Origin of the sequence: Gardnerella swidsinskii, assembly GCF_003397705.1 — a bacterium.
GTDB lineage: Bacteria > Actinomycetota > Actinomycetes > Actinomycetales > Bifidobacteriaceae > Bifidobacterium > Bifidobacterium swidsinskii.
In genome coordinates this window covers 1-115,343 of sequence record NZ_QJVB01000003.1, presented here as the reverse complement: position 1 = coordinate 115,343, position 115,343 = coordinate 1, and the positions used below count along the sequence as shown (strand labels likewise).

General features: G+C 41.1%; 95 protein-coding genes, 5 tRNA genes and 2 pseudogenes (1 of these 102 running past the window's edge). 26 read left to right on the top strand and 76 right to left on the bottom strand.

The features are described 5' to 3' along the window. The 7 genes from D0T18_RS04545 to D0T18_RS04510 all read right to left on the bottom strand — a co-directional run. Positions 1-1,352, bottom strand: partial view of an McrB family protein gene (locus D0T18_RS04545; RefSeq protein ID WP_116440572.1) — the 5' portion only. Its footprint begins 610 nt before the window's first position; only the first 1,352 of its 1,962 coding nucleotides appear in the window; it begins with the start codon at positions 1,350-1,352; its stop codon lies off the left edge, out of view. Next, the gene (locus D0T18_RS04540) at positions 1,345-2,418 is read right to left on the bottom strand and encodes a DNA cytosine methyltransferase (RefSeq protein WP_012914001.1); all 1,074 of its coding nucleotides are present in this window, start codon (positions 2,416-2,418) and stop codon (positions 1,345-1,347) included. The genes D0T18_RS04545 and D0T18_RS04540 overlap by 8 nt, the downstream gene beginning before the upstream one ends. Then, a complete protein-coding gene (locus D0T18_RS04535) occupies positions 2,419-3,138 on the bottom strand; it encodes a DNA-methyltransferase (RefSeq protein WP_116440571.1) in 720 nt (239 codons plus the stop codon). It abuts the gene before it with no gap. A 26-nt stretch (positions 3,139-3,164) separates the two neighbouring features. Then, positions 3,165-3,350: a helix-turn-helix domain-containing protein gene (locus tag D0T18_RS04530; RefSeq protein ID WP_012914000.1), complete on the bottom strand. Its 186-nt coding sequence runs from the start codon at positions 3,348-3,350 to the stop codon at positions 3,165-3,167. A 1,055-nt stretch (positions 3,351-4,405) separates the two neighbouring features. Next, a complete protein-coding gene (locus D0T18_RS04520; RefSeq protein WP_012913999.1) occupies positions 4,406-4,585 on the bottom strand; it encodes a hypothetical protein in 180 nt (59 codons plus the stop codon). Between the two features lie 269 nt (positions 4,586-4,854). Beyond that, on the bottom strand, positions 4,855-6,153 hold the full coding sequence (locus D0T18_RS04515; RefSeq protein ID WP_116440570.1) for a hypothetical protein: 1,299 nt from the start codon (positions 6,151-6,153) through the stop codon (positions 4,855-4,857). A gap of 312 nt (positions 6,154-6,465) precedes the next feature. Further along, positions 6,466-6,972, bottom strand: a complete 507-nt coding sequence (locus tag D0T18_RS04510) for a GNAT family N-acetyltransferase (protein WP_116440569.1) — start codon at positions 6,970-6,972, stop codon at positions 6,466-6,468. A 337-nt stretch (positions 6,973-7,309) separates the two neighbouring features. On the opposite strand from D0T18_RS04510, the gene D0T18_RS04505 reads away from it, so the two are divergent. Both D0T18_RS04505 and D0T18_RS04500 read left to right on the top strand, forming a co-directional pair. Continuing rightward, positions 7,310-7,513 carry a helix-turn-helix transcriptional regulator gene (locus tag D0T18_RS04505; protein ID WP_004134772.1) on the top strand — a complete coding sequence of 68 codons (204 nt, stop codon included), beginning with the start codon at positions 7,310-7,312 and terminating at the stop codon, positions 7,511-7,513. Beyond that, positions 7,510-7,911 carry a DUF2178 domain-containing protein gene (locus D0T18_RS04500; protein ID WP_116440568.1) on the top strand — a complete coding sequence of 134 codons (402 nt, stop codon included), beginning with the start codon at positions 7,510-7,512 and terminating at the stop codon, positions 7,909-7,911. The genes D0T18_RS04505 and D0T18_RS04500 overlap by 4 nt, the downstream gene beginning before the upstream one ends. A gap of 246 nt (positions 7,912-8,157) precedes the next feature. Here D0T18_RS04500 and D0T18_RS04490 read toward each other — a convergent pair whose 3' ends face one another. From D0T18_RS04490 to D0T18_RS06805, 3 genes are all read right to left on the bottom strand, one after another. Then, a complete protein-coding gene (locus tag D0T18_RS04490; protein ID WP_162861139.1) occupies positions 8,158-8,772 on the bottom strand; it encodes a DUF4097 family beta strand repeat-containing protein in 615 nt (204 codons plus the stop codon). Positions 8,773-9,039: 267 nt separating this feature from the next. Further along, on the bottom strand, positions 9,040-10,026 hold the full coding sequence (locus D0T18_RS04485; RefSeq protein ID WP_116440566.1) for a helix-turn-helix domain-containing protein: 987 nt from the start codon (positions 10,024-10,026) through the stop codon (positions 9,040-9,042). A gap of 36 nt (positions 10,027-10,062) precedes the next feature. Continuing rightward, positions 10,063-10,323 (bottom strand): hypothetical protein, encoded by a 261-nt coding sequence (locus D0T18_RS06805; protein ID WP_162861138.1) that lies wholly within the window; start codon positions 10,321-10,323, stop codon positions 10,063-10,065. A gap of 52 nt (positions 10,324-10,375) precedes the next feature. Here D0T18_RS06805 and D0T18_RS04480 point away from each other — a divergent pair, with 52 nt between their 5' ends. Continuing rightward, positions 10,376-11,650 (top strand): ATP-binding protein, encoded by a 1,275-nt coding sequence (locus tag D0T18_RS04480; protein WP_205411950.1) that lies wholly within the window; start codon positions 10,376-10,378, stop codon positions 11,648-11,650. Positions 11,651-12,006: 356 nt separating this feature from the next. Here D0T18_RS04480 and D0T18_RS04475 read toward each other — a convergent pair whose 3' ends face one another. The 3 genes from D0T18_RS04475 to D0T18_RS04455 form a co-directional block, all read right to left on the bottom strand. After that, entirely contained in the window at positions 12,007-12,534 is a 528-nt protein-coding gene (locus tag D0T18_RS04475; RefSeq protein ID WP_116440564.1) for a DUF7010 family protein, read from the bottom strand. Between the two features lie 373 nt (positions 12,535-12,907). After that, the gene (locus D0T18_RS04465; RefSeq protein WP_041160480.1) at positions 12,908-13,393 is read right to left on the bottom strand and encodes an NUDIX hydrolase; all 486 of its coding nucleotides are present in this window, start codon (positions 13,391-13,393) and stop codon (positions 12,908-12,910) included. Positions 13,394-13,685: 292 nt separating this feature from the next. Further along, complete coding sequence (locus D0T18_RS04455) at positions 13,686-14,078, bottom strand: hypothetical protein (RefSeq protein WP_012913987.1); 393 nt, start codon at positions 14,076-14,078, stop codon at positions 13,686-13,688. Between the two features lie 597 nt (positions 14,079-14,675). Here D0T18_RS04455 and D0T18_RS04450 point away from each other — a divergent pair. Both D0T18_RS04450 and D0T18_RS04445 read left to right on the top strand, forming a co-directional pair. Beyond that, positions 14,676-15,230, top strand: coding sequence for an IS3 family transposase (locus D0T18_RS04450; protein ID WP_116440563.1), 555 nt, complete (start codon positions 14,676-14,678; stop codon positions 15,228-15,230). A gap of 24 nt (positions 15,231-15,254) precedes the next feature. After that, positions 15,255-15,581: an IS3 family transposase gene (locus D0T18_RS04445; protein WP_338029251.1), complete on the top strand. Its 327-nt coding sequence runs from the start codon at positions 15,255-15,257 to the stop codon at positions 15,579-15,581. Positions 15,582-15,701: 120 nt separating this feature from the next. Here D0T18_RS04445 and D0T18_RS04435 read toward each other — a convergent pair whose 3' ends face one another. The 23 genes and pseudogenes from D0T18_RS04435 to D0T18_RS04325 form a co-directional block, all read right to left on the bottom strand. Then, a complete protein-coding gene (locus D0T18_RS04435) occupies positions 15,702-15,977 on the bottom strand; it encodes a type II toxin-antitoxin system RelE/ParE family toxin (protein WP_116440561.1) in 276 nt (91 codons plus the stop codon). Next, entirely contained in the window at positions 15,970-16,239 is a 270-nt protein-coding gene (locus D0T18_RS04430; RefSeq protein WP_004110348.1) for a type II toxin-antitoxin system RelB/DinJ family antitoxin, read from the bottom strand. The genes D0T18_RS04435 and D0T18_RS04430 overlap by 8 nt, the downstream gene beginning before the upstream one ends. 302 nt (positions 16,240-16,541) lie before the next feature. Continuing rightward, positions 16,542-17,714 carry a sensor histidine kinase gene (locus D0T18_RS04420; RefSeq protein WP_116440560.1) on the bottom strand — a complete coding sequence of 391 codons (1,173 nt, stop codon included), beginning with the start codon at positions 17,712-17,714 and terminating at the stop codon, positions 16,542-16,544. 34 nt (positions 17,715-17,748) lie between these two features. After that, positions 17,749-18,402 carry a response regulator transcription factor gene (locus D0T18_RS04415; protein WP_116440559.1) on the bottom strand — a complete coding sequence of 218 codons (654 nt, stop codon included), beginning with the start codon at positions 18,400-18,402 and terminating at the stop codon, positions 17,749-17,751. 187 nt (positions 18,403-18,589) lie between these two features. Further along, positions 18,590-19,141 carry a hypothetical protein gene (locus tag D0T18_RS04410; RefSeq protein WP_076002703.1) on the bottom strand — a complete coding sequence of 184 codons (552 nt, stop codon included), beginning with the start codon at positions 19,139-19,141 and terminating at the stop codon, positions 18,590-18,592. Between the two features lie 12 nt (positions 19,142-19,153). Continuing rightward, positions 19,154-19,615, bottom strand: a complete 462-nt coding sequence (locus D0T18_RS04405) for a hypothetical protein (protein WP_004110362.1) — start codon at positions 19,613-19,615, stop codon at positions 19,154-19,156. A 279-nt stretch (positions 19,616-19,894) separates the two neighbouring features. Then, positions 19,895-20,068: a hypothetical protein gene (locus D0T18_RS04400; protein WP_116440558.1), complete on the bottom strand. Its 174-nt coding sequence runs from the start codon at positions 20,066-20,068 to the stop codon at positions 19,895-19,897. Next, the gene (locus D0T18_RS04395; RefSeq protein WP_116440557.1) at positions 20,065-20,358 is read right to left on the bottom strand and encodes a DUF2089 family protein; all 294 of its coding nucleotides are present in this window, start codon (positions 20,356-20,358) and stop codon (positions 20,065-20,067) included. The genes D0T18_RS04400 and D0T18_RS04395 overlap by 4 nt, the downstream gene beginning before the upstream one ends. An 811-nt stretch (positions 20,359-21,169) precedes the next feature. Then, positions 21,170-22,216, bottom strand: a complete 1,047-nt coding sequence (locus tag D0T18_RS04390; RefSeq protein ID WP_116440556.1) for a virulence RhuM family protein — start codon at positions 22,214-22,216, stop codon at positions 21,170-21,172. 64 nt (positions 22,217-22,280) lie between these two features. Continuing rightward, positions 22,281-23,630 carry an SEC-C metal-binding domain-containing protein gene (locus D0T18_RS04385; RefSeq protein WP_116440555.1) on the bottom strand — a complete coding sequence of 450 codons (1,350 nt, stop codon included), beginning with the start codon at positions 23,628-23,630 and terminating at the stop codon, positions 22,281-22,283. Between the two features lie 23 nt (positions 23,631-23,653). Continuing rightward, on the bottom strand, positions 23,654-25,474 hold the full coding sequence (locus D0T18_RS04380) for a DUF262 domain-containing protein (RefSeq protein WP_116440554.1): 1,821 nt from the start codon (positions 25,472-25,474) through the stop codon (positions 23,654-23,656). 103 nt (positions 25,475-25,577) lie between these two features. Beyond that, positions 25,578-25,988 carry a hypothetical protein gene (locus D0T18_RS07100; protein WP_431834813.1) on the bottom strand — a complete coding sequence of 137 codons (411 nt, stop codon included), beginning with the start codon at positions 25,986-25,988 and terminating at the stop codon, positions 25,578-25,580. A gap of 12 nt (positions 25,989-26,000) precedes the next feature. Further along, a pseudogene (locus D0T18_RS07095) lies at positions 26,001-26,615 on the bottom strand (ABC transporter transmembrane domain-containing protein); the annotation flags it as partial. Between the two features lie 169 nt (positions 26,616-26,784). After that, a complete protein-coding gene (locus D0T18_RS04370; RefSeq protein ID WP_116440553.1) occupies positions 26,785-27,357 on the bottom strand; it encodes a TetR/AcrR family transcriptional regulator in 573 nt (190 codons plus the stop codon). A 639-nt stretch (positions 27,358-27,996) separates the two neighbouring features. After that, entirely contained in the window at positions 27,997-29,412 is a 1,416-nt protein-coding gene (locus tag D0T18_RS04365) for a class I SAM-dependent RNA methyltransferase (protein WP_116440552.1), read from the bottom strand. An 80-nt stretch (positions 29,413-29,492) separates the two neighbouring features. Continuing rightward, the gene (locus D0T18_RS04360) at positions 29,493-30,344 is read right to left on the bottom strand and encodes a DUF3159 domain-containing protein (protein WP_240318290.1); all 852 of its coding nucleotides are present in this window, start codon (positions 30,342-30,344) and stop codon (positions 29,493-29,495) included. 24 nt (positions 30,345-30,368) lie between these two features. Beyond that, on the bottom strand, positions 30,369-31,133 hold the full coding sequence (locus tag D0T18_RS04355) for a DUF3710 domain-containing protein (RefSeq protein WP_102703420.1): 765 nt from the start codon (positions 31,131-31,133) through the stop codon (positions 30,369-30,371). A 156-nt stretch (positions 31,134-31,289) separates the two neighbouring features. Beyond that, complete coding sequence (locus D0T18_RS04350) at positions 31,290-32,156, bottom strand: exodeoxyribonuclease III (RefSeq protein WP_116440551.1); 867 nt, start codon at positions 32,154-32,156, stop codon at positions 31,290-31,292. Between the two features lie 179 nt (positions 32,157-32,335). Further along, positions 32,336-34,360: a dipeptide ABC transporter ATP-binding protein gene (locus D0T18_RS04345; RefSeq protein ID WP_033888614.1), complete on the bottom strand. Its 2,025-nt coding sequence runs from the start codon at positions 34,358-34,360 to the stop codon at positions 32,336-32,338. A 24-nt stretch (positions 34,361-34,384) separates the two neighbouring features. Then, complete coding sequence (locus tag D0T18_RS04340) at positions 34,385-35,377, bottom strand: ABC transporter permease (protein WP_064621766.1); 993 nt, start codon at positions 35,375-35,377, stop codon at positions 34,385-34,387. A 12-nt stretch (positions 35,378-35,389) separates the two neighbouring features. Further along, entirely contained in the window at positions 35,390-36,316 is a 927-nt protein-coding gene (locus tag D0T18_RS04335; RefSeq protein WP_004105077.1) for an ABC transporter permease, read from the bottom strand. Between the two features lie 201 nt (positions 36,317-36,517). Continuing rightward, positions 36,518-38,146: a peptide ABC transporter substrate-binding protein gene (locus D0T18_RS04330; RefSeq protein ID WP_116440550.1), complete on the bottom strand. Its 1,629-nt coding sequence runs from the start codon at positions 38,144-38,146 to the stop codon at positions 36,518-36,520. Positions 38,147-38,532: 386 nt separating this feature from the next. After that, positions 38,533-39,501: a tyrosine recombinase XerC gene (locus D0T18_RS04325; protein WP_116440549.1), complete on the bottom strand. Its 969-nt coding sequence runs from the start codon at positions 39,499-39,501 to the stop codon at positions 38,533-38,535. Positions 39,502-39,586: 85 nt separating this feature from the next. Between D0T18_RS04325 and D0T18_RS04320 the strand changes: the two genes are divergently transcribed. Further along, entirely contained in the window at positions 39,587-39,880 is a 294-nt protein-coding gene (locus tag D0T18_RS04320; RefSeq protein ID WP_012913969.1) for a DUF6725 family protein, read from the top strand. Positions 39,881-39,903: 23 nt separating this feature from the next. Here the strand turns inward: D0T18_RS04320 and D0T18_RS04315 are convergent, their stop codons facing one another. The 10 genes from D0T18_RS04315 to asnB form a co-directional block, all read right to left on the bottom strand. Beyond that, positions 39,904-40,989, bottom strand: coding sequence for a prephenate dehydrogenase (locus tag D0T18_RS04315; RefSeq protein ID WP_116440548.1), 1,086 nt, complete (start codon positions 40,987-40,989; stop codon positions 39,904-39,906). Further along, entirely contained in the window at positions 40,983-41,978 is a 996-nt protein-coding gene (locus D0T18_RS04310; protein ID WP_116440547.1) for a prephenate dehydratase domain-containing protein, read from the bottom strand. Before D0T18_RS04310 ends, D0T18_RS04315 begins: the two co-directional genes overlap by 7 nt. A gap of 137 nt (positions 41,979-42,115) precedes the next feature. Continuing rightward, entirely contained in the window at positions 42,116-42,523 is a 408-nt protein-coding gene (locus tag D0T18_RS04305) for a hypothetical protein (protein WP_041160476.1), read from the bottom strand. A gap of 43 nt (positions 42,524-42,566) precedes the next feature. Continuing rightward, the gene (typA, locus tag D0T18_RS04300; protein WP_064621387.1) at positions 42,567-44,492 is read right to left on the bottom strand and encodes a translational GTPase TypA; all 1,926 of its coding nucleotides are present in this window, start codon (positions 44,490-44,492) and stop codon (positions 42,567-42,569) included. Between the two features lie 190 nt (positions 44,493-44,682). Beyond that, positions 44,683-45,522, bottom strand: a complete 840-nt coding sequence (locus D0T18_RS04295; protein WP_004110398.1) for a ParA family protein — start codon at positions 45,520-45,522, stop codon at positions 44,683-44,685. 48 nt (positions 45,523-45,570) lie between these two features. Then, positions 45,571-46,530 carry a site-specific tyrosine recombinase XerD gene (gene xerD / locus D0T18_RS04290; protein ID WP_116440631.1) on the bottom strand — a complete coding sequence of 320 codons (960 nt, stop codon included), beginning with the start codon at positions 46,528-46,530 and terminating at the stop codon, positions 45,571-45,573. A gap of 94 nt (positions 46,531-46,624) precedes the next feature. Continuing rightward, positions 46,625-47,008, bottom strand: coding sequence for a 50S ribosomal protein L20 (rplT, locus tag D0T18_RS04285; protein ID WP_004105106.1), 384 nt, complete (start codon positions 47,006-47,008; stop codon positions 46,625-46,627). A 68-nt stretch (positions 47,009-47,076) separates the two neighbouring features. Then, positions 47,077-47,271, bottom strand: a complete 195-nt coding sequence (gene rpmI, locus D0T18_RS04280; RefSeq protein WP_004128670.1) for a 50S ribosomal protein L35 — start codon at positions 47,269-47,271, stop codon at positions 47,077-47,079. Beyond that, complete coding sequence (infC, locus tag D0T18_RS04275) at positions 47,252-48,013, bottom strand: translation initiation factor IF-3 (RefSeq protein WP_012913964.1); 762 nt, start codon at positions 48,011-48,013, stop codon at positions 47,252-47,254. The genes rpmI and infC overlap by 20 nt, the downstream gene beginning before the upstream one ends. A gap of 229 nt (positions 48,014-48,242) precedes the next feature. After that, entirely contained in the window at positions 48,243-50,129 is a 1,887-nt protein-coding gene (asnB, locus tag D0T18_RS04270; protein ID WP_116440546.1) for an asparagine synthase (glutamine-hydrolyzing), read from the bottom strand. Between the two features lie 299 nt (positions 50,130-50,428). Between asnB and D0T18_RS04265 the strand changes: the two genes are divergently transcribed. From D0T18_RS04265 to D0T18_RS07025, 4 genes are all read left to right on the top strand, one after another. Then, positions 50,429-51,226 (top strand): thiamine diphosphokinase, encoded by a 798-nt coding sequence (locus D0T18_RS04265; RefSeq protein WP_064621400.1) that lies wholly within the window; start codon positions 50,429-50,431, stop codon positions 51,224-51,226. Positions 51,227-51,598: 372 nt separating this feature from the next. Beyond that, the gene (gene gap, locus D0T18_RS04260; RefSeq protein ID WP_004573912.1) at positions 51,599-52,654 is read left to right on the top strand and encodes a type I glyceraldehyde-3-phosphate dehydrogenase; all 1,056 of its coding nucleotides are present in this window, start codon (positions 51,599-51,601) and stop codon (positions 52,652-52,654) included. Between the two features lie 176 nt (positions 52,655-52,830). Beyond that, positions 52,831-53,331 carry a Cys-tRNA(Pro) deacylase gene (gene ybaK / locus D0T18_RS04255; protein ID WP_004105119.1) on the top strand — a complete coding sequence of 167 codons (501 nt, stop codon included), beginning with the start codon at positions 52,831-52,833 and terminating at the stop codon, positions 53,329-53,331. Positions 53,332-53,468: 137 nt separating this feature from the next. After that, the gene (locus tag D0T18_RS07025; RefSeq protein ID WP_369803150.1) at positions 53,469-53,543 is read left to right on the top strand and encodes a 50S ribosomal protein bL37; all 75 of its coding nucleotides are present in this window, start codon (positions 53,469-53,471) and stop codon (positions 53,541-53,543) included. A 68-nt stretch (positions 53,544-53,611) separates the two neighbouring features. Here the strand turns inward: D0T18_RS07025 and D0T18_RS04250 are convergent, their stop codons facing one another. After that, positions 53,612-54,160 carry a sigma-70 family RNA polymerase sigma factor gene (locus D0T18_RS04250; RefSeq protein ID WP_032835266.1) on the bottom strand — a complete coding sequence of 183 codons (549 nt, stop codon included), beginning with the start codon at positions 54,158-54,160 and terminating at the stop codon, positions 53,612-53,614. A 278-nt stretch (positions 54,161-54,438) separates the two neighbouring features. On the opposite strand from D0T18_RS04250, the gene D0T18_RS04245 reads away from it, so the two are divergent. From D0T18_RS04245 to D0T18_RS04230, 4 genes are all read left to right on the top strand, one after another. Next, positions 54,439-55,218 carry an exonuclease domain-containing protein gene (locus tag D0T18_RS04245; RefSeq protein ID WP_116440629.1) on the top strand — a complete coding sequence of 260 codons (780 nt, stop codon included), beginning with the start codon at positions 54,439-54,441 and terminating at the stop codon, positions 55,216-55,218. Between the two features lie 25 nt (positions 55,219-55,243). Continuing rightward, positions 55,244-57,049 (top strand): UDP-N-acetylmuramoyl-L-alanyl-D-glutamate--2,6-diaminopimelate ligase, encoded by a 1,806-nt coding sequence (locus tag D0T18_RS04240; protein ID WP_116440545.1) that lies wholly within the window; start codon positions 55,244-55,246, stop codon positions 57,047-57,049. 134 nt (positions 57,050-57,183) lie between these two features. Further along, entirely contained in the window at positions 57,184-58,425 is a 1,242-nt protein-coding gene (locus tag D0T18_RS04235) for a carboxylate--amine ligase (protein ID WP_081378923.1), read from the top strand. 35 nt (positions 58,426-58,460) lie between these two features. Further along, the gene (locus tag D0T18_RS04230; protein ID WP_103013942.1) at positions 58,461-59,189 is read left to right on the top strand and encodes an aspartate/glutamate racemase family protein; all 729 of its coding nucleotides are present in this window, start codon (positions 58,461-58,463) and stop codon (positions 59,187-59,189) included. 17 nt (positions 59,190-59,206) lie between these two features. On the opposite strand, the gene D0T18_RS04225 is transcribed toward D0T18_RS04230, so the two are convergent. Next, on the bottom strand, positions 59,207-60,664 hold the full coding sequence (locus tag D0T18_RS04225; RefSeq protein WP_103013941.1) for a bifunctional folylpolyglutamate synthase/dihydrofolate synthase: 1,458 nt from the start codon (positions 60,662-60,664) through the stop codon (positions 59,207-59,209). 278 nt (positions 60,665-60,942) lie between these two features. On the opposite strand from D0T18_RS04225, the gene D0T18_RS04220 reads away from it, so the two are divergent. Next, on the top strand, positions 60,943-62,538 hold the full coding sequence (locus D0T18_RS04220) for an aminopeptidase P family protein (RefSeq protein WP_116440544.1): 1,596 nt from the start codon (positions 60,943-60,945) through the stop codon (positions 62,536-62,538). A gap of 285 nt (positions 62,539-62,823) precedes the next feature. After that, complete coding sequence (locus tag D0T18_RS04215; protein ID WP_004110445.1) at positions 62,824-63,726, top strand: carbohydrate kinase family protein; 903 nt, start codon at positions 62,824-62,826, stop codon at positions 63,724-63,726. Between the two features lie 80 nt (positions 63,727-63,806). Here the strand turns inward: D0T18_RS04215 and D0T18_RS04210 are convergent. From D0T18_RS04210 to D0T18_RS04200, 3 genes are all read right to left on the bottom strand, one after another. After that, positions 63,807-63,880, bottom strand: a tRNA-Ile gene (locus D0T18_RS04210). 287 nt (positions 63,881-64,167) lie between these two features. Continuing rightward, positions 64,168-64,848: an ECF transporter S component gene (locus D0T18_RS04205; RefSeq protein WP_004110520.1), complete on the bottom strand. Its 681-nt coding sequence runs from the start codon at positions 64,846-64,848 to the stop codon at positions 64,168-64,170. Positions 64,849-65,589: 741 nt separating this feature from the next. Continuing rightward, positions 65,590-65,661: transfer RNA gene (locus D0T18_RS04200), tRNA-Glu, on the bottom strand. Positions 65,662-66,045: 384 nt separating this feature from the next. Between D0T18_RS04200 and trmB the strand changes: the two genes are divergently transcribed. Beyond that, entirely contained in the window at positions 66,046-66,864 is an 819-nt protein-coding gene (gene trmB / locus D0T18_RS04195; protein ID WP_116440543.1) for a tRNA (guanosine(46)-N7)-methyltransferase TrmB, read from the top strand. Between the two features lie 63 nt (positions 66,865-66,927). Here the strand turns inward: trmB and D0T18_RS04190 are convergent, their stop codons facing one another. The 4 genes from D0T18_RS04190 to D0T18_RS04175 form a co-directional block, all read right to left on the bottom strand. Beyond that, positions 66,928-67,386: a cell division protein SepF gene (locus D0T18_RS04190; protein WP_004105139.1), complete on the bottom strand. Its 459-nt coding sequence runs from the start codon at positions 67,384-67,386 to the stop codon at positions 66,928-66,930. Positions 67,387-67,410: 24 nt separating this feature from the next. Then, positions 67,411-68,622 carry a cell division protein FtsZ gene (ftsZ, locus tag D0T18_RS04185; protein ID WP_116440542.1) on the bottom strand — a complete coding sequence of 404 codons (1,212 nt, stop codon included), beginning with the start codon at positions 68,620-68,622 and terminating at the stop codon, positions 67,411-67,413. 202 nt (positions 68,623-68,824) lie between these two features. Beyond that, positions 68,825-69,979 carry a tRNA dihydrouridine synthase DusB gene (gene dusB / locus D0T18_RS04180; RefSeq protein ID WP_064621738.1) on the bottom strand — a complete coding sequence of 385 codons (1,155 nt, stop codon included), beginning with the start codon at positions 69,977-69,979 and terminating at the stop codon, positions 68,825-68,827. Between the two features lie 69 nt (positions 69,980-70,048). Next, positions 70,049-71,569 carry a glycine--tRNA ligase gene (locus tag D0T18_RS04175; protein ID WP_102703413.1) on the bottom strand — a complete coding sequence of 507 codons (1,521 nt, stop codon included), beginning with the start codon at positions 71,567-71,569 and terminating at the stop codon, positions 70,049-70,051. 179 nt (positions 71,570-71,748) lie between these two features. On the opposite strand from D0T18_RS04175, the gene D0T18_RS04170 reads away from it, so the two are divergent. Together D0T18_RS04170 and D0T18_RS04165 are read left to right on the top strand one after the other, a co-directional pair. After that, entirely contained in the window at positions 71,749-72,114 is a 366-nt protein-coding gene (locus tag D0T18_RS04170; RefSeq protein ID WP_033888601.1) for an MTH1187 family thiamine-binding protein, read from the top strand. Between the two features lie 64 nt (positions 72,115-72,178). Next, positions 72,179-73,411 carry a M20 family metallopeptidase gene (locus D0T18_RS04165; RefSeq protein ID WP_116440541.1) on the top strand — a complete coding sequence of 411 codons (1,233 nt, stop codon included), beginning with the start codon at positions 72,179-72,181 and terminating at the stop codon, positions 73,409-73,411. A gap of 17 nt (positions 73,412-73,428) precedes the next feature. Here the strand turns inward: D0T18_RS04165 and D0T18_RS04160 are convergent, their stop codons facing one another. The 3 genes from D0T18_RS04160 to D0T18_RS04150 are packed head-to-tail and all read right to left on the bottom strand — an operon-like array spanning position 73,429 to position 76,515. Then, positions 73,429-74,223 carry an isoprenyl transferase gene (locus D0T18_RS04160; RefSeq protein ID WP_116440540.1) on the bottom strand — a complete coding sequence of 265 codons (795 nt, stop codon included), beginning with the start codon at positions 74,221-74,223 and terminating at the stop codon, positions 73,429-73,431. A 2-nt stretch (positions 74,224-74,225) separates the two neighbouring features. Beyond that, positions 74,226-74,972, bottom strand: a complete 747-nt coding sequence (gene recO / locus D0T18_RS04155; protein ID WP_116440539.1) for a DNA repair protein RecO — start codon at positions 74,970-74,972, stop codon at positions 74,226-74,228. Between the two features lie 31 nt (positions 74,973-75,003). Continuing rightward, entirely contained in the window at positions 75,004-76,515 is a 1,512-nt protein-coding gene (locus D0T18_RS04150) for a DivIVA domain-containing protein (protein ID WP_012913947.1), read from the bottom strand. A gap of 118 nt (positions 76,516-76,633) precedes the next feature. Between D0T18_RS04150 and D0T18_RS04145 the strand changes: the two genes are divergently transcribed. Continuing rightward, positions 76,634-76,707, top strand: a tRNA-Val gene (locus D0T18_RS04145). Positions 76,708-76,751: 44 nt separating this feature from the next. On the opposite strand, the gene D0T18_RS04140 is transcribed toward D0T18_RS04145, so the two are convergent. After that, a complete protein-coding gene (locus tag D0T18_RS04140) occupies positions 76,752-77,639 on the bottom strand; it encodes a YlbL family protein (RefSeq protein WP_004110543.1) in 888 nt (295 codons plus the stop codon). Between the two features lie 260 nt (positions 77,640-77,899). Here D0T18_RS04140 and D0T18_RS04135 point away from each other — a divergent pair, with 260 nt between their 5' ends. Further along, positions 77,900-79,684: a zinc-dependent metalloprotease gene (locus D0T18_RS04135; protein ID WP_116440538.1), complete on the top strand. Its 1,785-nt coding sequence runs from the start codon at positions 77,900-77,902 to the stop codon at positions 79,682-79,684. 154 nt (positions 79,685-79,838) lie between these two features. Here D0T18_RS04135 and D0T18_RS04130 read toward each other — a convergent pair whose 3' ends face one another. Next, positions 79,839-81,386, bottom strand: a complete 1,548-nt coding sequence (locus D0T18_RS04130; protein ID WP_116440537.1) for an ATP-dependent helicase — start codon at positions 81,384-81,386, stop codon at positions 79,839-79,841. 131 nt (positions 81,387-81,517) lie between these two features. Between D0T18_RS04130 and D0T18_RS04125 the strand changes: the two genes are divergently transcribed. Together D0T18_RS04125 and D0T18_RS04120 are read left to right on the top strand one after the other, a co-directional pair. Next, positions 81,518-83,272 carry a phosphotransferase gene (locus D0T18_RS04125; RefSeq protein ID WP_116440536.1) on the top strand — a complete coding sequence of 585 codons (1,755 nt, stop codon included), beginning with the start codon at positions 81,518-81,520 and terminating at the stop codon, positions 83,270-83,272. A gap of 63 nt (positions 83,273-83,335) precedes the next feature. Further along, complete coding sequence (locus D0T18_RS04120; RefSeq protein WP_116440535.1) at positions 83,336-83,554, top strand: DUF3107 domain-containing protein; 219 nt, start codon at positions 83,336-83,338, stop codon at positions 83,552-83,554. Between the two features lie 161 nt (positions 83,555-83,715). Here the strand turns inward: D0T18_RS04120 and D0T18_RS04115 are convergent, their stop codons facing one another. Then, positions 83,716-84,573, bottom strand: coding sequence for a PHP domain-containing protein (locus D0T18_RS04115; protein WP_116440534.1), 858 nt, complete (start codon positions 84,571-84,573; stop codon positions 83,716-83,718). 175 nt (positions 84,574-84,748) lie between these two features. Between D0T18_RS04115 and D0T18_RS04110 the strand changes: the two genes are divergently transcribed. Beyond that, a complete protein-coding gene (locus D0T18_RS04110; RefSeq protein ID WP_116440533.1) occupies positions 84,749-85,399 on the top strand; it encodes a vitamin K epoxide reductase family protein in 651 nt (216 codons plus the stop codon). Between the two features lie 40 nt (positions 85,400-85,439). On the opposite strand, the gene murI is transcribed toward D0T18_RS04110, so the two are convergent. The 5 genes from murI to D0T18_RS04085 all read right to left on the bottom strand — a co-directional run bounded on the left by murI (position 85,440) and on the right by D0T18_RS04085 (position 91,958). Continuing rightward, entirely contained in the window at positions 85,440-86,210 is a 771-nt protein-coding gene (gene murI / locus D0T18_RS04105; RefSeq protein ID WP_116440532.1) for a glutamate racemase, read from the bottom strand. A 62-nt stretch (positions 86,211-86,272) separates the two neighbouring features. After that, positions 86,273-87,946, bottom strand: a complete 1,674-nt coding sequence (gene nikE, locus D0T18_RS04100) for a nickel ABC transporter ATP-binding protein NikE (RefSeq protein WP_116440531.1) — start codon at positions 87,944-87,946, stop codon at positions 86,273-86,275. Between the two features lie 6 nt (positions 87,947-87,952). Beyond that, positions 87,953-89,662 (bottom strand): ABC transporter substrate-binding protein, encoded by a 1,710-nt coding sequence (locus tag D0T18_RS04095; RefSeq protein ID WP_012913939.1) that lies wholly within the window; start codon positions 89,660-89,662, stop codon positions 87,953-87,955. Positions 89,663-89,835: 173 nt separating this feature from the next. Continuing rightward, positions 89,836-91,032 carry an ABC transporter permease gene (locus D0T18_RS04090; RefSeq protein ID WP_004110568.1) on the bottom strand — a complete coding sequence of 399 codons (1,197 nt, stop codon included), beginning with the start codon at positions 91,030-91,032 and terminating at the stop codon, positions 89,836-89,838. Next, positions 91,029-91,958, bottom strand: coding sequence for an ABC transporter permease (locus tag D0T18_RS04085; RefSeq protein ID WP_116440530.1), 930 nt, complete (start codon positions 91,956-91,958; stop codon positions 91,029-91,031). The genes D0T18_RS04090 and D0T18_RS04085 overlap by 4 nt, the downstream gene beginning before the upstream one ends. 509 nt (positions 91,959-92,467) lie before the next feature. Between D0T18_RS04085 and D0T18_RS04080 the strand changes: the two genes are divergently transcribed. Together D0T18_RS04080 and D0T18_RS04075 are read left to right on the top strand one after the other, a co-directional pair. Further along, positions 92,468-92,743 carry a BrnT family toxin gene (locus tag D0T18_RS04080; protein WP_004110572.1) on the top strand — a complete coding sequence of 92 codons (276 nt, stop codon included), beginning with the start codon at positions 92,468-92,470 and terminating at the stop codon, positions 92,741-92,743. Continuing rightward, positions 92,721-92,924: a hypothetical protein gene (locus D0T18_RS04075; protein ID WP_033888599.1), complete on the top strand. Its 204-nt coding sequence runs from the start codon at positions 92,721-92,723 to the stop codon at positions 92,922-92,924. The genes D0T18_RS04080 and D0T18_RS04075 overlap by 23 nt, the downstream gene beginning before the upstream one ends. 89 nt (positions 92,925-93,013) lie before the next feature. Here D0T18_RS04075 and ileS read toward each other — a convergent pair whose 3' ends face one another. From ileS to D0T18_RS04025, 10 genes and pseudogenes are all read right to left on the bottom strand, one after another. Further along, positions 93,014-96,424 (bottom strand): mupirocin-resistant isoleucine--tRNA ligase, encoded by a 3,411-nt coding sequence (ileS, locus tag D0T18_RS04070; RefSeq protein WP_064622013.1) that lies wholly within the window; start codon positions 96,422-96,424, stop codon positions 93,014-93,016. A gap of 346 nt (positions 96,425-96,770) precedes the next feature. After that, positions 96,771-97,856, bottom strand: coding sequence for an Abi family protein (locus D0T18_RS04065; RefSeq protein WP_240318296.1), 1,086 nt, complete (start codon positions 97,854-97,856; stop codon positions 96,771-96,773). Between the two features lie 199 nt (positions 97,857-98,055). Beyond that, positions 98,056-98,128, bottom strand: a tRNA-Arg gene (locus D0T18_RS04060). A 162-nt stretch (positions 98,129-98,290) separates the two neighbouring features. Further along, positions 98,291-98,611, bottom strand: a complete 321-nt coding sequence (locus D0T18_RS04055) for an exodeoxyribonuclease VII small subunit (RefSeq protein WP_004110585.1) — start codon at positions 98,609-98,611, stop codon at positions 98,291-98,293. 48 nt (positions 98,612-98,659) lie between these two features. Then, entirely contained in the window at positions 98,660-100,075 is a 1,416-nt protein-coding gene (gene xseA / locus D0T18_RS04050) for an exodeoxyribonuclease VII large subunit (protein WP_116440628.1), read from the bottom strand. A gap of 120 nt (positions 100,076-100,195) precedes the next feature. Beyond that, positions 100,196-100,269, bottom strand: a tRNA-Lys gene (locus D0T18_RS04045). Between the two features lie 88 nt (positions 100,270-100,357). Continuing rightward, a pseudogene (locus tag D0T18_RS04040) lies at positions 100,358-101,458 on the bottom strand (class C sortase). Between the two features lie 108 nt (positions 101,459-101,566). Beyond that, on the bottom strand, positions 101,567-107,194 hold the full coding sequence (locus tag D0T18_RS04035; RefSeq protein WP_116440529.1) for a S8 family serine peptidase: 5,628 nt from the start codon (positions 107,192-107,194) through the stop codon (positions 101,567-101,569). Positions 107,195-107,916: 722 nt separating this feature from the next. Then, a complete protein-coding gene (locus tag D0T18_RS04030) occupies positions 107,917-108,675 on the bottom strand; it encodes an Abi family protein (protein WP_102155368.1) in 759 nt (252 codons plus the stop codon). A gap of 441 nt (positions 108,676-109,116) precedes the next feature. Continuing rightward, complete coding sequence (locus tag D0T18_RS04025; protein ID WP_116440528.1) at positions 109,117-115,254, bottom strand: S8 family serine peptidase; 6,138 nt, start codon at positions 115,252-115,254, stop codon at positions 109,117-109,119. Positions 115,255-115,343 lie beyond the last annotated feature (89 nt).

Genomic DNA, 115,343 nt, shown 5'->3' with positions numbered 1-115,343 from the left:
TTTTCTGTTTTTCTATCCTTGCCGTACATCTCCTCAGCAATATTCATATTTGTAATACCGTACTCACTTGTACCGATGGGATATCCGTTGTCATCAATATCACGAATTTCTACTTTACGGTCAAGCAACTGGAACACTTCTCCGAAGATAGCAGGAGCGTTACCACGATTAATTTCCTCAATAATAAGGATGTACTCCTTGCTCGGATTGTTATATGATTCACGAAGGATATTCGTAAAAGGTCCAGGAGTAAACTTATAACTTACCTGTCCATCATCTGAAACTGCTGGAAGAATCTGTCCAATGAAATCTGAATAAGTGTAGTCAGGATGAAATACAAGTCTTTCTACAACACTTCCAGGTTTGCAATATTCATGCTCAATAGTCCAACTCTTACCAGAACCCGGAACACCATATAGAAGAATATTACGCCCACTTACAACGCGATTATTTTCAAGCGAATCTTGTCTATCGGTCTCTTTATCTATATTTACATCCTCGGAGTCTATTATTTTTGTGGTTGATAGCTGCAGAAAGGTTTCTACTCTTTTTTGATATTCCTCTAGATTATTAAACTGACCTTTTAATATCTGAACATCTCCATTATGGCACTCAAGGTATGGGTTCAGTCCATCCGAAAGCAGAGATTTAAGTATTCTTAAAGAACCTTTAGTTTCTTCATCTCCATTTAAGTCTACATTATTTTTAGTTTGCATTAGTTTCTTATACACGTCGTTTTGATTAAAAATAACATCATTAGTACCATCAACTAATTTAAAGATTGCGCCTTCAGATATTGCAGTTAACAAGCGACTCAATCGAGTCTCTATCTGCTTATCATAATTAATATCAACACCAATCCACAAAATCAAAATACGTACATAAGCATCCCAATCATTGTCAATTAGAGTATCGATAATGTCAGCATTAACCGTATAGATTAATTTTTTGGGATACCTTATTCCACCTGTCCTTTCTGCACTAGTAGTTTTATCTTCATCAATAAAGCTGATTTTTGCTAACTTCCAAATTAGCTCAAAGGCTACTATTAGCGATTCCATTTGAGACTTAAATAGTGAATTATTATTTATAGCATCTATTACTGTATCAATGTTAATACCATCTTGTTTACAAATTTGTGCTAGTTTATTTTTAATAGCAGTTTTCAAATTTGGATTAATTACTATTTTGTCTTCACTTTGCACGGAATACTGAAGCTCAGCAGACTTAATAGAGCACTCCCAAAACAAAAGTATTAGCGCGACAGCACTCTTAACATGTGGGAGCGAAGATTTAATACCAAGCTTTAAATCCAATGCACTATAAGCGGACATATTATCTGGTCTATTCATCAATGTTTCCCTCCATAATATCATTTTTAATTACTCTAGCGATTGCTGATGCCAATAGTGGCGGAACAGCATTACCAACTTGTCTCATTTGAGAACTCTTACTACCAATGAATATGAATTCATCTGGGAATGACTGTATCCTGGCCGCTTCTCTTACTGTTATTGCCCGATTTAAAAAAGGATGAGTAAATTTGCCTGAAGAAGGTGTATCAAATCTTGTTGTTATCGTGACGGATATATCATCTTTTTTCATCCTGGTCCACGTACCACTATATATGGATTTAGTTAGATGCTCTTTTGGTAAAACTTCTTTACCGGCATTAGGAGGAATCATTCTCAATCTTTTTAATGAAAGTGGAGAGTGTTTTGTTGCCTTATGATTATACAAAAGGTTAGCATGTCCACGTAATTTTTTTTCATACTCGCTTTGAGGCGCATATCTGTATTCTTGCACCTCATCACCTTCTCCTGATTCTAAAAATGCCAAGTCGCTAATTGCGTCCCATATAGTTACTTTCTCATTCAGCGAGGATGGTAAAGACGGAGCAACCCCATTCATTTTGCCAATAATAACTGCTCTTTTTCTATTTTGTGGTACTCCAAAATCCGCGGCATTAAGTACTCCATGCTGCAAAAAGTACCCCATAGCATTAAATAGCGTCTCAATTTCATTAAAAAAATAACCTTTTTCAGCAGTAAGCAGGTTTGGGACATTCTCCATTACAAAATACTTAGGTTTTACAAGCTCAACTACCTTTACATAATATTCAAATAAAAAATTTCTTTTATCGTAGATTGTTTTCCGCTGACCTTTTTGCGAAAAGCCTTGGCAAGGTGGCCCTCCTATAATGACGTCAATCTTATTTTTATATGTTCCAAAAACAGCATCCAAATCAAGAGAGGTAATATCACCAACGACCATTTTTGTTGTTTTATGATTTTTCATATAAGCGTTTGCAATGGATTCATCATACTCATTAGCTAAAAGAACACTGAATCCTTCTTCTTCAAAGCCTAACGATAATCCTCCTACGCCTGAAAATAAATCTATTACCGTTGGTTGCATTTATTTGCCCTCTATCCTAGATTTAGCAATGTTGTAGTATTCTGAGTTTAATTCTATACCTATAAAATTGCGACCAGCTCGTTTTGAAACAACTCCCGTTGTTCCAGAGCCCATAAATGGATCTAGAATATTATCACCAGGGTTGGAAAGTATTTCTACAAAGTGCTGCATCAAACTTTCTGGCTTTTGCGTTGGATGTTTTCCATATTTTCTTTCGCTATTCGGAGTGACGGATGTTTCTATAAAATCATGAAACATAGCTCCACCATTGTTAAATGTTCCAGTCTTTGTTTTATAAGTGAAATACACCCATGCTTCTGTAGAATTTACAAAATGTAAATTCATATTTCTGGGCATAGGGTTAGTTTTATGCCAAATCCCTGTTGTCTTATAGTAAAATCCATATTCCTCAGCTAACTTTATAATCGTTTCAACTTTTATAATAGCCATAAACACAATCATAGAGCCACCCTTTTTCATGACTCTAGAAGATAGTTCAAAAAAAGACTTCATGGATTTCTTCCATTCCTCAAAACCCATGTCATCCCAACCTGCGGCAGCAAAAAAATTGTCTCTCATCTTTTTTAGATTAGTATCTCTAGTTTTCATAAAACTACCAAGATTATATGGCGGATCTGTAACAATTAAATCTATTGATTTTGCCCTAAGATTATCCATAGCAACAATACAGTCATCGTTGTAAAGTTCTATTTTAGACAATATGAATCACTCTCCTAACTTAACAGCTACTCTGCACTTTCTCCACTGGCAATCCATTTATCTAATTCCGAGCGTTTAAATTTCCAAAGTTTTCCTATTTTATATACTGGCATATCTGGTTTTTTTCTTATCCAGGTTCTCAGAGTGACAGTTTTTATCCCCAAGTATTCTGCCGCTTCATCAATGCTGATATAGCCTTCTTCATTTTTCATCTGTGTTATACCACCTCTAAATTTTCATCACTACAGACCCAACTACCATTATATCTGCTTTTTATAAAAGGTCAATGTATTTGGTTGTATTTGGATATATTTCATTATATTTGTATATATTACTAGATATTTTACATTATAAGAAATTGCCTATCTTTGACGCTGTAGCCTGTGAGCAAGTCGTGTGTACTTTTTACCGTTACCATCCTGTGCACTCGACCCTAGAGCATTGATATCTTCCCTCAAACAGCCAAACTGCACTCAAAAAGCACGCCGAGCCAGCTTACAGCCGCCACTCATTAAACCTTTTAACGATAGACCCTGTAAACCCCTGCTACACAAAGACAAAATTTGCCCAGTTAATCAGCTCTTGACATCAATACAACAGTCTCCACGTGGATTGAGAGACAAATATGAAATGAATAAAAGTTAATAGTTTTCAAAAGCTCGTGCTCGGGAATATGTGTGGGAATATAAGCATAACTAATACGTTAAGCTATTCACTACAAATCTAAACTATTCCTATCCAATAGGAAGTCGAATAAACTAATAGTAAGTATTCCATGCTCATCCAAAAAAGGTTTTATTCTATCTTTTACGATAATTATTTTTCTTAAATGAATCATCAATATATAACAAGGACGCTTTTTCTTGATGTATCTTTTCGATTGAAGGAAGACTATAGGCAGATTGAATATAATATCTTTTACTTCCAAGATTAGCTATGAAATCAACTTCTAACTGTTTCTTGATGCCTTTATTATTAACATTAAACGTATATTATATCTGTGAACAACATCTCGTAAACGTACGCCTCTTCCTATTTAGAATTATTTCCATTTCGGAATTTAATCTAAATACATTATGAAGAATAAGCTCATGGAACTCAACGCTATTTAGAAATCTATCGCAAAAAGTCTCTGACCTCACCCAAGCTAGCCGTGGACACTCTTTAGAATAAATACATCGCGTCCACTCCACTTAGGAGTTGCAAAACACGTACTTGCATGATGTCATCCATTTAATTAGTCTCGCTGTCTAGTCGGAGAATTGTTTTACTTGCTTGACTTAATAAGCACGACTGTCCAAGCGATAAGAATCAGTTCCATTGCAATGGCTACTCCAAGCAGATGATATAACTCCATAATAGCGAAAGCTGCAATAACTGGAACCATTACGCTTATTAGAATAGAAACTAGCTGCATTTGCTTACGACAGTTTGAACATTTACTCATTTAGATGCCTTCCTAGTAAGCTGGTGCATTTAGAATCACCAGGGTCTCAAGTGGACGATAATATAACAATAATGCTAACGTCCACTGATGAAATTCAACTATTTGAAACTAACGGTGCTAAAGTACCTCTCTCACTAATTAACAAATTATCATAGTTGGCGTGAATGGCATTCTGAGTGACGGTGGCACCATTCATGTCAAGAGGACGAATACTGTCATACTTTTTGTTACAACGTATCTGTCACCTTATCATTCTTCTTTTTTCACATTCATTCTGCCTTACCCATTGGTAAGTAGTAGATTTTACCGTCTTTAGAAATCAATTGCACATCCTCGGCATACAGGTCAGAGGTGTCCTGCGGATGTTTAATGGATTTGACTGATGCTTGAGCCGTTATCATATCTACTGTTTTTTTGTTAATCGCCCTAAAATTAAGGTCATCATCAAATAATCCAGGAATAAAATGAATGACGCGATCGATTCCATCTCTTTTACGCTTGATCTCATCTGTATCAATGCTTAAACGATTTACGGATGTCTGATGCCAGCCAGTCAATAATGCTTGAGTATCTTCCACCTGCTTTGTGTATGTCGGCAAAAGCGCTAGGCACTGCTTTCTTGAGACAGCCCCCAGATGAAGCGTATACCTCAAGTCGGAAATCTTATACAGCACATCAAGCAATGCTTTTTGGTATGTATACCAGTTTTGCGCTTCTTTTAATTCCTTTTCATAAGATGCATAATCCAGGTCATTTTTCTTTGTAAAGCCCGCCAAAGTTAAATTAACCTGACCAAGTAACTGAGTACATTCTTCTTCTAGATTATCGAGCTGCGCAATCTTTGACAGTCTCAATTCATCATTCTCAAGGATCTCTACTTGAAAGTCGGCAATTTTCTTAACATGAGCAACAAGTGAAAAAATCCGACTTCGAAATTCGTTATCTTGGAAATCAGATATTTTTGAAATTCCATCACGGATTGCTCCAAGCTCTGCATTTATCTGCGTCATGTAATACTGCCCAACAACAATTGATGCCAATCCCATGGCTACACCCACATTATTCGCTACTACATTTTTAGCTTTAACCGCTACAAGGTTTGCATGACCCTTGATTCCATTAGCACCAAAATAGAGTCCTCGAACCGCTCCTTCCATAGCCTTAGAATTGGTAAGTTTAGCACCAGCCGGGATTATAGCGCGATACAAAACCTCGCTTCCCGCTTTTGCAGTTTGGACTGCATTGGAACCTGCTATACTAGCTTGCACCAATCCGGAAAACAAATTGTTCACACGCCCCAGAATTTTACTATCAGTTATCTCCACCAGCTTACTATCATCAGATATTGCTTCTACCGGAAGCATTTCCATCTGAATGACAAGTTCATCGAGCTTTTGATCTGGCTGAGATAATTTACTTGTTTTCTTTACTATCATCGCACTATTATTCAAATCAGAGCTATTCTCGTCTTTGGGAATATTTGTTTTCTTTAGCCTATTAATTAGGAAAGCAGCAATCATCACCACTGCCACAATACATATGCCAACTACAACATACTCTATATTCAAAGTTCCTCCTTTTAACGTTCTATAATAGGAATAGTAAATTTTGCGAATAAATCAAGCCTCACCAATCTTGATATCTATCTCACGACCACAACTACCCGACATCTAACCCGGCAACTCCATTTATTGACATCTATCTTGGCAACTCTACCATCACACTCTTGGTTGGTTCTCCTTTAGATAAATTTCCGCAGAGTGTTTTGTCTGCCCAATTCCGAAGTCCCCAGATTGCCAGAAAACCGCAGCATTACCGAGCTTTTGCGGCTATTTTCCTGTCACTCTCACATTCACATTCGCTGTTTTTAATCTTTTTTCCTATATATTAATCCAATACCTTCTTGTTGTAACATTTCCTCTTGATAAGCTATTTTTCACTTTATTTTCCAAAATTCCACCATTATTTTCTATAACTTTTATCGACCCAATATTGTCATCATCACACGTAATCAAAACCTTATGTAGATTCAAAGTCTCTTTACAATATGTAAGTGCCATAGAAAGCATTTTTGTTCCATAGCCCTTCATACATTCAGATTGTCTAATTTCGTATCCTATGTGACCACCATAGTTAATTAAAAAAGAATTTAATTCATGCCTGATATTAATTTCGCCAATAAATTTTTCATTATCTATCAACCAAAATGTAGTAGCTCTAACATAATTTGCAGGTAAATTTATACCATGTTCATAGTTATAAGAACTCTCTATAATTGTCTCAGGGTGTATAAAACGTCTTTCTGCATTCGGCCTGAAAATTTCATCTTCTTCATTTGCCTCTATATAACTTTGGATATATTTCTTATCTGGTCTAATTAATTTCATAAGTTCTCCTTATTCTTAATATGCAATATCCTTAATATGCAATTCTAATAAAAATACAATTCTATTAAAATTAGAATCCATAATAGTCTGTTTAGTTTTCATAGCATTAATATTAAAAAATTACACACGCAAGCTTTATTAAAGGAAAAATTTAATTTTTTCAACAAATTAGCACTACATTAACATCAGCATTAGCAAAGCAAAACTCACAGCAGGTGCTCCACCACATCTTTATTAAATACAATATTAAATCCAACGGAAAGCAAACTTGACATTTACTCTCGAAACAATTATCTTATATGTAAAGCTAGCTTTCCATTAGGAAGGAGAATGTAATGTGAAAAATAGACTTGAACAAATTAGAAAAGAAAAAGGCATAACACAAGAAGAACTTGCAGACGCACTTGAAGTATCAAGACAGACAGTCGGTTCTTTGGAAAATGGAAGATACAACCCGTCAATCATATTGGCATACAAAATTGCCAAGTACTTTGATTTAACAATCGAAGAAATATTTATCTACGAGGAAGATAAAAAATGAAAAAACAGAAAACACAGAATTTTTGGTACATAGGATATGTAATAGGAGTTTGCGGATTAATTCTTGCACTGACTCTTAAACTGAACAAATCCGTAGAAATTGCACTGTCAGTTGTTTTTGTTGCAATTATCTCACTTTCACACGTAAAAATCATGCACTATAAGATGATGGAAAAAGACCACAACTACAAAATAAATGTGAACGATGAAAGAAACGAGAAAATCAAAGATAAAGTAAATGCAACAATGGCATTCATACTAATACACCTAATGGGAATAATTGCCATAATTGCATTTATCACAAAAGCATATTTACCAGCTGCTCTTTTAGCTATTTCGATTGCCTTTTCTCCATTAATCATGTTTTTTATCAACAAATATTATGAGAAAAAATATTAAAATCAGACCTAACCCGCTCATTTACTACTTATTACAAGGCTGACCAACCTTCATAAATTCCTTATCTCTAATACGGAACTTTTTTATTCTCAAAGTTGCATCAGGCGAAGCAAATGAAAATGACCTTTACACTTGGATTAAAAACCACCAAGCCTAATGCTCAACATTCCGAAGCGTTTTTAGAATATGCCAAACTCTATTTCGTGCGACTAGTCACAGTAGCGGACATAAAACACCACAACAGTATTACTTCACTACAGCTTTTCCATTTAAGCAATGCACAGCATAATGAGCACATCCATCTGTTTTACACCCAAGATTATTACAACTAAGATTGACCTTATTCTTATCAGAAACCTCGCGAATACCATTCTCACAATCTATTTCAAGACATGCACCCTTGGTAATTTCTCCTTCTAAAACACTCGTACCATTTAACGTATCCACCATGCAAGAAGCAACAACCTTAACATTATTCACCACAGCAGAACCATTAAGACACTTTAGAAAAACATCATTCGCCTGAACATTTCTTGCTTCCACCCTGCCGTTATGAACCTCCGCATAAATCTTGTCAGCTTTAATATCTGCTACTAATACTTGATTCGACTCAGCTTCAATCTCACAAAAATCAACACTCTCCGGCAACGAAACAATTACCTCAGGACTGCCTTTAGCAAGCCAACGCAACCAGTAAAAAGCCGACACTTTCTCTGTTTGAACGAGCTTTATACCATCTTGATTTTCTTCAATCCCAAACACGTCTTTTTCACAATTAACATAACTAATGTTAAAAGAATCAGCCCTTCTAACCGTTAAGCTAACATCTTTAGTTTTTGCTACAAACTTCCTACTATTCACAACTTGAACAACTCCCTTGTTAAATATCGGGTTATAGACCAAAAATCAAAAGACCCGACTTAATCCGCATTGTTAAGAGGCACGTCGGGTAATGTTATTTACATACACTACACCAATGAGAGTATTTTATTAAATCTTTCAAACTAGCACAGCACACTAAATATCTTGCCTTTTATGAGTTGATGACATGTATTTCACGCACCGCGCTTTCCAATCATCTTCACTGATGCCGCCAAACATCGCCACAAAATCGACGCTGAAAGTCACTTATTTCTTTCCGAGCATCCACGCTTTGAGCACCACTTCTATTACTCCGTAAGTCAATGCGGCCAACGGCCAAACAATCCAACTTTTTCCCCAATCGGACGTAATGAAACTGTAGGCTAAATAAATGCAGACAATTATAAGCCAGTAAGCTTGGAGGAATAACCTAATCTTTGCAGGATAGACAATCTTTTTCTTCGGCTGCAGCAAACGGTAATAGGACGAGCGGACAATATTCGCCTGTACGAATAAATAAACAGCTGCTGCCACCAGAGCAATAGCGACAACTACAAAAAAGCCGGATGAAAGTTGATAAAATTTCGGCGCTATATCCGAAATTATAAGAAAAATAAAAGCAACCATACATAAAACGACACCGCTGACCGTCCGCAGCACATACGACGGCATGAACCGTTCCAAGCGTTCTTTGAGCACACTGTCAACGCCGTAAGCCGTTTCAAAGTCCTCTTTTTCCAAATATTGATAACGCTTTCCGTGGAAACTCTGAATAATAAAAATAGCTACAGCTACGGTAATAATCGCAACACTGAATGCTAAGCCCATAGTTTTACCGACTTGTGCATTTACTGTGTGAGAAAGCAAAAGATCACTGCCGACCAACGGTATTGCCGCCAGAATACAAAGAAGAACGCCTAGAGCAACATAGGCGGCAAATGATATTCTGTGAGCAATATAAGCGGAGGCTTCTTCCAGCTCAATTACCCGCATGCGAACGCCGGCTTCTTCCTGGCAGGCATTTTCACCTGCGTTGACGTTCTTCCCCATAACATCAATTTCATCTTTTACCAGAAGATCTGTACTAACACCAAACAAACGGCTCAATGCAATTATCCGTTCCATATCTGGGATACTTTGTGCGCCTTCCCATTTGGAAACAGCTTGGCGACTGACGCCCAATTTGTCCGCCAATTCTTCCTGCGACCAACCGTTTTGTTTACGCAGTTCCAATATTTTATCTGCTAAAATCATAAAAACATCTCCATTTGAAACTCGAATTCATCATGATCATGGTGAAATTATATCTGAAACAGCAGTTGCGTAGTAGCAAGTGCAGTTGGCAATTGCCGTTAAAAGCGCAATTTCTGCCGACAAATGAGCGCAACCGACCGCCAATTCGTTTTCTTTCATTTTCACACCGCGCTTTCCAATCATCTTCACTGATGCCGCCAAACATCGAAACAGAAATCCGCCAATCATCGGAACGAAAACCCGCCAATCGTCGGAATGAAAGTTCGCCAATCGTCGGAAAATGATGATAGAATTCATAATTATCAGTAGAAAATACGAGCAGACTTAATTAGAAAACAGGGTGACAAAGTTGAAAAAATATAGGAAAAGAATTGCCGACGATATTTTGAAAAGAAAGCTAGAAGGCAAAGGCGCAGTACTGATTGAAGGACCGAAATGGTGCGGAAAAACCACTACTGCAGAACAATATGCAGCAAGCGTTCTATATATGGACGACCCGGAAAAGAAAGAACAGAATATCGCTATGTCGGAACTAAGTCCAAAGCGATTACTGAATGGCGATACTCCAAGATTAATTGATGAATGGCAGCTCGCTCCAAAACTTTGGGATGCAATACGGTTTGAGGTGGATCATCGTAGTAAGCTTGGTCAGTTTATACTAACTGGTTCTGCCGTTCCTGCGGACACTACAGAAATTACTCACTCTGGTACTGGGCGCTTCACGTGGCTAACAATGAGACCAATGAGCTTGTATGAATCAGGTGATTCCACGGGCGAAGTTAGCTTGGAAAACCTTTTTTCGGGAACTAAGGATATTGAGGGTGATTCAAACTTAAGTATTGACCGCCTAGCTTTTCTTGTATGCCGTGGAGGATGGCCACAATCGGTGGATATGCGTGATGAAATTGCTTTAGATCAAGCTTTTGATTACTATGACGCTGTTGTACATTCCGACATTAATCGTGCAGATGACGTACAAAAGAATGCTGAAAAAGTTAAGCGTCTTATGCGCTCATACGCAAGGAATCAAGGAGCGCAAGTACCAAATACTGTGCTTTCGCAGGATATTTCCACTAACGAAGATACGCAAATTAGTGAGGAAACTGTTGCATCTTACGTTGATGCGCTTCGCAAAATATTTGTTGTAGAAGATATGCCTGCCTGGAATCCAAATCTAAGATCAAAAACTGCCATTCGTTCATCCGATACACGTTATTATATCGACCCATCTATAGCTGCAGCGGCTTTGGGGATTGGACCAAACGACTTGATAAATGACTTAAATACTTTCGGCTTTCTATTCGAGACACTTTGCGTCAGAGATTTGCGTATTTTTGCAGATTCTCTAGGCGGCGAGGTTTATCACTACAGAGATAAAGACGGACAGGAATGCGATGCAGTTATTCATTTAAGAAACGGTAAATACGGTCTTATTGAAATTAAACTCGGTGGCAGCAAGCTCATTGAAGATGGTGCAAAAAGCCTTAAAGCGATGAAAGATAAAATCGACACCGATAAAATGAACGCGCCATCTTTCCTTATGGTTTTAACTGGAACAGGTGACTTTGCGTATTGCCGTAAAGACGGTGTTTATGTTATTCCTATTGGCTGCTTAAAAAACTAATAGGAAGCCTTGCTCTGACAATAATGCGCTATACCTTTTTAACGATAGCCCTCGCTAAGCCCTGCTACACAAGAGCAAAATTGCACCCATCTAATCAGCCTTTGACATCAATACGACAGTCTCACATGTTTCAAGACTGCCCTGATGATAACTCTCCATCAAGAAGCTGATCTTAACGCTAGTTGCATGATGGAAGATGGCAATGGGAATGTCGTTGAAACGTGCGTATCTAAGGTATAATTTTGAGCTTAAGTATCCTTACTAACCGGGATTAGTCTTCGTAATCAATCCGTTCTATCTTGAAGATAACTGGTCTTGTTTCATCAGAACAGCAGGCTATCATTTCATTTACTTATCTATATACCATTCAGTTCATTTCGCAAAATAAAGACAAAGGCAATTTCGACAGCTGCAGCTGTTCCTGCAACAACAAATCCGCCAAAAAGATTTCCTAAAACAAGCGATAAAACAGGAATGATAATTGCGAAAACCCGGTAGGCTTTTGATTTGTACAGCCATGAATACGGCAGTAAATATGCGCCAAAGACCATTGCATACACCATAATCATTTTATCAGGTACGGCGTTAAACACCCATATTACAATGAGAAGATATAAAATCTGATTCATTGTAAATAAAAACCCTAAATTTCCCAGATCGTTGTCCTTTGAAAATATATCCACGCCAATTTTCTTCCCTATCAGCCATGACAGCGGAAGCATAGGCGTTGAACAACAAAACACCAAGATATTTTTCATCGCAATATTTATATCCAATGCTGTGACAACCGTAATCAATAACCATATTACGACGGACGTAAGAATAAACGGCAGACCTTTTTTCTGCTTTATGATGATATCATTCCTCAATTCATCTAAGCTCATTGATTTCTCCTTCAAATGCTAACACAATCTGATATTCCCCGTCGTGGCAGTGCAAAGGGACTACGGTAATCAATCCAAAACATAAGTGTTTCAAGTATCAAGGTTTGAGACTCCGCTTTAGCCTTCTGATTTTCTTCTTCCTCTCCACCGAATTCAATGATCATTGCTCCGGCATCAACGCGTATTCTGCGCCTTTCGAGACTCCGATAAGCGTAATTGTATCATGATCTATGTTTTCATAATCTATGTAAGAGAGTACATCTTCGAACTGCTCTAATGGTATCCTGGCTAATGTTTTCGGCTGATTCTTCTGTCCGAACATAAACAGAAATAATGTTTATGTAACGATCTCTTGCCATAATAGCGGGATTCATTAATATCTTTCATCTGAAATTATATGCTCTATTCCACTATGCTCCGATTTAAGATATTCTTTCATAAATGTCGGGTAAGCCTTGAACTTATCAAGCTCATCTATAGGTAACCAATGCATTGTCTCTTTAGCACCTGACTCTGTAGTACTATGGCTCGTAAAATCTCTTTTGCCCATGGGCTTCATCAAGTAGTAGAGTGTAAGCTCATGGAAATCTACTCCTTCTAAGCCGGAGCTGCCGATGAAGAAGTGCTCGTGTATGACGGCAAGGTGATCGACCTCGTAATTAAGACCTGTCTCTTCAAATACTTCTCTCTTAACGGCTTCTTCTGATGTCTCGCCCATGTGAACCGCTCCGCCAACTGAGTAGTAATAGTCGTCCTCATCATTTCCTGCAAATAGCACACAACCTTCTTCTACTATGATGGCTGCTGCTCTATATCTAAATGCTTTTTTATCGTTAATAAATCCGCAATTATGTTCCATAGTTTACTCCTTTATTTTTTATCTAATGACTGTGACTTATGGTTCAAATGCAAACAAGTTCCCAATCTGAATTGAAAATCCAAGTGATTGATACATTTGTATATCACACTGTGCACAAGCAACAATCATTGAACTTATTGCACTCGACCCTAGAGCGTTGATATCTTCCCCCAAACAGCCAAACTGCACTCAAAAACCGCGAGAACCCAGCTTAAAGCCGCCCCGCATTAAACCTTTTAACGATAGTCCTCGCTAACCCCTGCTACACAAGGGCAAAAATGCACCCACCTAATCAGCTTTTGACATCAATACGACACTCTCGACGTGCATCAAAGTCAAGTGAAAGATTATAGTTACGTGGAAAATGCTCTTCAGTAGCATACTCCACATCATCTTTATTCGGCTCATAACCATGCTTAAGATTAAAATGCTGGATATATTCTTCTTTCCAAGCTTCAATTTCAGCTTTTTCTTCAACAGTTCTAGTAGGACGCAGGTTCTTATTGTTGTAGTAAACCTCACTGTCATCCATTGAGTGAAGCATCTTAATATCCGCTTCAGTGACACCATTTTCGCCAGGTTTAATCTCGATAGTTCCTTCACTATAACTACCATCTTCATTACGAACACAACTTGTGTACTTATATGTTGCTCGATCGTTGCTATTAGTTTTGCGAGTCTTCATGCTCACCCTTCCCGCCTGCAGCGGTAGGGTGAAGACACATACAAAAAAGAGCCGATACTTTATGAAGTACCGACTCTAATACCTGAAAAACAGCCATAGTAGAATAGAGGTACTTCATAGGAGTCATGAAAAAACCATGAGGATCCTATTGACGTATCTCATCGCCCTATAGCTAATCAGGCTTTAACTGTTTATTAGTAGTGTCTTATTGATTAATCATTAACCACAATCTTGTTAATTGTTCCAAAAATTCTTATAACATTTACCAGCTCTTTCTTAAAACCCGTATCATGAGTGTAAAAAAGAGTGGAATAATCTCGTTTTTATAACAGTTTGACATGTAAAAACCACACTTGCCTTGAAAGCTACGTGCTTTGAGGTTTAAGCGTTAACAATGTTTTCACCCCCCTTCTCGTTAAACAACACTCGTTTTAGAAAACAAAACGAGCATTAGCCACGCTCTAATAGAGTCCCAACCGCGGCTAATAAAGTCCCAACTGTATTTAATACAATCCCAACAAATCTAATATAATCCCAACCGTATTAATATCAGAAATCCTCACTCCGCAAAAAGTGTTATAGGCCTAACTACTTTTAGTGTTACCGTTAGAGCTTCTGATTAAAACACTTCAGATAAAACGTTCAAGTTATTACTATGCTAAAAATGCTCTTCAAAAACCTGACAAATACGCACATATACGAGGTTGCATACACAAGATTGCAGAAGAAAACTTCTTTACTTATGGCTCTCCTAGAATATGGTTAGTATTGAGAACTAAAGGTATTAAAGTATCTGAAAAAGTAGTAAGACGGCTCATGAAAGAAGAGTTAATTGAGGTTAGATATGCCAGGCGTAAAAGACGCTATTCAAGTTACATAGGAGAAATTACTCCCGCATGTAGTAACATCGTTAATAATAATTTTCATGCAGATTCACCTAATAAGATTTGGCTTACAGACATTACTGAGTTTTCAGCAAAAGAGTCAAAACTCTATTTAAGCCCTATGATTGACTGTTTTGATAGTAAAGTGGCCTCTTACGCTCTTTCAAACCACCCAGATCAGTGTCTTGTAGATGAAATGTTAGAAGGGGCTTTAACTACCCTTGACACTACAGAATGTAAAAGCTTAGTTATTCATACCGATAGATGAAATCACTATAGAGGTGGCAGGTGGATTGAGAAATTAGAAGGTCTTGGTATTACACGCTCCATGTCAAGAAAAGGAAACAGTGGAGATAATGCTGCCTGTGAAGGCTTTTTTAGACGAATGAAAACAGAAATGTATTATCCACTTAACTGGGATAGTACAGAAGAATTACGTCAAGCTATTCATACTTATATTGATTTTTACAACAATCACAGAATTAAAATGGGGATTAAAAGACAATTATGGAACATCGTGCTATGGTTGCACAAAATGTCTAAAAATTGTCCTAAGCCCCAAGCGACATTTTTATGTCGCCAAAATTGTCGCTTTGTCGCCAATGGATACAAAATTTAGTCATTTTGCTTAGAGTTAAGAACGTTCAATAAGTTTATAATTTCATCAAGTACGCTTGAAAATGTGATTCCTTTTGTATAACTATATTTTTAAGCAAGTTATCGTGGTAGATTTTGCTAGCTAGAATAAGTCGTCGTGAGATTCTAAGCGTAGAAATATAATGCAATCTTCTTTAACTTGATACAACAGTAGAACATCTGCAGACACATGCAATTCATGCACGCCTTTATATGAGCCTTTAAGAATATGATCTCTATAAGTTGCAAGTTCGCGAGAATCTGCACCATTGCAAATAAGTCTTACAATATTGATTACTTGCTCAATATCGTAATGCTTCTGCTTATATTTCTTAACATCTCGCAGATAGATTGGACTATAAAATGGCGGTTTAGGCATTGCGCATCAGCTCAGCAAAATCGTCTACAGTACCTGCAGCTATTGGTTTTTCTTTCATAGCTTCATCAATAGCATGCTCATATGGAGAACTTTCAAGTGAAAATGGGAAACGTTGCGTATTTACAATCTGATATAAAAATAGGTTGACTGCTGAACTCATATCAAGACCATAATGTTCAAGAACTTGCGATGCGCTATCCCGTATTTCTGGATTAACTCTTACACTTAATCTGCCTGTTCTAGCTGTTTTTGTAGAAGTCATGTCGTTTCCTTTAAGCTCAAAATCATGAATTTGTTATTCATGCTTTGCTTTATTATAACAGACCTACAGCACCCAACGTAATACCAAAGTAGCACCATTGTGCACACAATTATTACTAAATCGCGCGTTATCGTGGCAAAAATTGCAAAATTAGCAAAAACTGCCACGATAACTGGTATAACATAGCAACGAAGCAGCATTCTGCATTGCAAATTAACCGCCTACTTGCATCTGCTGCACAAAGGTTCGTCCAAATACTCGATTGAAGCGCAAGAAAGCACAATAAGCATCTTGCGCAATGGCTATTTCTCTGCATGAAGCGGAACATGTACATTAATAATCCACGAATCGCCATCTTCAATAACTTTAAAAGTTCCACCAACGCGTTCCGCAAGCATCTTATGAAAACGCAGTCCATATCCTAATTGCAAGTTAGCAAGAATACCTCGTTGCGCACTATTTATACACGTAATATGACATTCATGGTCATTAAGCATTACATTCATGGCGTATTCTTTAGGCTTTGCAGCATGCTTTTTTACGTTCGTAAGCAGTTCTCGGCAAATATACTCAATTTGAGCACATTCTTCAAAAGGCAAATGGATTGATTGAGAATCTTCAGTAGCTAAATCACTACTCAAGTCAATGGAACCAATATAGCCAAGCTTTTCAAATGACTTTTGTTCACAGTCAAATAAAACGCGTAAGCCTGTACAAAAATCTTTATAACATGTAGTCGATTGCATAACATCGCCAGTGCTTGCAGTTGTAGCATTGTCAAGAAGAGAAATGATATTACGTGCTCTATGAACAGTTGTAGTAGCACGTTGAAGAATCTCTCGCGAATTTTCACGCTCTTGCTCATGAGTCGTTTGAGGTTCAATAGATTGTTGAGCCATCATCATAATGCTGGAAAGCTCATTAGTTACTTCATCGTGCATGCGAATTGCTGCAATAGTGGCATATTTTTGAAAAACGTTGTAACGCTGTGCAAATAACTGTTCCTGTTGTTGGTGAATAGTAGAAATATAGTATTTTACGATTGCGCTAGAAATAAGAGTGATAAGAAGCCACCACGCTAACACATAAGCGTTTTGAAAATCGCAGATAATAAAGAACCATGAAGATACTCCGCAAGAAGAAAGCACGGTGTACCAAGGTTGAGTAATTACAGCAATTGCCAAACAAATCAATATGGTAAGCATCATAGATGAGTAGTTGATATTTGGCGCAATAATTACCAACGGCATCCAAATAAGTACAATAAAAGATGCTTTACGTGGCCATATTGCAATACATAAGCAGATTACAATCCATACTATTTCAACCGTAATGGCATGCCAATTAGAGTAGTAATGAAGATTATTATAGGAACAAATCTCAAGAATCAAAGTACAACTTATGATCACACCAATTCCAATTTTCTGCCAGGCATCATGCGGCAAAAAATTGATCATACGCGTTAATAATTTCATAACTACCTACTTTTACACGTTAATTTCTTACACGTTATATGTCATGTGAATATTTTGCGAGCACAGCAAGCGCCTGCATGCGACTTTTAACTTGAAGTTTTCCATAAATACGCCGTAAATGCGTGTTGACTGTTGAAACTTTCACATTAAGCTGATCTGCAATCTCTTTCGTAGAATACCCCTGTTTGCACAAGCGCATAATTTCCGATTCTTGAGGAGACAAAACTGAAGTCTTCGAAAGTTGAGAAATCATATTAAATGATTCTTGCGGAGTGTGAAAATAGTCAATATATTGTGGCAATTCTGGGCAACCATAGCTCGCTGCGCGCGATTGGATAGCTGCAACTACGTCTGCTAAATTGTCTTTATGCACTAGCGCTTGACCACCCGACTTAGCAACTTGCAATACGTATTCATCCAGCATGTAGGAAGTAATGCCAATTAAAACAATATTGCTATTGCGCTCGCGAATTGCTTTAATTACATCAACACCACTCATTTCTCTCATTGACATATCTACTAAAAGTACGTCAGGAGTATTTTCTGTAACGCAACGATGAATAGCTTGTTTTGCAGAAGAACACATCCATGCACAAACAAAGTTTTCAGGCAAACGACTTTTCAGAAGAAGTTGCATATATCGCAATACAAGCGTGTCATTATCAACAATTGCATAAGTAGTGTTCATACAATATATGATATCTTGTTTTGGAATTTGCTTGTCAATAGATGTTTAGAATGATGATTAAAATGCTTCGGCTCTGTCGCAAAGTAATTGTGCGATAAAGCCAAAGCATTATTTTCATATTTTGCAATACAAAATTGCAATACATGCATCATAAATCTATGACAAAAGTGAACAATTTATTACTATTTCATCCAAAAATGAGGCATTTCCCAGCGCCAATTGCGATTGATGCTACGATACCTGCAACATTCACCTTCAATCCAAATTTAGCGATTTGTTTTGCAAGGAATTTAGCAAGCTTATCCCAAGCATGCCCTTCAATATAAGCTTTAAAATCACCACTGGAAAGCAGTTGAGCAATATCCATCCCAGGAATTAAACCTATAAGTTCGCCGCCCATGCAAGACCAAAAATCCTTATCTTGGCTATTCGCGCGGATTGCGTCCAACAGGTTATCATTTGTATATACTTGTCGAATACCTTCAGCAATGTATGCGGCCATTACTTTTCCATATTTCATCTTAAGGAGCTCATCTTTAACAGAAACCACGCCATTCTTATAACTGCTAGCTTCTTCAAAAATAAAACGAACTTCTTGTTCAATTTTCTTAACATCCTGTTGTACAATAGCTGTAGACTTATTTTCAGTCGCTTCCGCAGCTGGAATTGTTGTTGACAAGAATCCGAAAGACAAAACAGTCACAATCAGTGATGTTACAATCTTTTTTACCTTTAACATAACCGTATCTCCTTACTTAATGTGCGATTGTATTGTTTTTCTCAAATTATCAAGATTGTACACATTAAAGTGCCATACGCTAGCACTTTCCGTTGGTACACTCCATTCTTCGGTTTTACTATTGACAGTAAAGCGAATTATTTGAGTTGTTGGCTTATTTATAACTTCAAAATTAGTGAGTTGATTCCACGGAATGCGACGAAGATGCTTATCGTCTAATTTAGCTAGATTACCCGAGCCTAAAATGGCATTCGGATTAACCACAATAAACTCATTATTAGTGGCAGCGACAATACGCGCATCAACGCCTTGCGCTACATAGAATAATTTAGGTAACAAAAATAGTTTGATTAAATCTTTCCACCAAGGGTCGTATTTCATTGTAAATACATACGTCTTATCAACTGAAAGATTGTGATCTTTAAAATACTTGACGATATCTTCTTCTCGTATACCGCGCAAAGGATTAGTCATAATAAGCACCTCCTCGTGATTCTCGTTTTGTAAATTACCAACATACTAACGTGCAGATTTTATCTACACAAATAGGTGTACCTATTTTTAACGATAGTGCTTTTAGAAAACTTTTTAAAAAAACTTTTACTATTAGTAGTTTGTATGTTCCTAACAACCAACATTTAAAAATATTTACATTTTGGAACCATTCTTAAATAAAGACATATTTATGGAGCTATCGTGGCAGTTTTTGCTAATTTTGCAATTTCTGCCACGATAACTTGTTATTTTTGAGTTTTATAAGTCCTGTAATGCAATTCTTTTATCTTCTGCAGACTGCTTAGATGACTTATCGTCTTTCTTAAGAGAATGCGCATATCGAATAAGACTTCTTGCAATAAAGAACACTAAAGCACATATAGCAAGTACGATAAGAATGTCAATTATCGGACCAAATAATGCATAGCTCACGATTCATCCTTTCTTTTTCTATATTCGTTTATGAGTGTTCGAGCTGTGTCAACATCGTATTTATCGTCAATAGCAAGACTCTTTACTAAAAGAACGAACGGATCTTCTGGTTCATTGTCGCTTATGCGCAGTTTTTCAATAAGTCTGTTAAGCCTGGTTCTCATCGTTGGGTAAGAGACTTGATACATTTGCGACATTTCTTTTAACGATCCAGACGATAATACAAAGTTCTTTATAAACGACATATCTTCGTCTGTGAGATTAGCCATCCATTTTGGAATATGATCCATATCACCCCTTTCTTCAACCTATAAAACTTTAATTAAATTAAACTTTTATTAAAAATATTAAAGTTGTTGTATGGGTTTGTCAAGAATGAGCATGAGAGATATGACGTAAAGGGGGGCTTAGGGCAATTTTAACCTATAACTCCAATCCTTATTTTTGTTTTACGCCTTCGATTCGCTGAGCTTGCTCAAAGTTGAAAGCACAGTGTGCTTTCAACGCGAGCGAAGTACGTTAACATCCTGTGCACTCAACCCTAGAGCGTCGACATCTTCCCTCATACAGCAAAATCGCACTCAAAAACCGCGAGAACCCAGCTTGAAGCCGCTTCGCATTAAACCTTTTAACGATAGCCCTCGCTAAGCCTTGCTACACAAAGCTTTCAATGCACCCAGCTAATCAATCTTTGACATCAACACTACAGTCTCCACGTGGCACGATAGGTCCGGATTGATGTCAGTCATCAGGAACCTATTCAGACTAATACGAAATGTGGCAACATATCTCCGTTTGTTAGTGGAAACATATCCACAAATTCTATAGCAGAAAATTCTTGATACATTCCGCTATCCATATCACGGTCTGAACCTCGCCCATCCAAGGAAAAAGTTCAACTTTTTTATTTGTTTCTACTATTTATAGTGATTCCAACATAAAAGTCAAATCTTGCGAGGAACCGCCATCGCCTCAATCTTGTCCGTTCTTCCTACAAAAACAGGTCAACAGATATTTTTCGTCCTAACTGATAGCCAGGTTTCCGTGCACTCGACCTTATCATACCTGAAAATCCTGCATTGAACGAGAGAAACATTTTAACTATTTCTTTGCATTTTCTTCCAGTTCCAACATGTATTTATCAAAGTCAGACATGAACAATCTGTCCTGAATAACACGATACTTTTCAAATTCAGTCTCGGCTTTAGCCTTGGCAATCTCTGCCGTAATCTTTCCTGCATCCTGAAGGACCTCTCTGTCATCAGCCATCAGGAATAGATCCAGACGCTTTGCCCAGTCCTCCATTGTCATCGGAATGTGACGTTCAGCACGATCCTCTGCCAGATCTAAATACGCTGAAACAATACGCTCCAATGAACGCATTTCCTGATCAGAAAGATAATTTTTTGCAACAGTCACATCACTTTTTACGATCTTGCCTTCTGGTACTGCTGCCCATGTAGTTAATCCCATATGCGGCTTGCCTGCATCTGCTCGCTCATAAATTAACTCTGCTGCCGTATGTCCGTGAACTGCATAATGCATCTTGTTCTGCACCTTTGCAAAAAACTGCTTTGTCGTTTTTGCTGTGCGGTCATAATCAAGAGCTGTAGCATAGATGTCCGTTATCTTCTGATAGAATCTACGCTCAGATAAACGAATCTCACGAATCTGCTCAAGCAAACGATCAAAATATTCTGTTGTGAGCACGGAACCACCGTTTTTTAAACGCTCATCATCCATAACCCATCCTTTGATGGTATAGTCCTTTACGATGCCATTAGCCCATTTACGAAACTGCACTGCTCGTTCATTATTCACCTTGAACCCAACAGCAATAATCATTTGAAGATTATAATGTTTCATATCACGAGTAATCTGACGTGAACCTTCGGTTTGAACTATCCGGAAATTCCGGATAGTTGTATCTTCCTCAAGCTCTAAGTCGGAATAAATCTTCTTAATATGCTCATTAATTGTACGAACATCCACGCCATACAGCGTGGCCATCATCTTCTGTGTCAGCCATATGTTTTCGTCCTCATAGCGCATCTCAATACTGTCCTGCTGATCGCCGACAGAGGCAACATAGGTCAGATATTCTGCCGCACTGGAACGAATGGTTATTTCATCTTTTTTCTTTTTCAAATAAGAGACCTCCTTCTTCGATAAATCACTCTATAATAAACAATGAATGAATTTCTGTATGCTCTCATCGCCCATGACAACGCTTATACTTCTTCCCACTTCCACATGGACACAATTCATTGCGGCCTATCTTCTTCGGCCAATTTGCTCTTTCCTGAACCATAATAGGAATTTTTCCGTCATGCATAAGTTCAAGTTCCCTAAGACGATATAAATATTCAGAGACTCCCAATATAGCTTGAAACATACACATTGCCTCATTTTCAAATTCAAGCAAATATTCTGTTTTCTTTTTTGTTCTATCTTTCGGATTAGGAATATAAGTTATCAGCTGGTCTACTGAATTGTATTCAACATCATTATGACCGATAGCATTTCTCAATTTCGCATTCACGAGGATTTTCAAAAAGCCTGTATAGTCCTCAGAATCCAAGCAAAAATGATATCTTGATGCTTTTGTGAGTTTAATATAATCCTCTAAAAACTTTACATTTTTCTCAATCGGATTCATAGCATTGATATCAGACCTATACTTAATATTGTTAAGAGCAACAGGAATAATCATCAAATTACCTAATGCCTCATAAACATCCAGATAAAACTGTTTTACACTATCAAAACTGCTCGTTGTGGAACCTTCGTATTCAAAATCAAAAGAATTATCTTTACAGTATTGTATAGCCAATGCAGGTATAAGTCTTTGATATACGACCATAAACTCATCGTAGACCTTGTAGATCAGTTCCTGTAATTCTTCAAGGTGGAATCCATCATGAGAATTAAGGAACTCAATCAGGTCTTTCATTTGCGCTGAATCCATTTTCAATATTCCAGTGCTAAACGAAAGGTCATTATAGATATCTTTTCTTAATGATGAATAAAATCCATATACCTCAATCATATGGACAGCTCTCAATGTTTCGAATTCATCTCTACATTGAAAAAAATGACCAGAAAACTCCTTTTGAATCTCTTGAGTTAAGTATTCGCTATTGTTTTTTGCTAAATTGAGAATTCTTTTATAGTTCTTCCACTTTTTGGCAGTTACGTTCAACTTAGACACATCTTGTCCAAATTCCTCATAAGAATCATTCGTTTTCATACAATTCATATATCGAATAAACGGTGTAATCACTAGTCTCTCTAAATCAGCTGCTTCTACTTGTTTTAAGGTAGGAAATTCACCAGAACACTCAATAATGTAATCCGCATTTTCGCCCTGAACTTCATCAGCATTATCAAAAGAAAAACTTAACCCCGGACGATCTTGCCCTATCTTCACGCTACCAGACAAAGAGGTTCCACATTTACCGCATGCTACTTCTATCGGATGTTCTTCTTGACAGCCAACTTGTAAACGAACTCTAGTAATACATCCGCAAACCTGACATTTTATAAAAGTATTAAAAACCATAAAACCTGCCTCCTTTCGCTGGATTACATAAACATATCATCGTTCCAAACGAGTTTTACCAAGTCAATGAGTACTGCTATTCTTTCAGCAATTTCATTCTTACCAAATGAAGCATACGATTTGAAGCCAAGATTATTATCTAAAACGAACTTCTTAAATTGGGGATTATTCTGATATGCCAGATCACCAAGTGATTCAGTATAGATATTTCCTTCATTGGAACAGTACTTTTTCAGTTTGTAATCATACTTTGCATCATTTAAGCTTGCATTGATGCTCTTATGAAGAAGCAATAACGCACCGATGCTATTTCTCCAACGTCTGAAATCGTCTCGGTCAGAATATTCCGCGGTAAACCATTCATAATGGTCTGTAATAATGTGCTCAATCTCAAATGGATTCTTTGTTTGAGTGTTCATGTAATTGCAGTAGTTTGATGCAACACCAGTATGTTCTTCAATAAATCCTGTAATACGTGCAAGGATATTCTTAATGTATTTCTTAGTAAAGCTGTTAAGTCCTAAATTACTTAATGCTGCTGCCGGGTCAAATGCGAGATTGATATACTGCTGTTCTAATTTCTGTTTCAATGTAGGTATGTCTGTCATGCGGATATCCTTAGTAACATTGAAAACAAAGTTTTTAATTGTGCTGTAATTTACAGAGCTGCACTTCGTTACTCTGGATACAATCAAAACATCAATAAATCTTGCTACCAGATTAATCTTCTCAATAATAACTGGCCATGAATCTTCATAACATACAGGTGCTAATAATAGCTGTGGCTGTAATGTGAAGTTAACTTGCGCATTGTAATATACATACTTTGTTTCTTCAGCGAACGTTGTTTCTGCCTGACGGATACGCTCATAAACCTCTGCGAATTTTGCAAATTTCTTTATGAACAACTCAAAGTCATCGGAACCATTAAGTCCCAGCTTATCACGTTCATCTCGTACCCATTTGTGGAAGAAACCGCCGATGATATCAAAATCCTTATTTACTGCACCAGCTTTTGCTTCACGAATTGTTTCTGCATAGTGAGCTCTCAACCATGCCTTAATAAAGATCTCATCGCCTTTGTCATCGTACTTCTTCAAAGTAAGAACTTTTTCTTTCCAAAGGCCATTCATTTTTTCTCGTATGGAGTCAGATTTTATCTCCGAAAGCAAATAGCCCTTCAACATTTCGGTGGATGTCAAACTCAAACCACGATCATTCATTGTAACGAATATCTTATGAGCGTCCTGTTCTGTTGTTGCTACAATCTCAATAAAGAATACTTTCTCCGCAACCCAATCACAAAAATGCAGCAACATATCATCTGTAATGCATGCCGGGAAAACATCCTGAATATCTTGATAACGACCATATAGATTTTTTACGGACTCACCAGCACCAGTAGTATCAAAGTCAGTATCGTTGAAAATTGCATTCATACAATCCTGCCGGTCATCTACATTGATATTAAAAGACTTCGAGCCAAAGGACTCAGAGAAAATCATGGTCTCAATCATGTTATAACTCTGACCGATGCTCTTTAATCTGTTATTAAGATACATCAGTAGCAATGTCAAAGATGAGAATCTTTGCTGACCATCGATAATAGCATTCTCCCTACCAGCTAATACAATGGATCCCATAAAATACGCTCCATAATCAGCAACTGCTAGTCTAGAGTCCCCCGGATGATAATACTCTAAAAATTCCGAAGTTAAATCGTCTATCAGTTCTTCAATATGCTTTCTCTGCCACATATACTCACGCTGATAATAATGAATTGAATATTTTGTATTCTGCAAAAGCTGCTTGAGATTCTTTGGTGAACCTTCTATCTTTTTCATTAAGCTTCCTCCTCCAGAAACAGTTCCGGTGTATTATACCAAGCCAACTCAGCATCTGCTTTAACACCCTTGTTAAGACATTATAATAGTGATTTCTTGAGTTCTAGCCCTGTTCCTGATTTATAAAAAACGTATTCTGCTTCGTGTTGTAATATGTACAGAGCAGATTTCCTTGAAAAGCCATATTTTTGAATTTCAATTGAACGCTTATTTGTTGAACCATTTCTATGTTTCCAAATTCTAAACCTTGTTCTGTCTTTTTCTTTGGAAGCGGAACGGTTAAAACTTTGTCAATCGCCTTTAATGCCTCCTTAAATACAATAGAAAAATGTTGTAGAGTAGCTGTCTTGCTTATGGATGCTGTAAACGCAGATGATAAAATAATTGCAAGTATAAAATTAAGGGTTGTAATATTTCCATAGTAAAGAAATATACTTCCCAAAATCATGACAATAACTACTCCAATTTCCATAAATATGTCAATAAGTCCCATTGGAATTGTGATTGCCCCCATACTCTTTTTAACCTAGTAAACATACTCTCTTGCCGTTTTTAATGCTCTTTCACTTATCTCCTCTTCTTTCGAAAAGGCCTTAATAACAGAAATATTTTTTACATATTCCATTAGCTCTTCTCTCATCTTCTTTTCGTGATTAAAATAAATAGCAAAGTTTTTATCCATTGTTTTCTGCGAAAGAACTTTTACCAAATACATAAGTGGAACTCCGGCAATCATTCCAAGAGCAAGACGCCAATCCACAAAAATCATAGCTACAAAAATAATGGTAGGTAGAAGTGTAACTGACATTATTTCAGGAAGACCATGGGCAAGGTATACTTCCACTTGTTCCACATCATGCTGAACAATGTTGGTAAGCTCTCCTGTATTATGTTCTTTAAAAAATCCTAAACTTAGTTTTTTTAGATGATCAATAATATCTAACCTAAGTTCTGTTAATTTTTCGTATGCTTTCTCATGAGCAACCTTTGTTGCAAAATAGTAAAACACGCCTTTTAACACAAATGAGATAAAGATTCCAAAAAATACATACTTTAAATCAACTTCGTTAGTATTGTTTGTGATTAAAGAACTAATCAAATATACAAGTAAGATTTGTGGTATCAAATCAAATACTATTTTTAAAGCAAGGAGTGCATTGGATAAGCCATTTTACCTATCACTTTTTCCTTAATTCTTTTTCTGGCATAAACAACGCTCCTTCCAAAACTGAATAATATTGAATTTTAATTCAATATTAAGGTTTAAAATAAGACTTTGCTGATTACGCAAAGTCTATTTTTAGTGCTTATTATAAGGATTCCACTCCCTTGTAATAACACCTTGCAATAAGTTTTAGCATATCTTTCGCCCACTTTTCACTTTGATAGTGCCTTACTATCTCAAGAAACCCCTCTGTAAAGTTACTGGCTAAAATATGGGCAAGCATTGGATCATATTTCTGTTTAGATTGTCTTTTTAAACTTACTTCAATATGAACCTGCATTTGCGATATGAGTTTTTGTTTTGCTTCTGCATGCTTTGTACCTGAACTTTTATCCATTAAAATAATTAACTTCTTACGCTCTTTTAAAAGTTCATGAATATAATTTTCTCCAACTTCATCAAACCTTTCAGAAGCAGAACCCTTTTCCAAAGATTCTTCCTCATTAAAAGCTGAGTCAAAGTTTATATAAACAGAACTTACTACTGCATCAAACAAAACTTCCTTATTTTTGAAATAGGTATAAATGAGTGCCACAGGAATATCTGCTTCTTTTGCAATTTCTGTTAATTTAGCACCTCTATAATCATTTTTATAAAATACTTTTTCTGCTGCATCAAGTATCCTATTTCTAACTTCTTCTTTCAATACTTGTGCCATATCACACCTCTTTCAAATAAAATACTGAACCTAAATTCAATATTTGTCAAGAGTTTAGTGTATTAGTTCAAAAAGAAACTGGATTTAAGACTGCAAGAAAAAGCAGATTTCCGTTAAATTACATCTCATTAATTCTGTTTGATAAAATTGTAACCACGCCAACAACCTTATTTTCCCACTTCACAAGGTGGGTGCAAAGTGGCGAATCGACTTGAATGGGCGCTTTGACAGAGCTTGAAATTGCATAACGCATTTCAAGCTCCTTCAAAGCGTGATTTGGCTCAAATGTAAAGTCCAGTGGACTTTACATGCCAAATCAGCCGAACGGCTACTAATAGCCGTGAGGAATAATATAATTCGCGAATGCACTTCGATTCGCTGAGCTTGCTCAAAGTTGAAAACACAGTGTGCTTTCAACGCAAGCGAAGTACGTTAACATCCTGTGCACTCGACCCTAGAACGTTGATATCTTCCCTCAAACAGCCAAAATACGTTCAAAAACCGAGCAAAGCCAGCTTAAATCCACCACAGGCTAAACCCTTTAACGATAACTCTCGCTAAGCCCTGCTACACAAAGCCTAAAACGCAGCAACTAGACTGTACGCAAGTAGGTGTCATCAAAACGATATCTTGAAACAGTCACGATTTGTAAAGGAGCGCCACTGATTCTGCATGATGAGTGTTGGGATATATGTCGAACGCACGCAAAGACTGAACGCTGTAACCAAGCTCCCTAAACGTGCCAACATCGCGAGCAAGACTGGTCGGATCGCAAGCAACATACACAACGCTTCTTGCTCCAGACTTCGCAATCTGCTTACAAACTTGAGCTTTAGCACCAGCGCGCGGAGGATCTAACACAACAACATCTGGATGCGCAAATCGGCGCACAATCTTAGATGACTTACTCGCCTTAAACACCTGCGATTCAAGAGTTTGCGCAACATCCCCTTCAAGCGCTTCAACAACATCCCTGCTAAGACCAGCGCGTCCAATATTTCGCCTTGCGTTCTTTACAGCAATCGGCGCACCCTCAATGCTAAGCACGCGAGCTGGCTCTGCAGAACCAACGGAACCTGCATCACCAGCAGAATCTCCGCCAACATTAGCCAAAGTCGCAAGAGGAATCGTAAACAAACCCGAACCAGAATACAAATCCCACAAAACAGTATTCTTAGTGCGCCCACCAAGTGCAGAACGAACTAATCCCAAAACGTAGTTCACCAAATGCTCTGGAGCTGCGCGATGAATCTGCCAAAAACCGCGCCCATCAACATCGTAATCAAAAGTACGCGCACGAGATAAATCTTCATTAACAGCAACTCGCACGCGCTCGCGCAACAATGCCGATCCTGCAACCAACTCATCATTTACTATAAGCGCATAATTTTCGCCAATCGCACTAAGAAGCGCAGCCTTATCGCCAGAAACACCAAAATCCAAACCATCAACCCTAGGCTCTGGAACAGCAAGACGAATTTGCGCATTTGGCGAAAAAGAACGATTCCACAAGTCCAAAGAATCCGCAACAGCCAAAACTGCGCGCGACGCAAGCGGCATAGTATCAATCGCAATGCGATCATGCGACTCGCGCTTACGCATAGACAATCGCCCTTCATCATCCGCAACCAACTCCATGCGCGTACGCCAATTAAACCCGTTAAGCTCCTCGTCCCCTGGCATGCGCTCAACACTAACATCGCTTTCCGCAACATCCATATGCGCTAAACGCTGGAATTGATTGGCAATTACGGAAGCCTTCCAACGAATCTGACCAGGCAAAGAAACGTGAATTAAATCCGCGCCGCCAACTCCGCCGCCCTGAGCCAAAGGACCAGCGAGCTTCCATTGCGGCTCCACACGATCCGCACTAGGCTCCAAAACTTCTACAACTTCGCCAGTAAAAAAGTGCGCTTTTGCACGCATCGGCTCATCCATGCGCACAACAACCAGCTCACCAGGAAGGGCAAATCGCACGAATACAACGCGTCCTTCGAGATGACCTACGCATCTACCTTGATCCGCATATCGCTCGATTCGCATCGTTACTTGCATGTACTACCCCTTAGTTTTGCGTTTTGTTAAGCTGATTCTCTAACGCTGATTTTCTAACGCTGATTTTTGTTAAGATGATTTTACTTCACTGAATTTACATCGTTTTCATCTTCGTCAATCTGCTTTTCTTCGCGATAATTTTCTTCGCGATTTTTATGGTGAAGACGCATAAACGGCGTTGCGATAATCAAGTAAGAAACCCAAATTGCGAGTGCCCAGAACGGCAATCCCATAATCAAGCGAACGGTACCAAGCCACACAACGTGATTCGTCAAATATAATGGCACTTGCAAAACGAGCCTCAGCACAAAAACAGCAATCCACAATCCTGTCACATACATATACGCTCGCTTAAGCGGCTTATAATCGAGCCATTCGTGAAGCCACGAGCCAAAGTTTTCCGTAGGCATTTTGCGAATTGACTCAATCACAAGCCCTAAAGCAGGCACGCGCACAATCAGCGAAATAGCAAGAAGCACACCATAAACAGCGTTCGTAATAAAGCCCATCATATAGTAGTCGCGCGCTTGGTGACTCGTCCACACCCAAACAAGGCAGATTCCAATGGAAACAAGCCCACTAATTGCTCCCATAAGCGATTGCCTTTGAATAAGACGAATCACAACTTGCAAAACAGCAATCACAGCTGCAACAATAACCGTTGTTTGCACATTTCGTGTTACAACGAAGCAAATAACAAACAGCAAGCCTGGAAGCATGGATTCGATTACGCCTCGAACGCCACCCATTGAATCAATTACAGAAAATGTAGATCCTTCGGCTCCAATTGAAGCCAATGTCGCTAGTCCTGAGCGTTTTTTGGTTTGCGCAGAATCGTTGGTTTGCGCAGAATCGTTGAGTTTTACTGCATTTGAAAACTCTTGCGAAGAAAACTCTTCTTCGGATTTCTGTAAAGATTCTTGTGAATCCATTCAATTAACTTTCTACTATTTGCATTATCTAATTTCAGCAAACATTGGACCGCGTGTAAGCGTAGTTTTTACTTCTACTTGTTGGTCGTAACCTAATGGTTTATCGTCTTTTTTTAGTGCATTATTAGCATCTTCATCAGACGTATTATTTTCCCCATCTTTACCGCTATTTTCTGCATTTAAAGCAGCTTCTTTTTCTTCTCTAGTTACTGGATCATGCATAGGAATAAAATCGCGAGGCGCAAGCGGCTCTTCACCACGATTTACAACAATCCCCTTAAACCATTCGTCTAATTGTTTTGTTTCGTTATTATTATCTGCAAGCTCTGTTGCTGCAGGTCCAGAGAATACTCCGCGAAGCATCCACCTAGGACCATCAACGCCAACAATACGCGTTGTAATGGTTTTTTCTCCAACTTTTACAGGTAACAGTAGCTCAGTACCAAATTCGCCTTGTACTGTACACGCTTGACTATTACCATCAAGCAAATCTTTGCACACTTCTAGCCAAATACCAGATGTTTTAGGCGCAGCAAAAGCTTCAACTTCTACGCTTGAAGAACCATAAGTTACTGTCATACCAAGAACTTGCGATGTTTCATGCTGCTTTTTTACTCGCAACTCAATGCCTTGAAAATATGGGATATAGATTGAACCAAAATCTAGATAATCGCTAAAATCAGGAGCATCTTCATCATTGAAATCCCATGGACCAGTTTTTACCTCTACGATTTTGTCTTCAACTTTTGAAGATTTTTCTTCTTCATGTCGGCCAAATAACCAACCCATTATTCCTCATTTCTTAAAACAACAAGCACAACAATAAGCATAATGCTAATCGTCGTAAATTGCTCAACTTCACCAGATTATCATAAACAAAGCACTGAAAATATGCATATGAGCAAATGCTATTACTTTATTTATTTCAGTTAATGTGATTAATAATCACACACCGTATTTTATGGTTAAAGGCGCGTGATCCGACCATCTTGCCTCATAACTTTCAGCACGATCGATCACAAATCCGCGAGCGCTTTCCGCAATTTCAGGAGTTGCGAACTGGTAGTCTAATCTCCAGCCAACGTTATTGTCGAAAGCTTTACCGCGCTGACTCCACCAAGTGTATGGTCCTTGAATATCTCCTGCAAGCATGCGCATAACGTCCACAAATTCATATTCGTTAATCCAGCGATCAATATAAGCGCGTTCCTCTGGCAAGAATCCTGCACTTTTTTCATTAGCCTTAGCGTTTTTAATATCAAGTGAAGTATGCGCAATATTAAAGTCACCGCACAAAATCGCTTGATTTCCGCCACTTGCTGCAATATTTCGAAGCTCCCCCAAGCGTATAAGCATTGTGTCTAAAAAGCGGAATTTTTGTTGCATTTTTTGCGGATCGTCCACATTTCCAGCATGAACATACACAGAAGCAATAGTAATTTCATACCCTTCAGGGGTACGCACGTCAGTTTCAACCCATCGCCCAGAATCAACATCCTCACTTAAACCAGGCAAACCGTAGCGTTTTTCAACTACAGGAAGAGACGTAACTAGAGCTACTCCAGCTCGACCTTTTACACGGCAAACTTCATTTGTATAAGTAAAATTATCGTTTTTTATAGAATTTACGATATTTTCAGACGTACAATATCCCATTTCAATTTTTGTCATAATTGGGTCGATTGCATCCTGCGGAGCGCGCACTTCTTGCATACACCACACGTCTGGAGTATGCGCGTCAGACCAGTTAAGCATACCTTTGCGCTCAGCTGCACGAATACCGTTTAAATTCGAAGTCGTAATTGTAATCATGTAATCAACTCTAATATGTACACAACACAAACAGCTCCACCACTAAGCAACAGACATAAATCACGCAACCAACACAGATTACAAGTTATGGATTACTCAACCAATAAACACGGAATTAATAGAAAAATAAAAAGGTGCAGATTCTATAAAACCTGCACCTTTTTATCAGCTTGTACTATTTAGTCTAAACCAAGTTCCAAATTTCCTCCTGGAATTGCATCAAGCAAATCGCGAGTGTATTCCATCTGTGGATGATCGAATACCTCATCTGTAGTTGCATGCTCAACAAGCTTTCCATGCTGCATAACAACAACTTCGTCTGCAATCTGACGAACGACAGCCAAATCGTGTGTGATGAACAAATAGCTCAAACCACGCTCCGCCTGCAAATCGTTAAGCAAGTGCAAAACCTGATCTTGCACAAGCACATCCAAAGCAGATACAGCTTCATCGCAAACTATAACATCTGGGTCCAAAGCCATAGCACGAGCAATCGCAATTCGTTGACGCTGTCCTCCAGAAAGTTCGTTCGGGAATCGAGTCATAACTGAAGCAGGCATACGAACCATGTCTAGAAGCTCTACCACACGGTTTTTACGACTCTTTTTATCACCAATCTTATGAATACGCAAAGGTTCTTCAATTGAACGATAAATTGAGTACATAGGATCCAAAGAACCATACGGATTCTGGAAAACTGGCTGCACATGGCGACGGAAGTCAAGCAAATCCGAACCCTTTAAATCGGAAATATTCTTACCTTCGTAAGTAACAGTTCCACTTGTTGGCTTAAGAAGTCGCAAAACCATATTCGCAACAGTAGATTTACCTGAACCAGATTCACCAACGATAGCTAACGTCGTACCACGCTTAATAGAGAATGAAACGTCGTCAACAGCCTTAAAAAGCTCTTTCTTGCGAGGAAGCTTAAACTCACGAGTTAAGTGATCCACAGTAATAATATGCTCACTTTTTTCGAGAGTTTGCTCACCTACTACATGATGCTCAAGCAAGTTATCAGCGTTACCACCGTGTTCTTTAACAGAAATAATGCGCTGAGAAGCTAAGCTTGGAGCGGCAGCAACAAGTCTCTTTGTATACGGATGCTGAGGATGCTGCAAAACTTCCAACGATGGGCCAGACTCAACAACACGACCCTTATACATAACAACAACATGCTGCGCGCGAGAGGCAGCCAAACCTAAATCGTGTGTAATGAAGAGAACAGAAGTTCCGAGCGAATCAGTTAGTGTATGCAAATGGTCAAGAATACGCTTTTGCACAGTAACATCCAAAGCGGAAGTTGGCTCATCTGCAATAAGCAAGTCCGGTCGGCAAGCCAAACCAATAGCAATCAAAGCGCGCTGACGCATACCACCGGAAAACTCATGTGGGAACTGACGTGCACGAGTTGCAGCATCTGGCAAACCAGCTTCATCGAGCAAACCAGCAATACGATCTTCAACGCTTGCACCTACAACATACTTTTTGGCAATTTCCCAAGCTTTGTCGTCATTTACACCATATTTGATTAAATCGTCTGCTACGCGCCAACGAGTTTCAGAGCCTGGAACCCACTCTTTCTTGTAGTAATCAATAGCTTCATTGAACTTTTCAGCATCGTTATGCTCATCAAGCCCAACTTCTTTCAAAGCTTTCTTAGCAACTTCAATCAAATCTGGTAATTCTTTAGAGCCAAGGAATGTTTCATCCTCATTGCTTTTGACTTGAACAGAATCGCCTGCAAGAGCCTCAGCTAATGAAGAACGCTTCTCGTGATCAACGTCAACACCATTTGCGATTAATGCTTCTTTAACTTGTTCGCCAATACGCCACACAGGGTTCAAGTTGCTCATAGGATCCTGCGGAACTAGGCCCATTGCAGTACCACGCAAGGCAGCAATCTCTTTTGGCTTCAAACTGCTAATTTCTTTACCCTTGAGCTTAATAGATCCACCTGTAACATGACCGGTTCCAGGAAGAAGACCAAGAACAGCCATTGCAGAAGTGGACTTTCCTGAACCAGATTCACCTACAATTGCAACCCACTGACCAGGATAAACACAGAAGCTAGCATCTCTAACAGCATGAACAGCTTTTTTTGAGTCTGTTGTGAAATCAACCTGGAGATTTTTTACTTCCAACAATGGCCCTTGCTCTAGCTGCATGGCGCGAATGTCTATATCTTTACGTGTTGTATTCATAAGTTTTATTCCTCCACGCTAAATTCACGCCTTACGGCTCTTCGGATCTAATGCATCCTTTACAGCATCACCCATCATAATAAAGGCGAGCACAGTAATTGCGAGTGCAATAGACGGATAGAACAAGACTTCTGGGTTCGTAGTAAGAACATTTCTAGCGGTAGAAATATCTCCACCCCAGCTGACAGTAGTACTTGGTAAACCAATTCCAAGGAAGCTTAATGTTGCTTCCAACACAATATAAGTTCCAAGCGAAGTTGTTCCAACAACAATGATTGGAGCCAAAGAGTTCGGGATAATGTGTTTGAAAAGATTACGTATTGGAGTAGATCCTAAAGCAGTAGATGCGGTATTGAATTCAAGATTTTTTGATTCCATAACAGCGCTTCGTGCAATACGAGCAACGCTAACCCATCCAAAAAGCACCATAACAAGCACAATTTTCCAAATTGATTTAGATGTACGGAACATTTGTAAAACTACGATTGCACCAAGAAGCATTGGTAAAGCCAAGAAGATATCAGTTATTCGGCTGAGAATAGTATCAACCCAGCCTCCGAAGAATCCTGCTAACGCACCAATTAAAGAACCAACAAGTACAACCAAAATAGTTGCAAGCAAACCAACACTTAGCGATGTACGAGTACCATAAACAACTCGAGCATAAATATCGCAACCTTGCATATCAAAACCAAATGGATGCGCGGCTGAAGCTGGCTCAAGAGAGTGTTCCAAAACGCAATAATTAGGATTGTGCTTTGTAAGAATGCTTGGGAAGAACGCAACAAAAATAATTGCAATAATCAAAATTGCAGAAACAATAAACAATGGATTCCTGCGCAAAGTTCTCCAAGTATCTGCCCACATACTCGTTGCAGCAGCGGATTCGTCTACGGAATCCACTTCTTGAATAGGCGTATCGTCTAATGGTGCAACGTAGCGTTCTTGCCCCGGTAATATATCGCAATTTGAAGCATTATTTGCAATCAAATCATTTTTCATCAAATTATCTTCCATAGTGTACTCCCCTCACGCGTAACGAATGCGCGGATCAAGAGCCGCGTACAACATATCAACAAGAAAATTGCTAAATACAAATATCAATGTCAAAAGCGTGACAATGGAAACAACAAGGTTTCCTTCTCCTTTTAGAATCCCTTGATATGTGAGGAATCCAACGCCATGAATGTTGAAGATCGTTTCCGAAATCATTGCACCGCCCATAAGAGCACCCAAATCCTGACCTAAGAAGGTGACGACAGGTATAAGCGAGTTGCGCAAAACGTGACGAACAATAACAGAGCCTTCTTTTAAGCCCTTTGCACGAGCTGTACGCACATAATCGAGCGAAATATTTGAAGAAATTTCAGATCTTGTAAGTCGAATGATATACGCCATAGACACAGAACCAAGAACCATTGCAGGAAGAAGCAAATCGAAGAATCCAGGATCGTTACTAGCTGTAACTGGTAATATGCGCCATTTAACACCAAATAAGTATTGTCCTACGAAACCTGTCACAAATGTTGGAACAGAAATAAGAAGAAGAGATACAACCAGAATCACACTGTCATACCACTTGCCTTTCTTCAAACCTGAAATTATGCCAAATATGACACCAAATATTGCCTCGAAAGCGAATGCCATAATTGCTAGTTGAACAGTAACCGGGAATGCACGACCAATTTCATCGATAACTGGTTGACCTGCAAAAGTATGACCAAAATCGAGGGTAAGAGCATTCTTTAAGAAAAGTAAATATTGAATAATAAATGGTTTATCTAAGTTATACTCGGCTCGTATTTGTGCAGCCACTGCAGGATTAACAGGTTTTTCTCCAAACATTGCTTTTACTGGGTCTCCAGGCAAAGCAAATACTAAAGCATAAACTAATAATGTTGTGCCGAGAACAACAGGAATCATCTGCAAAATACGACGCAGAATGTACTTACCCATCGAATTCTCCTTGAATTGTTAAAACTTACTCAAAAAACAACAAAGTGCCGCTCCAGCTCAATAGTTTTATTTAACTAGTTTAGCTGGAGCAGCAATTTCGCAATAAGCGATATTAAATTATTAAGAGGAACCAACTAGTGTTACCTACTAACTTTCTAAAAAGTATGTAACACTATGCTGTTTTCTTAATTAGCTACCAGCTTATTTGTGAAGCTGATAGTACAGCGGCATATTCTGCCAATCCATTGTGAAGCCCTTCAAAGTTGGAACCATCACAGCCTTAGCGTTCGAGTAGAACAATGGGACAGATGGAAGATCCTCAAGAAGGATTTCGTTTGCTTGCTGATAGAGCTTAATAACCTCTCCTGGCTTAGCAGATGCAGCTTTCTTAAGTAAATCGTCGAACTTTGGATTCTTATAATCACCTTCGTTGGAGCCATTGCCATCAGCTGCAACGGAAGCAAATTCCTGAGTCAAGTAATTTTCTGCACTTGGATAATCTGGCATCCAACCTGCACGCCATGCACCCTTAATCTGACGCTTAGCGCAAGCATTACGGAATTCCTGGAATGTAGGAATTGGAGTGGTTTCAGCCTTGATTCCGAGATTATTCTTGAGGGAATTCACAACAGCATCAAACACAGACTTTGCATTTCCATCGGCATTGTAGGAGAAAGTAAGAGATCCATCATACTTAGAAATCTTATCTGCCTTAGCCCAAAGTTCCTTAGCTTTCTTCGCATTAAATTCTACGTTCTCATGACCCTTAAGATCAGCCTTATAGCCTGGAGTCAATGGAGAAGTAAATTCGTTCGCAGGAGAAGCAGTGCCATTGAGAATCTTGTTGATAATCACCTTACGGTCTATAGCCATAGAAATAGCTTGACGACGAAGCTTACCTTCTTCAGTCTTTACATCGAAGTGCGGGAGGCTTGAAGGAATAGTGAACTGTTGGATTACAGAACCTGGACGGTTGTAAGCCTTAACAGTTGTATCTTTCTGGAAAGTCTTAGTTTGGGTATCTGGAATATTATCAGTCATATCGAGGTTTCCAGCCTGCACATCGCGGTATGCAGCGTTACCATCTGTATAAACCTTGAAAGTTACGCCATCATTCTGAGCCTTACGTGGACCATCGTAATCTGGGTTCTTCACAACTTCAATCTGCTTGTTGTGATCCCAAGATTTGAACAAGTATGGACCAGAAGAAACAGGCTTTTCGCCATAAGCCTTTGGATCCTTGTAGAAGGATTCCGGAAGTGGAGCAAATGCCAAGTAGCCAACCTTAATTGGGAATACAGAATCTGGCTGTTCCAAATCAACGGTAAAAGTATTTTCATCAACAACCTTCAAACCAGAAAGCTGTTCGTCACCCTTAGTACCATCCTTCTGCAAATCAGCATAACCCTTAATGGTTTGGAAGAAGGAAGCACACTTCTGAGCATTCTTAGCGTTAGCGACGAAGCTCCAAGCTTTCACAAAGCTTTCGGCTGTAATAGGAGTGCCATCGCTGAACTTCTTTCCTTTCTTAACCTTCACGGTGTACTGGGTAGCATCAGCATTTGGAGTGATGCTTTCAGCATCCTCATTCACAGGATTACCTTTTTCATCGAAAGTTACCAACGTGGAATTAACCAACATGGCAGGACGAGCGCCAGCATTTTCGTTAATATTTCCAGGGACTAATTCGTTTTGTGGCTCAGAGTTTGAAACGGTAATAATAACCTTGCCACCGTTTGTTTGTGCATTCTTAGCGGAAGAGCCACAGCCACCAAGTAACATTGCCAGCGAGCAGGCAGCAGCAGCGAAAGCCAAAGCCTTATTCTTCATATATTTTTCTCCTAACGTCTGGTAGGCAGGATTGTCATATCACAAAAAAGCCAAACATCAGCTAAAACATAAAAATCCATCCGGTTTTTATTGCCAGATGGATTCTCGCAAGCCAATGACGAGGCCTCTTCGTTGATTAAAATTCAATGATACGTATTTTTACAAACAATGCAATAGTAAAAGAAAATTGAAAAAAATATTGTATATTAGTAATAATTAATTATTTAAGTCTAGATTTAATTATAAATACCGAAAATTTTATTATTTATATAGTAAAATTTATTGTTTTTTATAGATATATGTATATTACAAAAATGTAAATTAACATATTTATTATGTAAAAAACATGTTAAATATGAATAATTGAATGTTTAAAACATTTACTATCATGCACGCGGAAAAGCTTGAGAATACTTACGTTTTAAAGATTCAATAGAAACATGAGTGTAACGCTGAGTAGTATTAAGCGATGAATGACCCAATAATTCCTGCACTTCGCGTAAATCTGCCCCTCCATTCAACATATGCGTAGCAGCACTATGCCGCAAAGCATGAGGAGAAATATCCGGAACATGCGCACTTTTAGCCTCGTCATGCACAATCTGCCTTACCAAACGCTGATCAATACGCTTTCCGCGAGTACCAAGAAATACTGCCTCTTCAACAGAATTTCGCAATAAAATTTCTCGTCCATCTTTAGAAATCCAAGCAGATAAAGCTTTATAAGCAGGAACCCCAAAAGGCACAACACGCTGCTTATTTCCCTTACCAGTAACTTTTATAGTGTGCGAGGAAAAATTAATATCCTGAATATTTAAACTAGTAAGCTCACCAACACGAATACCAGTCGCATATAAAAGCTCCAGAATTGCAGCATTGCGAAGTCCTATAGCTTTCTGATTTTTGGGACACGAAGTTGAAACATTAGCTTTAGAATCAACATTATTCATTAATGATTCTGCTTGATATTCATCCAAAACAGATGGCAGCATATTTTTAATTTTTGGCGTCATTAAAATTTCTGCAGGATTACCGCTTATGTATTCAACATGCTGACACCACGCAAAAAAACCACGCACCGCAACTACTTTGCGAGCCAAACTTGAACGCGCATGACTTCGCGACTCATCAGCCATCCACGAACGCAAATCATCCGTAGTAAGCTCCGAAATATTATTAAATCCGTGCCGATTACACCATGCTAAACATTGCAAAATATCACTGGCATAAGCTTTCTGCGTGCGTTCACCCAAGCCTTTATTAGCACGAACATAATCAATATAATCATCTATTAAACTCATATATTTAGAAGGTAAGCCTAAGAAATTTTCAGAAACAAATTTATTGTTGCTCATACTTAACTCACCCTTCCATAAAAGTTTAAAACAAAACGTTTGCCATATACTTCAGTCACATGCATAATACAACAAGGAGCATGTTATGAACACACAAACACGGAATTTAACTACACTACCACAGCAAATACCTGCAGGCTCGCGCATAGTAGTAAGAACTTACAAAATTATAGAAGACAATAACAATGGAACACAAAAAATCGAGTATCATGATGCAATTGGGCACGTACTCGAGTGGGACGGGGTAATGCTTCATTTACTTCGAGATCCTGCAGCAAACGGCACTAGAGCTGCCGAAGAAATGTTCATTGATGCCAAAACTATTTACCGTTTAAAGCCAATCCCAGAACGCAAATTCCAAAAGCCGCTTAGTCTGTAGAATTGTCTGATAAGGAGCAAGTTTTACACATTTCTCAAGGAAGCATCTGAGCGCAATAGCAGTTGCGAAGATTCGTTGATGTTAAATCCGGAAAGTTCAACAATGGATTCTCCTAAGCGCGCGGATTCTAATAATTCCTGCTGCCAATTGATTTGAGAATCATACTTCCACAATCTGCTATTTGCAGCATCGCTTTGTTGCATACTAGTTTTAGACGAGTTGCGCTGCAAGTATTTATATTCTCTCCAAGATTGAGCTTTAGCAAAAAACTCTTGCTCTAAAGCATCCGCGGTTTCAACATCATTATCTAACATATTTGCAGCAAAAGTTAGCTCAGAAATTACGGAACGCAATAATTTCGCAGTATTATGCCGATTTTCACTTACCATAGCACGAGTGCGTTGAGGATCAGTAAGAGCAACTCGTGTCATATCTCGCCAGGAACCTGCAGATAGTTGTAAAGCAATAGCACGATTAGATTGTTCACATAATACGTTTGCAAGAGCTGTTGCAACAACATGAGGCATATGAGAAATAAGAGCTGCAGAATTATCGTGCGTTGCATCATCCAAAACTATTGCGCGATTCTTGCATAGCGAAACAATCATTTGCAAAATATTTCTAACTCGCCAAAACTCAGTAGAATCATCAACAGTTAAAGCCCACAAAGCACCATTTAAAAGCTCACCACTAGAAGCTTTCCAACCAGTAAATTCACTACCAGCCATCGGATGCGCACCAACGTAGCAATCTTGCAAACCTGCTGCAGCAACCTGATTTCTAACTAAAGTTTTTACGCTACCAACATCGCTAATAGTTGTGCAAGATTTGTCAATATAAGGTGCAACTTCATGCAAAATACTTGGCATAGCGGCTAAAGCATTGCATAAAATCAAAACATTTGGACGAAGTTTAGCTAAATCTTGCACATTGTCTACGCAAGTAATTCCTAAACTTTTAGCTTCGTCATAAGGCTCATTATGACGATTCCATGCATATACGTTGCAATTTGCCAGTTTAGCAAGTCGTTTTGCAAGAGATCCACCAATAAGACCAAGACCTACAATACCAACAGAAAAATTTTGAGAAAATTCAGCATCGTCTACCATAATAATTCTCTTTCTGCACGCATTACGTTCAAATTACGTAAAGCATCAACTGAAGGTTCAACGCACACTCCACCATGAGGTAGCATCCAATCATCCATCACCGGATTCTTGCGTTTATCAGAAGAATACACTGCTAAAACTCGAACCCAATCACCATGTTCAACAACCTCTTGAATCATATCTTTACACATAGAATCCCAAGGAGCAGAATCAACAGTTGCAATAAAACTGTATAAACCGCCTCGCCCTTTAATCGGTCTAGACATAAAGGAAGTCATATTAAGACCATGATCACGCACAACATCAAGCAAATTTGCTAACACGCCAGCACCTGTGCAACGCGGAATAAATGCAATAATTGAGGAAAATGATGAAAAGTTTTCTCGCTGCACATTAACAAAATCTAAAGCCTGATCTCGAGGAGCTAGCACTAAAAACTCAGTTCGCGCGCCAGAAAAATCTTCAACTGCTTCACTCACAATCTGCCTATTGTATAAATCAGCACAAATTTTAGGGCATAAAGCAACTTCTCCAGGAACTAAATCCCTACAAGCAGCAGCATTTGAAGACGCAGTTTTTTCTTTCAATCCACGCTCTTGAGCAAACTTACGACATTGTGCCAACGCATGCGGATGAGCAACAATAGTAGAACAGTTATCGATTGAATCTGACTTGCAAATAACAGCATCAAAACTAATATCGACTCCTACGCGAGCAATACCAACCATATTCTTTGCATCAATTAGTAAATCTAAATTAGGTATTACAACGCCCTCAATATTGTTTTCCCACGCAATAACACCCCAATTGTTATGCTCTTCAATTTCACTAGCAATACTAAGAACATTCTCGCAAGCAATTGGAATAAGTCGCAAATTCTCAAATGATTGTAACTGCTGCTGAACTTTTAAAGCTGCTTGATGAGTAAAAGAACCTTCCGGCCCTAAATAGCATAATTTACGTGAGAACTTACTGTTACTACTATTCATAAGTATTCCTTAAAAACTGTTGCAGTTAAGAATATTGTAATCAAGACTACTGTAAAAAATACTGCTTAATACTTCTTTGTATGCAAAATTCACAGCGAAGTCACGCTTAAATTATTGCAAATTCTTTGCTCATTTCACTATTCAATAACAAACCAACGCTGAGGCATACAAAGCAAGACTAAGTGAGCAACAAGAACGCCGTAAAGCCAAAAATATCCAACATATTGCGAACACCATGGCAACGGTATTGTGAAACCAACAGGTACTAGAATTGCACTGCCAATAAAATCTAATGCGAGAATCCAAGCAAACGCGGAGAAAACTATTGCGTGAATAAGTAATCCACTCCAACCACTACGAGATCTTGCACACCAAGCAGACAAAAACAGCAAAAGCATAGATAATACGAATCCGTAAGGAATGTTATCCATTGCACCGCAGCGATGAGCAAAAGTACCAATCAACGCGCATATTACTGCAGAAACACACGTGGTCGCATACCTGCCCCACGAAGGCAAGCGATGCGACCACGGTTTCGACGACATAATAAAACCTAACGTTCCATTACTAATTGGTATATTGCGATTATCATGCAGCGTTGTTGTTTTGACGACGCTGCTTAGCACGCCACTTATACCATTCGTCACGGCTCAAAATAATCTTGCGCACGCGAATTGCTTCAGGTGTAACTTCCACGCATTCGTCTTCGTTAGCAAAGTCAAGAGACTCTTCCAAGCTCATCTTGATTGGCGGAGTCAAGGTCTCGAGAACATCAGCGGTTGAAGAACGCATGTTAGTCATGTGCTTAGCAAGCGTAATATTTACATCCAGCTCATCTGGCTTGTTGTTAATACCAACGATTTGTCCTTCGTAAACTGGGCTTTGTGGATCAACGAAGAATACGCCACGAGCTTGCAAACGCTGCATAGCATAAGGAGTTGCAACACCCTTGCGGTCACAAACCATGGAACCATTCTGACGAGTCACAATCTGACCAGCCCATGGAGCATAACCGGCGGAAATAGAGCTTGCAATACCAGTTCCGCGAGTAGCAGAAAGCAAAGCAGTGCGGAAACCGATAAGACCACGCGAAGGAACAGTAAATTGCAAACGAACCCAACCAGAACCGTGGTTGCTCATAGAATCCATGCGACCCTTGCGATCAGCCATAAGCTGAGTGACGGTACCCATGTACTCTTCTGGGACGTCAATCGTAGTGCTTTCCATAGGCTCATTAATTTGACCATCAATAGTCTTGGTAACAACCTGAGGACGACCAACTGTAAGCTCGTAGCCTTCGCGACGCATCTGCTCAGCTAGCACAGCCAAAGCAAGCTCGCCACGACCTTGAACTTCCCAAGCATCTGGACGCTCAGTTGGAATAACCTTAATAGAAACGTTACCAATAAGCTCGCGATCCAAACGATCCTTAATCATACGAGCAGTAAGCTTATGATCCTTGCCTTCAGTTCCAGCAAGAGGAGAATCGTTTACTCCGAAAGTCATAGAAATTGCAGGATCGTCGACATGAATTAATGGAAGCGGCTTTGGATCGTTTTGGTCAACGATAGTTTCGCCAATCATAATGTCGTTTACGCCAGCAACAGCAACAATGTCGCCAGGACCTGCAGAAGCTACAGGAGTGCGCTCCAAACCTTGAGTGCGAAGAAGCTCAGAAACACGGAAGTTTTCAATGGAACCGTCGACGCGAGAAAGACCGTAAGTCTTGCCCTTTTCCAAAGTTCCGTTGTAAATTCGCACTAAACCGAGACGACCCAAGAAGTCAGAGGAATCAATGTTTGCAACATGAGCTTGAAGAGGAGCACCTTCTTCGTATTCAGGAGCTGGAATGTTCGAAATAATAGAATCAAACAATGGCTCCAAATTATCGTTATCTGGCAAACCACCATTTTCAGGCTGATTAACAGAAGCATAACCAGCTTTAGCAGCGCAATAAATTACTGGCAAATCAAGCAAAGCGTCGAGATCGAGGTCAATACCTTCCTCGACAACATCCTGAGCCAAGCCAAGAAGCAAATCTGTAGATTCGCCAACAACTTCTTCAATACGAGCATCTGGACGATCTACCTTATTTACGCACAAAATAACAGGAAGCTTAGCTTCCAAAGCTTTACGAAGCACAAAGCGAGTCTGTGGAAGAGGACCTTCAGAAGCGTCAACCAACAAAACAACGCCGTCAACCATAGAGATACCACGCTCGACCTCACCACCGAAATCAGCGTGACCTGGAGTATCAATAACGTTAATAGTGATACCTTCTGGATGACCATACTTTTCAGCTAATGGACCTGTGTACTGCACAGCAGTGTTCTTAGCAAGAATAGTAATGCCCTTTTCGCGTTCCAAATCATTGGAATCCATAACGCGATCTGGAACTTCTTCACGCTCAGAAAATACGTGCGACTGCTGAAGCATGGCGTTTACCAGAGTGGTCTTACCGTGGTCTACGTGCGCCACAATTGCCACATTTCGAATATCACCGCGAACAGTCATCACAAACCTCTTCCATTCTTCGCGTTTAAGTAATTATTAACATGCAACCGCTTAAGCTATAAATATCGGCTGAAACAGTAGCTATATACATTATTGACAAGCACCCAAATAGGTAAACTGCCAAACCGCACCGATTTTACTAGTGAGCGCAGACAGCTTTTAATCCACACTAACGCAGAACAACAAGAACTTACGCAACAACACCTTTAGCAATAAGCTCACGCGCAACTTCGCGGTACTCTTTTGCAGTCTTGTGTTCAGGAGCAAAAATAGTGATAGGAACTGCAGCAACTGTAGAATCTGGCAGCTTAATAGAACGCGAAATCACAGAGTGCAAAACGCGATCTTGGAAAGCTTCATAAATGCGCTGCAACACTTCCTCACTATGAAGTGTGCGAGTGTACATAGTGACAAGAACTCCAAATACTTTAAGATTTGGATTAATACGAGATTGTACCTTCTCAATTGATTGCATAAGAAGAGCCACGCCTCGAAGAGCAAAAAACTCTGCAGCAAGTGGAATAATCACACCATCAGCTGCCGTTAACGCGTTTACAGTAAGCAAGCCGAGAGAAGGCTGACAATCGACTATAATAACATCGTATTCGTCGCGCACTTTGCGCAATACACCTGCTAATATTTGCTCTCGTCCTACTTCAGTTACTAACTGAACTTCAGCTGCAGATAAATCAATATTTGCAGGAATAATATCAATATTTTCTGTTTCAGTATGACGAATTACGTCGTGAACATCTACAGACGAATCAAATAATGCCGTATAAACTGTATTATCAAGCGCATTTGCGTTAATTCCAAGTCCAACTGTTGCCGCACCTTGCGGATCGAAATCAACAATCAAAACGCGACGACCATACTGACTTAGTGCGCCAGCAATATTAATGGAACTTGTAGTTTTACCAACTCCACCTTTCTGGTTGCACATTGCAATAATGCGAGCAGGACCATGTGAAGTTAACGGCTCTGGTGCATGAAAAGTTTCGTATTCGCGTCCAAGTAAATCAGTAGGCATGTTCCCCACTTTATCAACAGGTATACTCACGAAACTCTGAGCATAAAATTATTTAGCTCGAGGATGACTCATTACGTAAGCTTCAACTAATGCGTCGGGACTAATATGCGTATAAATTTGCGTAGTTGTTACGGAAGCGTGACCAAGAAGCTCTTGAACTGTGCGCACATCAGCACCACCTGCAATAAGATGCGTGGCAAGAGAATGACGCAGCGTATGCGGATGCAATGGTTTGTCAAGTTTTGCACGCTCGCCAGCTTGCGTTACTATTGCCCATGCTGATTGACGAGAAAGTGCATTACCTCTCTTATTTAAGAAAATTGTGTGCAATTCACGTTTGCCCTTTAACGCTAATTCTGGGCGAGATTTCTCCATATAGTTACGAAGAGCACGAACAGCACAACCACCAATCGGAACTAAACGCTGCTTAGAGCCTTTACCTGTAAGTTTTACAACAGATTCGTTTAAATCAATATCTTCGAATTTTACGCCAACTGCTTCCGAAATTCGCGCTCCAGTAGCGTATAAAAACTCGAGAAGAGCAGTATCTCTAATCGAAATAGCATCGGAACTTCCAAAATTCCCTGCAGCTTCAATAACTCTATTTACTTCTTCAATACTTAAAACATCCGGCAAGTAGTCTGCTTGTTTTGGAGCTTTTACTTGCGCTGAAACGTCAGCTTGTATGTCACCATGAGCAAGCATAAAGCGATGCCACTCGTGAATACTTGCAAGTCGACGCGCAACTGTCCTAGTCCCCAACCCTAATTCATTCAAAGTTCGAATGTATGATTCAATATCTAATTGAGAAATAGTAGCAATATCTTTTATTTTTCGTTCGTCGCAAAGCCAGCATGTGTAATCTTGCAAATCTGAAGCGTACGCAGATACTGTTTTTTTAGAAAGACCACGCTCAATATCAATATGCGCAATAAAGCGTTGAATATGAAGTGCAAACTCTTCAGGAATATTATTTTCCCTATTGTCAGAATCAAGATTTGAGCGCATAAAAATAATTATAGCTAATAAGTAAATTTGTTGTTTTAAAAGAAAAAGCCCACCTAAATTGGTGGGCTTAAAATAGAACTCTATTAAAGCAAAATCAGGCTTCAACTGGAGCGTTTACATCAGCTGGCAATGCAGCCTTAGCAGCTTCGACAACAGCCTTGAAAGCTTCAATATCGGAAACTGCGAGCTCAGCAAGAGCGCGACGATCCAATTCGATGCCTGCCAAGTGCAAGCCCTGAATGAAGCGATTGTAAGTGATGCCTTCAGCGCGAACTGCTGCGTTAATGCGCTGAATCCACAACTTGCGGAAATCACCCTTGCGAGCCTTGCGGTCGCGGAAGTTATAAGTAAATGAGTGGAGCAGCTGTTCCTTTGCCTTGCGATAAAGACGGGAGCGCTGACCGCGGTAACCAGAAGCCCTCTCAAGAACAACGCGACGCTTCTTGTGAGCGTTTACTGCGCGCTTTACTCGTGCCATAAGTATTCCTCAGCTTTCTTAAAAATTTTCGATTGCGTATTCGTTTACAAGCAATTCTTACTTGTTACTTACTTAACGAGCAAGCCCTTAAGCTTCTTGCTCTGCGCAGTAGCCAATACTTTATCTTCAGAAAGAGCACGACGCTTACGAGCCGACTTGTGCTCCAAGTTGTGGCGCATGGCGCTACCATCGTGCATCACCTTACCGGTACCGGTAAGACGAACGCGCTTGGACGCTGCGGAATTAGTTTTCATCTTCGGCATTGCTGCCCTCCTTGTGATGTTGATCGGATTGCATAGCATTTACTGCAGCTGCAGCTTGTGACTGAACCTCTTGCTTAGCTGCAAGACGAGCAGCCTGACGAGCTTGACGCTCAGCGCGAGATTCAGCGCCACGACGACGTTGCTCAGACTGTGTATGAATTTTCTTGCCTTTTGGAGCAAGAGTCATAATAATATTTCGACCTTCTTGCTTTGGCGCAAACTCTACTGTGCCACTTTCAGAGACCTCATCTGCAAGTCGGCGCAACAATTCAACGCCACCAACCGGACGAGATTGCTCACGGCCACGCAACATAATAGTTACTTTTACCTTGTCTCCGCCGTTCAAGAAACGAAGCACATGACCTTTCTTCACATCGAAATCATGATCGTCGATCTTGAGACGGAAACGAATTTCCTTAACCTCTGCGACGGTCTGATTACGACGTGCTTCACGAGCCTTAATCTTTTCGTTGTACTTGTACTTACCGTAGTCAATAAGCTTGGCTACTGGAGGCTTAGCAGTAGGTGCAACTTCGACAAGATCGAGGTTAGCTTCCCTTGCAAGGTTTAACGCGACAGAGGTTGCGATAACTCCCACTTGCTCGCCCTTTGGACCAATAAGGCGCACCTGAGGGACTCGAATTTCCTCGTTAATGCGTGGTTCGTCGCTAATGATGACTCCAATCCTTCTAAATACTTGTAAGATGTAATACACCAAGAAGTCCAAGAGCTTAAGATTCACCACTTCATATCAATAAAACGCTATATAACAGCGCAGCAAGCAGCACAAGAGCTAACTTGCGTGACCGAAGTCATGAACCCGAAACCACAGTAGGCTTCCAGGTGGGGACATCCCACTTTCTTGATTACTCAAGCCGAATATTCATTTTACTAGAAGCCTTGACAAAAAAGCAGCCAACACACGAAACGCGTTTTGACTGCCACAAATCAAAGCTAGAACTATGCGATTTCTACGCTAACTGCATTGGCTCAGGCTTCAATCCATCATGATTAAAGTACACATCATACCAAGTCAGGAATGTGTAAACTGTCCAAATCTTACGACGATCGTCATTTTTCTTTGCATAATTATCGTCAATCATACGAAGTAAAGCATCTCTATCGAAGAATTTAGCAGCATCGTCACTTTCAAACGTCTTACGCACAATCTTATAAAAACGTTCCTCACGCAACCAATCCTTAACTGGCACAGGGAAACCAAGCTTTTCTCTGTCATACCAAGCTTTTGGCAAATGACGGGACGCAGCTTTTCGGAAAGCAAACTTCGTATTTTCATCAGTAATTAAATATTTAGTAGGAACTTTTTCTGCAACATCCATAAGAACACGATCAAGCAAAGGCACGCGAAGCTCCAAAGAATGTGCCATAGTCATTTTATCTGCCTTAAGCAAAATATCTCCTGGCATCCATTGATGCATATCAAGATATTGCTTTTTCTTCACTTCAGAAAGTCCCTTACCAGCAATTCTATTGTAAATAGCATCAACAATGCTGCGGATGCTAGGACCCTTGCGATACTCAGGCTTCAAAAGTTTTACAGCATCTTCCTCATTGAAAACCTTTGACTGACCGATAAAATGCTCCTCAGCTGGAGCCAAATTAGCGTACAAATGCCACGCTCCATGGAAATGCTTACCCTTTGCAGCTCGACCAATCGCGTAACGCAACTTTTTTGGCAACTTTGCAAGCATGCGAGTCACAACTTTAATAAGTTTAGAACGCGTATGAACACCATAATCAATGTATCCTGCAAATAATTCATCTGCTCCCTCACCGCTTAGCACAACGCGTAAATCTTGCGAAGCTAATTTTGCAAGGAAGAATAATGGGACGCAAGAGAAATTAGAATCAGGTTCGTCCAAATACCACTGAATTTGTGGGAAATAACGGAATGCGTCAGCAGCGTCAATAATTTCAGATTTATTGTTTAAGCCAATAATTTTTGCCAATTCGCTTGCTTGTTTGGATTCATTGTATCTTCCACCAGCAAAACCAATAGAATATGTGTGTTCAGGGCGCGCAACAGCGGCAACATAACTTGAATCAACTCCAGAAGAAAGGAACGAACCAACTTCAACATCCGCAATTTGGTGAGCTTGAACAGAATCACAAACTGTTTTATCAATAGAATCAACTAATTCATTCAAGCGTTGCTTTGTTTCTTTGAAATTAGGATCGTAATATTGCTCAATCTTCATTTCGCCATTCTTATACGTAAAGCAATTACCTTCACGCAGCTTAAAAACGCCCTTGAAGAAAGTTTCGTTAATTGCAGGATATTGGAATGTCATAAACGGCTTAAGCGCATTTTCGTTAAGTTCCTTCTTAAAATCTGGATGGCGCAGTAAAGATTTAATTTCGGATCCGTACATAAAAGTACCATTCATTTGCGCATAATAAAAAGGCTTAATACCGAAATGGTCGCGAGCGCCAAACAATTCTTGAGTACTCTTGTTCCAAATAACAAATGCAAACATTCCGCGTAAACGATTAAGTAAGCCTTTACCCCACTCTTCGTATCCGTGCACTAATACTTCTGTATCGCAATCAGTATGGAAAGTGTGACCAGCTTTAATAAGTTCTTCGCGAAGTGGCTTGTAGTTATAAATCTCACCATTAAAAGTAACTGCAAGATTCCCATCCTCGTTGTACATAGGTTGGGATCCACCGTGAAGATCTATAATGCTAAGTCGACGAAAACCAAGTGCTGCGTGTTCGTCAATCATAGTTCCATACTCGTCAGGACCACGATGCGCAATCACATCTGTCATATCTTTTACAATTTGGCTTTTGACGTTAATTGGGGTGTCATTAATGAACCCTGCAATTCCGCACATTTATTTCTCCTCGTAGAATATACAACACAGCATTACGTTAGTCTACTAGCAAATAATTAACGAAAATCCATAATAACTTGGAAAATCTAACTTGCCATGCAATATTACACCAAGCACTTTATGTTAAGCGAGTATTAGTCTAAAAATTCCTGTATTTGCCGGAATAAAAGCAATAAAATACGTTAATATCAAATCCAAAAATGGCATAAAACATAGTCAAATGTTGGTTAACAACTACGCTTATAAACTCTTGTTGTAAATGTATGGTATCAGTACAAATGCAGCGTTATTATGTTGCTATGGAACCTTTGCAACGCTGCGTAGTATTAGCAGCAGGAGATTATTACGATCATACGCGTGAGCATGTGCCAGATCGCGCTTTAACAATTGCAGCTGATGGAGGCTGGGATCATGCATGTAAATTAGGTTTGCATGTAGATGCGCTCATCGGCGATTTTGACTCTGTTAGATTAAAGCTCCCTACTGATGCAGTTATTACTAGATTGCCTGCAGAAAAAGATGATCCGGACTTACTTTCTGCGTTGAAAGTCGGTTGGGCTAAAGGCTCTCGAGAATTTCATATTTTCGGAGGATTAGGTGGTCGAGTCGACCATACTATTTCCAATATTCAACTTATGGTTCGTTTAGCGCGTCGCGGTGGAATTGGATTCTTGTACGGCGACGGTCAAATTGTTACAGCAATACATGATGGATCTCTTGATTTTCCAGCATCATCTGGAAATGATTTGCGCATAGTTTCCGTTTTTTCTCATACTCCAGTTTCTAATGATGTAAATGAAGTTGGATTAAAGTATCAGCTTAAACACGCAACCATGCATGGAGATGCAGTACAAGGTTTAAGTAACGAATTATTAAATGATACGCCTGCTCATATTGACGTTCATGAAGGAACACTTATTGTAACCTTCCCTATTAATGCTCCATTACCACAGGTGAGCTGGTTTAAAAGACCAATTGGAGATTTAGGCGAAGTCGATACTTCTATATCTGAGGCATTAGCAGTTCCTCTTGAAAGCGAAACTACTCCAACATATTCGACTACTGCAGCTGCTGAAGCAATGACGTATAACGAATAGGCGCAAACTTTAGTTTGTGCAAATGGCTGACGAGGTTCTTTTACTTGAAAAACTCGTCAGCCTTTTTCTTTTTAACATTACATGCGTTGTTCAATTGAACAATATTGATTCGTAAAATGTTATGCAAAAACGCAACTGGAAACTATCAAAAAATTCACAAAAACACTCATAAAACACAGCATGTTAACGCTCACTGTTCTCACAATGCATTATTGCAATAAAAGTGAGCTATATTACAACTCTTCGTACATACCGCACACTAAAATGAACACCGTTAATTCAAATAACGATGACCTAAATGCGTGAGTTTTCATCGCGAAAATAGCGCGACTTAAAACGTTGCGCACGAGGTCTCACTCAAGGGAGAACCACATGACAGTCAAGATTGGTATTAATGGTTTCGGTCGTATCGGTCGTCTCGCATTCCGTCGTATTTTTGAGCTTCAAGCTCGCGGCGGTCAAGCAGGTGACATCGAAGTCGCAGCCATCAACGATCTGACCACCCCTTCGATGCTCGCCTACTTACTCAAGTATGACAGCACCCACGGCACATTCCGCCACGATGACGGCACCCCAGTTGAGGTAACCTCCACCGAAGACGCAATCGTTGTAGATGGCAAGACTTATAAGGTTTACGCCGAAAAAGACGCAAATAACATTCCATGGGTTAAGAACGACGGTGTTGAATTCGTTCTCGAATGCACCGGTTTCTACACTTCTGCAGAAAAGTCCCAGGCTCACTTGAACGCAGGTGCTAAGAAGGTTCTTATTTCTGCTCCTGCTAAGGATGAAACCACTCCAACAGTTGTGTTCGGCGTTAATCACGAAATCTTGAAGGCTTCTGACAACATTGTTTCCGCTGGTTCTTGCACCACCAACTCCATGGCTGCAATGGTGAAGTTGCTTCAAGACAACTGGGGAATCAAGTCCGGCTTCATGACCACAATTCACGCCTACACCGGCACTCAGATGATTCTCGACGGTCCACGCGGCTCTAAGCCACGCAATAACCGTTCCGCAGCTTGCAACACCATTGAGCACTCCACCGGCGCTGCTAAGGCAATCGGCAAGGTTGTGCCAGAAGTTAACGGCAAGCTCCAGGGTCACGCACAGCGCATTCAGGTTCCAGACGGCTCTGTTACCGAGTTGACCACTGTTCTTGAGAAGCCAGCAACCACTGAAGAAATTAACGACGCTTTCAAGAAGGCTTTCGAAAACTGCGAGTACTTCGGTTACAATGCAGACAGCATCGTGTCTTCTGACATCATCGGCGACACCCACGGTGGCGTTTTCGATCCAACTCAGACCGACGTGAACACTGTTGACGGTGTAACTTTGGCTCGTACCGTTACCTTCTACGACAACGAGTACGGCTTCACTTCCAACATGATTCGCACTCTTCTTTACTTCGCTGAAATCTCCGAGTGATTTCGCTAAGCATCAATCAGCAATAGCTGGTTGTGCGAATATTTAATATATAAACCCCTTGTGCTGCTTTCTAAGCTCCACAAGGGGTTTATATGTTTAATATACACTAAGTCAACAGTCGGTATAGCATATCATGTAACACAATTTGACAGTTGAGTATAAGGCACGGTAACAAAATGAGTAAAAAACATGCAGAAACCGGAAAAGCAACTCCAGCTATTGCGCAACTCGAAAACGCAGGCATCACCTTCCGCATAGCGCAATACGAGCATGACGCTGATCACATGGACGACGGCTATGGAATTGAGGCTGCTGAGAAGCTAGGCGTAAGCGCAGCTCAAGTTTGCAAAACTCTTATGGTTGACACTGGTGAAAAGCGAGTAGTTGGAATTGTTCCAGTAAACGGACGTCTCAATATGAAAGCAATTGCAGGAGCAGTACACGCAAAGAAAGCAAGTATGACAAGCCCAGAAGTTGCGCAACGAGAAAGCGGCTACGTAGTTGGCGGAATTTCACCATTCGGACAAAAAACGCACCATGAAACAGTACTAGATAGTAGCGTAATGCAATTTGATGAGATTCTTGTTTCTGGAGGAAAACGAGGATTGGACGTAGTTCTTAATCCTCAAGATATCGTAACATTATTAAACGCAACTGTAGCTGATATAGCAGCATAAGCAACATAAGCTTTATTACTGCAAATATTGCTACTAACAAGTGATTACTCGCACGAGATTAGTACGTTGACAAATATAACGTCTTGGCAACGTGCGATAATCCCTAAGGTTGTTCATTAATCGTTAAGGAGTGCATTATGGGTATGCGTGGCCGCAAGCGCAAGGCGCGTCGTAAAAAAGCAGCGAATCATGGCAAAAGACCAAATGCTTAAGCTATAAATTCGCTTATACATACTGTAAAGCCCACGTCAATCGTGGGCTTTTTCGTTTTAGCATACTTTTATTCACCACAATAATCAGAAAGTTCACGTTTAAGTTGCATGCGAGCGCGGTTAAGTCTGCTCATAACAGTTCCTATTTTTACGCCTTCTTCTTGGGCAATTTGTTTATAAGATTTACCTCGAATAGCGACTTCAATAAAAACTTTTCTACGCTCAGGCGGCAACTTACTAAGCGCAGCAATAATCTCTTGTGGAGCAAACCCTTCTAAATATTCTTGTTCAGCAGAAAGCATCCCTTTTGCGCAATGATTAGAAGCCTCATAGATATCCCAATCATTGTAGTCGCCAGTTTCATCGTTAGCACGTTTAGGGCTTCGTTTTGCTTTCGCGTACTGATTAAAATACAAATTTCGTTCAATCCTGTTAATCCAGGCAGCAAAATTCGTGCCAGGCTGAAAAGTTTCAAAAGATTTAAGAGCGCGCTCAAAAGTATCTTGCACTAAATCTTGCGCATCCTGCGCATTTTGCGTAAGACGCATAGCTTGAGTGTACAAAGGATCAACGCAAGTAGATACAAGTTGTTCAAATCTTTTGCGTCGACTTTCCATTGCAGAACTTTGCTTAGTATCTACTAAACGATCACTAAATAAGCGAGCATTACAATTTTTTGCATTTTGTTTTTTAACTCTTACGCTTTTAGAGCACATAACATTTGTCTTCTCGATTTGCTCACTCATATAGTCAATAATACTTTTACTTTGCACATATCGCTACTGATTTATCGTATTGCATAGTGTAGCGCAGCGCGAGATGGTAACACATCGCAGCACAATAACGCAGCGCGGCATAGTGTGACATTGCGTGACATTGCGGTAGTATTGTGACTATGCCAACTCATATTCAAGAATTGTTAAATGCTTTAGATTTAGCACCTAAGCAAGATGAGAATACATTACTTGCTGAATCATGGTTACTTGGTTTCGACACTGAAACTACAGGTGCAAATATTGGTAAAGATGCCATTGTTTCTGCAACTCTAGTATTACGCAATCCTGAACTAGCTCACGCTGGAGATGTGGTATCAACTTGGTTAATTAACCCTCATCAGCCTATGAATCCTAAGGCAAGCGAAGTAAATGGTTTCACAGACGAATACCTTCAAGAACACGGCGGAGAGCCTGAAGAAGAACTTGAATTCCTTGCACGTGCAGTAAGCATGGCTCAAGCTAAGAATATTCCACTACTTGCTTATAACGCTCCATTTGATATTGCAATGTTACGTCACGACTTGAAGCATTGGCATCTTACTGCGCTAGAAGAACGCGCAACTTGTTCAATACATGCACTAAACGCTAATGACATTCTTACTGTTGACCCTCTTGTTATCGATAGGGCTGTTTCTAGAAGATCCGGCAAGCGTACTCTCACTATTACATCTCAGTTTTACGGGGTTGAACCAATCGGAGATTTCCACGATGCTACAGCAGACACAGTTGCAGCTCTTGATTTGATTGCTCCAATGAGCAAACTATATGAGTCAGTAAGTTGCATGAGGCTGAATACTATGATGGATTGGCAGCGCGAAGCTTATATTAATTGGCGAGATAGCTTCAATCAATGGCTGCAATCTCACGGACGTGAGCCTATTACTGGAACATGGCTATAAAACATTTGGTGAAAAGAAGTAAATTATGATCATGCATAACACGTTGTCACTAGCAAACGCAAGTGAAATTTTGCAACACTATGGATTGTTACGCGAAATGATTCAATATGGTAAAGCAGAAGATACTAATACTGCTAATGGTGCTAATACTAAAGAAAAAACTATAGACTCTACTCATTCTCGCAATGAAATATGGTCTTTAAATCCGTATTATTTCCCAAATATTGATGCAGATAAGTGCTTTACTAACGCAACTTACGATACTCGCGATATTAAATCTGGAACACTTCTGTTTATTAAAGGCAATTTTAAGTCGGAATATCTTTTAGATGCAGACAACAAAGGACTTACTGCATATGTTGCTGAACAAAGCTACGCACAATACACAAAAGCTGTTGGTTTAATTGTTACGGATGCTAAAAAAGCAATGAGCGTGCTTGCAGCAGCATTCTTTGGAAATCCACAAGAAAAACTCACTATTGTTGGAATTACTGGAACTAAAGGCAAAACAACTACAGCCTACTTTACTCACGCTATCCTAAACTCCCATTCGCACGGTAAAGCAGCACTGTTTTCTTCAGTAGATAATTGCGTAGACGGAAAAAATTACGTTGAATCTAATTTAACTACTCCTGAAAGTTTTGATGCTTTCAAAATGATGCGCGAAGCTGTAGATAACGGCATGAAGTATCTTGTTATGGAAGTTTCTTCGCAAGCTTATAAGGTGAATCGCGTATACGGTCTTAAATTCGATGTTGCAGCATTCTTAAACATTAGCCCAGACCACATTAGCCCTATTGAGCACCCAACTTTTGAAGATTACTTGTATTGCAAACGACAAATTATTGCAAATACTAAGCGTTTAGTACTAAATTCTGATACAGATCACGCAGATCTTCTTTTACAAGATGCGGAACGCAACAATGTGCTCGTAACAACTTTTGCTCGCATTAAAAAAGATGAAATAGAAGGCGATGCTTGCGAAAATGACAATTTCGATGATCTTGACGACGATCGCATAAATTATTGCGCGCCTGCTAACGATGACGATTACACGGAATTACTTACTCCTGACTACATTGCAATGCCAGTAGAAAATAGTGAATCACATTGCATCGCTATGCGAGACTCAAGCGAAGACGACGACTATGAAGATAACGACTACGAAGAAGACGTGCACTACTGCCCTATTGACGAATTCGCATTGTCTATTGCAGGAGATTTTAACTACGAAAATGCTTTAGCTGCAATCGCTATTGCAGGAGAATTGGGAATTAATCAGGATACTGATTTACACGCACTACACGCTATTGAGAATGTGAAAATTTCTGGACGCATGGAAGTTTTCAAAGACACGCACTCAAACATGATTGCGGTTGTCGACTATGCGCATAACTACATTTCTACAAAATCAGTTCTTGACTTTGTAGAAGAACGCTACGGCAAATTTAATCCTCGAATTACGCTAATAACTGGTTCCACAGGAGATAAAGCTGTCGACCGTCGTAAAGAAATTGTTGAAGCCGCGCAAAACCGCATAGAACAGTTTATTTTCACTACTGAAGATACTGATACTGAAGACGTAATGCATATTTGCGAGGATATGCAAAGTTATGTTACGAACCCAAATGTTTCTTCACGCATTATTATCGACAGAGCTGAAGCAATAGAATGCGCTTACAACGATGCAGCAAGTAGCGAACAAAAAAATGGAAGATTAAACATTCTTCTTGCTATCGGTAAGGGCGATGAACGTTGGATTAAAAACAAACGAAAGCATGTGCCGTATGAGGGTGATTCATTCGTAATAAAGCGTCTTTTTGGTCTGTAATACGCTTATGCGAAAGTATGAAAATATACGAATAAAATAAACGCAATTACTACATAAACTAACTAACAAGCTAGCTAACAAACTAAATAACAAACAAGTTAAATAACAAATTAAAACAAATGAAGAAGATACAAATGAAGAATCAACGATTTCAACCTGTGTTACTCGGTAGCGATATAAACGCATACGGCATGGCTCGAGCATTCCATGAAGAATATGGCATTACTTCAATTGCTTTTGCGCACTTCCAACTTTCACCTACGAAATTTAGCAAAATTGTCGATGTGAGAATTGTTCCAGGCTTTGGAGAACTTCCTACATTCCGCAATACAATGCTTAATTTTGCTAAATCATGGCATCAAGAGCATCCTAATACCAAACTTCTGCTTATTCCTTGCGGCGACGTATATGCGAACCTTCTAAGCCAATGCGGTGATGAATTGCACGAATATTTTGCTTTCCACACATTGCCAAATTCGCTCAATCGCCAGCTTAGCCTTAAAAGCTCATTCTATAAAACTTGTGAAAAATACAATCTTCCTCATCCAAAAACTAAAGTTGTAAACGCTCAAGAAGTAGCAGCGCACGCTTATGAAGATTTGCCATTCAGCTTCCCTATTGCTATGAAACCAGCGAATAGCACTAAATGGCTTGATATTGATTTTGAGGGACGTAAAAAAGCTTTTATTATCAATACTCCGCAAGAACTTGATACTCTTATTCAACGCTCGTACAAAGCTGGCTACGATGACGAAATGATTTTGCAAGACTTTATTCCTGGAGACGACAGCCGCATGCGTGTGCTAAACGCTTACGTTGATAGCAATCATCATGTGCGCATGATGTTTCTAGGACACCCTCTGCTGGAGGATCCAACTCCAGAAGCGATTGGCAATTATGCAGCTATTATTCCAGACTACAATGAAGAAGTTTTCCAAAATATTAAAGCATTTTTGGAAGATATACATTACGTTGGCGTAGCTAATTTTGATATGAAATACGATGAGAGAGACGGAAAATATAAGCTTTTTGAAATCAATTTACGCCAAGGCCGTTCAAGCTATTTCGTCACTTTAAACGGATTTAATATTGCTAAATATTTTGTTGAAGATTTAATTGACCATAAGCCTTTTGACGGAAATACTGTGTTCGGTCGTGGAGAAAAGTTGTGGATGGAGATTCCGCGATCGATATTTTGCAATTATGTAGCAGAAGGCGATGAAAAGAAGCGCGGTCTTAATATGATTCGTCGCGGCGATTGGGGCACTACGCTAGAATATAAAAAAGATATGAATCTGCTACGCTGGTTGATGATTCGTCATATGTTTTCAATTTACACAAGGCGTTACGCAGAATTTTTCCGCAATAAAGCGTGAAAATTATTACGTAACTTTGAAGGGAATATGAGACAATGAAACGTCCGTTTTTTGCTGTACTTGGCGGCATGGGCACACTTGCAACAGAAAGCTATATTCGTTTACTTAATAAAGAAACGCATGCACATAACGATCAAGAGTTTTTAGATTATGTGGTATTCAATGATGCTTCTGTGCCAGATAGAACAGCATATATTGTTGGCGAATCATCCGAAAGCCCATTCCCTACTCTTGCAGACGACATAGCTAAAGCAACTGCGATGGGTGCTTCATTTATTGTGCTCACGTGCAATACTGCGCATTACTTTTACGATAAGTTCCAAGCACTTACCGACGTGCCAATTATACATATGCCGCGTGGTGCTGTAGCTGAAGTTTCTAAACGTTACCCAAAGTCTAAATGTAACCGTATTGGATTCTTAGGTACTGCAGGGTCGCGTAAAGCTGGAGTGTATCAGCGCGCTATAGAAGAAGCAGGATACACATTCGTAGCACCCGACGACGATTTACAAAAACGCATTACATCACTTATTTATGATGATGTAAAAGGCACAGGTAATCTTAATTTACGCCGTTACGAGTCCGTTTTAAGCGACATGCTTGACCCTGCAGGAGCGTGCCGTTGCGACGCACTTATTTTGGGTTGCACAGAATTAAGCGTACTTAATGAAGCTTTTCCTCTTCCGCAAATACCGTTAGTTGACGCTCAAGCAGTACTTGTAAAAAATACTGTAGAAAAAGCTAAATCTTTGCGAATGAAGTAGCAGAAATAGCTTAATTTTCAGGACTCGTCAATATTCGGGTGAATTGCAACGCGCTGATCTTTAGGCTTTTTTAAATCCGGATTCACATGCTCAACAAGCATTGTGCGAGCATCTCCTGCCGTAACAAAGCTTCCGCAAATAAGCACGCCGTGACCGTAGCCCACGCCAAGCTCATCGTCTTCATCAACAAGATTCACAGCCGTTTGAATAGCATCCGGAAGCTCGTCAACGCGAATCACACGATCCCTGCCAAACACGCCTACAGCAACCTTTTCAAGATCTTCCGGATCCATTACACGGTCCCGCCAAGAATTACGCGTAACAATAATCTTCGTCAAAATAGGTTCAAGAACACCCAAGTATTCTTCAACTTGCTTATCTGCCATCATTGCCACAACGCCAATAAGCTGCTCAAAATGATAGTTTTCTTCAATAGTTTCACGAAGAGACTCGGCAGCATTCACGTTATGTCCACCATCAATAATGATTGTCGGCGAAGTACGAACCTGCTCAATACGCCCAGGAACCTTAACCTGACTTAAAGCCTCTGCAACTAAATCGCCATCCAAAGCACCACTTACAGGCAGCACAACCTCTGCAGCGGCAAGAGCTGCCAAAGCATTATGAGCCTGATGCTTGCCAAACTTGTCAACCGGAACATCCTCATAAGTGCCAAGAGGTGTACGCAAAGTAACAACCTGTCCACCAACTGCAGGAGTACGAGACACAACTTCAAGTTCGCCATCGCCATAAGAAGAATCGCGCAATAATGTAGCATGGTTGCGCTCTGCAACTTCCTTAATAATTGGCAAAACCTTAGCTTCATGCGGCTGAGGACCCAAAATAACAGTGCAATTTGGCTTAATAATACCAGCCTTCGTGCGAGCAATCTCTTCAACAGTGTTTCCAAGCCATTGCATGTGATCCATATCAACCGGCCCAATAATTGCAGCATCAGCATTCATAACATTAGTGGCATCCCATTCGCCACCCATGCCAACTTCCATAACAGCAACATCAACAGGAGCGTCCGCAAAAGCCCAAATTGCCATGGCTGTAAGCACTTCAAAAAAGCTCATTTTTGGCTTACCGTCAGCTTCCATGCGAGCGTCAACCATGTCGATAATGTCTTTCATTTGATCCCACACATCAACGAACTGATTGTCACTAATTTCCTGTCCGTCAATCATAATGCGCTCGTTTACGCGCTCCAAATGTGGAGAAGTATATAATCCGGTTCGCAAACCGTATGCTCGACAAATTGACTCAGCCATTCGAGCAGTAGAACCTTTGCCGTTCGTACCAGTTATGTGAATAACACGCATAGACTGCTCTGGATGACCTAAAATATCGAGAATAAGACGCATGCGATCCAAGTCGAGATTAGTTTTATTGTGTTCTGGAGCTCGACTCATAATATTGCGTTCGATATCAACAATTCGCTCATTATTGCGATTTGGATTTTCAATAGACATAACTACTCCCCCTAATTTTTACGCTCGCTTACTCATTTTCCAACAATCTAGATTAGTTGATACCAACAACACACGCATATAAATATGTTGTGACAATATTCACATAGCAAAAGCGTTTTATACGCACTTTGTAAATTGCGTATAAAATCTTGCTATTTTGCACTAAAAAACTCGCATAAAACACTAAATAAGACTATGTTAGTTTATTGACTGTTTATTTACTATTTGTATAATTTGCGCAAGCAAAAATTAACAAGCAAAAATTAAGGAGTCTCATAATGGCAGAATATACGCCAACTGAGCACGGCGAAGAGCTAAAAGCTGACGGCACGCAAAAGGCAGAAGATCGCGTAAATAACCGTTCACTTCGTCCAAACAGTGATTCTTTTAAAGATTTTATGACGAATAACTGGGATAACCAGGAGCCAGAAGTTAAGGCTCTTGAATCTAGCAAGTACATTCCAGCTCGTTTAGAGGCTCTTTCAAAGCGTTTCCCAGGCGAACGTTTAGTTATCCCTGCAGGACAACCAAAGGTGCGTAATAACGACTGCGATTATGCTTTCCGTCCAGACACTACATTTGCTTACTACACTGGCTTAGGTCAAGACTATGAGGCTGGTGCTGTGCTTGTTATGGAACCGGTTGAAAAAGATAGCGAAGAAGCAAAAGACGGTAAAAATCATACGCCAGAACTTTTTGTAGCTCCACGCGCAGATAACAGCACTTCAGCATTTTACAAGGATCCTCACTACGGAGAATATTGGGTTGGTCCTCGCGCAGGCTTAAAAGAACTTAAAGCAATGACCGGCATTGAAACGCGCGATATTGCAGAACTTGACGACGCTATTGCAAAGAACGTAAGCGACGACGCTAATGGCGAAGGCATTCGCGTGCGAATTGTTCGAGAAACCGATCCTGAGCTTACTGCAAAAGTTGAAACAATGCGAGAAGCAAGTGGATTTACTGATGAAGATGCAAACACTTGCGCAGACGATAAATTGCACGAATTCGCTGCAGAAGCACGAATGCTTAAGGACGACTACGAAATTCGCGAAATGCGCAAAGCTATTGCCGCCACAAAACTTGGTTTTGACCGCATGCTTACGCGTTTGCCTAATGCTTTGGGTCATGAGCATTCCGAGCGCATGATTGAGGGTGCTTTTAATTCTGTTGCTCGCGAAGAAGGCAACGAAGTAGGCTACGACACTATTGTTGCTTCAGGCAAGCATGCGCCAATTTTGCACTGGATGCGCAACACTGGCGTTGTTTCCAGCGGAGAATTGCTACTTATTGATGCCGGCGTTGAAGTTAACAGCCTCTACACTGCTGACATTACACGAACTTTCCCAACGAACGGCAAATTCACTGACTTACAAAAGAAGCTTTACCAGTGCGTTCTTGACGCTCAGCAAGCCGGTTTTGAGGCTGCTAAACCAGGTGCAACCTACTCCGATATTCACCATGCTTGCATGCGCGTTCTAGCCGAACACTTGCACGAATGGGGAATTTTGAAAGTTAGCGTTGAAGAATCACTTTCGCCAGAAGGTCAACAGCATCGTCGTTGGCACGCTTGCGGCGTTGCTCATCATCTTGGTTTGGATGTGCACGATTGCGCACAAGCACGCTACGAGTTTTATCAGGGCGCAAAAATTACTCCAGGAATGATATTCACTATTGAGCCAGGATTATACTTTGCAGCTAACGATTTGATGCTTCCTGAAGAAATGCGCGGAATTGGAATTCGTATTGAAGATGATGTGCTAATGACTGAAAGCGGTCCAGAGTGGCTTTCTATTGACATTCCAAAGCAAATCGATGATGTAGAAGCATGGATGGCTGAACAAGCTCACAAAAGTGATATTTTTCAGCATTAAGCAATAAATCAAAATAATAGAAAAATATAATAAAAAAGAATAATAATAATATAGTACGCCAGCATAAGCTAAGTTAAACGTACGCAATATAGCACTTATGGTGCGCTCTATAGAAACGTAACACGCATTGCGCATATTACTTATCGAAAGGGCGCACCATAATTGTTTATGTAGCATTTTTACAAGCAAAATTTGCATCAAAATGCTTTTGAAGAAGCGAGAAGATATTTAGTAAAAAGTATAGCTCTACAAACTTGCTGCACTGACGCGTGCGAAAGGAATATTATGACTAAGCCAATTGTTCTTTCACTCGGCGAACTTTTATGGGATTTGCTCCCACATGGAAAACGTGTTGGAGGAGCACCAGCAAATTTTGCATATCATGCACAGTGTCACGGAGCGCAAAGTTGCATGATTAGCGCTGTTGGTCAAGACCAACTCGGCGATGAGCTGATTGACAAAGTGAACAAAGCTGGCATCGCTTCAATTATTCAACGCAACGCTTGGCCAACAAGCACTGTAGAAGTAACACTAAAAAATGGAATACCAGAGTACACTATTCTGCGAAATATAGCATGGGATCATATTCTTTACACTCGAGAACTCATTGATTTAGTAGAACGAGCAGATGCAGTATGCTTTGGCACTCTAAGCTTACGTTCTCAAGAAACTCACGACACAATTTTGCAATTGTTAAAGCATACTAAGCCTGGAGCAATGAAGTTCTTCGATATTAACATTAGAAGCGATCACTACTCTAAGGATCTTATCGACACATTACTTCAAGAAGCAACAGTATTTAAGCTTAACGATTCGGAACTATTCTTATTACGCGATATGTTCAATATTCGCGACACTTCAGACGAGGAAGCTTGCAAGTGGTTCCAAGCTCGTTACGGACTAGATTATGTGATTCTTACAGGCGGCTCTACTTTTAGTACGATTACTACTAGCACTGGAGAAAGCTCAACTATCCCAACTCCACACGTTGAAGTTCTTGACACAGTTGGTGCTGGAGACTCGTTCTCAGGAACATTTGCAGCGCATATTCTTAAGGGAGAAAGCTTGCAAGAGGCGCATCGCGCAGCTGTTAATACTGCAGCATTTGTGTGCACTCAAGAAGGAGCATGGCCTAAGTATCCAAAACAAATACCAGATTATTTGTCAATGGCAGAAAATAACAAATAAAACAAAAAATAAAATTTAAATTATAAGATGCAAAAATGCCACTTCATAAATCATAATGAAGTGGCATTATTAATATCTTGTGGGGCCTCAGGGGCTTGAACCCTGGACCGACGGATTATGAGTCCGCTGCTCTAACCGACTGAGCTAAAGCCCCACGCTAACAAAGTCAGCAACGACTAGATTAGCACATACCCATAAACGTCGCCAACTCAGTGAGTCGAATTTTTGACCTTGCTTAGGATTACTGAGCTTGAAATCCCGATGGTTTCAAGCTCGGTCAAAACCCAAACAAACAAAAACAAAACCCAACACAAAACCACACCAACCAAAATCTACCTCCGTCAATAACGACGAAGGCAGACCTCGCTTGCGTTGAAAGCATACCGTGCTTTCAACCTGAGCAAGCTCGACGCTCTGAAGGAGCTTGAAATCCCGATGATTTCAAGCTCGGTCAGAACGTCCAGATGCGAAGTTATCAAGAGCACCAGTTTTGCGCAAAGCCAAATACACAAACCACACAAGCACTCCAGAAAGCAACAATCCACTAATAAGCTCTGTAATCATATGAATCGTAATATAAGTAGGAGCTTTAGCCTGATACTTAGTGAAGCTTAAGAACACACCATACTCAAAAGCCACAAGCAAACCAGAAAGAGCACTCAAAGTCAAATTAAACTTTCGCAAACGGAAAATTAAGAACGGAATCTCCGCAAACACACCCTGCAAAAGTGCGGAAATAAGCGTATCTCGCATATTAAACGGAGTTCCAAGAAGCACCTGTACAAATGCTGCAACAACATTTACATACACTGCAGAACCTGGCTTACGAATAAGCAAAACTGCAAGAGTTCCAGACAAATACCAAACACCATGCGTGATGCTTGCAAAACCAGGAAGAACAGCTGCATTCAAAGTACGAATCAAAGGAATAAACACCAAGCCATAGCCATACAAGATAACGCCAAAAACAGCAGCAAGAGCAGCACCTAATGCGATATCTGCAACACGCCAACGCATGCTTATAACCCTATTAATACTAGAAGCAGCATTACTATCCACTTGATCCGTTACACAATTAGATGATTCTAACCCATTATTATTTGTATTGAAAATATCGCTCATAGGAAATCCTTTTTAAGCTGCTGCGCATTGTAAATTACTGAATTGAATACTTCCTGACCTACGCAGCCCGGGCAGAAGTACCAATGAGAAAGTGTATCACCTCTAAAAAGCACAACATACCTTTTGTGATATTTAATACATTGTCAGATCTTATATCGATTTATAGAAAAAATATATGAAAAACTAATTGCTGCGCAAAATACGAAAAATAGGGTAAGCGGCAAAAATAGAAATACGAAAATCGGGTTATAGGCCAAAAAGTGTGTAAAGCTAAGCTGATGAGTATTCTGTGGCATAAACTAGTCTCAGCACTGTTAAAAACTCAGTCAAGTATCTTAAGAAAGTAACGGTCATATGTTACTCGCGCAGTACGTAATCTGCGTTAACAACAGATAAGCGGGGTTATATGTTACTGGTGCAGTACGTAATCTGCGTTAGTAACAGCCTTTGACGATTTATTGTTAAATACTCAGCTAATACATGCTTCGAACGCCGCTTAACATAAGAAATAACCCACATTCGATATACTGCGAGCCTTACTGCTATAAGGGTTATGAGCTTATTTTTACACACTTTTTGTCCAGGTGGCGAATGTGCAGAAAACAGATTCGATTACCGCAAAACCCTTGTATTGCAAGGTCTAAGACATGATTTCTTACACACTTTTTGGCCTATAACCCCGAAAATCAGAAATACAAAAAACGAAAAACGCCGCTGAAAACCCAGCGGCGTTGTAATTTGTACCCCCTAAGAGAGTCGAACTCTTGTTGTCAGATTGAAAGTCTGGTGTCCTAACCGTTAGACGAAGGGGGCTTCGAACCAAACCATATGATATTAACACTCAAAAAAGCAGTACGCAACTCACGGCGTGTTGAGGTTAAGTAGGCTTAATTGCGTGTGCGTTTCTTTTCCTTGACGAAATGCGAGCAAACTAATCAAAATAAAAGAAATTATGCAATTAAGCTACAGGTAGGTGCATGGTGGGAGTGCTTGGTGTGGTGTGGGCAACAGCAATAATGTTAAAGTTCGCTAATCAACGAGTAATCAGCATTTGCAAAGCATTGGTGCAAAGCTACATTAGTAGCGTCTGCAAGCAGTTATTTATACTTTTTGATAGCATAAAACAATGCGTACTAGCATGACTAAAATCATGCGAATTTAACTAAAAGCGTATATTCAAATAACGAAAGTAATCTCATGAGCAGTGAAAATGAAAACGAAAACACTATGCAAGCCAAGCAACGCACTGTATTGTCGTTTGTGCGTCGTTCTGGGCGCTTAGATGCGCGTTTACAGCACGCTCAGGAGAGTTATGCAAGTCAGTACCTATTAGACGTTACTGAAGCTCCTAGCTCTTTTAGATTGCGCGAAAATTTGCGAATTACCTCTGATTGGATTAGCGATAAGTGGGGCAATAATAATCCGCTTATTGTTGAAATCGGTTCCGGTCAAGGCGAAAACATTGTTGCCGCAGCAGAACGTTTGCCGAAAACTAACTTTTTGGCGCTTGAAGTTTACGATCCAGGCATCGCTCACACAATGCTTCTTGCTGGAAAACAAGGTTTAACTAATCTTCGTATTGCGCAAATTAACGCTCCTGATTTCTTCGCTGCGTGCGACTGCGGAGCTTTAGAAGAAGTTTGGACTTTCTTCCCGGATCCATGGCCTAAAATGCGTCATCATAAGCGTCGTATTGTGCAGCCAGAGCTTGCCTCTACAATCCACAAGGCGTTGCGCAAAGAGGGCGTTTGGCGCATTGCTACAGATATTGAGGATTACGCTTTGCACGTGCACGAGATTATGGATTCTCGCGAAGATTTTGCAAATATTGGTGAACTAAGCGTAAGTCTTCCAATTGAGCACGTTGGAAAAGGCACAGCTGACACCGCTGCAACTCTTCCGCACGCAGATTTTAGCGAATCCGAACGCTTTGCTGGTCGCGTTCTTACGAATTTTGAGCGTAAAGGTTTGGATGCTGGCCGCACGATTCACGACTTCACTTATCTTGCGCAATAAATAAAAAGCAGCGAAAGTTGTTAAACAAACGCTGCTCAATTAATTCTTTAGCAAATACAATTTTTAGGAGAACAAGTCACGCGCGGTATTGTCGTTCGGAGCATCCTCTACTTTGATATTCACTTGTGCTGGGCTTAGCAAAAACACCCTAGGAGTTACACGCTCAATAGAGCCACGAACACCAAACACAACTCCAGCAGAAAAATCAACAATACGATACGCAACTGATTCAGTTACACCAGTAAGGTTTAAAACCACTGGAACACCGTCACGCAAAGCACGACCTACCATTTGCGCATCATCGTAAGACTTAGGATGAATTGTAGTAATACGACTCATACGACTAGCATTCGCACGAGCAGAACCGCCACGCAAATCATTACCATGTTGCGACACAGCAGGAGTTACCGAGCGATCATTATCGAATGACGTTTCTTGAACATCAGATTCAGCATAATCATCATCCTCAGGCACATCTGCCATACCAACGTATGACATCACGTTCTTCATAAAGCCAGCCATGAAGCAACCCTCCTCTCGTTACGCTTAACGCAGAAAATCAGGAATATCTAATTCGTCAGGTTCAGCAGTCTGCTGTACAGGAGCTGCAGAAGGAGAATATTGCTGATTCATTGCAGGCTCAAACATAGAAGGCATAGAAGCAGGTTGTTCTACTTGTGGAGCAGCTTGAGCTTCCTCTTTGAAAGATGACGTAGACTGTGCAGGAGCTACAGGCTTAACATCTGCTTGCATATCAACAAACTGACCAGCTTTAGCTGAGGACTCCTCCGCCTTAGGATGGGCATCAAATCCAGCAGCAATAACCGTAACTCGAACCTCATCGCCGTAAGAATCATCCAAAGAAAGACCCCAAATAATTTGAGCTTCTGGATGAATAGCTTTACGAACAAGTTCAGTTGCAGCAGAAGCTTCCTGAAGCTTCAAATCACTTGGACCTGCGATATTAATCAAAGCACCGTGAGCACCCTCAATGCTTTCTTCCAGCAATGGGGAGCTAATAGCGATTTCAGCTGCCTGAGTTGCACGATCCTCGCCCTTTGCAGCACCAATACCGAACAATGCGGTACCTGCTCCGCGAAGAACAGCTGTAACATCAGAGAAATCAACATGAATGTAAGAATTCATGGTAATTAAATCAGTAATGCCTTGCACACCTGCGAGCAATGCAGTATCTGCCGTCTTAAATGCTTCAATAATTCCAATAGTACGATCAGAAATTTCCAAAAGACGATCATTTGGAATAACAATCAACGCGTCAACTTCTTTGCGAAGATTCTCGATACCAAGTTTTGCAGATGCAGCACGTTGCGGTCCTTCAAAACCGAATGGACGTGTAACAACAGCAATAGTCAAAGCACCTTGCTGATGAGCTGCACGAGCCACAATCGGGCTTGCACCAGTACCCGTACCACCGCCTTCACCGCAGGTAACAAACACCATATCAGCACCCTTAAGCGCCTCTTCAATGTCTGATTGATGATCCTGCGCAGCCTTAGCACCCTTTTCAGGGTCAGCACCAGCGCCCAAGCCTCGGCTCGAAGCATCAGATAATGAAATCTTTACATCAGCATCAGAACGCAGTAAATCTTTAGCGTCAGTATTAATGGCCACAAACTCTACATTCTGTAGGCCCTCGCTGATCATCCGATTGACGGCGTTACCGCCGGCACCACCGACGCCGACTACCTTGATGATGGTTTTGTCGTTGAAATTGTCAGTCTGGGCAATCTCGCTCACCGTTATCTCCTGTCACTCACGCACGTTTACACAATATTTTAGCGCAAAACGCTCGATACTGACGACGTTTTCACAATAAACTGAAAAAATGTCACTGTTTTGATAATACACCGTGCTATATGCAAATATGAGCACAAGGTGATTTTAATAGAACATTATCGAAATAATCAGTGCAAAAAAATGACGAAAGCCCTAGAAAACACTAGTAACTTGCATCCATTGGATCATCACCAAATAACGCCTCTCGCTCTTCGTGACTAGTTGTACGAGAATCTAACCACCCATACGGCAAATGAACTTTTTTAGCAAATCTAACTCGCCCACGCGGCGTGTCTAACACTTTTTCTGGCAAACGAAGAGAACCGTCAAGCATATCGAGATTACGTTGAACATCCTCAATCGACTCGCACTCCATAAACGCTTTACGAGTGCCACCACCAACAGGAAAGCCCTTTAAATACCAAGCGACATGCTTACGCAAGTCGTGAACAGCCATACGCTCGTCACCATCATAAAACTCAACTAAAAGCTTCAAGTGACGCAAAATAACGGAACCAACTTCTGTCAAAGTAGGATTCACACGATTATCGCTACCTTCGCAAGCATTGCGAATATCAGCAAACAACCATGGGCGACCTTGACATCCTCGACCGATAGCAACGCCAGCGCAGCCAGTTTCCTTAAACATTGCGAGCGCATCTTCCGCACCCCAAATATCACCATTGCCAAAAACTGGAATATCGAGTGCTTCTACAAGCTCGCCAATACGCGTCCAGTCTGAATGACCACCATAATATTCTGCAGTCGTACGAGCATGCAAAGTTACAGCAGCGCATCCTTCTTCTTGCGCAATATGACCAGCTTGAATAAAAGTTTCATGATTCTCGTCAATTCCAACGCGGAATTTAGCCGTAACAGGGATTCCTGCTGGTTCGCAAACAGAAACAACGCGATGCAAAATTTCTTGCAACAAATCAGTTTTCCAAGGAAGAGCAGAACCACCGCCGCGTCGCGTCACTTTTGGAACTGGGCAGCCGAAGTTTAAGTCAACGTGATCAGCCATGTTTTCGTCGACAACAATTCGAGCTGCTTGCTCTACAATAGAAGGATTTACACCATAAAGTTGCAGCGAGCGCACTTTTTCGCTAGGCGCAAAACGGCATAAACGCAATGCTTTTGGATTTCGTGCAACTAAAGCTCGAGCTGTAATCATTTCTGCTACGTAAAGCCCGTCCGGACCAAATTCGCGGCAGATTACGCGAAATGGCCAGTTAGTGATCCCCGCCATTGGAGATAAAACAACAGGAGTTGCAATATGAACTTTCCCTAAATCCACTGGTTTTATAGAAAAATTCATATTGCTTTAACTCCGTTCACTATAATAATAATTTTGCTTATTAATGCTTAAGCACTACTCAAACGCGTATTAGTATAATCCGCCAGCAGTAGCGATTTGTACAGGCTTAGACTCGTCTTCGCCAGCTTCTTTAGCAATATCCGTAGTACCGTCGGCTGCACGAGTACCAACGATTTCAACAGGGCCTTGCGGATACTTAACACGTTTTTCGTTAATTCGGCTAGCGACGTAATCTGCAACCTTGTCCAAGGAAACACGCTCTTGTTGCATAGTGTCGCGCTCGCGAATTGTAACAGCATGATCTTCTAAAGTATCGAAGTCAACTGTTACGCACAAAGGAGTACCAATTTCGTCCTCACGACGGTAGCGGCGACCAATAGCACCAGCTTCGTCGTAATCGATAACCCAATCATGCTGACGCAAATCTGCAGCCAAATCTTGAGCAACAGCTTGTAATTCTGGCTTCTTACTCAAAGGCAAAACTGCAGCTTTAACAGGAGCCAAACGAGGATCAAGTCGAAGAACAGTGCGCTTGTCAACTCCGCCCTTAGTGTTTGGAGCTTCGTCCACGTCATAAGCATCAACCAAAAATGCCATAAGCGAGCGCGTAAGACCAGCAGCAGGCTCAATAACGTAAGGCACATACTTTTCGCCAGTAGCCTGGTTGAAGTAGCTCAAATCCTCGCCGGAATGCTTAGCATGAGCAGACAAATCGTAGTCAGTACGGTTTGCAATACCCTCAAGCTCTCCCCAATCCGAACCTTGGAAGCCAAATTTGTATTCAATATCGACAGTGCGCTTGGAATAGTGGCTGAGCTTCTCCTTAGGATGCTCATACATGCGCAAGTTTTCTGGCTTAACACCCAAATCCACATACCAACGCACACGAGTGTCAATCCAATACTGGTGCCAAGCTTCGTCGGTTCCAGGCTCTACGAAAAATTCCATTTCCATCTGCTCAAACTCGCGAGTGCGGAAGATGAAGTTTCCAGGCGTAATTTCGTTGCGGAAAGACTTACCAATATTCGCAATGCCAAAAGGCGGCTTTTGACGAGCAGAAGTCATGACGTTCTTAAAATCAACGAAAATGCCCTGAGCTGTTTCTGGACGCAAATAATGCAAGCTATTTTCGTCTTCAACCGGTCCTAAATGAGTGCGAAGCATCATGTTGAAGTCACGTGGCTCAGTCCAGTTTCCGCGAGTACCACAATCTGGGCAAGCAATGTCTTTTAATCCATTTTCTGGCATCTTGTCGCCATGCTTTTCAGCATAAGACTCTTCCAACTTATCTGCACGATGACGCTTATGGCAATTCAAGCACTCAATCAAAGGATCGTTAAACACGGAAACGTGACCGGAAGCAACCCACACCTGTGAAGGCAGAATAACGGAAGTATCCACTCCAACAACATCTCCACGCGTGGTCACCATGTAGCGCCACCATTCGCGCTTGATATTATCTTTTAACGCAACACCGAGCGGGCCGTAATCCCACGCAGAACGCGTGCCACCGTAAATTTCGCCGGCTGGGAACACAAATCCTCGACGCTTAGCCAAGGAGACGACTTCATCAAGCTTTGAAACAGCCACAATACACCTTTTCGTAAAACTAGAAAATTCGGGTGAAAACGTTGCTATTATAGAAAAACCCTGTGACGCTTGTAAAATTGTTAAAGTAATGCAAATTTATAAGTTTGTTGACGCATTATTTGGCGTTGTCTTGTTTTGCTAGATTTGCATAAGATTACGATTTTAAAGGGATTGTTACTATGAGTGAAAATAATAACGAGAATACAAACGACCACGCGAACGAGCACAGAACTAACACGGTCGCGGCGTTGTGCATTGCTCCAAGCGGAGTCGGAGACGAGTTGAGCGAGTACGTGGCGGATGCTGTACAAGTAATTCGCGATTCTGGATTAAAGAACGAAACTAACGCAATGTTCACGAATATTGAGGGCGAATTTGATGACGTTATGCGCGTTGTGAAAGATGCTACGATGACTTTAGTTAGTAAAGGATACCGTACTGGAGTAATACTAAAATTAGATATTCGCCCTGGTTTTAGCAATCAAATTGACGCAAAAAGTGCGCTTGTAGATAAGATTCTCGACAAACGAAATAAAGAAGAATAAAACTAAAATCAAATAATCTCAAAACTCAAAAAAGTTATAATAAAACAAAAGAAAGCAGGAATTTATGCTGCAACTTACGGCAGTTCAGAAAATATTATCCGATTTAGATGAAACCCAAGCAGAACGAGAAAAACAATACAAATACTTTCATCAACATCCTGAACTGTCAATGAAAGAAGATCATACAGCTCAAACAATTATTGATATTCTTAGCGAAGCTGGGATTGAAACAAAGCGAGTTGGAAAAATAGGCGTTGTGGCAGAGATTAAAAACGGCGAAGGTCCTGTTGTTGCTATGAGAGCGGATATCGATGCGCTTCCAATTAAAGAAAATTCAGGAAAAGATTACACTTCAACAGTTAGTGCGCAAGACGAAAATGGCAAAACGGTTGGAGTTTCACACGCTTGCGGTCACGATTTTCATATTTCCAGCCTACTTGGTGCCTTGAAGGCTTTTAATGAGCATAAAGATGCTTGGAAAGGAACGTATATTGGCGTTTTTCAGCCTGGAGAAGAAACAGCTCAAGGCGCAAAAGACTTGGTGAAAAATGGCATTATGAGCATGATTGCAAAGCCTGACGTTTACCTTGGTCAGCATGTGTTGGGCACTATTCCTGCAGGAACAGTCGGTATTCGTTCGGGCGCGTTCTTAACTACTGCAGCTTCGATTCGCGTGCACATTTTTGGTAAAGGTTCGCATGGTTCTATGCCTGAGTTGAGCGTTGACCCGGTGGTTGTTGCTTCGTCAATTGTGCTTAAATTGCAGACGATTGTTTCTCGCGAACTTGCAGCTAAAGATTACGCAATTGTTACAGTTGGCGCGCTTAATGCAGGAAGTAAGTCGAATATTATTCCTGATGATGCCGAGCTTTTAATTAACACAAGAACTTATAGCGAAGATACTCAAAAATTTGTGCACAATGCTATTGAACGAATTGTGCGTGGAGAGTGCGAGCTTGCAAGATGTCCTAAAGAACCAGAGTTTACGTATTATGATTGCTATCCGCTTACAAATAATGATCAGAATGCATCTTTGCGCGTGCGTAAAGCTTTTGATGAATACTTTGGAGAAGATTCTGTAGATATTTCGCGCGCTTCTGCTTCGGAAGATTTTTCTATAGTCGCGAACGCTTTTAAAACTCCTTACGCTTACTGGGGCTTAGGTGGTTTTGCGGATATGCAGAATGCTCCTGGAAATCACAATCCGGCATTCGCCCCAGATTTGCAGCCCACTCTTAATCGCGGATTAGAAGCTGCAGTTGTGGCAGCTTGCGCTTGGCTCACTAGCGAAAAGTAACAAATCTTAGTGAGATACTAGGCGTTTTTTACGCCACCAAACCTGCGGTCGCGATGCGCATAGCGGTCAATCGACCTCCACAGCACTTCGCGGCCGTAATCCGGGAATAGTTCCGGCACAAAATCAAGTTCCGCGTAGGATGCTTGCCAAGGCAAAAAGTTGCTAGTGCGCTGCTCGCCGGAAGTGCGAATCACCAAATCGCAATCTGGAATATCCGGATTATACAAGTGCTCAGCAATCATTTTTTCACTTACACGATCGCCTTTAATTTTGCCATTTTGAATTTCTTTCGCGATTTGCGCGCAAGCATCCGCAATTTCTGCACGACCGCCGTAATTTATGCAAAAAACAACGTCAATAGTTTTATTATTTTTGGTGATTTCTTGCGCTTTTTCCAACTCGTCAATAACAGACTTCCACAATCTAGGGCGCCTTCCTGCCCAACGAACGCGCACTCCCCATTCGTTCATTTGCGCAACTCTGCGGTGAATAATATCCCTAGAAAATCCCATTAAAAAGCGCACTTCTTGTGGAGATCGCTTCCAATTTTCGGTAGAAAAAGTGTATAAGCTTAAGTAACGAACTCCTGCTTCTATAGCTCCTGCAATAACGTCAAAAACTACCGGTTCTGCAGCTTTGTGACCTTCGGTTCGAATCATTCCGCGCTCTTTTGCCCAGCGTCCGTTTCCGTCCATAATCACACCGACATGACGAGGCACTTTGCCCTTAGGAAAATCTGGTATGCGAGAAGGGTCACTAAAAGGAGCCGCTGGAATATCGAGCGACTTATAATCCACGTTTTCAAAAGCCATACTTACGAATGTAACAACCCCATCGAACGAATAGGTCGCTCAAGATAATATTCAGCCCATTGCTGAACGCATCGCATAGTAGAAGAATCAACCGACACTCCGTCAAGAACAGACCAGTTTCCTTGCGCAAGCGCACACAATTGCAAATGCGTCGAAGTAGCACAAACTATTGAATCTGGAGTGTGATCACTTGCACACATCATTCCACCTGCGCAAGGCGAAAAATAGCATAAATCTTCATTTTTCCCACATACAACACAAGCTTGTAGTCGCGGAGACCACCCAGCTAATGACAATGCTCGCAATATATACGACATGCCAATAGCATCAGGAGAATGCTTATGCTTAGACAATGAAAGTAAAGCCGCAGTAAGTAGACGATACTGCCCTAGCGTATCTTGATATTCACGCCTGTATTCATCTGTATATTCGTTAGAAACAAGCAAATCCACAACTTCAAGCATGACGTTTGCATACTCATAGGACGTATAATCTGCACAAATTTCACCAGCATAAGCAGCAATAGAAACAGCCTGCGAGACTACATCCAAAGATTTACCTTGTGCAAGAAGCAAATCAACACGCATAAGCGGCTCAAGACGACCACCAAAACGTGATTTAAGCCTACGAACTCCCTTTGCAACAGCACGAACTTTGCCATGCCGCTTAGTAAGAAGCACAACAATCCTATCCGCTTCACCTAAAGGAAAAGTACGAAGCACAACAGCTTCATCGCGATACAATGGCATAAATCAAACTATATCTTTTTTAATAGTTAGATTAATTACGATCGTTATTTTCCGAATCGTCGTCGCCTTGAGAAGAGCTACCGAAATTAGTAGATTCATCAATATGACCAATAATTGGGAATGACAAATCTGGAATATCTAAACTCAATGGCTTACTCGGCTGCAAATTAGAAACATGCAACTCCGGAATATTAAGCGAAGAATGCTGCGAGGAATGCTGTGCAGAATCTTGAGGAGCAAATGATGGAATTGATTCATCAGGAGCAGGAGCCGCAACAGGCTTAGGCGCAGATGAATTATTGCGATTACGAGCTGCAGGAGTGAAAGAAGGAGGTAGCACAGAAGATTCAGAAGAGTTTCGCATTACTGTAGCGCTTTGCAAAAGCTCGTCATTGCTATCAGTATCGTTAAGAACATTAGAAGGCTTACTTGCAGCAGCATGAGGTGTAAATATTGCGCGCTCAGACTTATTTAACGCTTCAAACGAATCATTAGAATCTTGATTAGCATAATCTACAGGAGCAAAAATGCTTTGTTTATCATGATTTGGCACGCTAGGTATTGAGCGAGGTGCAATCTTAGACAATCTATCCGCAGTGTCTTCATCATCCACAGCATCCTCAACAGGTTTGAATATTGAAGAAGCAGAAGGTGCAGTAGCAGAAGCGGAAGAAGCTGCAGAAGCAGCACTGAAATCAGATGCAGGCTTTATTGAAGGAGCAAATGATGGAACAGGCTCTTCAGAATGGTTATAAGATTCCGTAGATTCTGAAGATTTAGCAGGCTCTTCAGCTTTAGTTACAGGAATAACAGAAGGAGGAACAGAAGCAGGAACAGAAGCAGGAGCAGAATAAGATTCAGATGCTGCTCGAGAGTATGAGGAACTACTATTATCCGCATCAACATACTGTTCTACACGCTCAAAAGATTCCAAGCTGCTAAGCAAACGCACACAAGCGTTTAAATAATAATCAACTTGACGCTCATCATAACCGTGCTTACCGTTTTTTTGCGTAAAAATCACATTAGAAACATAAGCAGAATCAATATCTTGTAATGTTTCTTTGTCCGTTTCCCACTCAAGCTCATGACCAAGCATAAGAGCAATCTTATCTAATGCTTGATCGACCATAATATCCACTTGTTTACGCGCATAAGACGGGTGATGCGAAGAACCACGATCAAAACGATCGCGATAATCTCTTTGAGCATGTTGCAAAAGTTTACGATAAAGCGCTTCTACACGAGCTTTCCATGCAACTCGTCCGCATTGCGCCAATTCTTGCTCAGTGCACTTATCTACTACCGCACGTTCCAAACGCGATAACGCAGCATCAACTTGACCAATAATGTAACCATTACGCTCCAAGTCAAAAGAAACCTCTTGAATATCTTTCTGCGTAAGTCGAGCTTCATCGCTTTCGTACAAAGTGTGAGCACGCTCTAGAAAAGCATTCACCTGTGCGACGTTATATCCTAACTTACGCTTACCCACACGCTCCATTGCTGAAGCATTACGAGCGGTATCAGGTTTCTGAGCCATCGAATATCGACCTCCTGAGCACATGTTCTTATTCAGTATACTGTACGCGATTGTTACGACGCGCGCCACACGTTGCATTCGTACACACCATCATGTATGTTTTTAATTTGTTGCAAACGGGCGATTAGCTCAGCTGGCTAGAGCGCCACCTTTACACGGTGGATGTCGGGGGTTCGAGTCCCTCATCGCCCACTTTCTGCTCTTTATTTGGTTTCTGCTTTATTTGGTTTATTGTTTTATTTCACATTGCAGCTTGGCAATTTATTTGCACCACGACCAGAACCAATAGCTTTTAACGCTTTGTAAGCATCATCCAATGTTTTTACACTTACAACGCGCAAACCTTGTGGCACATGCCCAACAACTTCATTGCAATTATCGTAAGGCGCTAAGAACCAAGTAGCCCCATCTCTTTTAGCTGCAATCATCTTTAACCGAATACCACCAATTGCACCAATTTTTTGCGATTTTTCAATAGTTCCAGTTCCGGCTATCGTCTTACCACCAGTTTCTTGTTCAGGAGTAAGCTTGTCAAGAATTCCTAGAGTGTACATCATTCCGGCAGACGGTCCACCAATATCTTCAATATGTAAACGAACTTTTACATCTTCTTTTTTAATTCCAAGATGCTTAGACGCGTACTGTAACGCAACATTTTGAGCAAGGCTTTGCGAATCATTCATCTCGTTTGTGGATTCCTTCTCATACTCGTCAGCACTCTGCCCTACTGGCACAATAGCTTCACGAGGCAACAAACTTTTATGAGGATCCATCCACGAAATCAATGAATAAAATGTTGAAACCTCATATCCAGGAACACCAGAAACATTGACGGTAATTAACAATAATTTACCAGTATCATGATTTTCTTTTACTCGAGAACCAGACATATCAATCACAGGAGTATTTGATAGGGATCCTAAAACATCCTGCGTTGGACCAGGCTCTTCTACGACGTATGCACTTGGAAGCGACAACGCAAAAATCGCAACAATTACTGTAAAGAATCCTGCAAAATATCGCAAAGAATGCGAAGTAATGTACAAAACTAAAGCATGAGACAGCGAGCGCAAGGATCTAAAACACGCACGGAATACACTAGCACCTGTAGAAAAGCGAAACATGCTTGTATCATGACACAAGCCCTATATAGTTTTGCTTTAAAATATATTTGCACGCAAGTTATAGCACATAAAACCATATTATCGAGTAGAATATTTGTATTAAAAAATATTTTTATTAAGAAGATGCGCTAAACTCGCATATAAAGACGTGTAAAATACGTATAAATACTTATAAAATACGTACAAATACGTGCAGATACGAAACGTATAAAAATAAAAACTGTAAATTATGCAACACGTGGCACGAGAAGGATACGCTCATGAATGACGATGCAATTCACCAATGGCTCATTGAATGCTTTGGGCCAATACAAGGAGAAGAAGCATGGAAACAACTTGATCAGCTTCCGTTTGAGCTACGCGAACAACTCTTAAATCAGAATCCAGATAAGCTTCCTAAACCAGACGAAGTTCGCGGAATGATGCAAGCTTTTAGTGCAGGCGGTCTTAATAATCCGTACGAAATGGAAGCAACACTTGAAGAAGGGCCAATTAATCGCAAGTTAGCGCAATCTATTGCTTTACAGCACGCTAATGGCGATCAAGGAAATGTAAATGCAGACGTAGCAGATGCCACACGAAGAGCTTTAAGCCAAGCGAACTTATGGCTAGATATAACGTGCAATTTCAATCCTGCTCCTGGAACGCCAGAAGTATTGTCTAGAGCTGATTGGGTAGAAAAAACGCTTGAAGCTTGGGTTAAATTCGCTAATCCTGTTGCAAAATCAGTAAATGAAGCACTCACTTCTGTTATTGAAGAGCGATTCCGAGATGTGGATGATGCTGAAGTAAAAGGATTATTTGCAGGAGTTGTGCCGATTCCGCTGCCTGAAGGAATGAATAATCCAGCGCAACTCATGAAACTGCTTGGAAACACTTCGTTTGCTATGCAACTGGGTCAAGCAGCTGGAGCACTTTCACACGAAGTACACGGTAGTTTTGATCAAGGTCTTGCGCTGTTGCAAAATCCTGCAGGCGGATTAATTCCATACAACTGCATTGAGTATGCAAAAGTGTGGGAGTTGGATATTACAGAAGTCATGAATTATTTGGCTTTGCGAGAAGCTGCACACGCAAGATTATTTGCATCCGTGCCATGGCTTATGCCACGATTTGAAGCGCTGATTATTAAGTACGCAAACGGAATAAGCATTGATTTAGAGGCTATGGAAGAACAGCTTCGCGACGTGGAAACAATGAATCCGGAAGCAATTTCAGGAGCTGTTAATTTGCAAAATATTGGCAGCAATGATTCTGAGGAGCAGCGTCAAGCTTTGCACAGTTTGGAAACTTTGCTTGCACTTGTTGAAGGTTGGGTTGATTGTGTTACATGGCAGTCTGGAATGGCTCATATTGTGCACATTGAGCAGTTGCGAGAGATGATGCGTCGCGAACGAGCTGCAGGAGGACCTGCAGAAGTGACGTTTGAATCGTTACTTGGTTTGCATTTGCGCCCTCGCCGTATGCGCGAGGCATCGCAATTGTGGGAAAAGTTGACTCGCGAGCGCGGTATTGAAGAGCGAGATAGCTTGTGGAGTCATCCAGATTTGTTGCCAACTTTGCCGGAAGCTAGCGAAGTTACGAAGGATGCTGGTAATGAAAGTAAAGCTGGTAACGCAGGTGACGAAGTTACGAAAGAAATCGATGCGGAGGATGCAACGAAAACTGCTGCAAAAAATGCAATAGAAACTCAGTCTAACCAAACTAGCGAAGCAACTGAAAAAACTAGCGAAACTAGCGAAAGTCACGAAAGTGCAGACAGTTACGAAAGTAACAAAAATACTGATAACGCTATCGAAAATAAGCCTATCGAAAAATCTTTTGAAAAATTAACAGAAGACGATTTAGGCACAAATGATTGGGATGCTGAACTTAGCAAGCTTTTGGAAGAGGATGCACGCCAAAAGAAGCAAAACAGCAAAACCGGTAACGAAACCGGTAACGAAACCGGTAACGAAACTGGCGACGAAACTGGCGACGAATCCGGTAGCGAAGCTGGCAACGAATCCGGCAATTCCGACGAAACTGATGCTGACGGCGAATAAAACTCTTGTAAAACTCCTGATTCAATAACAATCCAGCTGAATAATCGACATCAACGCTCAAAACGGCATAAACTGTGCAACTGTGTAAAGAAAAGGTCGGTCTCAACCAAAAACGACCAAAACTTTACACGAGCGTAAAATTTATGCCGCGAGATTAAGCCAGAAAGCGGCTAGGCACGCGATTCATGCCAGTTCCACTGTCTTTTCTAGAAGCGTAAGAAAGATGCAAAGTCTTTTCTGCGCGAGTTATTGCAACGTACATAAGTCTGCGCTCTTCTTCCAAAGCACTGTCATCAGTCGTAGAGCCAAAAGGAATAAGCCCTTCAGAGCAGCCAATTACGTAAACATGCGCAAACTCTAAACCTTTAACAGCATGAATAGTTGAAACAGTAACAGTTGAAATATTAGAAGATGCAAAAATGTCAGAAATACCTTGAGAACCGTAGCTTTGCGCATCCTCTAAAACATTTCGCTGCCACCCCACGTCTTTTCTCACGCGATACGGAAGTTTTGCTGCTTTTAACGCTTTACAAACTACTTGCTGTTGAGCATTGGTTCTCGTTAGTATTGCGCACTCCCCAAGATGCGCAACGCCGCTTTTTACAAGTTTTGCAATTTGCTCAACTACACCCAAAGCTTCTTCAACATCGGTTGCAAAAACTTGCTGGCTAACACGAACGCCGCCTTTTGTTGCCGCCTTAACTTTTACGTAATCCTTTTTATGCGCAGAAGCCGCAAGCACTCTATTAGCAAGACCTACTATGCGTTCTGTGGAGCGGTAGTCGGTATTCAAACTAATATCTGCTCCAAGAGGAGCAAATTCTTGCGGAAATGAAAGCAAATAGTAACTATTCGCACCTGCAAACGAGTAGATTGTTTGCGCAGGATCGCCCACTACGCAAATATCGCGGTTCTGCCCCATCCATAATCGCAACAATTCGTGCTGTAAAGGAGACACATCCTGATATTCGTCAACTGTGATCCATCCGATTGATTGCTTAATACGGTTTGCAGCTTCCGGAAAATTTCGTAAAATATGGCAGCAAAGTAGAAGAATATCGTTAAAATCGATGCAATTATGCGCATTTTTTTCGGTTTCGTAAGCTTCATATATATCGACAAATTGCTGCGGCTCTAAACCTGCAGGAGGCAAACGGTGCGTAGAAGCGCACACACGCAAGTAATCGTCAGGCGCAATAAGCGAAACTTTCGCCCAATTAATTTCTGCCAAAATATCGCGAGTTTGCAACAAAGTCATATCCGCAAAATCCGGATAACGCTTAAGCGCAGAAGCTATGATTTGCTGAGAATCATTCATAATTGATGGAAATTGTGCTGAACAGACGTCGTTCCACACGCTGCGAATGTGTTGCAAAGCCGCAGAATGAAATGTTGAGACGCATCCAACATTACTTACACCAAGAGCCTCAATACGCGATCTCATTTCCGCAGCTGCTTTTACAGAAAAAGTAACTGCCAAAACTCTTTCAGGATCCCACTTACCAGTAGCGCAAGCATACGCAATTCTGCGCGTAATAGTGCGCGTTTTACCAGCTCCTGCACAAGCTATAATGCGCACTGGCCCTTCTAGTGCGATAGCAGCTTCGCGTTGCGAATTATCCAACCCGTCTAAAAGTGCTTCTGGAGAAGTCACTTGAGAAGTTTTAGAAGTCACTTGCGAAGGTTCTGGTGAAGAATTCATAATTCTATTGTTGCAGCAATAACAACACTTACGCAACAAGAATAAAAATATGTGTATAACTTACAAAAAATTGGCAAAATTTCGGTGCTTTGTATTACTGTGGGAGTGTGACACAACTCAGTAGATTCAAGTTGGCAGCACTGGCATCTGCAGCCATGCCCAAAGTACAGTTTGCAGGAACGCGCCAAAGTGAGCAAGTTAATGCCACTGATACCGCGGCTGGAATTTCTCACGCCGTTGTGCAAGATATTTCCGGTAAGCTTTACGACGTTTTTATCAGTGCGGATAGTAAAGGTAGCAAGCGTTTGCATGACCGGGCTCGTGCAGCATGGACTCTTGAGCACAGTAAAGATTTGGCAGCTTTGGGATTCGCTTACGACACTATGCTCACGTTTATGCCAGGAAAACGCGAAGATGCTAATAACAACGCTGGAAACGTTGCAAATAATGTAACCGATGGAAATTCTACAGTTGCTGGCACTCAACAATACGTACAACAACAATCTACACAACAGCAATCTATACGAATGTCAAGCATTATTGCCAACAACAACGATGAATACACTGTGCTTATTTGCGAACATCTTGAAGGTAGCGCTCGCGACTTGCGTCTTCTTACTACCGACGATTGCGCAAATGTTGGAACTGCAATCGGCGCTATTCATCGCCTGCGCCCTACTTTCGTAACGCGCGGAAAATACCCTGCTTTTACTACTGGTCAAATTCGCGCACAGTTAACCGGTTGGATTAAAAGACTTCGTCAAGCCGGTCATATTCCAACCGAAATTACTGACAGTTGGTCAAGAGTGTTGGAAACTGAAGGATTGTGGTCATTTGAAACTTGCCCAGTACACGGCGGTTTTATGGATGGCGACATTTTGTTTGCTGGCTCAACAATTACTGCTGTGACAAATTGGCAAAGAATGCAAATTAACGATCCTGCGCGCGATTTGGCTTGGATTTTTGCAAAACTTAACGAGCAGCGCCGAAACGCAGTGCTTTCTGCATACGGTAGAATTATGGGTTCTCGTTTAGATAGTTTGATTATGCTTCGCGCAAACTTGTGGCTGCAAATGGAACAAGTTGGCGATTTTGTTCAAGCTTTGCAACGTGCAGATAACACCAGTATTATGCGTTTTAAGGCTCAAGTTGAGCGTTTAGCGCACGAGCTTAGTCGTATTAGCAATGCACAAACTGCTAAAACTGGTCGTGCTGCAGGAAATCCCGCCTCGACTATTACAGTTGGAACGCTTCTTGAAAATGACAATACGCAAAGTCGCCAAATTTCTAAGAATAATTCTACTGAAAACCAACTAAACACTGGAAATAGCGACGAAACTCATGAGCGAGACATTACTTCAGAAAGAAATACTGAATTAAATAACACTCAAGACGAGACTTACGATAGCAACAAAACTATAAGCGACGATACTCATGAGCGCAAAGTTCAATATGCTGGCACACACGCAGCTAACGCTGAGGAGGCTGAAAAAGCAGCACAACTCGCTGACGACACAGCAACTCAAGTAATTACTCATGTAAAAACTCAAACAGTACACGAAACCGCAGAAACTATTGTGCAAACTGCAATGAGTAAATCTGCTGATAGCTATGCTAATGATGAGCCTGAAAGCGTCAATAACGCTAGTAGCGATGAGGAAGCTAAGGACGCCAAGAACAACAATGATTCTGAGGTTAAGGATGAAATTATAGCTGAGCGTAACAGTAAGGTCGATAGTGCAAACGAGACCTCTTCTGACTCAAAACTTTCTGAAGATGAAGAAAAAAATATGCAAGACTATGACGATAAACCAGAAACCGTAATCATCCCTCTGCTAGAGCGTGAAGAACGAGCAATGCGCGACGCACAAGCAGACTTAGACTAAGATAAATAAAATACTAAATACTAATTAAAACGATAAATAGCGTAAAAAGCAAAAGGAGTATGTATGCGAGTTGTTTTAGGAGTAAAAAACGTTTCTGATTCCATCGATTTTGAAACCAACCAAAGCGCAGAAGAAGTGCACAAAGTGATTAACGATTCCAAGGATATGCTTGAGTTTACGGACGTAAATGGGCGCACTATTATGGTCTCAGCTTCGTCGCTGTCTTACGCGCTCATCGGCGATACACCAAAGCATTCAGTAGGTTTCGGAGCACTCAACTAAAATAACGAAATTCCGCTAAAAGAGGCAGAAACTTTACACGTGTGTAAAGTTTTGGTCGGATTAAGTCGATAAAACGGCAGAAACTGTGCAGCTGCGTAAAGAAAAAGCCGGCTACGCGCGAAAAAACGGCAAAAACTTTACAACAACATAAATAAAGAGTTTTAGAGCTTATAGCCGCGCAAGAGTATTTCCGATACTACTTCGCGGCTTGTTGTTTCTTCGCCCAAACGATTTGGCTTACCGTAGCCATGCCAATCCGAGCCGCCCGTCACAAGCAAATCGCACTTACTCGCTAAAGAAAGCAGTCTTTCACGCTGTGCTTTAGAATTTCCGCGATGATACACTTCTAAACCGTCAAGACCAGCTTTAGCAAACGATATAATTTGATTATCCGAAAGAAGCACGCGGTTACGCGTAGGGTCGGCAGGATGCGCAATAACAACAACCCCTCCAGCATCTTTAACAGCCTCAATAACTTCACGAACATTTGGAGAAGGAGTTGGTATATAGTACGGGCTGCACGGAGAAATAGGCCCAGCAAAAGCTTCAGAACGCGTTTTATACACGCCAGCTTTTACTAAAGCATCAGCGATATGCGGCCGCCCGATCGTAGTTAAGTCACCGAGCTTCGCTTGAGCCAAAACGTCATTCCAAGTAATTGGAAAATCGCGCGACATACATTCAACCATACGCTTTGTGCGATCAAAACGACGCTTCCTAGTAAGCTCAAACATGCTCACAATCATGCTATTTTGCGGATTGTACTGGTATGCGAGCATGTGCACAAACACGCCTGAGTCTTGCGCAGTAATCTCCGAACCAAATAATACTGGCATATTCGAAGCTTTAGCAGCCTCTTGAAAATCATGCCATCCTGCAGTTGTGTCGTGGTCAGTAATAGCAACACCTTGCAAACCAACGATTTTAGCTTGCGTAATTAAATCTTCTGGAGTTGCAGTGCCGTCTGAATAAACAGTATGACAGTGCAAATCCCAGCGTTCGCGCGCAAAATTCATCATGCTGGAGCTGCTATCGCTAACATGATTTGATGCGTCACGTTGGTTGTTGCTTATTGCGGTCATATAATCATCGTAAACTGTGCCATGTAACGAGAAATGAATATGCACACATAATTATTTGCTATTATTTATTATTATTCACATCATTCGCAATTAGTAACTTTTAGGAGCAGTAATGGAGCAAACTAACGCCGCTAAAGAAGACTATGAAACAACGCTTAGCGGATGGAGGCACTCTGCAGTATGGACGTATGGCATTATGCTATTTTTCTCTGCGGTAGCACTCATAACTTCGCTTATACTTTCTGCTGAAACCCTTGCTTTAGCGCGCGAACCTAATAAGCTGCTCAGCTGCGACTTCAACAGCGTAGTATCCTGCTCTAGAGTTGCACAAACTTGGCAGGCAGAAATTGTGAAATTTGGCGAATTAAGCTTCCCAAACGCATTCTTTGGAATTGCTGCAGAAAGCGTATTCGTAACGCTCGCAGTTATTGGAATGATTCGCGTACGCGTGCCGCGATGGTTTGCAATTTGCACTTGGCTTGGTGGGTTATGCGCTCTTGTTTATGCTTACTGGCTGTTTTCGCAATCTATGTTCGTAATTCACGCGTTGTGCCCGTGGTGCATTGTGCTTATGTTCTCCACAACAATGCAATTTATATCTTTGACTCACGCAAGCGTAAGTTCGCAAAAGTTGCTTGTTAAGCGTTTTAGCTTGCTTGAAAGCTACTACCGTTTGCGATACGACTTGCTAATAGACGTGCTTTGGATTGCGGCATTGCTTACTTTGATTTTGTGCCAATATTCTAAAGTATTTTTTGGCTAAATAAGAGCGATTTTTAACGCAAAATCTTAACGCAAGTCTTTCAGCACAAGCTCTTCGCAAGTTGCTGCATGCGCAAGCTTGTATCCGAATTAGTAAGAGTTATGCTGCCTTCTTGAGAATCGCTTGCAAGCTCATTATTAAGTTCCAATATTTTGCGCAAATGATTAATAGTTCCTTCGTTGCCGTCAACAATATTCGTGCGCGCAGGCAAAAACTCGCGGAAATAATCCCTATAAAATACAAAATGAGTGCAGCCCAGCACAACCGAATCAATACTGTCTAAATCATACTCGTCGAAATACTTGTGAAGAGCAGCAAAAACTACATCACGATTATTAAGCTCCCCACGCTCAACAATACGCACTAAATCAGGACAAGGCTGCGAAAAAATCGTGTTATTTTGCGAAAAACGTTGCAGCAAATCCGCAAACTTATGCTCGCGCAAAGTAAGCTCAGTTGCGGCCACAATTACGCGCTGAGGCTCACCTTTACCTAAATCACAAGCTAATTTAAGCGCCGGCTCCATACCTATGATAGGTATATTGTAATGCGCGCGCAAATCGTTCACAGCTGCGGAAGTGGCAGTATTACAAGCAATTACAACAGCTTTTACATTTAGGCGAACAAAATGCTCGACAATTGCAAAGCTTAACTTTTTAACTTCTTCAGGCGTTTTAATGCCGTACGGCGCGTTTGCAGAGTCGCCGAAATAAATAATTCGCTCATGCGGAAGAGCAGCATGCAACTGACGAGCTACGGAAATGCCTCCAAGCCCAGAATCAAAAACGCCAATTGCTGCCGACGATGCCATAAACTACCTCCTAAAAACGCTTACTATCGTAATGGCGAGTGTCAACATACTAGGAAAACATACTACGAAATATATTGAACGCTGCCATTTCTAATTATGGCAACTTCGCTAGCAACTTCTTGCACAACGCCAACATCATGAGTAATAAACAAGCATGCGTAACGGTATTTTTGTTGCAAATCATGCAATAAGTTAAGTACACAACGTTGCACTGTTACGTCAAGCGCAGAAGTTGGCTCATCCACAATAAGCAGAGAAGGCTGCAAAATCAACGCTCGCGCAATACCTACGCGCTGTCTTTGACCTCCGGAAAGCTCGTGAGGAAAACGGCTTGCGAATTCAACTGGCAGTTGTACTTGATTAAGCATTTCTTCAACGCGCTCTAAACGCTCATTGTCATCAAGATTCGTGTGTAAAAGTAATGGTTCTGCAATACTCCAGCCAATGGTTTTACGCGGATTTAGTGCAGAACCTGAATCTTGAAAAACGTATCCAATTCGCGATAATGCTTGACGGCGAGCTTTATTGTTTAATCTGTTTAAGTTTTCTCCATTAAGTAGCACTAATCCTGAATTTGGTTTGATTTGCCCAGAAATAAGCTTTGCAATAGTGGTTTTCCCAGCTCCAGACTCCCCGACTAAAGCTAGTGTAGAGCCAGAGTTAATGCGCAAGTTTGCATTAGCGAGAGCAAGCTTATTTGAATTTTTGCTAAAACGAGCATGCAAATACTTCACACTTACGCCTTGAACTTCAACTACTGGAGATTCAGAAACTGGAGATTCAGAAATATTCTTAGCAATATTCTTAGCAATATTCTTAGCAATTGCTTTTGCTACTTCTTCTATACTTTCATAAGAATCACCACTTGAAGCATATTGCATATCAAATTTAGGAACAGAATCTAGCAAAGTGCGCGTATATTCGTGCTTAGGATTCGCAAAAATATGCTGAACTTCGCCAGATTCCACAATATTCCCGCCTTGCATTACATACATTTCATCTGCGAGCGCGCGCACAACACTCATATCGTGCGTAATAATTAACACAGCAAGCTGTAATTTCTCCGACAAATTACGTATAAGACGTAAAATATCTCGTTGCGTGGTGATGTCGAGTGCTGTTGTAGGCTCGTCTGCAATCAAAACTTGTGGATGATTTATTAAAGCCATAGCAATCATCGCACGCTGGAGTTGGCCGCCAGAAAGCTCATGCGGATAAGAACGATACACGCGCTCAGCATCACTCAACTCAACCTCGAGAAGCTGCGAAATCACACGCTTCTTACGATCTCTTTGGCTAAGCTTTCCTGCTTTTTCAGGATGATATATTAGCGCTTCTTCTATTTGCTTGCCAATTGTTTTCACAGGATTAAACGCACTGGACGGCTCCTGAAAAATCATGCCAATCATGCCACCGCGAATATGCTCATAAGAGGCATCTTCGCTAAGCAAATTTATAAAAGATTCGTTAGTATCCGAAGCGTTAAGAAGCGCCGCATTCCCTTCAACACGCGCATTATTATCGAGCAATCCCATAAGAGCCAGCGCAGTAAGTGACTTTCCAGAACCGGACTCGCCTACTAACGCAGAAACTATTCCAGCACGCAATCGCATAGAAACATTGCGTGTAATTTGCCTACCGTCAATCGAAACCGACAAATCTTCAACGCTTATAACAATTCTTTTACGCGCATCCAAATCTTTATTATTCAAAGCTTGCGCATCCAAATTCGTCATCTTCAATCACCTATTCAAAGACACAGCCGCATAATTAGGGTAAGCAGGAAAACTTCCGATGTAGAAATTCTCAACACCGCTTCCATGAATAAACGTATTATGCGAGTAAATAAGCGGAACAACAGGAGAATCTTCCATAATAGCGTGATCCGCCTTTTGCCACAGTTTATGAGCCGAATTCTCGTCAACAGTTTGCACAGCTTCGCGAATTAAAGCATCTACTTTAGGATTCGAATAACGAGAAATATTCCAGTTACCGCCGCCAATTTGCGAAGAATCAAAAAGCGGTCCCAAATTCGCAAAAGCAGAAGGAAAATCAGGCTGCCACGAAGCCAAAGCCAAATCGTAATCTCCGGAATTTGACGTAATTGCATCCGTAAAGTTTACTGCGTCAACAGTTTTAATCGTCACTTTAATACCAGCTCGCTTTAAACTTGATTGCACAGAAGATGCCACTTGCGTTTGATCCGGACGAGCAATCAGAATCAACTTAATATCGGTTTTACCTGATTTTTTCAACAGTTGTTTAGCTTTCTCAACGTTCCCTCGAGGATCTTCAGAATACAAATTAAACTGCTTTCGACCAGAAATACCAGGCGTAATAAGCGTAGTAGCAAAACCTCCAGCAATTTCGCCACCCTTCGCAGTTCGATACGACTGCTTATCAACAGCATACTGAATCGCTTTTCGAACATTGATATCCGTTATTCTGCGCGTATTAATAGCCAAATATTCAAGAGCACCATCACTACTAGTAGTTAGCAACTTGCGAGATTGAGGATGCGCTTGAGCTTGTGCAAGCTGAGCAGGCGGCACAAAATCAGCCAAAAATGCGGTTTTTGTATCCGTATTTCCTTGAATCATAGACTGAGCTGAAACAGTAGTATCTGAACCAAGTTTCCACACAATTTCATCTGCAGAAGCTGTGCGAGTACTGTCGAGCTTGGAATCCCAATACTTATTGCGTTGCATTACAACTTGTTTTCCGACTTCGTTCTGCACAATCCTGTATGGTCCTGAAGATTTCGGCCTTTTACTATATGTCTGAGCATCGCCTGAACTAGTTGGAACTGGCACAAATGCAGCCAAAGATGTCACCCACGGCCAATCTGCAAAAGGTGCTTTCAAATGGAAAATAATCGTTTGATTATCTGGAGTTTCAATCGAATCAAGCGACTTTCTGTCGAATGGTCCTCTATAGTTTTCAGCTCCAACAAGAAGAGTTTTGTGATATCCAAAACCACCGCTTAACGAATCTGCAAACGAGCGCTCAATACCAAATTTAATATCGTGCGAAGTGATTTCGGTTCCATCTTCATACTTAACACCTTTTTTAAGAGTGTATTTCCAAGTTTTTCCGCCGTCACTTGTTGTGCCAGTATCCGTTGCCAAATCTGGAACTACACGCGTTTGCTTGCTTAAATCCGGATTTACTTTCCAAGTAGTAAGCGCGCGGAAGATGAAATTATTTGACGTAATTGGCAAACCCTGACTGCGCGCTGGATCGAAATTCATATTCGTATTTGACGTAAATATTGTAAAAGTTCCGCCTTTTTTAGGATTAGAATTTAGCACGGAAGTGTTCGTAATACTGGTTTTCCCAGAGTTGTAATTTGTGCAAGCTGAAAGCGAAAGTAGTGAAATTGTAAGTAGTGAAAAAGCTGCTGTTGAAGCAAGAATTTTCTTTGAAGCCGTATTATTTTTGAAAATGAACATAATAATCCCCTTATTTCTTTAATCTTTTCTATTTAAAATTTAATTCTTTAAAACTCGCGCATAAGCTATTTAACATTTTTGAACTTGAGAAAAAGTGAGCGAGCTGACACGAGCAGCATCAAGCAAACGCAAGCGTTTAGTCCTCGCCCACTAACAATTTCACTCGAAAGGCACTAACAGACTGCGGCACGAGGATCGATGAAACGATAACAGATGTCAACAATAAGATTCGCAACAATCACAAGCGCAGCCGCAAAAAGCGTCACACCAACCAGCACTTGCAAATCAAGATTTTTAACAGAATCAAGAAGTAGCGAACCCAAACCTTGCATAGAGAAAACTCTCTCAGTAATCACAGCACCGCCAAGCAAACCGCCTAGATCCAAGCCAAACATTGTTAGCACAGGAAGCATTACGTTAGGCAGAGCGTGACGAGTTATAACTTTCGTTCGCGGCATACCCTTAGCCAAGGCAGTGCGCATATAATCCTGTTGCAACTCGTCAAGCATATGAGCACGAGTAAGTCGCGTATAATAAGCAGCGTTAAGAAGTGCCAAAACAATCCACGGAAGTAGCAAATGCTGCAGCCAACCTAAAGGATCATCCAAAAAATTCACATAACCGCCTGTAGGGAAAATTGGCAGATACACTGCAAAAGCAAGTATTGCAAGCATACCAATCAGGTAAGCAGGAGACGAAATCCCCACTGAAGAAAGCGCTCTAAATGCACGATCAAAAAGCGATCCTTCTTTAGAAGCAGAAATCACTCCGGTTACTACACCAATAATTACCCAAAGTAATGCAGCGCCAATCGCCAAAGAAGCTGTCACAGCAAAACGGCTCATAATAAGATCTGTGACTGGTTCGTTAAGCGTGAAGGACCAGCCTAAGCATGGAGACGAGCAGATAATTGCGGCACCAGCGGCTGAAATTCCTGAGGATGCAGAATTAGTTCCAAATTCTCGTCCAAAAAATATCCCACGAATATAGTTTCCAAGCTGCTCATACCACGGCGCGTCCGTGCCCATAAATGCGGAAACTCGAGCCAAACGCTCAGGAGTGCACGGCTTTCCGCAAGCTAGTTGCGCAGGATTCGCTGGGAGCATAAAGAAAATAAGGAATAATACAACTGCAATCAGTGTTAAAACAAGTACCGCGCTTGCTGAACGCTTTATTAAAAACGTAAGAAAATCTACGGTTTTGCTAATAATTCGCGAGTTTTTTGCGGATTCATTATTGCTGTTATTACTAATATTTTGTTGCATATTTTTCTTCTGCGTATTATTTACATTCTGCTTATTGCTGATATTTTTCGTACTGCTATTACTATTTTTTGTATCGCTATTACTAATATTTTCCTTATATCTCATGCCGTCGCCGCCTTTTTAGCGCGAGGCTGAAGAGCACTGGTCAAACCGTCACCAACAAGATTAAAACCGAAAGTTAGCAAGAACAGTGCAGTTCCAGGGAAAAGTAAATACCATGGGTCAACTAAAACCCACTGCACAGCTTCCGCAATAGCGCGACCCCACGAAGGCGAAGGCGGATTCATACCAACGCCAAGGAAAGACAACGCAGCTTCAGCTCCAATTCGTCCAGGAATAAGGAACGTTACATTCACAAACAACAACGGCATCATATTTGGCATTATTTGTTCACGAAGAACATGCCACGTACCGGCTCCCATTACGCGAGATGCAACTGCAAAATTGCGAGATTTAAGCGTAAGAGTTTGAGCGCGAACTAAACGCGCAATACTTGGCCAACCAAAAAATCCTAAAACAAGTATTAGTAGAAGCGGACGCGGAAAATCTTGCGGCACAACAGCAGACAAAGCAATCGCAAAAATCAGGAACGGGAAACCGAAGAACACGTCCATTGTGCGCGAAAGCAAAGCATCTGCAAAACCACTGAAATACCCTGCAATCATGCCGATTACGATGCCAAGAAATAGCGATATTATGGTAGAAGCGACGCCAATTCCAAGAGATACGCGCGCGCCATGAGCCACAATTGCAAAAATATCAAGACCACGAAGTGGCGTAACACCAAACCAATGCTGGAAATTAATGCCACCAAAACCTGTTGGAACAGAATTAAAATCTAAATATTCTGGATGCTCATCATAAGGATTATTGCCAGTGATTGCAGTAAAAGCATCGGCAAAAATTGCCAAAATCACGAAAATTGCAATAATTATACTTCCGATAATAATGCCAGAATTATTTCCAGTAGGAACGGTGACGCTAGATGAATCACGCTTATAGCGTGAACGAAATACACCGACCCTTCTCATCTTTACTCATTTCGTCACCTGCACTTTCTTTTTGAATATCATGCAATATAAATTAACGCAAAATACAAATCGAGTAAAAATTTGTATTGTTGTCTTATCGACACTATAGGAACCCATAGAAAACGGGGTGTCACATTGACTCGCTTTTCGATTAAGCGTAGCGCGAAAAGCGACCCAATGCGGTAGCGCCGACTCAATGCTGAAAGCACAGTGTGCTTTCAGCGTCGGCGCGCACTCGATTACGCTTTCTTTATTCTCTTAAGAAAGCGTAATCTGACGACCAACAATCCAAAAAATGTTAATTAATTGCCCTTGCTTGAAGCTGCATTGTGCGCTTCAAGCAAGCTCAATGCGGTAGCGCGCTTTTATAAATAGCCTTTAACCACAATGCGTAAAAAATCTAGGAAAGCCGACTTAAAGCATTTACGATACTTAATACAAAACAACAATCATTAAAAATAGTTTCAATTGATGCTATTTTACGTTAAAATAGACGATAGAAGGTGAGTATGAATTTTGAATACGATCCTGCAAAGAGCTTAAAAAATTTAGCTAAACATGGTATCAGTTTCAAAAAAGCTCAAATACTTTGGAATAATGAAATAACTGAAATCAAATCCAAAAATTCAGGCAATGATGACTCTCGCTACTTAGTTTTTGGAAAGATAGACAGCAAACATTGGACTGCAGTAATAACAAAAAGAAATAATCGAATTCGTATTATTTCTGTAAGAAGATCACGAAAGAAGGAGGAACAATATTATGAAAAACACCACAAAAAGTAAAGAGATAAGCGGAAAAGAAATTGATAGAAAATTCGATAACGGCGAAGACGTACTTGAGTACTTTGATTTGGAGCATCCAATTATAGAGAACCACTCGAACGAACAAAAGCACGTCACTTTTATTATGCCTGGATGGATATTGAGAATAATGAAATTCTTTAGAGTAGCTACAACACGGTAGTCAAATAAAACTAGAAGTAAAACAAAACGTGCCGACGTATTGAAATACACCGGCACGTTTTGTTTAGTTAATTAGCTGTTAGTTGTGTTTTACGCACGCTTAAGAGTTACGCTAAGCTCAGTTGCGCTAGAATCAGCCTCAACAACCTCGAAGCTCGTAGCCAAAGTCTCCTCCGCAATCAAATCGCGGAACTGCTCAACTTTAACAACGTCCGAAGCTGGCACGCTCAAAGTCAAAGCGATTCGGTCACTAATATCCAAACCGTTCTCCTTACGGGCATCCTGAACAGCGCGAATAGCGTCGCGAGCGTAACCTTCAGCAAGCAAATCGCTAGTCAAAGCAGTGTCGAGCATAACGAAACCGCCAGTTGGCATTGCAGCAGAAGCAGTATTCGCAGCCGCTTGAGCATCCGAAGACTCAACGCGATTTACAAGCTCATACTCGCCCTCAACAAGCGCAACTTCGCCGTTTGGAGTCTGAACAACAGGAGCGCCAGACTCGTCAACTCGCCAATCGCCACTCTTAGAAGACTTAATAGCAAACTGCACCTGCTTACCCAAACGAGGACCAGCCGCGCGCGCATTCACCTTAAGCTCGTGAACAATCTTCAAACCGTGGTTGCTTGCGTCTTCCAAAGTGCAGAATGTAACATTCTTCACGTTAAGCTCGCGCTCAAGAACCTGCTCGTAAGGCTCAACAGCAGCAGTATTTTCTGCAACAACCGTCAAGTTTGCCAATGGCTGGCGTACGCGCAACTGTTCCGCCTTACGCAACGAAAGCGCAGAAGACACAACCTCGCGAACCTTATCCATAGCAGCAACCAAAGCATCGTCATGAGCAAGAACAGCACCAAGCTCAGTGACTGTTCCAGCCTTAGGGTTCTTCTCACCGTCTGAAAGAGTTTCAGGCTCCACCAAATAAGGCCAATCAGCCAAATGCACGGATTCGCCGCCGGTAAGACCGCGCCACACAGCCTCAGCTTCCATAGGAGCAAGAGGAGCAATCGTGCGCATGAACACTTCCAACACAGTGTAAAGCGTGTTGAAAGCAGTCTCGTCTTCATTCCAGAAGCGGTCACGACTGCCGCGAATATACCAATTCGTAAGCACGTCAATAAAATCGCCAACTGCTGCGCAAGCATCGCTAATCGCAAACTCGTTCAAGCACTTTTCTACGCGCTCAACAAGCAAACGCGTGCGAGCAAGCAAATAACGATCCATGTTGCAAAGTCCTGCAACCTCATCCGCGCGAAGGCGACGAGCGTCATAACCCTTACCACCGTTTGCAGCATTCGCATACAAAGTGAAGAAGTAGTACGAGCTCCAAACTGGAAGCATAACCTGACGAACCGTATCCCTAATGCCGTCTGCAGTCACAATCAAATTGCCACCGCGCAAAATTGGCGAAGACATGAGGAACCAGCGCATTGCGTCCGAGCCGTACTCGTTGAAAACGCCGTTCACATCCGGGTAATTGCGCAAATGCTTACTCATCTTCTGGCCGTCGGAACCAAGCACGATGCCGTGGCAAATCACGTTCTTATAAGCTGGGCGGTCGAATAGAGCCGTAGCCATAATGTGAAGCGTGTAGAACCAGCCACGAGTCTGACCAATATATTCAACGATGTAGTCGCATGGGAAGTGCTCTTCGAAGAATTCCTTATTTTCAAACGGATAATGGAACTGCGCGAAAGGCATGGAACCAGACTCAAACCAACAGTCGAGAACATCCGTAATACGATGCATTTGCGACTTTCCAGTAGGATCGTCTGGATTTGGACGAGTAAGGCGATCGATATACGGGCGGTGCATATTCACATTGCCGTCGTCATCGCGCGGATAGTCGCCAAAATCAGCCTTAAGCTCTTCCAACGAACCGTACACGTCTACACGAGGATACTTTGGATCGTCACTCACCCACACTGGAATTGGCGAACCCCAGAAGCGGTTACGGCTAATCGACCAGTCACGCGCGTTAGAAAGCCACTTACCAAACTGGCCGTCCTTAACGTTTCCAGGAATCCAATTAATCTCCTGATTAAGCTCAAGCAAGCGCTTCTTAATCTTCGTAACAGACACAAACCAGCTAGAAACAGGCTTATAAATAAGCGGAGTTGCGCAACGCCAGCAATGAGGATAGCTGTGCACGTAGCTTTTTTCTTGGAATAACAACGCGCGCTGATCTTCCGGCATTTGAGCAAGCGGACCGTCTCCTGCACGCAAGTTACGCAAAATTGGCAAGTTCGCGTCGAAAACGTACAAGCCTTCGTAATCTGGGCAGTCGCTTGTAAACTTGCAACCTGCGTCGAGCACGTCAACGCTGCGAATTTCGTGCGCGTTAAGCGTGTTCATATCGTCCTCGCCGTAAGGAGCCTGGTGAACGAGACCAGTACCTTCAGCGGTGTCAACATAATCTGCAGTGAAAATCGTAAAAGCGTTAGGACCAGGAGTGCCACCCTCTGCGAGCGCAGAATCGCTTGCAAAGTATGGGAACACTGGGTAGTAGCGCCAACCAGCCATCTCAGCACCCTTAAGTTCGCGCACAACTTCGTAATTTTCGCCAAGTTCCTTAGTGTAGGAGCCGAGCAAAGGCTTACCGATGTAGAACTTTTTACCTGCGAACTTGCCTTCAGTTGGGCGAACTTCCACGTAGTCGATGTCTGCGCCAACTACGATTGCGAAATTGGTTGGCACAGTCCAAGGAGTAGTGGTCCAGAATACTGCGTAAGCGTCGGCTTCGTCGCGAAGCTTAACGGCAACGGAAACGGTAGTATCCTGACGATTCTGGTACACATCCGCGTCCATGCGAAGCTCGTGGGCTGAAAGTGGAGTTTGGTCCTTCGGGCAGTACGGAAGCACGCGGTAACCCTTGTAAGCCAAGCCCTTATCATAAAGCTGCTTAAAAGCCCACATTACGGATTCCATGTATGGAATGTTCAGCGTTTTGTAACCGCGCTCGAAATCAACCCAGCGAGCCTGACGATGCACGTAGTTTTGCCACTCGTTTGTGTACTTCAAAACGCTGGCACGGCAAGCATCGTTAAACTTTGCGATGCCCATTTTTTCGATTTGCTCAACCGACTCGATGCCGAGTTCCTTCTGCGCTTCCAACTCTGCAGGAAGACCGTGAGTATCCCAACCAAAAACGCGGTTTACTTTGCGACCGCGCATAGTCTGATAGCGCGGAACGACGTCTTTTGCGTAGCCTGTGAGCAGGTGGCCGTAGTGAGGAAGACCGTTTGCGAATGGAGGTCCGTCGAAGAACACGAACTCGTTTTGACTACCCTTGCCGGACGGACGGTATTCGATTGACTTGCGGAAAGTGTTGTTTGCATCCCAGTATTGGAGAACTGATTCTTCAAGCTTTGGGAAGGAAGGATTTGGTGCAACTTGCGCGCCGGAGTTTTCTTGCGTTGATGCTGAAACACTTACCTTTGGGTATACGTGATTTGCGGACGTATTTTCGGACGCGTTTGCTGCTGGATTAGTGGATTCGCTCACTGTGCTCTCCTCGCTCAACAGGGTGAATATTTCCCTGCGAGGACGACAGTTACTGCCGCGGTACCACCTCGCTTGCTATAAGATGATTACGTAACGTGTATCGCAATGCATAACGCAAGTGCGTAACACAAATATGCAACGCAATCGAACTATTCCCATAGCCTCTCGTGTTTGGCTGTGCGGGCCAACCCCGTCGGTTCTAATAAGCGAAAACCTTACGAATCCTCGCCGTTCTTCCGAAAACTCCCCGCCGATAACGGATCATCGCTTAAGTTAGAAATAATCTAACACTATCCCCTAACATTAGGAATAATTTCGCGACTCGCGAATAATTTTCATGACATTTTCATGACATATTATCCAAAAATGCCTTAGCTTCATTAGCATTGCTAAAAGCAATGCCATCGTCAGAAATTTTGCCATTCATAATTTGATTAGCGTGATTCATAGCCTTAAGCGTTGCCTCGTTTGGAACAGACAAGTTACTATTCAAGATAATATTTTCTTTAATTTTATTTTTCCAATCATAAAATTCATCAATACTAGACATTCCAATGCATTCAATAACATTTTTAGAGCAATTTGGAACTTTATCGCAAAGCGCAACAAGTAATTTTTCAATCTTCTCTAAAAACTCTAGATAATAGCTAGTTTCTAATAATATGTCGAAATCTTTAATAAGCTGAAAGACTGTTGCATTATCACTATGCGGTCTAGCACAATACAAACGTTCATCATGCGCACAAATATTTCTGAACTCTTTAATTCTTCTATAAATAGAATCAATTTTTATTGACGTAATATCTTTTTGAGAACAGTGTGAAGAATTATAAAGTTCAGTATATTTTTTAGCAACTAAACCTCTCACGCATTTAGTTTGCGCTTTGTAAAACCAGAACATCTGTCCGAAAGTCAAATCATTAGATAAAACCCATAATGGAACTTGCCCATCGTGATTATTGATACAATGTCGTATGTACTCTTTTCCTATATTTAATTTTTGATTATTTGACTTATTATTTTCTATAATTCGATTAAATGCTTTAATTAAACCACCTGATTCCTTTGGATCTTCATAGTTAGTTTCATTAAGGTAAGCATTAACTTCATTACCGTGCATTTGGCTAAAGCAATATGAACATGATGACCTTAACAATGCTTCTGCTCTAGTTGTAGCCGCAAAGATAATACTGCGAAGTTCACGATCAAATTTAAAAAGATAATAAATTTGTTCAAACTTTGCTCCTTGAACATATTTATTCGAATTTTTTGACTCAAGAAATGGATTTTTATATCCATTTACAACGCTATAGTAACCTTCTCTTTCAAGTATTTCCATAGCTTTAATCTCATCAGGAAACACTACTCCTCTAGACTTAAGTAATTCTATTTGTTGTCTGATAGTAGTAAAAGGTTTATAAATCACCATCATCCCCACCAATCCCCCGCTATTAGATGCACAAAGAGCCAATCAATCGCTTGATTGGCTCTTTGCGAACCAGACACTGCCTGGCTTCACCACTACTCAATTATACGAAAGAAACTAATATTTGTCAACAAAAAATAGGCGAATTATACAGCACACAACACCATTGCACAAATATAAACTGCACAACGTCCACACATAAAAGTGCCCCGGATCAGAATCGAACTGACGACACCCACTTTAGGAGAGTGGTGCTCTATCCACTGAGCTACCGAGGCAACAAATGGCAATTATACACTATGGCGTGTCACTGCGGCGCGCAGCAGAAACGGCAGAAACAGTGCAAGGGTGAGTAGTTTATGCCGCTTTTTCGCAAGAATCCGACCAAAACGACTCAGTCGCGAGTAGTTTATGCCGCCTGAGCGCATAATCAGCGAGTGCTAATCCTCAAGATTCGATTGCGTGCCAGCCGTAGCTGCCGTCGCCGATTGTTCCGCTTGTGCCGCGTCCAACTTAGCGCGAACCGTGGCAAGCAAACCCTGCGCGCGCTTTGCCAGCGCCTCGCCAATCTCCCACTGACGCATGGACTGATCTAGTGTCAAACCGCCAGCTTCCAACGCTTGAACCGCCTGAACCAGCTTTTCGCGAGCCTCTTCGTACGGCATCGTCTCAATCGCAGCGCGCTCTTCTTTCGTAAGTGTGCTTGCAAATTCTGTGTTTTCTGCTGATTCTTCCGCTTTTTTCGTTACTTTCTCACTCATATCTAACCTTTCGTTGTATCTAAATAAATATCTAAAATATCTAAAAAATTACTTACTTGACTTTTTACTTGGCTTTATGAAAGCAGACTTAGTAACAGCTGACTTTGTTCCAGTCACCTTGCCAAGAACCACGCCACTTTTAAGCGTAACTGTCATATCGTCGCCAACTTTCGCTAAAGCCGCATCGTCAAGCACTCGCCCACCACTGAGCTGCACAACAGCGTACCCGCGATTCAAAGTCGATTGCGGACTTAGCGCAGTCAAGCTCGCGTGAGCCTTCTCAACAGTCAAACTCGCGTCGTCAAGAAGTCGCACCAAACCGTGACGCATTCGCTCAACAGCCTGCTCAACCAAACGCTCGTGCGGCTCAAGCATAGTGCTCGGGCGCGTAAGGCTCGGGCGATTCGCATAACCTTCAACGAGACGAATCTCATTGTCTACGCGCGCAGAAATTCGCATGCGCATAGTTTGCAACGCGTTATCAATAAGCTGCCACTGCTCGCGTACGTCTGGAACCACGCGCTTTGCAGCATCCGTAGGAGTCGAAGCGCGCATGTCTGCAGCCAAATCAATCAGCGTCCAATCGTCCTCGTGGCCAATTGCAGACACAATCGGAGTTATGCACGCAGCAGTAGCGCGAACCACACCCTCATCTGAAAAACCAATCAAATCTTCAAAGCTTCCACCGCCGCGAGCAACGATAATAACGTCAACTTCTGGATCCGCGTCGAGCTGCTTAATTGCGGCAATAATATCCGCCGGGCACTGCACGCCCTGCACGTGCGCGTGAATAACTTTGAAGCGCGTAACAGGCCAGCGCAAATTCACGTTCGTAATAACATCGCCCTCCGCGCGCGCTTGAGGAGCGCACACGAGACCGACACACTTAGGAAATTCCGGCAGCGGAACCTTATTTTCAGCGTCAAATAAGCCCTCGCCCTTAAGCTTTTTTCGCAACTCGTCAATTTGCGCTTTTAAGTCACCGGCACCGACGCGGCGGATTTCGTCTGCAACGAAGCTTAAGCGCGTGGCTTTTACCCAAATATCCGCCTTGCCGTGAACGACTACGCGGTCACCCTGGCGAAGTTCGCGCGCCTGCTGCACGAAATTGCTGAAGCCCATTACGGAAATCGACACTTCTTCATTACTGTCGCGAAGGGTGATGTAACCGGAAGAAGCGCGGCGCATGTTAATTTCGACGATTTGACCCTCAATCCACGCGGCTGGCCAGCGTTCTACTGCACTGTGGAACTTTTGGCTTAAAACGGCAACAGGCCATGGATTTTCGGCAGTCGTGTCGGCGGCTTTTAGAGGGAGCTGTCGCGGCTGAGCTTGCTGCGGCGTAAGTAGTTGCGGCGATGACTGAACTTGTTGCGACTGCGACTGTGCTAAATTTAGCAGCGGTTGTTGCGACGGTTGCGGCTGTTCAAGCTGGGCATCATCCTGGAATAATTGCGGCATCATATTTGACGAGGTCATGTTTCCAGCTTGACCGCAAAGAAGGACAAACGCGCGCTGCTGCATATGCGTGACGGAGAGATTAGATACGAAAAAACCCAAGCAGTGAAGCTTGGGTTTCGCTTGTGCCCCCTCAGGGATTCGAACCCTGGACACGCTGATTAAGAGTCAGCTGCTCTAACCAACTGAGCTAAAGGGGCGTTGGTTATCTTGGCTCGTTTCGCGAACCGAGTAACTACTATACTCAGAATGAGCTTGCACGCAAGCCGGCGTGTCGCATTGCTGCGCTCAGGCAGGTCGTTTGCGCAACTTACGCAAGATTTTGCGCGAAACCGCCAGCAAATGCCTGCCTTGCACACTACTCACACCATTCTTCTTTCGCAACGACGCAATCAGCATCATCGCCATCAACACCGCAGACATCACCATCGATATCACAAACAACGTCATCCACAACGACCACTGCATATGGTCGCCCGGCACGTTAGCAGGATCCGGCAACACACGATACCCCGTCACGAGCAGCCTGTGCGTGTTAACTCCATACGGGGTACACGTAATCAGCGTCGCCAAGTCGCGCCCCTTTTCGCGCCGCAACAAACGAATATCGTTCGGCTCCACCACATTTATGCGAAACACTCTGTATCGAAGAGTCTTGCCTTGCACGTCAAAGTAGAAGTAATCACCTTTTTTCAGCGTGTTTAAATCGTCGAACATTGTGGCATCCGGCATACCCGTATGCGCCGTCACAACCGTGTGCCTGCTTTTGCCGCCCACCGGCAAATCCGTGCCGTACAAATGCCCCGCTCCCATCGCGAGAGTATCTTGAGTAGTTCCATGGTAAATCGGCAGCCTCACGTCAATTTTCGGTATTTTCACAACGCCTTCAGCATCGACATCACTAAGCACTTTTTCGTACTCTTTATATTCGGGAGTGTCCATGTAGTCGTTATTGCCGTTATACGGGTCCGCGCTAATAATCGCCTTGTGGCGAGCGTTGTATTCACGCGCTTTTCCCAAAATTTCCGCGCGATTTTCTTTAGTCTTTTCCTTATTTAATTTATCGTACTAGATTGAGAGTTCTTTGGCAGCGTGATTGTTGACCAAAGTAGAAACCACAGGATAGCTGAAACACAAAACGCCAATAGTAACAAGCGCAATCAGCTCAGCCAGCTTGCGAAGTGTGGACATTGGTTTTGGGGAAGATTGCTCTTGTGATGATGAAGATTACGAAGACTGCGTAGACTGCGCAGATTCAGTATTTTCGGAAGATGCAGCGATTCCAGAGCTTGCGGAAGATTCCGCACTTTTGGAGGACTTATTAGCGCGCATACGAGTCAGCCGCTTAAATAGCGCGCGAGCAGACTCTGCAAAATCAGCTAGCTTCATGATTCCTCCACTAATAAGAAAGGAGCAAAGAGCACTCCCACCTTACTAGAAGATGAAAGTGCTCTTTGTTTATTTATTTTTGTTTATTTATTTACTTATTTTGTTTATTTACTTGCTTACATGCGCATGATGGCGGCGAGTTTTAAACGTTACAGCACCGCTTGCAAGCAGCACCATAAACGTCACAATCATGCCAATCACACTGCTGCCAGTCATCGCCAAGTCAGAAGTCATCTTCTTGGCGGCAGACTTAGCGGCAGCCTGCTCCTTTTCAGCAGCCTTCTGCTTTGCAGCAGCGTTAGCATTCGCAGCACCTGCGTTGCCACTTTCGCTGGAGGCATTTCCGTCTGTACCAACGTAAGTAGTGCCAGTAAATGTGCCAAATCCAGAACCAGCACCTAATCCGTTGCCGAATCCAGTACCAGAATGAAGCTCCGAATACTTCAGGTTAATCTCTGCATCTGTTTCATCGGACGCTGTAGCATTCTCAGCAATAACCCACACGTTAGCCCAAGCAAGCTGCTCACCTTTATCGTTAAGCAAAACAATCGTATGCTTACCGAAGTAGCCAGCTGGAATCACAACATTAAACTGAGGTTGACCATTCTTATCCAAAGTTACTTTCACATACTTAGATCCATCTGCGCCCTTCAATAACACAGGCGAAGAATACATGTAAGCATAAGCGTAAGCAACCTTGTTTTTCTTAAGTTCCTTGATGAACTTGCTCATGGCAGAAGAGACCTTAGTCTTGTGAGACTTAGAGTCAGCATCACCCTTAGCAGGAGCATCCATGCCAGCGAAATACAACTTCACAGGATTGCTCTTACCAGCACGAACAACATCATTCATATGTTCACCAGCAACAAGGATTCCCTTAAGTGACTGATCTAGCTTTGCGATAGATTCAGGAGCTTTAGGTGCTGGAGTTGAGACGGAAGGAGGATTGACAGTTACAGAGGAGGAACCATGATCGTTCCCATGACCATCATTCGACTTCTTTTCAACGACGAATTCTGCGGAAGTATTCTTCGTTGCAACGTTACCAGCATAATCAACAGCTTCAACTGTGATTAAGTGCTTTCCGGCAGAAAGTGAATTGAAATCAACATCTACCTTCAGCGGATCCTTCAGATCTTTCAGATCGGCAAAAGTAGCATCGTAAGGATTATTCTTACTCAGCTTAATATCCGTTTCTTTAAGACCATTACTTGCATGATTTACTTCTTTACCATCAATCTTCACTCGCAATAACTTCAAATGATCATCTTTAGCTGTTACAGAAATCTTACGATTTGCTTCAACATGATCATTGTCCTTTATTCCAAGTGTCACAGAAGGAGCATCCTTATCAACAACAACAGGAGCACGACCATACAGTGCGCTAGACATCTGATCGATGGCTTGGATTAATACAAACTCTCCATTTTTAACTTCAACATCTCTATCGAAGCTCTGAGCATTAGTTTCTTTGCCTTTAGAATCAGTACTGAAGTTGTCTGAAGCAATAAGATTATTAATCTTAAGAGTATAGCCAGCAAAATCATCACTAATAACACCCTTGAATTTCACAGTGTCATTATTAGTAAATATTCTGCCGCCATACAACTTTGGAGTACTAAACATTACTTCTGGAGCCTGTCTGTCGAAGTAGAAAGCAACTGGAGTGTCTAATACCACATCACTTCCCTCTTTGACAATCATCCTAAAGTCATTTATTCCAGGATGCATTGGCAGAGTTACCGTGAATGTAGAATCAGCATTTGCATTAGTGGACTTAGTGATTGTTGCAGCTATAGGATCAAAATCCTCATACCCCGAACCATCATCTTTAACTCGATTAGCTTTTGTAAATAGCATTTCTGTAGCTTTGTTACTTACTTTGCCTTTTGCAGTAAATGAATTGAGCGAAGTACCACTATTTCCAGGAACAATCCAGTTGTATGATTCTAAGCCGTTAGCATTACTCAGTGAAATATTATAAAGCTTTGGCTTTGTTGGTATAACGCGATTAGCAAAACCTACATTCTGAGTAGCTGTGTTAACTCCATCACTAGCAACCAAGGTAACTGAATATGTACTAGCAGATGGAGTAACTTTTACAGTAAATGAGCCATCAGTAGCAACATTTACAGGCTCTTCCACTTGTTCAGTCTGGACTTCACCGCCAACAACCTCATCCTTACTATACTTAACAGTAAGCGTGAGCTTCTGCTTTGGAGTAGTATCGTCCTTAACTTCACCTTTAACTTCTACTGCACCATTTTGGTCAATTGTTACATTCCCGTTACTATCTGCATTAGTTAGTTTAATTGTTGGTGCATTTTCGTCGAAATTAGTTACAAGAGTTTCAACCACTTCTTTATTATCAGAACCTTTTGCCTTAACTTTTATTGTATTAGCACCTGATTTAATAGGAGCAGTAAAGCTAAATTCAGAATCATCTGTCTTAACAGCTAATTCTTCTTCTGCTTCAGTTCCTGATTGAACATAAGCTTTCACATCCTTGCAACCATCAGCAATACGTCCAGAGATTTCGATGCTGTATTTATCAACACCGTTATCTTTTTTAGCAGTGACATCCTTAATGCCAATATTCTTAAGATTAACCTCATTATTTATGAGAATCTTTTTATTAGCAAATCCCTTAAACACTTTGGAAGTATTGGTTTCATTGAAACCTCCATCATGCAAACTGACATTGACGTAATAAGCATCCTTACCTACATTAACTTTGCAAGTGCGAGTATAGCCATTTGCGTCATGAGTTTCACTGCAGTCCTTCTCATCAACCTTGATATAATCACTGTTACCATTAACTCTTACACCTGGTTCACTCAATGTTTCACTTAACTCATCATGAGCTGTAATGGTAATTTCACCATCTTTATCAGGTTCGCTAATTGTAACGGTTGGAGCTTTAGTATCAAGGTTAAAATGCATATCAGTCGTCTGGCACATATCCTTAGTCAAGCAAGCTTTTACTCGATAAATATATTTGCCATCAGGAAGCTTCTTATTCCAATGCGCGATATCAGTAGATGTCTTATCATAAATAGTTCCATCAAATTCAACAGAACTATTTAATGCTCTTGGATCGCGTAATAATTCTGAGAAATTAGAACGAGAAACGTCATGTTCCTCTCCTACTTCTGCAACAGTCTTACCAGAATTATCCAAAACAGAATACTGTATTAGACTTGCATTACGGAATAATGCTAGTGATGGTCGTATCTTATCAAATAACTCATCACCATTTGGAGAAAATTCTAAATGATCAGGAGCTTCATCATTAACTTGCACATCACCAAAATAACTTTCAGCAATAAGCGAAGTAGTCATATTAATTGCATTTTTAAGATACTCTTCACCAGGCTTTACAAGAATTGGTTCCTTATCCCAATTGCCAACAAAGCCAAGATATGGAACAGCCAAATCTGGTTCCCCAGAGGTCTTTGAAGTAAAACGCGCCCAACCTTCAACATAATGGTCGCGAGTCACGTCTGGAGTTAATGTAAACTCTACTTCCTTTTCTGACTTAGGATCTACTGTAACCGTATTAGTCGAAGAAGCTAATGTTTCTGAGCTAATAGAGGTAGTCGTTTCTGCATTAGCATTATTAGATTCATTAACAACATTTTGTTTAGGAACTTCATAAGTTACAGCCTTATCTCCATAATTATGCAGTTTAACAGTGAACTTACGATCTCCATTAACCTGGCGTAGAGCCACGTACGAATTGCCATTGACTGTTGCAATCACGTTAGTAGCAACAGCTTTATCAACCTGAGCTAATCCAGCGCCGATTTGACGAGGAGCAAATGGTACATTGCTGGAATTATTGAGAATCTCAGCCGTATTCATCAAGGCTTGTTCAACACGAGTAGCACGATCTTTAGCAGAAAGCTCAGGGAAGCGCTTCTTATAGCTTTCCATCACCAAAGCTGAAAGACCGGAAACGTTTGGAGCAGCCATAGAAGTACCAGACATATTAGTGTACTTGTTGTTGTTCTGAGTAGACCACACGTTACCGCCGATGCCAGCAATATGAGGCTTAAAATCAAGTTCTGGCGTTGGACCCCAAGAAGTAAAGCTAGAAGGATGCAACTTATCAGGATTTGCAATGCCCATTGTCTTATCAGAGAAGGAAACCTTAACTGTACCACTTGCATTAGCTTTGAGTGCATCAACAATCTTTAAAGCATCTTCACGACGAATTGATGCTCCAAAGCATGTGAACTTATCAACTCCAGCCATGCCAAGGAACTGTGCCGAATCGCCAGCTTTGTTATAAACGATTACACCATCAGCACCCTTATCAATAGCATTCTGGAATTTTTCACTAAATGCTATTGCGCCACGTTCAACTAAAGCGTACTTTCCATGAAGATCCAAATCCTTAACTTCATCTTTTTTGCCAAGACCGATATTCACAATCTCATGTTCTTTACCATCAGCTTTTCCTGAGGCTATAGAGTAAGGAATCTCAGTTGTTTTATTAGCTTTATCCGTATATGAACCAGCGGTTTGAATAATATAAGAATTTTCTACAGAAGCAACGCTGAAAGCAGAAGGATAAGAAGACGGTGAACCAAGAGTTGCATCATCCCACTTTCCTAATGCATCATTAGTTCCTCCAGATGTAGAGAAGCTTAAACCGGAGTTTCCTGCAGAAATAACTGGAAGCACACCAGCTTCGCGAGCCTTCTTTAAAGCGAGAGATGTAGCATTAGAAGTTCCACCAAAACCGTTATCTGAGCCGAGAGACATGTTAATAACGTCCGCATGAAGCTTTACAGAATCCTCAATTGCAGCAACTATATCAGCATCACGAGCTCCGTGCGCTCCCGGCTTATTTGAAAATACTTTCATTGCAAGTAACTGAGCATTTGGAGCAATGCCGTTAATATGACCGTTTTTATCAGCTGGCTTATTCTCATCATCACCATTAGCTGCCACAATACCAGCTACGTGCATGCCATGCTGCTCTGCACCACTATCTGTAATAGTGTAGTTTTCATCAGCATAGTTGAATCCAGCAGGAACTTTATTAGTGAACTTTACACCATTAGACGGGAATGTGTCCTTAATCTTACGAGCTTTTTCAGCTTTGAAATCAAGCTTCATATCATGGTGACTTGGATCGATGCCCGTATCGATAATAGCCACAAGCATCCCAGTTCCATCAAGTCCACGCTTCTTAAATTCTTCATTTACACCCTGCAAACCGCGAGCATAATTTTCAAGAGGATAATACAAACGTTCTTTTGCAACAGAAGCTACTTCATGTTCATGACGTAAAGCCGCAACTTTCTTAGCTGGTAATGTTGCTTCAAAACCATTCATCAGGTAACCAAATTGGCGACGTACTGTCATGCCATATTTTGAAGACCATTTTCCAATAAGACGATTCTGGTCAACTTTATTACTGTCTTCAGCTTGTTTCGAAGGAAGTTTTGGCTGTTTCTTCAAAGTAACGATAACAGTAACAGGCTTATTAGAAGTACCAGTCCTATTAAATGGATTATTAACTATTCTGCTAACAATCTTAGGATCAAGATATTTAGTAGTTTTATTCTTCTTATTCTTATTCTTTTGATTTACAACTTGTGCGAGATTATTGTTCTCAGCACTATTGTCTTTAGCATTTGCTGTACCAAGCGGTACCATAAGCGCCGCCGCAGCCACGCCTAATGCTGCTAAACGAGTCAGATATGACGTTCGTTTGAACTTCATAAACATACTCTCCTTCAAAATGGTGGTTGTTATCCCGGAAAAATTTCGGTTTTAGCTATCACAAACTCATGCCAGCTGCCAAAATCTTTCATACTGGCTGCCAAAATTTTTCATGCGGGTGTAAATATTTTTGTTACTCTGGTTTGAATCATTTCCGCTAAATATCGCATAAGAGATATACCCCCCCCCCATGCAAACAGCAAATAATGGTGTATTTTTGCAAGTGCAACAAAATATTTTTCATATACTCTAGCACTTGTTTAAAGAGAAAAAATTTTTTTAACTTGTTAATTTAGCAAATAAAATTTGAAAAATTTGTATTTAGGATAGAAAAAATGGCTAAATTACGCCATTTCCTCGCAAACACTTTTCCACAAGTAACATGTAAAAAATCTGTAGTTAACATATAATTTACAGAATTTTTTAACAACCTTGCATTTTGACAATGTTTTTTAAAAAAATATTGCTGGTTTACCAACTAATGTTAGTGCGTTGTGCAATATAAACCGTAAATTTTTCAGCCAACCGACGATATGCGCAACTGACCGAAACTTTACACGGTGAGAGCGTTACCTCGATTTGAGCAAAAACCCACCAAAGACCTCCAAACACGGGCGCGACGACTTGCTTGAGCGCAGCATTGCGCGCGCTCAGGCAGGCAGTTCGCGCAACTTACGCATTTGCTTTCATACCGTTTACTTCATCAACACCAATCATCAGTATTAATCATCAACACCAATCATCAGTTCCAAATATTTATTAGCAGCTTTACGTATTTTTGAGGGATCAATCCATCCAGTTGTAAACGACTTATTAACCGCATGAAGTAGCGTAAACAGTGCGTTCGTAAGATTCCTCTTTCCCCTAGCTATGTTATATAAATTATCAAAATGAGCTGCTTTATTCCTAATCTCTTTAATATAAATAAGATTTTTTGCTATTATTCTTCTATCCTCATCGTACTCTTTATTCATTTTTGAACAGTTCACAAATGGAAACGCATTGCCTACAGCATCTTTCCAAAGTTTTTGTTGAATGCGATTGCTATTTTTTGTTTCCGAAGATCCAACAAGCTTTACCCATGTTCCCCACATGAGTTTAGATAAAATGTCATCATGATTTACGCTTCTACCATCATGCGAGTGAACTGCAATTTCTCTCGCTTGCTTGATTTGATTTTCAATCAAATCTTTAACCAAATCTGGCGTATACAGAGGATTGGTCCATTCCTCATTTTGCTTTTCTTTCAACGCAAGTTTACGAAGTTCTAAATCAATTGAATTACGCACGCATATTTCTACGTATCCAATCTGCTCATGCAATATTCCTGCTAATTCATGATTCGATTTGCATATAAGCATAGCTGTACCTAAATCATTATTTGCATCGCGCATATAACGATTAAATCTAGCCACGCCACAAAATTGTTGCGCTTCTTGCAAAGTAAAAAATGTATTAGCAGACATGAAAATATTGTACATTATTGCACATTTAGTTTGACATTCGCCACGAAATATAACATGACAAACGCAAATTCTAAGGGGATGTGGTAGACTCTAATTTACCTGTGTAGGTTGCTCCTACACGTGATTTCATTGAGCTCTTGTTTGTTTAGAACAAGAGCTCAGTTGTTTTTGGATGGTGGGTTTACTAAACGTAGGTTTGTGTGGTACTCCAAAAGCGAGGAAAGTTTCTCACATTTGGAGGGTTTTAGGTTGTGTTTTGCTCCAAATACGGGGAACTTGTCTCGCATTTGGAGAGCGAACGAGTATCCACGTGAATGAATGATGAAGCAAATTAATATGTAAAACAAACTATGGATTATTCTCCAAAATATATTACATACAAAAAGAGCACTCCCATCTTACTAGAAGATGAAAAGTGCTCTTTGTTTATTTATGTTATTTACTTATTTTGTTTATTTACTTGCTTGTGTGCGTATGATGGCGGCGAGTTTTAAACGTTACAGCACCGCTTGCAAGCAATACCATAAACGTCACAACCATGCCAATCACACTGCTACCAGTCATCGCCAAATCAGAAGTCATCTTCTTGGCGGCAGACTTAGCGTCAGCCTGCTCCTTTTCAGCAGCCTTCTGCTTTGCAGCAGCGTTGCCAGATGCAGCACCTGCGTTGCCATTGGAAGAACTTGCGTTGCCATTGGCAGCGGCATCGCCGGATGCAGCGGATGCGCCCGCATTAGTAGAATCCGCATCATCCTTTGAGGACGACTCCGAATTATTACTGGAATTACCTCCAGTAGTAAAGGATTTTCCACCATGATTACCGCCGTGGTTAGAGCTGTGGCTACCGCCATGATTACCACCGCGGCTATTATTGTTGGTATCACCGCTGGCATTACCGCTAGTATTACCGCTAGTATTACCGCTTGCATTACCGCTAGTGCTGCCACCGTTGTTGCCACTACCGTTACCGTGGCCCGTGCTTCCACCTTCGCTATTACCAGTATTACCAGAGTTGCCAGTATTACCAACATTACCGCTACCATTCTGGTTCTGATTATTCTTATTATCAGAATCAGTTTGGCTGCCACTATCAGAAGAAGCAGAGGAAGATACAGATACCTCTCCAGAAGCAATCTGGTTACCATTTGCATCCATAAGTAAGATTGTGTGCTTACCTGAATATCCGCTAGGAATCAAAGCCTTGAAATAGTACTTACCGTTCTCACCAGTACGCACTGTCACATATTCATGACCATCTTCACCCTTAAGATCCTTAGGATCAGAGTAAATGAACGCATACATGCGAGCATCGGCTTTGGCTTCCTTCAAAGCTTTAGGCTGTCCAGAAACATAAATCTTTACTTCCTTTCCAGCTGTAACATTCTTGGTTTCTAAGCCAGCAAGAGACTTTAGGATCTTTTCTGTAGAAGCAGGAGGAATTGGGGCAGAATCAGTTTGAGTTGATTCATTCTTAGTTCCTGGTTTACTTGGCTTAGACGGATCCTCGCCAGGCTTCTTTGAATCTTGACCAGGCTTAGACGGATCCTCGCCAGGTTTCACACCATGCTTCACTTTGAATGTATATGCAGTAGCTCCCTTTGCATTATCACTTGTGGCGCTTGCTGTATTACCGGCAAAATCGGTCGCCTCAATGGTGATAGTGTGAGAACCATCAGTCAACTTCTTAGTAGGAATCTTCAACGTTAATGTTGTAGAACCTGGCTTATCTGGAGTTGGATTATCGTTAACCTTAGAAACATCCACTAATGTGTCCTCTACTGCTGTAGTTGGAAGATAATTTTCTGTATATGCTACTGGATGACCATCAACCATAACGCGCAAAGACTTCAAATTATCATCTGTTGCTTTAACAGTAATTTCGTGACCATCAGTAATTTCTTCACCTTCAGCCAAACCTGCTTCAACAGTAGGATCAACTTCATCAAGAACAACTGGAATCACACCAAGTAAATGAGATTCAACCTGATCACTTAAGTGCAGCAGCAACTTATCACCATTGTCTACTGGAATGTCAGTTGAGAATTGGCGACGAGTTGTTTCTTTACCATTCGTATCCAAAGTGTAGAAATCACCAACGGAATCGTTGTTAATTCGCAAACTTTGACCGAAAGCATCATCCGATACATTTCCACTGAAAGTCACTGTGTCACGATTGGTGAACAACGTGTGACCATACAGTTTTGGAGTATCGAAATGTGCTGTTGGAGACGTAATGTCGAAGTAGAATGCTGCAGGAGTATCGATTACATTCGTTTCATCGTCTTCATCAGCATCTTCGTCAGTTGGTTTAGTGTTCACCTGCAAGCGGAAATCATTTATACCCGGATGCATTGGAAGCTTCACACTAAACTTTCCGTTCTTAATTTCAGCACGCAATGGGTTTGGAGTTACAAGATTTTTAGTTGTAGCATCAAAACGCGAAGCTGGAGTAAACACCACACTAGTCACCTTGGAACTCACATCACCTTGAGCAACAAAGTAATCAGAGCCAATAACGTCTGGACCATAATTCTTCTTATGAATTAACCAAGTATAAGAACCCATAGGTCCAGCGTTAGTAAGCATGAAATCTTTTGTTGCAGCTGTAGGTTTAGGCGTAGGAGTTGAACGACCAGCGAGAGCCAAACCTATAGTTGTAGTGTTTTCAGCAGAATCAGTAGCTACAAGAGTTACCATAACAGCTTTAGCGGCAGGAGTAATAACTGTTTTGAAGTTACCGTCTTTGCCAACAGTTACCACTTCTTCAGTTTCTTTACTAGCTGCAGCTGTATCTGCTTGCTTCACATTTGCATTAATATTCGCTGCTGAAGTTGTATTAGCACCAGAAACAGCTTTAGTAGTAGATTCAGAGGCAGAACCAGAAGCATGATTGTTCACAGAACCAGCAACTGCATTAGCTGCAGTAGTGTTGTCAGCAGCCTTTTGATAATTAAGCGTTAGCTTTACAGTATCTCCAGGAGTATCAGTTACTTTACCAGCAATTGTTACTTTACCATCTGCACTTACAGGCAAATTACCCTTGTTGTCAAGACCATCAACAGTAATCTTAGGTGTTTGTGCATTAAACTTTAAAACAAGTTTCTTATTGCCAATACGGTCACCCTTACTATCAAAAGCTTTAAGCATCACAGTATTTTCACCATTTTTCAGTGGCACAAACGCATAGAAAGTATTCTCACCCTTGCGCTTTTTAGCTAATTTGACTTCCTGCTTTTTACCGCCTTCAGGAGTCACATAAGCTTTTATAGAAGCAACATCTTTAGTGAGATATCCCTCAAGATAGAACTTACCATTAATATCTGGGTCGGTCTTACTTTCTTCTAGAGCATTAGCTTTAATTTGTTGAGAAGTAAGTTTTTGTTCATTTGGAATAATAAACTTCTTGTTCTTCTTAGATTCTTCTGAACCATCCGGTTTCTTCACAGCATATGTGTCGAATACCTTTTTAACCTCAGTTGAATTCATAGCATTGTCTCGAACAAGCACATCTATGTATTGAGCTTCATTACCAATGTGAATAGTCTTGCACACTCGCGTACGAGTTGCTTCATTCAACGGGCATTGAGTGTCTTCATCACCATAGTTCAAGGCATCCTTTACACCAGGAAGATGAATAGTTGGTACGCCAGGATCAGGGCTTAACTCATCACTAATAACAATCTTCACATTGCCGTTAGCATCACGATCAGATACTGTGACTTTAGGTCCATGATTATCGATTGCTACCTTCATGTCATAAGTTTGCCAATCAAACTTATCTCCTAAGCGAGCTTGAATACGATACGTGTACCATCCGTCAGGAAGAATTTCAAATCTACTTGTTTTTGGATTCCACACAGACCCGTCAAAATTTCCGGCTAAGCCATCGGTTGCTCCAACATTAGAAATAGTAGAACGATTCACGTTGTGTTCTGTTCCAAGAACAATCTTAGTTTTATTATGTGAATCCAACACAGAATATTTTACTTCAGATGCACCGCGGAATATAGCCATAGATGGAACAACATAATCCATCCAGCCATCTCTATTTGCAGGTGAAAATTCGCCAAGTACATAAGGCTTCGTTTCATTATTAACCGGAAGTTTACCCATAAAACCAGCTACAGAAAGCAATGATGTCGTAAGATCACTATGGCTTGCACTATAGCTTTCTCCCGGTTTTACCATTATAGGTTCATCGTTCCAATCGCCAACAAAGCCAAGATATGGCACAGAAACATCTGGCTGAGTATCAGTAAGCGATTCAAATCGCGCCCAACCTTCAATATAATGATTGCCTTTAGAACGATTTGGGCTTAACGTAAACTTAACATCAGCGGTTTTGCCAGGCTTTACCGTAACTTCACGCGTTTTTGATTGCAACGTTTCAGTATCACTAATAGAGGTTACTGTATCTTTATTTGCCTCATTAGACTCATTTACAACATCCTGATCTGGGACAGCAAATTTTACTGGATTCTTACCATAATTATGCAAAGTAACTGTAAAGTTGCGATCAGCATTCACGTTTTTAAGAGCAACGTACGAATTGCCGTTGACTGTTGCAATCACGTTAGTAGCAACAGCTTTATTAACCTGCGCTAAACCTGCGCCAACCTGACGAGGAGCATACGGAATCTGCTTACTATCTGCAGAATCTTTATGTCCAATAATACTTGCTGTATTCATTAATGCTTGGCTTACACGAGTAGCCATTTCAGACTTTTTAAGATCAGGGAAACGCTTCTTATAGCTTTCCATCACCAACGCTGAAAGACCGGAAACGTTTGGAGCAGCCATGGAAGTACCAGACATGCTGGTGTACTTATTTCCATTCTGCGTAGACCAAACATTACCACCGATACCAGCAATTTGAGGTTTAAAATCAAATTCTGGAGTTGGACCCCAAGAAGTAAAGCTAGAAGGCTTCCCATCATCCGGATTGGCGATAGTAACGAATTGTTCAGTGAAAGCAATCTTTACTTTCTCACCATTATCTAATGCTTTTTTAATTTCTAATGCATAAGAACGAGGAATAGACGCACCAAAGCAACCTTTGATTTTGTCCAATCCACCCATTCCTATGAATAAGGATGAATCCTTGTCGTGATTGTAAACAATCACACCTTTAGCACCTTTAGAAATCGCATTATTAAACTTTTCAGTAAAACTGATATCGCCACGTTCTACGAGAGCATATTTACCTGTAAGATCAAGATCTTTAACATCAGCTTTAGTAGCTTTTTTAGCATCCACAAGTTCATGCTGAGATAGTGCATCCGTTAAAGAACCAATAGAATAGCTGTACGGCAAAGTATGTGACTTGCCATCTTTTCCAACCCAATTTGCAGACTGCTGAGTAATATTTGAATTTTCTACAGAAGCAACGCTGAAAGCAGAAGGATAAGAAGATGGTGAACCAAGAGTTGCATCATCCCACTTACCTAGAACATCGTCTATGCCACCACTTTCAGAGAAGTTCAAGCCGGAGTTTCCTGCAGAAATAACTGGAAGCACACCAGCTTCGTGAGCCTTCTTTAAAGCGAGAGATGTAGCATTAGAAGTTCCACCAAAACCGTTATCTGATCCGAGAGACATGTTAATAACATCAGCACCAAGCTTTACAGAATCCTCGATTGCAGCAACAATATCAACATCACGAGCACCATGCGAACCCGGCACGTTTGAGAATACTTTCATAGCAAGCAGCTGAGCGTTTGGAGCTATGCCATCAACACGATTATGTTCAGATGCAGGAGCACCAGTCTCATCGCCGTTAGCAGCCACAATACCGGCAACGTGCATACCGTGCTGTTCCGCACCCGAATCTGTGAAATTAGTATTTTCATCAGCGTAATTGAAACCTGCAGGCACTTTGTCAGTAGTGTTGCCTTTACCTGTTGGTTGTAATCGAAGATGCGTCTTAGCTGAAGCATCAAGCTTCATATCTTGGTGAGTTGGATCTATGCCCGTATCGATGATGGAAACCAACATACCAGTGCCATCAAGATGATATTTTTTAAACGCAGCTTGCACACCTTGCAAATTACGTGCAGTATTTTCCATTGGATGATATAAACGTTCTTTTGCGACAGAAACTACACCTGGCTCACGTTTCAAATCTTGAACGTGTTTTTCAGGGAGAGTAGCTTCAAAAGCACTCATTAAATAACCAACTTGGCGACGAACCGTCATATTGTACTTTGACTTTACGCGGTTAATTAAAACATTCTGCTCATGAATGTTGGCTTTTTCGTCATAATTCGTGAGTTTCGGATGATTATTTTTCAACGTAACAACAACAGTCACTTGAGCATTTGAATTTTTATTAAATTGATCTTTTTTACTGTAATTCTCAAAAGCTTTAGCAAGAGTTGGATTAACATGGCGTAAATCTTCTATAGACTTAATCTCACTATTATCTTTTAAAGATGAATCAAGCATCTTAGAGACAAGTGCATTCCCATCTTTTTTAGTTTCATTATCATTTTTTGCAAATGCCGCAGGAACTGTACCAAGCGGCACCATAAGCGTCGCCGCAGCCACGCCTAACGCTGCTAAACGAGTCAGATATGACGTTCGTTTGAACTTCATAAACATACTCTCCTTCAAAATGGTGGTTGTTATCCCGGAAAAATTTCGGTTTTAGCTATCACAAACTCATGCCAGCTGCCAAAATCTTT

What these genes read in the sequence shown, in the direction of transcription:
- D0T18_RS04540 (WP_012914001.1), bottom strand. Translation starts at nt 2,418, where the DNA reads ATGCAACCAACGGTAATAGATTTATTTTCAGGCGTAGGAGGATTATCG.
- D0T18_RS04530 (WP_012914000.1), bottom strand. Translation starts at nt 3,350, where the DNA reads ATGAAAAATGAAGAAGGCTATATCAGCATTGATGAAGCGGCAGAATAC.
- D0T18_RS04520 (WP_012913999.1), bottom strand. Translation starts at nt 4,585, where the DNA reads ATGAGTAAATGTTCAAACTGTCGTAAGCAAATGCAGCTAGTTTCTATT.
- D0T18_RS04510 (WP_116440569.1), bottom strand. Translation starts at nt 6,972, where the DNA reads ATGAAATTAATTAGACCAGATAAGAAATATATCCAAAGTTATATAGAG.
- D0T18_RS04500 (WP_116440568.1), top strand. Translation starts at nt 7,510, where the DNA reads ATGAAAAAACAGAAAACACAGAATTTTTGGTACATAGGATATGTAATA.
- D0T18_RS04485 (WP_116440566.1), bottom strand. Translation starts at nt 10,026, where the DNA reads ATGATTTTAGCAGATAAAATATTGGAACTGCGTAAACAAAACGGTTGG.
- D0T18_RS06805 (WP_162861138.1), bottom strand. Translation starts at nt 10,323, where the DNA reads ATGAATTCTATCATCATTTTCCGACGATTGGCGAACTTTCATTCCGAC.
- D0T18_RS04475 (WP_116440564.1), bottom strand. Translation starts at nt 12,534, where the DNA reads ATGAGCTTAGATGAATTGAGGAATGATATCATCATAAAGCAGAAAAAA.
- D0T18_RS04465 (WP_041160480.1), bottom strand. Translation starts at nt 13,393, where the DNA reads ATGGAACATAATTGCGGATTTATTAACGATAAAAAAGCATTTAGATAT.
- D0T18_RS04455 (WP_012913987.1), bottom strand. Translation starts at nt 14,078, where the DNA reads ATGAAGACTCGCAAAACTAATAGCAACGATCGAGCAACATATAAGTAC.
- D0T18_RS04435 (WP_116440561.1), bottom strand. Translation starts at nt 15,977, where the DNA reads ATGCCTAAACCGCCATTTTATAGTCCAATCTATCTGCGAGATGTTAAG.
- D0T18_RS04430 (WP_004110348.1), bottom strand. Translation starts at nt 16,239, where the DNA reads ATGACTTCTACAAAAACAGCTAGAACAGGCAGATTAAGTGTAAGAGTT.
- D0T18_RS04420 (WP_116440560.1), bottom strand. Translation starts at nt 17,714, where the DNA reads ATGAAATTATTAACGCGTATGATCAATTTTTTGCCGCATGATGCCTGG.
- D0T18_RS04415 (WP_116440559.1), bottom strand. Translation starts at nt 18,402, where the DNA reads ATGAACACTACTTATGCAATTGTTGATAATGACACGCTTGTATTGCGA.
- D0T18_RS04410 (WP_076002703.1), bottom strand. Translation starts at nt 19,141, where the DNA reads ATGTTAAAGGTAAAAAAGATTGTAACATCACTGATTGTGACTGTTTTG.
- D0T18_RS04405 (WP_004110362.1), bottom strand. Translation starts at nt 19,615, where the DNA reads ATGACTAATCCTTTGCGCGGTATACGAGAAGAAGATATCGTCAAGTAT.
- D0T18_RS04395 (WP_116440557.1), bottom strand. Translation starts at nt 20,358, where the DNA reads ATGGATCATATTCCAAAATGGATGGCTAATCTCACAGACGAAGATATG.
- D0T18_RS04385 (WP_116440555.1), bottom strand. Translation starts at nt 23,630, where the DNA reads ATGGTTTTTAATACTTTTATAAAATGTCAGGTTTGCGGATGTATTACT.
- D0T18_RS04380 (WP_116440554.1), bottom strand. Translation starts at nt 25,474, where the DNA reads ATGAAAAAGATAGAAGGTTCACCAAAGAATCTCAAGCAGCTTTTGCAG.
- D0T18_RS07100 (WP_431834813.1), bottom strand. Translation starts at nt 25,988, where the DNA reads ATGGGGGCAATCACAATTCCAATGGGACTTATTGACATATTTATGGAA.
- D0T18_RS04370 (WP_116440553.1), bottom strand. Translation starts at nt 27,357, where the DNA reads ATGGCACAAGTATTGAAAGAAGAAGTTAGAAATAGGATACTTGATGCA.
- D0T18_RS04365 (WP_116440552.1), bottom strand. Translation starts at nt 29,412, where the DNA reads ATGCAAGTAACGATGCGAATCGAGCGATATGCGGATCAAGGTAGATGC.
- D0T18_RS04360 (WP_240318290.1), bottom strand. Translation starts at nt 30,344, where the DNA reads ATGGATTCACAAGAATCTTTACAGAAATCCGAAGAAGAGTTTTCTTCG.
- D0T18_RS04355 (WP_102703420.1), bottom strand. Translation starts at nt 31,133, where the DNA reads ATGGGTTGGTTATTTGGCCGACATGAAGAAGAAAAATCTTCAAAAGTT.
- D0T18_RS04350 (WP_116440551.1), bottom strand. Translation starts at nt 32,156, where the DNA reads ATGATTACAATTACGACTTCGAATTTAAACGGTATTCGTGCAGCTGAG.
- D0T18_RS04345 (WP_033888614.1), bottom strand. Translation starts at nt 34,360, where the DNA reads ATGAATACAACACGTAAAGATATAGACATTCGCGCCATGCAGCTAGAG.
- D0T18_RS04340 (WP_064621766.1), bottom strand. Translation starts at nt 35,377, where the DNA reads ATGGAAGATAATTTGATGAAAAATGATTTGATTGCAAATAATGCTTCA.
- D0T18_RS04335 (WP_004105077.1), bottom strand. Translation starts at nt 36,316, where the DNA reads ATGGGTAAGTACATTCTGCGTCGTATTTTGCAGATGATTCCTGTTGTT.
- D0T18_RS04330 (WP_116440550.1), bottom strand. Translation starts at nt 38,146, where the DNA reads ATGAAGAATAAGGCTTTGGCTTTCGCTGCTGCTGCCTGCTCGCTGGCA.
- D0T18_RS04325 (WP_116440549.1), bottom strand. Translation starts at nt 39,501, where the DNA reads ATGAGCAACAATAAATTTGTTTCTGAAAATTTCTTAGGCTTACCTTCT.
- D0T18_RS04320 (WP_012913969.1), top strand. Translation starts at nt 39,587, where the DNA reads ATGAACACACAAACACGGAATTTAACTACACTACCACAGCAAATACCT.
- D0T18_RS04315 (WP_116440548.1), bottom strand. Translation starts at nt 40,989, where the DNA reads ATGGTAGACGATGCTGAATTTTCTCAAAATTTTTCTGTTGGTATTGTA.
- D0T18_RS04310 (WP_116440547.1), bottom strand. Translation starts at nt 41,978, where the DNA reads ATGAATAGTAGTAACAGTAAGTTCTCACGTAAATTATGCTATTTAGGG.
- D0T18_RS04305 (WP_041160476.1), bottom strand. Translation starts at nt 42,523, where the DNA reads ATGTCGTCGAAACCGTGGTCGCATCGCTTGCCTTCGTGGGGCAGGTAT.
- typA (WP_064621387.1), bottom strand. Translation starts at nt 44,492, where the DNA reads ATGACTGTTCGCGGTGATATTCGAAATGTGGCAATTGTGGCGCACGTA.
- D0T18_RS04295 (WP_004110398.1), bottom strand. Translation starts at nt 45,522, where the DNA reads ATGCCTACTGATTTACTTGGACGCGAATACGAAACTTTTCATGCACCA.
- xerD (WP_116440631.1), bottom strand. Translation starts at nt 46,530, where the DNA reads ATGCGCTCAAATCTTGATTCTGACAATAGGGAAAATAATATTCCTGAA.
- rplT (WP_004105106.1), bottom strand. Translation starts at nt 47,008, where the DNA reads ATGGCACGAGTAAAGCGCGCAGTAAACGCTCACAAGAAGCGTCGCGTT.
- rpmI (WP_004128670.1), bottom strand. Translation starts at nt 47,271, where the DNA reads ATGCCGAAGATGAAAACTAATTCCGCAGCGTCCAAGCGCGTTCGTCTT.
- asnB (WP_116440546.1), bottom strand. Translation starts at nt 50,129, where the DNA reads ATGTGCGGAATTGCAGGGTTCATTAATGACACCCCAATTAACGTCAAA.
- D0T18_RS04265 (WP_064621400.1), top strand. Translation starts at nt 50,429, where the DNA reads ATGGAACCTTTGCAACGCTGCGTAGTATTAGCAGCAGGAGATTATTAC.
- gap (WP_004573912.1), top strand. Translation starts at nt 51,599, where the DNA reads ATGACAGTCAAGATTGGTATTAATGGTTTCGGTCGTATCGGTCGTCTC.
- ybaK (WP_004105119.1), top strand. Translation starts at nt 52,831, where the DNA reads ATGAGTAAAAAACATGCAGAAACCGGAAAAGCAACTCCAGCTATTGCG.
- D0T18_RS04250 (WP_032835266.1), bottom strand. Translation starts at nt 54,160, where the DNA reads ATGGAAAGTCGACGCAAAAGATTTGAACAACTTGTATCTACTTGCGTT.
- D0T18_RS04245 (WP_116440629.1), top strand. Translation starts at nt 54,439, where the DNA reads ATGCCAACTCATATTCAAGAATTGTTAAATGCTTTAGATTTAGCACCT.
- D0T18_RS04240 (WP_116440545.1), top strand. Translation starts at nt 55,244, where the DNA reads ATGATCATGCATAACACGTTGTCACTAGCAAACGCAAGTGAAATTTTG.
- D0T18_RS04235 (WP_081378923.1), top strand. Translation starts at nt 57,184, where the DNA reads ATGAAGAATCAACGATTTCAACCTGTGTTACTCGGTAGCGATATAAAC.
- D0T18_RS04230 (WP_103013942.1), top strand. Translation starts at nt 58,461, where the DNA reads ATGAAACGTCCGTTTTTTGCTGTACTTGGCGGCATGGGCACACTTGCA.
- D0T18_RS04225 (WP_103013941.1), bottom strand. Translation starts at nt 60,664, where the DNA reads ATGTCTATTGAAAATCCAAATCGCAATAATGAGCGAATTGTTGATATC.
- D0T18_RS04220 (WP_116440544.1), top strand. Translation starts at nt 60,943, where the DNA reads ATGGCAGAATATACGCCAACTGAGCACGGCGAAGAGCTAAAAGCTGAC.
- D0T18_RS04215 (WP_004110445.1), top strand. Translation starts at nt 62,824, where the DNA reads ATGACTAAGCCAATTGTTCTTTCACTCGGCGAACTTTTATGGGATTTG.
- D0T18_RS04205 (WP_004110520.1), bottom strand. Translation starts at nt 64,848, where the DNA reads ATGAGCGATATTTTCAATACAAATAATAATGGGTTAGAATCATCTAAT.
- trmB (WP_116440543.1), top strand. Translation starts at nt 66,046, where the DNA reads ATGAGCAGTGAAAATGAAAACGAAAACACTATGCAAGCCAAGCAACGC.
- D0T18_RS04190 (WP_004105139.1), bottom strand. Translation starts at nt 67,386, where the DNA reads ATGGCTGGCTTTATGAAGAACGTGATGTCATACGTTGGTATGGCAGAT.
- dusB (WP_064621738.1), bottom strand. Translation starts at nt 69,979, where the DNA reads ATGAATTTTTCTATAAAACCAGTGGATTTAGGGAAAGTTCATATTGCA.
- D0T18_RS04170 (WP_033888601.1), top strand. Translation starts at nt 71,749, where the DNA reads ATGAGTGAAAATAATAACGAGAATACAAACGACCACGCGAACGAGCAC.
- D0T18_RS04165 (WP_116440541.1), top strand. Translation starts at nt 72,179, where the DNA reads ATGCTGCAACTTACGGCAGTTCAGAAAATATTATCCGATTTAGATGAA.
- D0T18_RS04160 (WP_116440540.1), bottom strand. Translation starts at nt 74,223, where the DNA reads ATGGCTTTTGAAAACGTGGATTATAAGTCGCTCGATATTCCAGCGGCT.
- recO (WP_116440539.1), bottom strand. Translation starts at nt 74,972, where the DNA reads ATGCCATTGTATCGCGATGAAGCTGTTGTGCTTCGTACTTTTCCTTTA.
- D0T18_RS04150 (WP_012913947.1), bottom strand. Translation starts at nt 76,515, where the DNA reads ATGGCTCAGAAACCTGATACCGCTCGTAATGCTTCAGCAATGGAGCGT.
- D0T18_RS04140 (WP_004110543.1), bottom strand. Translation starts at nt 77,639, where the DNA reads ATGTTTCGCTTTTCTACAGGTGCTAGTGTATTCCGTGCGTGTTTTAGA.
- D0T18_RS04135 (WP_116440538.1), top strand. Translation starts at nt 77,900, where the DNA reads ATGAATGACGATGCAATTCACCAATGGCTCATTGAATGCTTTGGGCCA.
- D0T18_RS04130 (WP_116440537.1), bottom strand. Translation starts at nt 81,386, where the DNA reads ATGAATTCTTCACCAGAACCTTCGCAAGTGACTTCTAAAACTTCTCAA.
- D0T18_RS04120 (WP_116440535.1), top strand. Translation starts at nt 83,336, where the DNA reads ATGCGAGTTGTTTTAGGAGTAAAAAACGTTTCTGATTCCATCGATTTT.
- D0T18_RS04115 (WP_116440534.1), bottom strand. Translation starts at nt 84,573, where the DNA reads ATGATGAATTTTGCGCGCGAACGCTGGGATTTGCACTGTCATACTGTT.
- D0T18_RS04110 (WP_116440533.1), top strand. Translation starts at nt 84,749, where the DNA reads ATGGAGCAAACTAACGCCGCTAAAGAAGACTATGAAACAACGCTTAGC.
- murI (WP_116440532.1), bottom strand. Translation starts at nt 86,210, where the DNA reads ATGGCATCGTCGGCAGCAATTGGCGTTTTTGATTCTGGGCTTGGAGGC.
- nikE (WP_116440531.1), bottom strand. Translation starts at nt 87,946, where the DNA reads ATGACGAATTTGGATGCGCAAGCTTTGAATAATAAAGATTTGGATGCG.
- D0T18_RS04095 (WP_012913939.1), bottom strand. Translation starts at nt 89,662, where the DNA reads ATGTTCATTTTCAAAAATAATACGGCTTCAAAGAAAATTCTTGCTTCA.
- D0T18_RS04090 (WP_004110568.1), bottom strand. Translation starts at nt 91,032, where the DNA reads ATGAGATATAAGGAAAATATTAGTAATAGCGATACAAAAAATAGTAAT.
- D0T18_RS04085 (WP_116440530.1), bottom strand. Translation starts at nt 91,958, where the DNA reads ATGAGAAGGGTCGGTGTATTTCGTTCACGCTATAAGCGTGATTCATCT.
- D0T18_RS04080 (WP_004110572.1), top strand. Translation starts at nt 92,468, where the DNA reads ATGAATTTTGAATACGATCCTGCAAAGAGCTTAAAAAATTTAGCTAAA.
- D0T18_RS04075 (WP_033888599.1), top strand. Translation starts at nt 92,721, where the DNA reads ATGAAAAACACCACAAAAAGTAAAGAGATAAGCGGAAAAGAAATTGAT.
- D0T18_RS04065 (WP_240318296.1), bottom strand. Translation starts at nt 97,856, where the DNA reads ATGATGGTGATTTATAAACCTTTTACTACTATCAGACAACAAATAGAA.
- D0T18_RS04055 (WP_004110585.1), bottom strand. Translation starts at nt 98,611, where the DNA reads ATGAGTGAGAAAGTAACGAAAAAAGCGGAAGAATCAGCAGAAAACACA.
- xseA (WP_116440628.1), bottom strand. Translation starts at nt 100,075, where the DNA reads ATGATGCCGCAATTATTCCAGGATGATGCCCAGCTTGAACAGCCGCAA.
- D0T18_RS04035 (WP_116440529.1), bottom strand. Translation starts at nt 107,194, where the DNA reads ATGAAGTTCAAACGAACGTCATATCTGACTCGTTTAGCAGCATTAGGC.
- D0T18_RS04030 (WP_102155368.1), bottom strand. Translation starts at nt 108,675, where the DNA reads ATGTACAATATTTTCATGTCTGCTAATACATTTTTTACTTTGCAAGAA.
- D0T18_RS04025 (WP_116440528.1), bottom strand. Translation starts at nt 115,254, where the DNA reads ATGAAGTTCAAACGAACGTCATATCTGACTCGTTTAGCAGCGTTAGGC.